We start from the raw sequence: 115343 nt of genomic DNA on the forward strand, positions 1-115343 counted from the left end.
GGCCTCTAGACGATGGGGACACATAAATGTGTCACTAGGACAACTGAATTTTTAGACTCGTTTCAGGCGAGCTTTCTTAATAACACTACACTTCCCTATTAAAATAAGTAAGTGGCGTCCCCAAGGGGATTCGAACCCCTGTTACCGCCGTGAAAGGGCGGTGTCCTAGGCCTCTAGACGATGGGGACACATAAATGTGTCACTAGGACAACTGAATTTTTAGACTCGTTTCAGACGAGCTTTCTTAATAACACTACACTTCCCTATTAAAAATAAGTAAGTGGCGTCCCCAAGGGGATTCGAACCCCTGTTACCGCCGTGAAAGGGCGGTGTCCTAGGCCTCTAGACGATGGGGACACATAAATGTGTCACTAGGACAGTTGATAAGTTTAACTCACATCATGAGCTTTAAGGTAAATGCGTTTAATACAAGTAAAGACTCGAGCTTTAATTGTGACGCTATTTTCTCGGTAAAACCGCCTTTAACTAATAAAAGTTAAGTGGCGTCCCCAAGGGGATTCGAACCCCTGTTACCGCCGTGAAAGGGCGGTGTCCTAGGCCTCTAGACGATGGGGACACAGAAAACTGCTACCCTAGGACAAAACACTAATTTTTGGTGGAGCCATGCGGGATCGAACCGCAGACCTCTTCACTGCCAGCGAAGCGCTCTCCCAGCTGAGCTATGGCCCCAACTTAATCAATACCCACCGTGATAAACACATCGTGTATCGCTTAGTGCGGGGCGCATTCTATGCACCACCCAAAATAAAGTCAACAGTTTTTTACCTAGCTTTATTTAAATGGTTTAATTTTCAACAAACTGGCTATCAAGCGTGCTAAAAAATACAATTTGAATAAGATTCAAGCCCTACTGCTTATAATAACATCACTATATTGCAGCGAATACTCAATAGCCCCCACTCCCCCATTTAATGAAACAAAATTGCATCAAAGCAAAGGTATACATTTATATGCAAATTAAACTTATCTATAAACTACCAATTAAGGCCCCGCCAATCGCCTTAATCTTTTAAAAGTTACAATTGCTTATAATAACCAAAACTTAAATGTGGGTTTGAGAGTACCCGCAGCCTTTACTTGCTTAATAACCAGCGTAACTCGTACTAAAAAATTCGATTATTGTTTGAAGAGCATTTTTAAAAGAGCACTGTTGCTTCGTAATTCTATGTATAAAACTTCAAGGCGCGTTGATCTTTGGTGGGTGAAGCGGAAGCTTTGCTCGGCTTTTACTTGGCCCACTAGGTTACAAACCTCGCGCCGCGATTTAATCGTCCCTAGATTGAACAAATTTGAATCCACAAAGGTCAACACGCCCTAGTTATATGTGATCTATTTAGTCTTAACCCGAAGCTAGTAGCGAGGAATACGTATTTACGAGATGGCTAGGTTGGCTTAATAAAAATAAAGTAAGTACAAAAATAGAGTTTAGAATGCTGAAATAGCATTTATTTTGGGAAGTTTAGATTAAATTCATTTTTAAAGGACCGCTCTATTCACTAAATAACTCGCCCTAATATTAATCGATCTTGCTCATAATCATAAAAACGACTCCAGTAAAAAAACAATGAGTATCGTAAAACTAAATTTAAGGTTAATAAAATACAATTCCCTACTCACTTTTAGGTGCTTAATTGAACTGCAATATCAAATTTGATGATAAAATAGACTTCAACCATATCCTATTGTTTATAAAACCTTCATTCAGCACATTTTTATCATTCAAGTGTTGACACATTTCCAACTCTATCTATAATAGCGCCCCACAACAACGCAGCAATGCAATGTTGTTTAGATGTGGGTGATTAGCTCAGTTGGGAGAGCATCGCCCTTACAAGGCGAGGGTCACTGGTTCAAGTCCAGTATCACCCACCACTTTTTAGTTAAAGTGTTCACATCTAAATTCTATATGGGTCATAAGCTCAGTTAGAAAATAGAGAGCATTACCGCTACTAACAAGTAACGGCAAAGTTCACTGGTTAAAGTCCAGTACTATTTATTTAATAGTAGCGTTTTAAATTATATGTGGGTGATTAGCTCAGTTGGGAGAGCATCGCCCTTACAAGGCGAGGGTCACTGGTTCAAGTCCAGTATCACCCACCACATATAAAACCTATTATTATATTAATAGTCGTGTTTTAAAATTGTAATATGGGTCGTTAGCTCAGTTGGGAGAGCATCGCCCTTACAAGGCGAGGGTCACTGGTTCAAGTCCAGTACGACCCACCATTTTTTAAATGGTGCATATTACAAAAAAATCTAAATGGGTCGTTAGCTCAGTTAGAAAAAAGAGAGTATCACCGCTATTTACAAGTAACGGCGAGGTTCACTGGTTAAAGTCCAGTACTATTTATTTTAATAGTAGCGTTTTAATTTATATGTGGGTGATTAGCTCAGTTGGGAGAGCATCGCCCTTACAAGGCGAGGGTCACTGGTTCAAGTCCAGTATCACCCACCACATATAAACCTATTATTATATCAATAGTCGCGTTTTAAAATTTAATATGGGTCGTTAGCTCAGTTGGGAGAGCATCGCCCTTACAAGGCGAGGGTCACTGGTTCAAGTCCAGTACGACCCACCATTCCTAGAATGGTGCATATTAAAATGTAATTTGGGTGATTAGCTCAGTTGGGAGAGCATCGCCCTTACAAGGCGAGGGTCACTGGTTCAAGTCCAGTATCACCCACCAAATTACATCAAGCGGTTAATTGATAATAAAGAATTAAATAACAGGCATACCTATTATATGTGGGTGATTAGCTCAGTTGGGAGAGCATCGCCCTTACAAGGCGAGGGTCACTGGTTCAAGTCCAGTATCACCCACCACATATAAATACCATCAGATAACTTCTCTAGTAATAACTCTTTCTTTTCATATTAAATATATTTAAGAACTTTATAAAAACTCAATATAAAAATCGTATGTAATTAACTTAGTCGTAAGAAAAAGAGCATCACCACCCTTTACAAATAATGGCGAGGGTCACTGGTATCAAGCCAAGTAATCACCCACCACATATAAATACCATTAAACAATTTCTCTAGTAATAACTTTTTCCCATATTAAATACGTTTAACTCCTCTTTTTACCTTAAATATATTTCATATTTTTATTAAAATCTAAATTACCATATCAAAGCACTCATCAAATATAGCGTTTCCATTTTACTTATTTAGTTTTTAATTATGCTATTCGGCTCAGTACTTTCGAAGTTAGATAAACGTATTAGACAAAGTTAAGTACCTAATAAATACAGCTATCATTTAAATTCCCTTGTAAGGAGTTAAACTGTTGATTATAGTCTGTGTTAAATACAATTACACTTAAGCCAATGCCAACTAAGATCTATTCAAAAGCCAAAATACTTATAGTAGAGGAGCAGCCACTTGCTCAAAGCTATATGAAACAATCGTTAGAAAGGCTTGGCTTTCGGCAGTTGCGCTTTGCTGATCATGCAAACTCTGCAAAAGAGCAGTGTTTAAGTGAAGAATTTGATCTAATAGTTTGCTCATTCAACTTAAACAAACACCAAGATGGCTACCAGCTTTATGAAGAGCTACGTGTAAAGCAGCTCATAAAAAGTTCGACTGGCTTTATTTTTATCTCAGCAGAAACAAGTGGCTCACTCGTTCATAGTGTTCTTGAGCTGCAGCCAGATGACTTTTTAGTTAAGCCTTTTACAGTACAAGAGCTTAAAACACGCATTGAACGAATCTTAAAGCGTAAACACGACTTACAAACAGTGTATTCATTAATTGATGATGGTAACGATTCAAAAGCTATTAAATTTATTGATACCGCTCTGGATAAAAAAAATAATAATTACAGTCCTATCCTACTTCGCTTAAAAGGCGATGCCCTACTTCGCTTAAAGCGTGCTCAAGATGCAAAAGACTTTTTTAAGTCTGTTCTCGATATTCAAAAATTTGCTTGGGCAAAAGTAGGTTTAGTAGAGGCACTTATAGCGAATAACGAACATATTTTGGCGCAGCGAATGCTCAAGACAATGTTAGAGCGCCAAGAAACTCGTTTAGTAGCCCTTGATTTGTTGGGCAGATTAGAAATAAAGCTAAATCAGTTTGAACTAGCACAAAGCTTTTTAAGTCAAGCAGCAGACATTGCACCGCGAAACATCACACGCCAAAAATCGTTAAGTAATGTGTCGCTAATTAATCACGACTACGAAAAAAGCTATTTAACTCAAAAAGATATAGCCACCTTTGCAAAGCACTCAATACACGACCACCCCGATGTATATTTAAATGCAGCACGTGCCGGTATCGACTTTGCGTTAACGACTGATCAAACTGATCAAATTCAACGAATTTCTAGACAAACAAATCAGTACATTAATGATTTAAAAAAACAGTTTCCTAATAATGCAAATCAAGCTCAAATTGATGTACTTAATGCACGACTTCATTACTTAAAAGACGAGCATCAAAAAGCGAAAAAGCTAATTGAGCAGCTTGATGACGACGATACTCATATCCGATCGGTTGATGGAGCACTTGATAAAGCAAAAGCATTTCATGAACTGGGGTTTCATCAGAAGGCGCAAACCTTATTCACACAAATAATTAGCCACTGTGAAAGACACCCTGCAGTTAGCGACACAACTTACTTGCGTTATATTCAGCAGCAACAAAGTGAGCGACGCGATATTAAAATGGGTCCAAAAGAGCTTAATAACCATGCCGTTAATCAATTTAATAAAGGGCAGTTAAATACTGCGCTGGAAGCTTTTACGCAAGCATTTAGAGTAATGCCTCGCAATCAGAGTATTGCACTTAATTTATTACAGTGCCTATTTGATTCAACCAAGCAATCTGGCAGCTCATTTAATATGGATCTTGCTAGAAGATGCTACGCCCTTCTTGATAAAACTAAATTACAAGCAGATCAGACGCAGCGTTTAGATAAGATTTTACATATAGCAAAAGAAATGAATTTAGATATTCAAAGCGCTAGTAAATAAAATATTAGATCTTTTTCATTGCTGCGGCATTAACGCAATAACGTAAACCTGTTGGTAATGGGCCATCTGGAAAAATATGGCCTAAGTGCGAATCGCATACGTTACAAACCACCTCTATGCGCTCCATACCATGACTTGTATCGTTTACATAACCAATCGCTTCAATTGTTGCAGGTTGCGTAAATGACGGCCAACCAGTGCCACTATCAAACTTTTCATCGGCATCAAACAATAGGTTATCACAGCAAATACACACATACTTGCCAGGTTCGAGTAATGTACAACTACCCGAGCTATCTGGGCGCTCTGTTCCCTTCTTACGTGTTACGTAATATTCATCTTCTGATAGTTGCATCCGCCACTGCTCGTCAGTTTTGACTACTTTTTTACTTGGGGTAGGATTGCCGTTGGTGGCAAAGTTAATAACATCATTCCACTTCAACATAATAGCCTCATTGAATAGTTGATTAACCGTACTTAATAAATTTATAAGAAGTACGGTTAATTATTACGTTATTTAATACACTAGAGATCAGCTAAAGAGTGTTGAGCGTTTAAAACTAAAACTCGTTCAATTTTAAAGGTAATCTCCTCAGCTAAAGGTAATATTTTGTTTTTCTGAGTCGGTAAGTATTCGTTTAATAAAACTATCTAGCTCTGCTTTTTTTACAGGTAAACTAACACTCATTTGGCGCTCGTTATTACTGTAAATAATTAGCTCATCATCCTTTGTTGTTATGCGTTCAATACTCTCAATAACTAACCAATTTGGACCATGCTTTTTATCAAAAAATCCCATCAAACTAAAAAGTAGTAAATGTTGGGCATCTCGCTGAATAAAATCCTCTAGCCTATTTCTTGATTTAAATAAGGGCGTTAGCCTATAAACGCTTGAGCAAAAAACAAATACCCACAACCCAAATAGCGCTTTAAACCACATAGACTCTAAAAGCTCAGTGCTAATCATTAAAATAATAAGCACTAACCCTATTAACGATATAGCTATCGCTATTTTTTTATTTACAGCGTCCACAACTAATCCCTTTTAAGTCGCTTTTTTTCTTCTGATGCTTTTTCTGTCGGCTCAGGCCAATCATTAAAAAAAACGGTTAAATAACGGCTTTTCACCAAATACCACAATACCCATAAAACAATCATCATTTGTACTGCTAAAAATGATGAAAATCGATAATGGCTATGCGCGGCTTGAATACTTAACCATGTTAAATCAACAACAGCACATACAATAAGGGGCCAGCGCATATGCCGCCATATTTTTGCTAACTTATCGCTCGCACTGTGTGAATCTCGTGGTCTGCGTAAACAAAATAAAATAGTCGGTATTATTGCAATACTTCCAATTGCTATTGCGATAAAAAAATCATTTTTATTTTTAAAAAATAACGACATTAAATCCAGTTCAGGCCTGCGGCTTAAAGCCGCAATCACCCAAATAAAATAGCCACGTAAAAGCACAAGCAAACTTAAATGAAATGCTATAGGTGTACGGTAACTTCCGTACTTATCCCAGTATTCTGGCCCATATCGGCTCATTGTTGCGTCCTAGCCATTATGCTTTTTAAGCAGCTCAATTAATTCATCTTCCGTGAGTATGTCGATACCTAAATCTTGCGCTTTAGTTAGTTTTGAACCTGCTTTTTCACCTGCGACTAACGCATCAGTTTTCGCTGATACGCTACCAGATACTTTAGCACCTAATTGCTGCAAGCGAGCTTTAGCATCATTGCGGTTAAGTGTATTAAGCGTGCCGGTAAGTACATATGTAAGTCCTGCGAGTGGTTGCTCTTCTTCAGAAGGCGCACTCAACGCTGGCCAGTTTACGCCTTGCTCTATAAGCGCATTAACAACTGCTAAATTATGCTCTTCATCAAAAAAGCCACGAACATGCGTTGCAACTATTTCGCCTACATCACTTACCTGCGTTAAACTATCAATGCTGGCATTTATTATATTTTCAAGGGTAAGGAAGTGATTAGCTAAATTTTGTGCTGTTGCCTCACCTGCTTCGCGAATACCTAATGAATATAAAAACTTAGCAAGCGTAGTGCCTTTCGCCTCTTCAAGGGCTGTTACTAAATTTTTGGCTGACTTAGGTCCCATTCGTTCAAGTGACTCAAAATGTCCTTGTTTTAAAACAAACAAATCAGCGGGTGTTTTTATAAGCTCTCTGTCTACCAGCTGATCAACAATTTTATCGCCAAGGCCGTCTATATCCAGCGCTTTGCGTGACGCAAAGTGTTTAATTGCTTGTTTGCGTTGTGCAGGACATACAAGCCCACCCGTACAACGAGCGACAGCTTCGCCTTCAACCTTTTCAACATGAGAGTCACAAATAGGACAAGTTACTGGAAATTCGATATCTCTGGCATCATCAGGGCGGCGCTCAAGTACAACTTGCGTTATTTGTGGGATTACATCTCCAGCACGGCGAATAATAACTGTATCACCTACTTTTACGCCTAAACGTGCAACTTCATCACTGTTATGAAGCGTTGCATTTGATACGGTAACGCCACCCACAAAAACAGGCTTCAAACGTGCAACCGGTGTAATGGCGCCAGTACGACCGACTTGAAAATCAACATCAAGTAGTTGGGTTATTTCCTCTTGCGCCGGAAATTTATACGCAATAGCCCAGCGGGGAGCTCGTGCCACAAAGCCTAAACGCTCTTGTAAGGCCTTTTGGTTTATTTTTATTACTACGCCATCAATTTCATATTTAAGCTCGCCACGGCGCGTTAAAATATCGCTGTAGTACTCAAGCGCGGCTTTAGGACCTTCAACTAATTTTGTTTCTGGGCACAGTGGCAACCCCCAGTCAGTTAACTTTTCTAATTGCTGATAGTGATCCTCAGGAATACTGCCATCAGCTACAAGCCCGGTACTATAGGCATAAAACATGAGTGGGCGTTTAGCTGTAATTTTAGAATCGAGTTGACGCAAACTCCCCGCGGCTGCATTACGCGGGTTAACAAATACTTTTTCACCGCGTTTTTGCGCTTCAGTATTTAATTTATCAAAGCCAGCGCTGTCCATAAATACTTCGCCGCGCACTTCAAGCTCTTTTGGGTAATCACCACGTAACTTAAGCGGTACATTACGAATGGTTTTAACATTTTGAGTAATGTTTTCACCGGTAAAACCATCACCTCGCGTAGCCGCTTGTACAAGCACACCATCACGATAAATAATTGATACGGCTAATCCATCAAGTTTTGGCTCACAACAAAAAGTAAGCTCATCAGTACTCATTAAGCGCTCTTTTATACGACGATTAAACGCAGTGAATTCTTCTTCACTAAACGCGTTATCAAGCGATAACATGGGTACTTGGTGCGCTACTTGCTCAAATTTACTCAGTGCGGCACCGCCTACTTTTTGTGTCGGAGAGTCGGCGGTTAAAAATTCAGGGTGCTGCATCTCTAGTGCGCTTAATTCGCGTAATAACCTATCGTATTCAGAATCAGGAATACTGGGGGTGTCGAGCACATAATAATTATAGTTGTGTTGCTCTAATGTAGTACGAAGATGATTAACTTGCTCACTAATGCTGCTAGACATTTAAACCTCAATAAACATAAAAAAAGCCACTTTGACGATTCACCGTCCAGTGGCTTATAAAAATATAATGTATGCGTTATTTACGCTGAAAAAGAACGAACCTGTTCAACATATTGCCTGATGCGCTCTACTGTCATTTCATTTCGCTCAGCATCTAAAATTTGTGCACCAAATTCATCCGCTAACTTTTTAGCTGCGCTGTGCAACATATTAAATGCCGCTAGACCATCGCCGTCGCACGGTAACGTCATAAATAAGCTTACCCCAGCGGTACTAAATTGTTCCATATTATCAATATCAAACGTACCTGGGTTATACATATTTACTAATCTAAATAAAACAGGGCCTTGGCCAGCCGGATCTAAGTGGCGATTAAAAAAACCTTCCTCTGAATATTTAAAACCTAAAGTATTAACTGCTGGTAATAATTTACTGCCCTGCATACTAAGCTCTTCTGGCATTTGAATATGCACAATAACAAAGTCAGACATTTGAGCAGGCGCTTCTTCAGCACTTTGATCTTTTGTTTCAAGATCATCAACTATCTCTAGGTCGTCTTCAATCGGTGTTTCTGGCACGCTTGTATCAATTTGCGGCTCATTTGCATCAAAGTTAAGCTCGCCAAATTGTGGCTCATCACGTTCGTCTTGCATTGGCTCTTTTGGCTCAGCCTCAGTACGAAACGGTTTAGATGAAGCTGGTGTGCTTTGTTGTAATGGCTCAACCCGTTCATTATCCGATACTTCTGGGCGGTCTTTTTTTCTAACTGACCACAATCCATGTATTAATAAACCACCAATGACAATTACACTGATAACGATTAAAACCCATCTTAATTGTTCGGCCATCCCCTCACCTTTTATTATTTGATATGCCTAAAACCTGTATATTAATGAAAAACTAATACACTTGTTATAAAAATTTATGCGTGTGCAAGTTGCACAGCTTGCTCTATATCTACAGCAACCATACGCGATACGCCAGGTTCTGCCATAGTAACACCTGTTAATCTACCTGCCATTTCCATCGCAATTTTATTATGACTAATATAAATAAACTGCACTGATTGTGACATTTCTTCAACCAAACGGCAAAAACGCACAACGTTGGCATCATCTAGTGGTGCATCTACTTCGTCCAGCATACAGAAAGGAGCTGGATTGAGCCTGAATATAGAAAACACTAATGATAATGCGGTCAGCGCTTTTTCTCCACCACTTAACAAATGAATTGTTGAATTTTTCTTACCCGGTGGTCGTGCCATTATACTAACACCACTTTCGAGTAAATCGTCACTGGTTAATTCTAAATACGCACTGCCACCACCAAAAACTTTAGGAAATAGCTCAGCAAAGTCTTCGTTAACTTGATCGAACGTCGCTTTAAAGCGTGTTTTGGTCTCACTATCAATTTTACGAATTGCACCTTCAAGGGTACTTAACGCTTTTGTTAAATCATCTAATTGATTATCAAGATAATCACTACGTGCCTTGGCTAAATCAAACTCTTCTATTGCCGCTAAGTTTACTGCACCTAATTTATCTAACTGATTAGTAAATCCGGTTAACTGATTTTGTGCTGCACTTAAATTTAATGAATCTGGTAATTCATCAAGTATTGCTTTTAAGCTTTGTTTTAATTCTTCTAATGGCTCAAGCGCAACTTGCGCTTTTATTACTAAACTTTGTTCTTCAATTGTTAGCTTTTGGTGCTGCTCTTGCAAGCCCACCAGCTCACCTTGTGAATTTTTAAGGCTTATTTGCTTAGTGTTTAAGCTCTCTTTCGCCTGAGCTAATTCTTTTTGTAGCAATACTAATGCCTGCTCACCTTTTTGATGCTGTGCTAAGAGCTGCGTAATTTTATCGCTAAGTTCTTGCTCTGGTATTAGCAGCTCTTCTATTTCACTAAGTAGTTCTTGCGCACCTTCAGATGCACTAACGTGCTCTTGCTCTGCATGGCTCAATTTGGTTTGGCTTAACTGCCATTCACTGCGTGCCTTTTGCTCTGAGAGCGTTGCCTTATGCGCTTGTGTTTTATATTGCTCAAGCATGCTTAATGCTTCGCTATAACTTTTATCACTTTGTGAGCGCAAACTATTTGCAGCGTCTACTTCATCCGCTAAGTTGAGTTGCTGCTCATTTAACACTTCAAATTGCGCTACTTGCTCATCAAGCACGGTATTTAATTGTAAAAGCTGATTTGTTAATTGCTGTTTTTGTTGTTGTAGCTTTTCTAGTTGTAACTTAAAGTGCGCTACTTGCTGCACAAGCATGTCGCTGCGCGTACTGGCTACCGCTATATTTTGCGCAAGCTCATGTATGGTTTCTTTTAGCTCGCTTTGTTCGTTAATTAATTTTATTTGCTCAGCTGTATGTTCGTCACGAGTGTGTGTTACTTGTTGTAACTCGTCCTCGGCATTGATTAACTGCTGAGCTTTATCTTGCAATTGCTTATGCTTTAAAAGTAATGAGTTTTCTGCATTACATTCGGCACTTACATGCCAGTTACGACCATATAAAGCACCGTTTTTATCCATAATGGCTGTATAAAAACTATCTTTTAGTATTTCTAAATCACCGCTTTCACTATAAGCAATACGTGCTAAATGCTCTGGATAAACACCGCTTGTTATATATGTAGCTAAGCTATTTGTTGGCATGCTTTTATCACTATTTGGCCACACACTGTTATCAGCTTGCTGCTCACTTACATTTAAATGCTCTAAAGATTTAAGTGCTTGCTCTATTAGAAGCTCGAAGCCTTCTTTAACACCTAGCTGATTAAACAAACCATTAGTGCGTTCACTTTTCTCATCAAGCCCTAATGTACTTTTAAGCCCCGTTATACTGGCTTTTAACTCGTTTATTATTTGAGTGAGCGTCGAATATTGTGTTTGTGAGTTATTAACAAGCTCATTTTGCATTTCAAGCTTAGCAGTGCACTTCGTATGTGCTGTTTGTTTAGCGGCAAGTTCTTGAGTTAATGTTTGTGTTTGCTGTGTTTGCTGTATTAACTGCTGCTCTACATCACTACTTTGTAGCTCGCTAAGCTGAACAGTTAACTGATCAATTTGCTCGTTAACGTGGCCTATTTGCTGCTGAGTTTGTTTAATGTGACTACTATGCAGTTGCACGTTATTATTAAGCTGTTGCTGATGCTCACACAAAGCTTGCCAATGAGTATGGTGGAGCTGCTTAAGTGCTAATAATTCCTCAAGTTCATGCGTTAACCCACTAACTTGCTCTTCACATATTAAGGCGTTTTCATTTGCCTCTTGCAGGGCTTCATTAAGTTGCTCGCACACAATTTGCTGCTGCGATTTTACCTCAGCACTTTGAATTTGGCGTTGCTGTAATTTAATTAAACTTTGTTTAAGCGTTTGGGTTTGCTGCTTTACATTGATTTGTTGTTGCTCAGCGCGAGTAAGCTCGGTGTGTATTACATGTTGCTGATGCTGTGCATCGCTTAGTTTATCTTGCTGGGCTTGTACTTGCCCCTCTAGGCTTGCAAGTACATCGTCATGCCCTGAGTTAGCGGTTTTAAAAAACAAAATTTGATCATTAAGTTTTTTAATTTGGGCACTTTTTTCAAGTTGCTGCTGATGTAACTTTTGCCATTTTAAAACGGCAATTTGGCCTTTTAGCGTACGTTCTTGTGCTTTTAATTCGCGGTATTTTTTTGCATCAACCGACTGCACAGCCAATTTATCGAGCTGGCTTTGTAATTCTTTACGCACATCTAACAAACGTTCAAGATTTTCGCGAGTGCTCTTTATACGAGTTTGAGTTTCGCGGCGGCGCTCTTTGTATTTAGAAACGCCAGCGGCTTCTTCTAAAAATACGCGCAGCTCTTGTGGTTTACTTTCTATTAAGCGCGAGATCATCCCTTGCTCAATAATTGCGTAACTACGTGGACCAAGACCGGTGCCTAAAAATATATCGGTAATATCACGCTTACGGCATTTACTGCCATTTAAAAAATACAGTGACTGTCCGTCGCGCGTTACTAAACGCTTAATAGCAATTTGGTTTCGATCGGCAAATGTGTTTGAAGGACTTCCTTTATCGTTATCAAAAACAAGCTCTACAGAGGCTTGTGATATGGCTTTTCGATTAGTTGAGCCATTAAAAATAACGTCGGTCATGGCGTCGCCACGCAGGTTTTTAGCAGAGCTTTCACCTAGCACCCATCGTACTGCATCAATAACGTTAGATTTGCCACAGCCATTGGGGCCAACAACACACGTCATTTGATCAGGAAATGGAATTTTAGTGGGCTCTACAAACGATTTAAAGCCCGCTAATTTAATAGTGCTTAAGCGCATCTTATTGTTATTACCGATTATTATTGTTATTGATTACAAACAATTTAACTCATTAACAGTTAAATTGTTAAGCTTGTCGTTTAAAATTATCTAAAATAATACCGGTCGCCATTGCAACATTAAGCGATTCTGCACCACCAAAAGCGGGGATGGTGATTTTATTAGTTACTAACTTTGCACATGTCTCGCGTATTCCATGCGACTCACTGCCCATTAGTAAAACGCCTGAGCCCGTAAATTGGGTTTTATGCACGCTTTGCCCATCTAAAAAAGCACCGTAAACAGGTAAATTTAAAGACTGTAGGTAATCAGGTAAATCTACTTGGCTTACCGATACCCTTACAAATGAGCCCATCGTGGCGCTAATTGTTTTTGGGTTGTAAGCGTCTGCGCTGTCGGTGCTAGTTACTATATGTTTAATACCGTACCAGTCTGCCACTCTTATTATTGTGCCTAAATTACCAGGGTCTGATACGCCATCAAGTGCGAGTATTAAGCCACTTGCTTGTGGTAAAGCTGCCTTTGGCATATCAACAATAGCAATGGCTGCATTATTGCTAACTAGCGTGCTGGCTTTGGTGAGGGCTTCTTCATCAGCTTCAATAAAATTAGCGTGCTGATACTTACCTTGGTACGCATTTATAAATTCGTTTGTAGCAAAAATATTAACCACATTTAATGGGCTGTTTAATAACTCAAGTACGTTTTTCTCACCCTGTACAAGGTATTGATTATATTGCTTTCGGTACTTTTTTTGGCCAAGTTGGCGAATAAGTTTGAGTTGGTTTTTTGAAATCATAACAGCCCCATAAAATTATCCAGCAAGTATAACAGATTTCGTTATAACATCTGAACTCGAAAAGCAGCGAATGGGGCTAATTTATCTTACTCGCACTTCTTTCAAAGGTCAGATTAATGCGAATAAACATGCCTTTTATTGCCTCTAATTGATTTGAATCGTCCACCGTCTGAGCCAATTCCCCATAAAGATTATCTGACGCTTGCTTAAACTTATTATTAAATTTGCCCTTGGTTGCCAACATAAATGCATCGGCTAATGTACGCTGCCACTCATTTAAATACTTTAGCTTTGTATTACCAGCCAAATTTTCACAAATTGAATTTAATCGAACCGACGCATGCCCTAAATTTAGAGCGGTTAGTGCAAGATCAGTAATTACGCGTGAGTGTGAACCTTGATCGTAATTAGTTAGGCGAATTAACCTATCGGCCATGCGGCGGTTATACCAAATACTTGGGGTTGGATGGTTATTTATTTCGAGTAAATCTTTATAAGTGGCCTTAAAAACACGATGAACAAGTAATTGCACACTCGGGCCTGTGAATAACTGAAAAATCCAAAATAAAATACTCACCCCCGCAAAAATTGCCATTGCAGAGCTAAGTGTGTAATCGATTGAAAACGCAAGGCTCATATCGGTACTGGGTCTTACCAAAATCGTAAATGGGATACAAAACCCCAAGCCATATGGCAATGTTTGTTGATCAGCTAGCAGCAGTAAACCCAAAAAATAAGGCCCTGCTAATACAAGTAGCAATATTTCTAATTGCCCACCACTTTGTGATAATAAATTGAGTGCGTAAAAAATAGTTACAATAGCAGCAACCACCACGCCTACCAATAAACGCTTTATTACCACCTGTAAAATAGCTAACGGTATTCTCGCCAACATTATCGAAAATATGACCGGTAAAATCATAATTAATAATGCAGCAGAAGAGCCTGTATTAATCCAAATAAATGCGCCGATAGAAAACACCAAAGCAGTTCTAAATCCAACAATTATGCCAGCTAATGGGTCGCGATATGTAAGCATACTGGGTGCATTTAATAATGTTTTATCACGCTCTTCTAACGCTCTGTATGCGCGTAGTAAAATTGTTAAGTCGGCTGCTACTTCTAAGCTCACATTGAGCATGTGAGATTCAAATGGCGAATCACACACCGTATTTGCTCTATAGTCGGTTAGCTCTTTACGCAGCGTTTTAACTTGTTCAGCGCAGTAATCAAAATCGTCAGACTCTTTAATTTGCGCAAATACGTGCTTAAGTTTACTTATTAATTTATCTAAAGTAGGTGTAATAAGGTCTTCGTGGTTTCGCTGTAGGCGGCCAATTATTTGAATTAAGGCCAATAAAGAAAGTACTTTTTGCGACAACTGATTTGCAGCACGCGAGCGCCCTGGACCTTTTGGTCCTTCGTACCTTACTGCGCTGGAATCTTCGTTTATTGATCCCAATGTTGCCATAATGCCATCTATTTGCTGGTGACGGTTTTCGTGCGAGCCCTTAGAATCAAGCTCAATAACTAAATAATGTAACGTTTGATTTATAACCGACCGCGCTTGTGTTTGCAGTAAATGTTTAACCTTTACAGGCCAAAATAGATGACTCACAAGCCCAGCACATACAGAGCCTATTATTATTTCGCTTACTCGCGCTTGTGCAATATCAAATATACTCTGGCTGCTCACCATTGCCGGAGTAACCATGACTAAAAGTACAATAATAGCGGCTGTTACACCTGCCATAGCAAACGCATAAACAAAGTTTGCTTGGCGTACCATTGCCGATAACGCAGAGTTTACCCCCAACCATAATGCCAGTGCACCGAGCGCTAAATAAGGGTAAAGAATTAGCTGAGTTAAAAGCAATATGCCAAATAAACCACCCACTATGGTGCCTATTATTTGGCAAATTGCTTTTTCAATAACTAATCCGCTTTGCGGGCGTAATTGCAAAAATATAGCCGAGACTAGCGCCCAATAAGGCCTTTCAAGATTAAGCGACATAGCAATAGTCAGCGCCATCACCATGGCTATAACACCCTTAGTCGCAAAAATAATTGCCTGTTTTTTAGGAAAAAACAAATTTTGGAATACTACGCCCACTGTATTCCCCTTAACGTGTAGCGAGATGTATAGTGGCGGTCATTCCTGCGCTAAGCTGTGTATTTTCGGGCAATGAATCTAACTTAATATCAACAGGAATACGTTGCGATAAACGTACCCAATTAAATGTTTGTTGCACTTGCGGTAAAAGTTGTCCGTTACTTTGTGTATTCGTATTTGCAATGGCTTTACCTACACTCACTACATGCCCTGTTAATTGCTTACCACCACTTAAAAGGGCTATTTTAGCTTTTTGATCAGGATAAATAAGCGGTATTTTACTCTCTTCAAAGTAACCCGTTACATAAAATGAATCTGACTGAACAATAGCAAAGACAGGCGTGCCTTGAGCTACATAGTTGCCTTGGCGTAAATTCAAATTAATTATTTGCCCTGATGCAGGCGCAACAATTTTAGTTCTATCAACATTTAACTGCGCAATTGTTTGCTCTGTCTTGGCTAGGTTATAATTTGCCTCAGCAATTTTAGTATTGATACGTGTTGATTCTAAAGTTTCTTCACTTATTGCCTGTTGAGTGTTTAGCTCAACACGTCTTTCGTATTTATGTTTAGCAAGTTCCCATGTATACAATGCGTTTTCTGTGTTTGCTTTACTTTTATCAAGCGCTGCTTGATAACGCTTTTTATCAACATTAAAAAGTACTTCGCCTTTTTGTACGTTTTGACCATCTTTAATATTTAAAGCAGTTACCCAACCCGACACGTCTGGAACAACCGTGACAATATCGGCTCGAATACGCCCATCACGCGTCCAAGGAGTATGCATGTAGTCAGTCCATACCCAACGCCCAGCAAAAACCGCAGCTATAACAACCAAGATAGTAAAAGTAATACGCAGATATTTAATCATTCAATTTATCTTCCACTTAGTAATACCAACCCGCAATAATACTTGAGTAATTTGAGGGCTTAAACCTGACGCTAACTGCGTTAAATATTTCTGATATAGAACAACTAAATAACGAAATTTTTGCCTTGTTATCGACACGGTTTTCTTGCCTCAAAATAGCTCAATTAATTAAACAGATTGGTATAAATAGACGGCGAGTGCCAAGTAACAAACAAATAATGACACTTCAAACCAAGCCACTTTCCAAATACGGTCATGCCAATCTAGTCGATGCAAAACAAAACGAGTCAACGCCGTTAAAATAAATGCTATTGGGAAGTAAACAATCAGCGGGCTAAACTCTAATCCCCCTAACACGACTGCTTGGAACATAATAAATATCCTAATGTTATTTAAAGCGGTGATAAAAGCTGTAAAACCTAAATAAATTTACATCCGCACTACTCTTACAATCTATTATTTTGGCATATAAATCAATTAGCTTAATTGTACGCAGGTGTGCTTAATACATAATTAATGCCATTACATTTAAGCAGCACTAAGTATGTATAGTAGCTAAATCGCATATTAATAAGCTAAAGACCCCAGTTACCAGCCAAATAAATAAACCAGCGAGGTTTATTTATAAAAAAGTATTAGAGTATTTAACTCAATATTTAAAACGTCTATTTATAGCTGTTTGCAGAAGGGTTGGATAATTATAAACATTGAATTTTGCACTAAAAATGGGTAAATTAACAAAAAAACAACATGGATATAATTTAATGGAATCAATACACCCTACCCCATCTAAAACAACCCCACCAATAAATGAACCTGCTGAACCAATTTTTAGCGGAAAAGTGCAATTTAGTGGTAAAGGTGGTGAGTTTTTTGGAATTTGGATTGTAAATATATTACTTAGCGTTATTACGCTTGGCATATATTCGGCGTGGGCTAAAGTACGTACGCATCGCTATTTTTACGGCCACACCCGTATAGATGGCCATAGTTTTGACTACCTAGCAACACCAATACAAATTTTAAAAGGTCGGATTTTAGCGGTTGTTGTATTTTTTATTTACACATTCTCAATTAGCTTTATGCCTATTTTAGGCCTATTTATTGCTCTTGGTTTTATCTTTTTAATGCCATGGATTATTAACCAAGGTTTACGTTTTAATCTGCGTATGACCCGCCATCGTAATGTTCGCTTTGCTTTTAAAGGCAGTTATGGCGAAGCCTTTGTTAACTTTATACTTTTACCTATTGCAAGCATATTTACGCTTTATTTATTAATGCCTTACGTTATAAAACGTATTGATAGTTATATCCATAGCAATATTAGTTATGGCGATAAACCACTTACTGTAAATCTTAAAGGCGAAACCTATTACCTAACAGCGCTTATTTGCTTTGTAGTGAGCTCTATCACCATGGTGGTATTTATGGGGATTTTAGGATTATTTGGCCTCAACTTAGTAGATATTGAAAACCAACAAAATTTAGAAAACTCTGCAGCGATGGTTATGCTTCCTATCTTTATGATGATTGCCTATGTGCTAATGATTGCCATTGTTTCTGCTGTATGGCACGCCGCTATTAGAAATCACATTTTTGATAACAGCCATTTTGAAGGCGTTGCTACATTTAAATCAGAGCTAAAACCAATTCCTTTCGCTGTTTTACTATTAACTAATATGTTGGCTATTGTATTTTCTTTAGGGCTTGCATACCCATGGACAAAAGTACGTACATCAAAAATGCTCGCTGATGTAACTAACGTCACTATTTATCCTGGTGCATTAAACCTAATCGATACCGCGCAAGAACAGCAATCATCATTTGCTGAAGAAGCTGCAAACGTATTTGATATTGACCTTTCTCTAACTTAAGAGCTCACCATGCATGTAAAGGGACATTTTTTCCCCATCGCATCGAGTAACTATCAAGTGTGTGTTGCCACTATTAGCGACACACACATTGAGGTTATCAACGATGAACACGTTATCGCTCGCCACGTAATCTCAAGTCTAACATTAAGTTCAGGGATGGCAGGACTTGCCGACGAATTAAACTTTGAAGATGGCAGTCGTTTTATCCCTCAAGATGTAAGTTACAGATGGCCATTTAAAGAAAATAACCATCACATAATGGAGCGCCTTGAAAAAAGTAAATGGGTAATTTTAGCCGCAGTCATATTTACACCACTTTTTATGTGGTTAGTACTTTATAAAGCGGTACCGGCCATTGCTGTTTATAGTGTTGATACCCTGCCACGTAATGTTGTGGAACAGATGGGGGAGCAAAGTTTTACACTAATTAAAAAGATTGCGCTTGACCCAAGTGAGCTGCCCGCAGAGCAGCAAACTAAAGTACAAGCACATTTTACAAGTATGCTTAATGCGTTATCGCTTGATCAATCGGTTTATAGGTTATCGTTTTATAAATCAGACAGCTTTGGTGCTAACGCGTTTGCACTACCCCATGGCCGTATCGTGGTAACCGATGATTTAGCAAATTTACTTGCCGATAAACCCAACGCACTAAAAGCGGTATTGCTACACGAAATGGGCCATGTAGTCCACCAGCATAGCGTACGTATTACAGCACAATCTGCCGCAAGTACGATTGTACTAGCAGTTGTATTTGGTGATTTAGAGGGAGTTGCAGAGGTTGCATTAGGTACGGGTGCATCGTTTGCTCAGCAAGGGTTTTCACGAGATATGGAACGCGAGGCAGATAGCTTTGCACTCACCCAATTAGAATCGCTTGGGTATTCGAGTAATGACTTTGCTGATGCAATAGAAGCGCTGCAAGAAAGCCATACCAGCGAAAACGAACACCTAGAAAAAGTAAATGACTTATTAGAGTACTTATCTAGCCACCCAAGTGCACAAGAGCGTATTGACAATGCTAGGAAATAATCGCGGTTATATTCAACTTGCTCGCTACATAGTGAGTTTAAGTTGGATATACTAATTCAATTAACTATGGGGGCTATTTTAACGTTAAATAAATCATTTAGTAACTAGGCAAAAAACTTTGTGTTTAGTGGTTCTAAATAAAAGTTTTTTAACGACGTTAGTAATTGATTTAGATCGTTAAATTGTTCAAATAGTTATTTGGGTTAGTATCATTCACGGCTTTTTCCCAAAGCTTTATCACGTAGCACCACTTGAAAAATTAATGACTGGCAGTGCTGGTTTTTCAGCCGAAGTGTCTGATTTAATTACACGTTCGGCGGGTGTTGGCGAAATTATATTTGGCTTGTGTTTATTTGTGTTTTATAAACATAAGCATTTGGTAGCTTTAAATATATTGGCGCTTATGGGGCTTTTACTTGCTGTAGTTGTAATGCAGCCACAATTGCTTATTGAAGCATTTAACCCTGTAACTACTAACCTGCCGCTTATTGGGCTAAGCGTTATTTGGTTAAAAGAAATTGAGCAGTTGAATAATCGATACCTCTAAATAAAAAAGGGTATGCAAATGCATACCCTTTTTTGTAGTACAAAATTTATAAAATTAGTACTTATTTTTATGCGTCCACAAATGCAGTAATTCGCTCGCAATGGTTGCTGCAGCAATTGCGGTAAGCTCACTTTGGTCGTACGAAGGTGATACTTCTACCACATCCATACCCACCATGTTTATGCCTTTTAGCGCACGCAGTACTTTAAGTACTTTATCTGACGTTAAACCACCACACACAGGAGTGCCTGTACCAGGCGCAAACGCAGGATCTAAACAATCTATATCAAACGTTAAGTAAACAGGTAGGTCTCCTACTCGCTCAAGTATTTGCGCTGCAATATCATTAGCATGTAAATCGTTGGCTTGCATTGCATCAATCACAGCAAACTCATGTTTACTTTGATCAAAGTCTGTACGGATACCTATTTGTATACTGTGCTCAACATCAATCAGCCCTTCCATTGGTGCATGATAAAACATAGTGCCGTGATCAAAACGCGAGCCATTGCTATAGGTATCGGTGTGCGCATCAAAATGCACTAACGCCATTTTGCCATGTATTTTTGCATGAGCACGTAATAGCGGAAGCGTTACAAAGTGATCGCCCCCTAAACCTAATAGTGTTTTACCTTGGCGAAGTATTTGATCAGCAGCCATTTCTAGTTGCGCAGTAAAATACTCAGGATCCCCGACAGGGTAAGTAAAGTCCCCTGCGTCTGCCACTTTTAAGCGCTCAAACAACGGGAACGTCCACGGGTATTTAGTGTCTTCCCATGCTAAATGAACCGATGCACGACGAATTGCATCAGGGCCTAAGCGCGCACCAGGGCGGCCCGAGGTCGCTAAATCAAATGGTAAGCCTAAAACCACTACGTCTGCATCAATTGCATTAATGTTTTGCACCATAGGACGACGTAAAAACGTCATCCCATTTGAGTACAATGAGTGATCTGCGTGACCAAACAAAGTTGACATTGCTTATAACTCTTCTAAATAAGTGTAGCCATCAAGGCCGCTTTGCAACTCGTCTAAAACGCTTTGCTGTTCGTGTTTTTCAATTTTAGTGCTTACTAACTGCTCGTATGATTGCTGAAAACTTTCAACATCTAAATGTACATAGCGCATCATATCGGCAACAGTGTCACCTTGGTTTATCTCGGTAATACTTGCAACGCCTTGCTCATCCATATTAACAATTGCGCTGTGCGTATCACCAAACAAGTTATGCATATCACCTAAAATTTCTTGATAAGCACCCACTAAGAAAAAGCCCATTAAATAAGGTTTATCAGCACTAAACTCTGGCACTGGTAGTGTGCTTTCAATACCCTGTCCATCTACGTAATGCTCAAGTGCGCCATCTGAATCACAGGTTATATCAAGTAATACGGCACGTTTTTTTGGTGCTTCAGTTAAGCCACTTAATGGCAATACCGGAAACACTTGATCAATGCCCCATGCATCTGGAAGGGATTGAAATAACGAGAAGTTTACAAAAAACTTATCGGCTAAACGTACGTTTAACTCGTCAATAATCGGACGATGAAAACGGTTTTTATTATCCATGTGCTTGTTGAGTTCATAACAAATACGAATATTAATTTGCTCAGCCCATGCACGTTGCGATAAGTCTAATAACCCGAGTGCAAATTGGTTATGCGCTTCAGCTAAATCACCTTGGCTGTCGTGATAAATCTCAATTAATGCACGGTCATCCGTTAAATCAGTTAACTGTACAAACGATGCCCACATGTTTTTTAATAACAGGGGTGCATCTGCCGCTGGCGCTACTAACTCTTCTGGCGTGTAACTTTCAGTACCAATAACATTAGAAATAAGCACAGCATGATGCGCCGTAAGCGCACGACCCGACTCAGAAATAATAGTCGGCATTGGTTGCTCATATTGCTTACATGTATCACCAATGGTGTACACAATGTTATTCGCATATTCAGCTAAACTATAATTCATAGAGTTATGCGACTGACTACGCGTGCCGTCGTAATCAACAGCTAAACCACCGCCTACATCAAGACAATCAATTTCTGCGCCTAATTTACGTAGCTCACAGTAAAAACGCGCAGCTTCGCTTACACCTAAACGTACGTCACGAATGTTCGCCATTTGTGACCCTAAGTGAAAATGCACAAGCTGCAATAAATCAAGCTGGTTTGCGCCTTTTAAACGATTAACTACATGTAAAACTTGCGATGCAGATAAACCAAATTTTGATTTTTCTCCGCCACTCGCTTGCCACTTACCTTTACCTTGCGACGCTAAACGTACACGAATACCAATGCGTGGTTTTACGTTAAGCTCTTTTGCTTGGCTAAGGACCATGTCTAGCTCAGAAAGCTTTTCAAGTACGATATACACTTTATGACCTAGCTTTTCGCCAATAAGTGCTAAACGTACGTATTCTTTATCTTTGTAGCCATTACATACAATAACAGCGCTGGTTTTTTCAGCCAGTGCTAGTACCGTTAGTAATTCAGGCTTGCTGCCGGCTTCTAAACCAAGTTGTTTTTTTTCTACTTGTGCTTGGCTTGCTACTATTTCTTCAACCACTTCACGTTGTTGGTTTACTTTTATTGGGTAAACTAATAGGTAGTCTTTAGGGTAACCATAGTTTTCAATCGCAGTATTAAATGCGCCGCATAAGCTGTGTACACGATGGTGTAAAATTTGCGGAAAACGAACTAAAGCAGGTAAGCTTAAACCTTTATCTTGTAGTTGCTTTGCGATATCTGTTAATGCAATGGTTTGCTCTGGTGCATGAGCCTTGGGTGCAACATACACATCACCTTGATCATTAATACCAAAAAAACCTTGGCTCCAATGACGAACATTGTAGCTCGTACGAGCTTGTTCTAGTGATGTTGTCTCTTTCATTTATCTTTCTCTTTTATTTAATTAATGCCGGCTCGGCTAGTGCCGCGCATTAAAAGAAAAATAGAGATTCAAGTCCAACAAGTATTTTTACTCGTAACGAGTGATTTTTGATGTTAAAAAAATAACCAAACAACTATTGCCCGCTAGCATATATAAAACAGGACTTTGATGATTTTTAAAGATAAGAAAAGTTATAAAAAATGGCTATTTTTAAATGACTCATTATAAATTTTATTAGTAAAAATGAATTAGCTCGTTCAATAAAATTCATCTTGAGTTACTTTGTTTATAAAATTTACTTTTGATGGATTAGAGCAAGACGTTCTCAACACCTCAATTACTCACAGTTGAGGCTGCGTGTTGTGACCAAGTAATACCTATGTATTCTGCAAAGTGAATAAAAACTGCACGTCAAAAACGCTTAACATACATCCACCGGCGCATATGTAGCGTTAGGTATTGCCTGTGGTATTGAAAGTGGGAAATTGCAGTAGTGTATAAGCGAATTCGATTAATTGAGTATAAGCTAGCTATGCACTTTTTGGGGCGAACATAATTATTGCCATACCTAGCAGTGCTACTAAACCACCGATAATATCCCACATAGTAAGCTTTACGCCATCTACAACCCATAACCATAATAGCGCAACGCAAATATATACGCCGCCATAAGCTGCATATACACGTCCGGCAGCAGTAGGGTGTAAAGATAGCAACCATGCAAATAGTGCCAAACTTAAAGCCGCAGGAATTAAAAGTAAAATGCTTTTATCTTGTTTTAGCCAAAGGTAGGGCAAATAGCACCCCACTATTTCAGCTAAGGCTGTAATAATAAAAAGTGCGATTGTTTTTAATTCAAACATAATGCTCCGCGCAAAAATAACAAGCATAACAATCTATATAAATTGTTATGCTTAGTGCGTTGTTATTCGCTAAGCGCCATAGTGGCAAGTTTCATTGTGCTTTCAAACGACTTGGTACCCGCTATAAATAAACCATTATGGCAAAACACTGCGTCATCAATACCTGTTTCATCTACGAACGCTTGATCAGATAAACCAGACCATGCTTTAGGAAGCGGTTTTCTATCTTCAAACGAGCCAGGCTCAACGGGTACTGTTTGTAATATCCATTGCCCAGAATGCGATGGGTAAACCATGTATAGCGCCTCACTTGATAAAATATGCACTGTTTTTTTCCACGGTGTGTACTTTTCAAGCACGATTACTCTGGCATCGTCTGCATTTTCAATTGCTCTGGCGACAATCTCTTTTGCATTAACACTACCGTGAGCTGAGGCGATAAAACGAATGAGCATACGTGCTGCAAATTCAACGGCTTCATCAAAACAGGTATCAAAGTTACTTTCTTCTTCCCATGTAGGGTTAAACATTGAAATTGTTTGGCTCAAGCTTATCCCTTTTGATACACCTTCAACATGACCACAATCAATGGCGTCAATAGTTGAAACTAAGCCTGAATCCACTCTATCAGCAACGGCCTGGTTATCATCACACAGTGCTAAGCCGTATTTTTTCCACACTAAACCAAATGATGAAAAAGGAATGCCATTTTCTCGCTCGCCTGCACCTCCACGTTGATGATGATCAAAGCGATTAGTTTCAGGATCGTATTCCCCACCTACATCTATTACGTAGTCGGCACTTTCTATAAGCGCTTTATCGCGTGTGCGTACCAATTTAAACGTTGGCAAAACATGTTTAAGTACCGCAATACTAAAAACGTCATCTGCATGAAAATTACCATTGTGGGTTACTACTGTTATTTCGCTCATTTGTTTATTGCTACTTTTAGAAAAGATAAAAATTCTCGCTTTGTAAGTTAGTCACTAATTATCGAGGCAGATTTTATACGAAGACAGGTGTTAAAAACAGTGAAGTATTTTTGCATCACTATAAAAGCTGCTTTTATAGTTACTAGTTTGAGTATGACTTTTATTACAAGATAATAATGAAGGAAGATATTTACGACACATTAAGCTTTAACATGTCGCAGCGTTAATGAACTTATTTACTAAGCCCTAATTCCATAAAAACACTTTGTGGATTATCTACATATGAGCCAAAACTGCTACAGCGTTTAAAGCCTAAATTTTCATATAAATTGATTGATTTTATTTGTTTTGGGCCTGTTTCTAAGCGTATTAACGGGATTTGTTTTTCGCCAGCTTGATGCAATAAAATCTGCATAATACGTCTTGATAGCCCTTTACCACGATGACTTGGTTTTACATATAAACGTCTTATTTCGCCGTAAGGCTGGGTATCAAATTTCTCTACAATCGCACCGCAGGCAATAATACCTTCTTCAGTTTTTAAACCAATAGCGTACACATTAGGTAAGGTTAATTCGTTTAACTCCAGAGACTGTGCGGTAGCCACAGGATATAAAGAATTTATAAGTCGGTCTATATCATCAAATACATTTACCACGTCGGGATCATTCGGGTTCAAATCGACTAACTGCATAAAGCTTCCATTCATTGTTATAAGTTTATTAAGCTTTAAATAATATATTTAAGCGGTCATAGCTTAGCATTGTTTAATTAAAAAATCTTTACTCCTTATTTAGCATATGGGTTATGACATTTCACCAGCTAAAAGAGCAAAAGTGGCCTAGCAAGTGTGTAAATTTTGCTAAACTATTACTAATTAATAAATAGTAATGTTCAAGTATTATTGCGCATTAGTATTAGCGCTATGCCATTTTGCATAGCCTTCTTTATCCATCGGCCTTGCAATTAAGTAGCCTTGCATGGCGTCAATATTCATTTTTTTAAGTAAGTCATATTGTTCTGTTGTTTCTACGCCCTCAGCAACTACCTCTAAGTTTAAGCTTTTTCCTAAACTGATAATTGTTTGCGCAATATTAAAGCCAACCGTGCTATCTAAAATTTTATCAATAAAGCTTTTATCTATTTTTAATTCTTTAACAGGAAACGCACTTAAGTACGCTAAGCAGGAGTAACCGGTTCCAAAATCATCAATCGAAAATAAAAAGCCAGCGGCAATGAGTTCTTTCATTTGCCTAATTGTATAATCTATATCGCTTGAGAGCATTGACTCAGTTATTTCTAACTTAATTTGCTGTGCCCGAATATCAAATTTATTGATAGTGCTAAACAGCTCTCCTTTTAAATTTGATGAATTAAACTGGCTTTGGCTAATATTAATTGAAACACTAAACGAGTCGTCAATTATGTTATCTGCTTTAAGTTCGTTTATTAAAATACATATATCATGTAAAACAATATTTTGTAGTTTTTGAATAAGCCCGTATTGCTCTGCAATTGGTATAAATTCGTTTGCCGCTATTAACCCTTTTTGAGGATGGTTCCACCTAATGAGTGCTTCAGCACCAATAACATCACCATACGTATTTACCTGAGGCTGAAAATAAGCACAAAACTCATCAGATGCAATCGCTCTGACTATATCGGTTTCTAGTTCAGTTTGTTTTTCAAGCAGTGTTTGTAAGGCTGGATCGTAAAAGCTACTGCTATTCCCCCCTTTATTTTTAGAACGATACATAGCCGTGTCTGCAAATTTTAATATATTGCCTGCCTGCGCATTTACGCTATCAATTAGACAAATACCTATGCTGCAGCTTACTTGAAATGCAAGGTTGCCCACTTCAAATTTATCATGAAAAGCTCTTTGAATCTCTTTGGCTACTATTTTGCACTCGATGCTCGCCTGCTGTGTATTTTCTCCAACGTGTTTTAGTAAAATAATAAACTCATCGCCACCCGCTCTGGCCAACGTATCAGAGCCTTTTATTATTGCGCTTAACCTTTTTGATAATTCCACAAGTACTTCATCACCCGCACTGTGCCCAAGTGAATCATTAATACGCTTAAAATTATCTAGGTCTAAAAATAATAACGCCCCTATATTTTTATCACGCTTAACACTCTCCACACACATGCTTAATTTGTCGCTAAGCATTCTTCTATTTGGAAGATTCGTTAATGGGTCGTAAAAAGCAAGCTTATGTACTTCTTGTTCGGCCTTTTTCTTTATTGAAATATCTCTGGCCATCCATACTACGTGCCTTTTTGTAGGACTATTGGGGTGGTAATGATCTAATGCAGCAGCCCTGCCTTCAAAAACTATATTGCCCTTTGGTACAGCTAATTCATATTCAAAAATTTGCGTCTCGTTAGTCGAGAGTGTTTTTTTAATAACGTCCATTATCATTTGTGCATCGTCTTGGGAGAGCAGATCCTTAACACTTTGACCAATAAGGTCCTTGCTTGAATCAAGCAGTAACTCATTAGAGGTACCATACACATCGGTATAAATTCCCTCTTCACTTAAAATAAGAATGAGATCAGGCATTACCTTAGTGAAGGCTTTAAACTTTTCATTACTTTGCTGTAAATTCGCGAGCAGCTGTTTTGCTTTGTTAAATTCGTTACTTTTTTCAAGAGCGATACTAGAAAAGTGTACAAAAAAATCGATTAACTCTAAGTCTTGCTTTGATGGTGATTTAGGAGTGCTGTGATAGATAGCAAAGGTGCCTAATAAATCGGCTTGAGTTGAAAAAATAGGCGTTGACCAACATGACTTAAGACCAAACTTTAGTGCTAAGTCTTTAAAGTCCTCCCACAGCGGTGAAGTTTCGATATTTTCAACAATAGTGCGCGATTTCGAAAATGCAGTAGTACCACATGAGCCCACTTTTGGCCCTATATAGACTCCATTAAGCAAACTACAGTACTCTGGATGAATATTAGGAGCTGCGCAATGAAAAAGCTGCTGGCCTTTAACTGATAAGATTGAACACCTAGCGGATTCATCATCAATAATCTGCTCGATTGATGAACAAATTTCAGTAAGCACCTCACTTAAAGGTACCCCTAATGCAATTTTAGATAAAATGCCTTGCTGGTGAGATAATAACTTTTTTAACCTATCCGTACCCATTTTCCTTTACCCGTATTATTTATACACATTGAAACAACAAAAGCTTTAATCAAGCGCTTTTTTCTTACGCAGTAAAGTTCAGTATAGTCATGATTAGTAAGTTTTTTATTTTATTGGCAAAAAATAATCGGGCCTGTCTAAAATAATCATAGTTGCATATTACTGAACACCTATTGTTACTATATAAACAAAACCACAATATTAAAGCTAACACTTTGTTACTTAAAAGTACTGTTCAAAATTTTTAAGCTATTTATACTATAAGTAATGGTAAATATTTTTTGAGGTTACAGTGCAGATCACACAAGGTATGGAATACTTTTTTTCGGGGTTTAAATTAATTAGCCAAAAAGGGCTAAAGCGTTTTGTCCTTATTCCGCTATTAATTAATATTTTGCTGTTTGGTAGCTCGCTGTTTTTTTTAGTTGGCTGGTTAAGTGATAGTTTTAGCTACATAAACAACATGCTCCCCGAGTGGTTAAGCTGGTTAGAGTGGCTAATGTGGCCTATTGCTGTATTAGTTGTTTTGTTTAGCTATAGTATGCTCTTTACAGTTATCACTAATTTTATTGCAGCCCCTTTCAATGCGCTCTTGAGTGAAAAAGTTGAGCTTTACCTAACAGGTCAAAAAATTAACGATGACGGCTTTGCCGAACTAGTTAAAGATATACCTCGCATGCTTGCCCGTGAGTGGACAAAACTATGCTACTACCTTCCTCGCGCAATTGGCTTTTTTATATTGTTATGGGTTTTACCGGTCATTGGTCAAATACTATGGGTGTTATTTACTTGTTGGATGTACGCAGTTCAATACGAAGACTATGCGTTTGATAATCATAAAATTGACTTTAAGCAAATGAAAGACGATTTAAAATCTAAGCAAGGTTTGTCATACGGATTTGGTTTTGCTGTTATGTTGTTAACTGCTATCCCTTTTATAAACTTAATAGTTATGCCAGTCGCAGTGTGCGGTGCAACACGTTTATGGGTAGATAACTATCGTCCAAAATATCGCAGTTAATTAAAAGGTTGCTGACTTTTTCAATATTCGAAGGACACCGCATTCTAGATTAAAAAGCACCTAAGGTGCTTTTTTTAATCTATTTTTAAAGCAATAAACTCAAGCGATGCACGCCTTGGTAATGCATCGCTTTGTTTATCTACTTCTTCAAATTTTTTAATCAAAATACTAAAGCGCTGATTATTAATATTAACGGCTGTAACTTCACCAATTTTTATACTGTAGTTTTGCTGCTGATCAAACAGCTTTAGTATTTGACCTTTTACACGCTCTACGTATAAATAAGGTGTTTGGTCTGGCATCTTTAAACGAATGACATTGATTTTACTTAGTTCATGTACCGCGACCCAATTCTGACTCTGCATTAACGTATTATAACGACTAATACCTTCAGGCTGATAAACAACATCTTGGCTTATAACGCATGTATTACAGTCCTTTACTGATTCAATTCGCCAGTCAACAGCTGTATTTTTATAATACAAATTATCATTTTTTAGTAACCACTCACGTGCATTGTTAGTATCGCTACACGCTATTAGTAAGCTAAAAAAACTACTCAAGATAATAAACTTAGTGCTTAGCATTGGCTTCATACTATTGCTCTTTAATTGCTTTTAACTCAGCAATAATTGCACTACTTGGCTGTGCTTCTTTTATATAACTGGGCAGCGTTTCAATATTAGTAGGCGAGCTTTGTAAATTATGCACCTTACTGTTATTTGTATTTGGCACGCCAAATCGATTACCTGCACTTTGCATATAAAACTGTAAATTAAGCATGCTCCACTCATCTACATCACTCAGTATTGATATTGTATTATCTTGGTTAGTATCAAAGCTGGTTAAGCTTTCGGTGTTAATTGCATTACAATTAAAATCAACTGCTAGTGAGCTATTTCTATTTAACCCCTGTATTTCAAGTATGGTGCTTTCATTTAAATCTGCTGAACTACCATTTGAATAATCAATAATAAAATCATCCGTAGAGCCTAAATGACTATTAGTATTTGGTGCAATATCGCAACTAGCATTGCCTGGGTAAAAACGCTCATAGTAGCGATCGCCTTCGTTATTACCTATTGTTGATAAACCCGCTAATTGATATAAATAGTTCATAGAGCTTAAATGATTAGGCTTAAAATTAACTTCTTCATCACCGCCATGGTATAAACCTAAGTTATGACCTAACTCATGAAATATTGTTGATGCTTGATAATTATAAGTTACATTGGTTGCTACTTGCGTATCAAGCGTTAAACCCCAGCCCCCCATAGTTACCATTAAATCATTACCGCTCATCTCAGCAATACCCGAACCACTAATACTACCGTCTTCGTTACCACTACTTGCCATTAATAAATAATGGAAAATGGGCCTGCGAGTTATATCGCTATATTCCATTTTATAAGCAAATAAATTAGGGCTACTTAAATCGTATTCAAACGGGGTATAGCTATTAAAAGGGACAAGATTTCCGCCACCTAAATCAAAGTTTTGCGGTGCTGTATTTGTATTTTGATCAAACAAATCACCTACGTCAAAGTGGACTGTATAGCCTTTTTCTGCAAAAACAGTGGCTACTTTTTCAAGTGCGATTCGATGTGGAGTAATACCTACATCAGTGCTGTCCATATAATCAACTTCAATAAATATATCTTTTTGTGAGGTACGCGCCCCCCACTCATAAAGTGGTAAACCCGCGAATGTTGTACCCTGTTGCTCAGCGCAATCAGGAATACCATCCTCATCATCATCTATTGTGCAATTTATATTGTTTGGCCCAGCGGGTGTGTTAAACACAGAATAACTCCAATCAGTACTTTGATTAGTGTCTGTCGCATTAAGCTCGCGCTTTAAGCTGCCTCCTTGCTCGGAGATGATTTGCTCTGCGTTACCACCTTGCCATTGTGATGGCGTTACTGGTTCTTGTACTGAGTTACCAAATTTTACAAAGTCGATTGTTTGTGTACCTGCACTATTAAGTAATTCTACAAAACCGTTTATGTACCAATAAGGTCTAATTTCATCACTAGCATTACCCACAAGCGCTATTTTAGGGTTGTTAACTGATGCACTGACTAAAAAATCATCTCCAAACTTGCTTTGTAAAATAAGGTACTCACCATTTTCAAGCTCTTTATTGGGCAGTGAAAAAGTTGTCTCTGCACTAGTCGAGCTATTAATCATATTAATACTGCGGGTTTTAAGCGAATAACTCTGTAAGTTTACAGCAGCCCCTGTGCCGTTATAAATTTCAATCCAAGGTAAGTCGTTACTAAATTGCACAGAAGAAACTTCAGTTATTTTTATATCTTGGCTAGAGGTAGTAAAAGAAGTAGCGGTTTGCGTTTCAATGGCCGTATCATCAAAATTAGTTAAATCAGCTGTAACACGGACAATATATTGGGTATCTTCATTAAAGCTTGCGCTTACATTTACAGTATGAAAATAAGTACTTGTGTCACTAGTAGTACCCGACAAACTTTCAATATTTAAGGCCAAGCAAGTAGTAAAATTATCTGCCGACACTTGTACGCTTCCTGTACAAACACCACTACTAGAATTAACTGCTAAAGTGCTCGTTAGCATAATATCTGAAAATGTAATACTAACAGGGCTATCTACAAGAACTGGGTCATTATTACTTTGGGGTGTTACATTACTAATTGTAGCGGGCGTTGAATCAACCACAGTAATATTCAGGGTAAATTCGGTTGTGTCTTTTGAATCAGACGCAGTTAACGTATAGCTTTGTGAAGTAATACTGTTTGCAGGAGGCGTGTAGCTAAAAAGTAAGGCTTGTGCATCAATAACACTAATTTGTGCACCATTTAAATCATCACCAAAATCAATCTGAACCGTATCGTTATCAGCATCGCTAACTACTAAACTAAATTCTGTGGCTTGATTATATTGCACGCTAATACTTACATCATCTGCAGTTGGTGGATTGTTTGGTGCTAATACTACAACTGTTTTTTGAGCGCTATTTGTAGCGTTATCGTCATCGGTTACAGTAACCACAAATGTAACATTGGTATTTTGTGCAACAGTGGGCGCATTAAAACTAATGCTTGTTTGTGTTTGAGTAAGTTCAACTACAGGACCACTTATTTGCTGCCAAGTTATGCTATTAATACTACCATCGCTGTCTTGTGCATCTGCAACTAAGGTTACACTGTCACCTTTTTCAGCTTCTTCAGGGCCTGTAACAATGACTGTTGGCGCGCTATTTACTTGATTAATTAAAACCGTTTTACTCGCTTGAGCGCTTTTACCTGCATTGTCAGTTACGGTTACGCTAAAACCTAGTGTTGTATTTTCAGATACATTAGGGGCGGTAAAACTAAGGACTCCATCAGTTTGTGAAAACTCAACATCGTCCCCAGCAGACTGAATCCAATTAATATTACTTATAGTGCCATCTGTATCTTGAGCGTTAGCAACTAAACTAACTTGTGTGCTGGCAAGTGCACTACTTGGGCCTGTTATATTAACTGTAGGAGCATTATTTTGAGAGGTGATAGTGCCTGAAAAAACTTGTTGTGCAGTAGCACCTGAGTTGTCAGTAACTGTAACCGAAAAGCTAAAGGTCGTATCGGTTGTTACACTAGGTGCAGTGGCTGTAAGCGTGTTACCGTTAGAGGTAAACGTAAACTCAGGCCCGCTAAGTTGTTGCCATTGATAGCTGGCAATTTGTCCGTCGCTATCACTTGCAAGCGCTGTAATAGTAAATGATTGATTAGAAGTAATAACGTTACTGCTAACCGAAAGCGTAACACTGGGCGCAGCGTTACCAGGGGCCGTAGTTGTATCACTACTTTCGCCTCCCCCGCCACAGCCTGTGATTAAAAGTGATAAAAAAAGTAAACTTAGCCATTTATTAATATTGTTTTTTACCACTTTTAGCCTCTACATATTAACTATACAAATTTTGTGGCACCTTAGTAACGTTTAAATGAACGGTTATTTCCTCACGATCATGATATAGATGTTTAGCTTGCAACTCGTAATTGATACCTTGTTTCTCAAGCTCTTTTCTGATCATCGAAAGACATTCATAAACACTATCAAAGCGTTTTTTCATAGGCAGCTTTAAGTTAAATATAAACTCTTTTGCGTATGCATTTACTGCCCAGTCAATCATTAGCGTAGTCACTTTGGTCGGTTTTTCCACCATATCGCACACTAACCAAGTAATATTTCTTTTTTCTGGGCGATATTTAAAACCGTCGGCTCTAAAATGTTTAACTTGCCCAGTTTGCATTAAATCGTCATTCATTGGGCCGTTATCAATCGCACTTACAAACATACCACGGCGTACAAGCTGATAAGTCCAACCACCAGGGCATGCACCTAAATCAACACTGCGCATACCGGCAGCTACGCGTGACTCGCGTTGTTGCTCAGGTATAAATACGTTAAATGCTTCATCGAGTTTTAACGTTGAGCGACTCGGTGCATCGCTTGGCATACGAAGGCGCAAAATACCCATGAAAAATGGAGAATTATTAAAGCTATACGAGTAACCAACATAAGCCGTATTGTTTGTTAAAAACATGACATGCATTACTGGGCGATTTGCTTTTGGCTCACGTAGTACAGTATTTTGTTTTTCGAGGGCTTTTTTAAGCGGTGTTGAGATTTTTTTACAGAACGTTAAAAGCTCTTTGCCTTCGTTTGTGTCTGGCGTTTCAACGCGCAGTTCTGAGCACAATGTAAAATCTTTAGCAGCTTCAACTACTGCGCTCACACGGTCCTCTACTGGCATGTTTTCAAGTAATGTGCCGGCAAACCATTGACGTGCAAACACCATGTTTTTAAAATCAACTTTTTTGATTATTTCATCGCTGTGATGCGCTTCAAAACATTCGTAAACAACATAACCTGTATTTGGTTTTGCTTTTACATACCCTGCAAAACCTTGCTCTGCAGCATGAAACGTTATTTCAGCAGCGGCATCGTTTTCAAAACCACTACGACAAAAAATCACAACACTAGACATATTAACCCTTAAACTCTTTAAAACTTAAATCGTGCAACTTGCACTAAAATAACAATCCAACCAATAATAAAGCACAACCCACCAAGCGGTGTTATAGGCCCAAGCCACTTCATTCCTGTTAGAGCGAGTAAATATAAACTACTACTAAAAAGTAGTGTGCCCATTATAAAAAAGCCACCAGCCCAACTCAGGTTTATGCCCCATTTAATTAAAATAGCCACCGCAATAAGTGCAAGTCCATGTACCATTTGATACTCAGCAGCCGTTTTAAAAACGCCTAATGAATACTCCGATAAGCGGCTTTTTAAACCATGGGCAGCAAATGCACCTAACATCACCGAAAGCATACAAAAAATACTACCGGTCATTAAAAATAATTTAATCATCTAACCCCCTGCTCGAGTCTTAACGTATCTCAATTTGTTGCTTAATAAATTCAACAGCACTTAACGCTGCTGTTTCTCTATTTTGTAGTTCAGTTACGCCACTTTTTTTACGTGGTTTTAATGAGTGATCGCCATCACTCAGCCAAGTAAACAAAGGCTGCTTTGGCATTTTCATAGTAAGAAGTTCTTCACGTGTACCAAATGTATCTCGCTCGCCCTGTAATACTAGAAAAGGGCAAACAATATCAGCAAAATGATCGGTGCGTAATTTTTCTGGCTTACCCGGCGGATGAAATGGATAACCAAATGCTATAACACCTGAAAGGCTTTGCTCTGTACTACATGCAAGCATTGATGCCATGCGACCGCCCATCGATTTACCGCCTATAAACAACGGTAAATCTGGCTGCGCATTCGTTAGCACTCGTTCATAATAAATAAGTAACTTTGGTGCTCGCTCAGGAGGCCTGCGTTTATTAGTTTGTTTAGCGATTTGCATATATTCAAAATCAAATAAACCAACATCAACCCCCTGCTCGCTTATTAATTTTGCCATGTGCTGCATAAAGTCAGAATCGCTACCAGCACCTGCGCCATGTGCAAATATAAACTGTGCTATTGCAGGTTGCTCCGTGCTTTTAAACCATTCAATCATTATTAATACTCATGTTCTTGCTCATGCTCTACTAAGCTCAGCATCCACTCTTTAAACGAAACTATTTTACCAAGCTCTGTTTGCGACTCACGAAGCACTAAGTAATACGCATTTTTACTCTCTAGGCTATGATTAAACGGAATTACCAAACGCCCTGCGTCTATGTCGGGTTTAGCTAATACACTATTGCCGATTGCCACACCTTGTCCATGTACAGCTGCTTGTAACACCATAGAGGAGTGGCTAAATATAGGCCCTTGATTTACCTGGATGTTACGCACGCCTGCGGTTTTCATCCACGTTTTCCAGTTTTTACGTGTAGTGTCGTGTAATAGTGTGTGATGCGCTAAATCACTAGGTTGATCAAGCGGCTTTAACCCGCTTAATAACATAGGACTACAAAGTGGTACTAAATATTCGGTATGAAGCTTGTACGCTTGTACGCCATTCCAATGACCCCTTCCATAATAAATAGCAATATCTACGTCATCCGTGAGTGAGTTTTCATCTTGGTCTTGTGCTTTTATTCGCACGTCTATCTCTGGATGTAACTCATTAAACAAACTCAAACGAGGCACTAACCACTGAATAGCAAAACTAGGGGTTAGGCTTACCGTTAGTGAGCCCTTAGCGCCACGAGCTAATAGCTTTTCAGTTGCATCAATAAGCTGAGTAAAAATCTCTTTAATATCTAAAAAATAGCCTTGGCCTTCTTCAGTTAACAATAAAGAGCGGTTTTTACGTAAAAACAACTTCAGCCCTAAATGCTCTTCAAGTGTTTTTATTTGATGACTTACTGCCGCCTGCGTTACATAAAGCTCTTCTGCAGCTTTTGTAAAACTTAAATGGCGTGCAGCCGCTTCAAAGGCTTTTAATGCGTTTAATGGAGGTACCCGTCTTGACATAATAACCAAGCTTAGAATTAGTTTTTCTTATGCGTGAGATTATATACATCATATAAGTTTGTGTATATTAAAGGCATAAAAAAAGCGACCTGAGTCGCTTTTTAATAAACATCATGCTTAATTATAAATCGCTTGCACTTGTATCAAGTGGGGCAAAGCTTTTAATTAAATCATCAACCGCTTTCATTTGCGTTAAGTAGCCTTCTAACTTACTAAGCGCTAGCGCACATGGGCCATCACATTTAGCTTCGTTAGGATTTGGATGCGCTTCGATAAATAAACCAGCAATACCCAACGCCATACCGCTGCGCGCAAGCTCTGCTGCTTGTGCACGACGACCATCAGCAGAGTCAGCTCGTCCACCAGGGCGTTGTAACGCATGTGTTGCATCAAAAATAACAGGTGCCATTGCCTTCATGTCATCCATACCCAGCATATCAACCACAAGGTTGTTGTAACCAAAGCTAGAACCACGCTCACAAAGGGCTACGTTGTTATTACCAGCTTCATTAAATTTAGTAATGATATGACGCATTTCATGTGGCGCTAAAAACTGTGGTTTTTTCACATTAATAATTGCACCTGTTTTAGCCATCGCCACAACTAAATCTGTTTGACGCGCTAAAAAAGCAGGTAACTGAATTACATCAACAACTTCTGCAACAGGTGCAGCTTGATGCGGTTCATGTACGTCAGTAATTAGTGGAATTTTAAACGTGTTTTTAATTTCTTCGAATATTTTTAAACCTTCTTCCATACCTGGACCACGGTACGAATTGATTGAAGAGCGATTAGCTTTATCAAATGAGGCCTTAAATACATAAGGAATATTTAGTTTCGTCGTAACTTCTACGTAATGCTCTGCAACACGCATTGCTAAATCGCGAGATTCTAATACGTTAATACCACCAAACAGTACAAACGGTTTATTGTTTGCAAGTTCAATTTCATTAATTTTAATAATTTGATCTTTCATTTAAATTCCTTAAGGTGCAACTGCTTGCATCATTAATCCACAAATATAAGCCATATAAGTACCCACACCGTAGCCTAGTACAGCTAACAAGACTCCAACAGGCGCTAATGATGGATGAAACGCTGATGCTACAACAGGTGCTGACGCTGCGCCCCCCACATTAGCCTGAGAACCCACAGCCATATAAAATAACGGTGCTTTAATCAGTTTAGCCACAATTAACATAATGCTTGCATGCACTAACATCCAAATTGCGCCCACTAAAAATAGCCCGGGGTTATTGAAAATAGCGGTTACATTCATGTGTAAGCCAATCGATGCAACCAAAATATATAAAAAGCTAGAAGCTACTTTTGAAGCGCCAAACGCTTCTATTTGCCTCACTTTAGTAAACGATAAGCCTATGCCAATCGTTGTGGATATAACAATTAGCCAAAAGAATTTACTGTTTAAGCTGTATTCTTTTGCCCATTCATAAGTAGTGCCAAAGTACGGCCCCAAAAAGTCAGCGCAAAAGTGTGCTAAGCCAGTTATACCAAATGCAATTGCAATCAGCGTCATGTAATCATTAAGAGTTGGGATGCGTGCATGTTCTGCGTGATATTCTTCCACACGCTTTTTCAAGTCTTCAATTGCGCTTGTATCAGCACCCGTCGCTGCATCAATCTTTTTATGATTTGCTGCCATTAACAATAAAACAGCCATCCAAATATTAGCGACAATTACATCGACTGTAATCATTACAGAAAATATATCACCACCAACTTCAAACATTTCTTTCATTGATGCTTGGTTAGCACCGCCGCCAATCCAGCTACCTGCAACAGTTGTCATACCGCGCCATACGGCATCTGGGCCATGCCCACCAACAATACTTGGGTCAAATGCGCTCACCACTAAAATAGCTAATGGCCCACCAATAACAATGCCTAAAGTACCCACTAAAAACATAATAAGTGCTTTAGGGCCTAAGTTAATAATCGCTTTTAAATCAATACTAATGGTAAGTAGTATTAAACAGGCAGGTAGTAAGTAGCGCGAAGCCACATAATAAACATTAGATTTATTACCATCTACAATACCAAAGGTATTTAATAACGAAGGTAAAAAGTAACACAGTAATAAAGCAGGTACGTATTTATAAAATCGTTTTAAAGCTGGACGCTCACTGTTTGAGGTTTTAAAAATAAACCCCAAAATAATAGCAAGCAAACCAAGCACAACGGCATCATTTGTAATTAATGCGCTTTGAGTTTCAACCATAATTATTCCTATTCTTAATGGTGCGTTTTATTATTATCTTCTAGTTCTTCTATTTGGTGTTGAATAATCTCTATTGCAGGATCGTCCGGACACTCATCTACAAAAAACTGTAAATCATCACGTGCCATTTTAGGGCAACCGAGCTGATTTAATAAGTAACCTCTGTCGCGTCTCTCATACGGGTCGTCGCCTATTAACTCCATTAGCATCTCTACACAGGTTAAAGCATGACCAAATTTATTTTCGCTAATGAAAGACCATTTTTGCTGAGCTAAAAATAACTTATATACTTCGTCATCAAAAATCAGTTCTAGTGGCTCTTGCTCTTGACCATCATCTTCATCTGCGTTTTCAGGGATAATATACCAACTTTGTTGTCCACTGCTTGGCTCTATTATGTAGCCTTCTTCATCACTAATCGCCACATGTACACCAACATCACCTTGGGTAAGACTAAGGTTCGCGTCACAGTTAGCTTGTTGTAAAAAATGACAAAGTATAATTGCCAGTGTTGTAGGTGAACCACTGCGCATAGAAAGCGTATAGCTTAATGTATTTAATTTATATTCAGGCACTTTTAAACCTGATGCACTAAATAGCCAATCACTGTAAAACATATCTAATAATTTTTCGAGGCGATCGTGCTCATCACTCACTTTTAAACACAGCGCTGAAATTTGCTGTTCAAAGTCAGTTAAAGTTTCATAACATGGTGTTAAATCTATCTGAGGGTCCCACTTTGACTCTGCTTTAATACAGCGGTAAATCGCTGGAGGTGTAAATTCATCGTAAGCATCATCAAGATAAGATTCATCGTGTTCGTCAAACCCGAGGGTAGTCATTAATACTGCAACATTTTAGAAAACGAAGGCGTAGTTTACCTAACTTTAAAGCTATATACCAATATAGAGGTGTATTTGAATATTTTCTGAGAGGGAGTTGTATTTGAGCTTTACAAAACAACTATAAAGCTCAAATAGTCAGGTATTACTTAAAGCAAAAAAGCTGATTTAGACGTCGCTAAATAACCTATCGCTAAAATAACAGCGGTATTAACTAAAACGTAAGCAACTTTAGCCGCCATTTTTGTTTGTCTGGCGCTTTTAGCCCCAATACCGATGTATATAACCACTAAAACTATTTTTTCTAATAGCCAATATTGTTCAAACGGATTAATTTTAGCCATAAATATAAGCGTAAGTGCAGACACTAATAACAAAGTATCTATACTGTGACTACCAATCATTACTGCTTTATTTTTTGCTAATTTACCACTGCCCATTCGCGAAAAAGCGCGAACATAAAATAATATTACACTTAACATCGCAATTGCCATGTGCGAGTGCTTTACTGCTAAATAATCCATATGCCCCTGTACTTCTGTTTTATAAAAATCTAATCAGGAAAACGGCTAAGAACCGCCTCTAACTCATCAAGCTTTTCGTTAAATACTTCAACCATTTTTGGTTCAAAATGTGTGCCTTTTTCAGCATTAATTTCATCAACCACATTTTGTAATGTCCAAGGCTCTTTATAACACCGTTTATGGCGAAGTGCATCGTATACATCAGCAAGTGCGACTATGCGACCAAATACATTAATTGCGTTTCCGCTTAGACCTTGTGGGTAACCAGACCCATCCCATTTTTCATGATGCTCTTTTGCAATAATTGCACCTGTACTCACAATTTCATGGGGAGAGTCTTTTAAAATAGTATAGCCTTTATCAGTATGGGTTTTCATCACTTCCCATTCTTGAGGTTCTAACTTTGCTGGTTTGTTTAAAATCGCATCAGGAATACCCACTTTACCTACATCATGAAGAGGAGACGCCAACCTTACTAAATCTGCATCATGTTTAGATAAACCATAGCCCTCAGCTAAAATATGACAAATATGTGCTACACGTTTAACATGATTACCTGTCTCGGTTGAGCGCTGCTCTACTGCTTCACTTAACCTATAAACAAGCTCTTGTTGTGTCGCTTCTATTTCAGACTGAAGCTGCACATTTTCAAAGGCAAGTTGCACATTTTGAGAAAATATTTTGATTAAATGACGCTGAGTATCCGTTAAATCCTTTGGGACACCTGATATGAACAGCATTGAGTTATGATTGTACTCACTACTGCAGTACGCAAATAAGTAATTATCTTTATAAATAATACTTTTATCATTAAGCGCCTGATGACACGCACTTAACTGCTCAGCTTGTAATACCTCATCAAGCTCTTTACCTTCACTTTTTTCAAAATCGCCAGTGCCAGAGCAAACTATTAGTTTTTTATTTTTTTCATGTTCTGGGTTTTGTGCAACTAAAGTGGTGGCATACATAGCTTGATCAGCAATACCCAATAAAGATGTTAATTGCTGCATAACGCCTTCAATAAAGTGCTCTATTGAATGCGCAGAAAAAATATCACGAGACGCTATAATTATTTTCTCAAGCCCTTCGCGTGATTGCTCAATCGAAATAATATCCCGATACGAGCGTAGGCTCGACATAATAACAGTAAATAATTTTTGAGCCGTTAGCTCCGTTTTCGATTTGTAATCGTTAATATCATAATTAATAATGACTTGACGTTCAGGTGCCTGGCCAGGTTGGCCTGTTCTTAAAATAATCCGTATATGATTATTTTTAGCTTCTTCACGAATAAACTTAGCAACCTGCAAACCAGCGTCGTCGGTTTCCATTACCACGTCAAGTAGCACAATAGCGGCATCTGGATGCTCTTTTATGAGCTCTTTCGCTTCAGCACCTGAGTAGGCACTAATAAACTCTAAGCGTTTATTTTGAAATTCAAAATCACTCAGTGCTAGTTTTGTAACAGCATGAACTTCAGGTTCATCATCAACGATTAATACTTTCCAGGTACCGTGTTCAATCTCATCGATTGTTTCTTCTGGTTCATCTGAAAATAAAAAATCACCCATCATAGTCGAAATTCCTTCATGGCATTATTTAACGCACTAGTAGGCAATTATTATTCTCTAGGGCCACAGTGCAAGTGTTACACGGTCATTGTTACCAAGGTCTTTCACTGTTTTAATATTAACAAACGCCATTTTTTCAAAAAAATGACGAACAGCTTCACCTTGCTCAAAACCGTGTTCTATTAAAAGATAGCCATTAGATGACAAATAGTCACGTGATTGTGTAATTATTTGTTTAATATCAGACATTCCGCAATCATCAGCCACTAATGCCGATAAAGGCTCAAAGCGCACATCACCCTGATTTAAATGTATATCACTACTTTCTATATAAGGAGGGTTAGTGACAATTAAATTGAATTTTTCGCCATGCAACTCACTAAACCAGTTACTTTGTTTAACATGTACATTATTAATCGCTAATCGCTGCTGGTTACGTGTAGCAAGTGCAACTGCATCGCTTACTCTATCTACTGCCGTAATTTGCCAATTAGGCATTTCACTACCCAGTGCCAACGCTATTGCACCAGTACCAGTGCCTAAATCAAGCACCTTTGCTGTAGCGGGTAGCGCTATTTCAAGTGCTTGCTCGACTAATGTTTCAGTATCTGGTCGAGGTATTAGGGTCGTTGCGTTAACTTCAAGCGATAAGCTCCAAAATTCACGCAGCCCAGTTATATGGGCTACGGGCTCACCTTTTAAACGTCTTTGGATAAATACATTAAACTGCGATTGTTGCTCATCACTAAGCGCATGTTCTGGCCAAGTAAAAAGGTAACTGCGAGGTTTTTGAAGTATATGTAAAAGTAAAACTTGTGCATCTAATTTAGCACTTTCGCTGCTAAGTGCTAATAAGTCAGCACCTGCAGCAATTGCTTGTTCAAGAGTGTGAGCCACAATTACTCGTCGCCCATGGCCGCAAGTAAGTCAGCTTGATGCTCTTGCATTAATGGGTCAATAATCGCACTTAAATCACCGGCTACCACTTCGTTTAAACGATAAAGTGTTAAGTTAATACGGTGATCGGTAATACGACCTTGCGGGTAGTTATAAGTACGAATACGCTCAGAACGATCGCCACTACCTACCAAGTCACGACGTTCAGAGGCTTCTGCCGCATGGCGTTTTTCATCTTCAGCTTGTTGCAGTCGAGCTGCAAGTACTGACATCGCTTTAGCGCGGTTTTTATGCTGCGAACGCTGATCCTGACACTCAACCACAACACCGGTAGGTATATGTGTAAGTCGAATAGCAGAATCAGTTTTATTTACGTGCTGACCACCTGCGCCTGATGCACGAAATGTATCAACTTTTAAATCTGCTGTATTAATTTGTATCGCTTCTGCTTCTGGTACTTCTGCCATAACCGCAACAGTACACGCTGAGGTATGAACACGACCTTGTGATTCAGTCTCTGGTACACGTTGTACGCGATGTACGCCTGATTCAAACTTTAATTGACCGTAAACGCCTTCGCCACTGATATTTGCAATAACTTCTTTGTAACCGCCATGCTCACCTTCATTGGTGCTTACAACTTCTACTTTCCATTTTTTATTTTCTGCGTAGCGGCTGTACATACGAAATAAGTCACCAGCAAAAATAGCCGCTTCATCGCCGCCCGTCCCTGCACGTACTTCAACAAACACGTTGTTGTTATCTCGCGGATCTTTTGGCAACATTAATACTTGAATTTGATCTTCAATCACTAGTATTTGTGCTTTTGCTTCTTTATATTCTTCTTGCGCCATTTCACGCATTTCAGGGTCAGAATCTTTAAGCATTTCTTCTGCACTGGCTAAATCGTCTTGCGTTTCTTTATAGTTTAAAAACGTTTTTACAATCTCTTCAAGCTCAGAATACTCTTTTGAAAGCGCACGAAAACGGTTTTGATCACTAATGACCGACGGGTCGCTTAGCAGCGCTTGTACTTCTTCATAACGCTCTACTAAGGTTTCTAATTTATTATAAACAGACTCTTTCATTTAACGGTTATTCCTGATCAATACCTAACATTTTTTTCAACTGGTTTAGCTGCGCCACTTCACCTTTTTTCGCTGCATCTTGTATTGCACGGGTAGGCGCGTGCATTAAGCGATTGGTTAATTTATTGGCGAGCTCTAATATAATTTTTTCTGCATCTTTACCTGTATTGAGCTGACTAACAGCACGCTCTACAAGTTCAGACTTAATTGTTTGTACATCGTTTCGATAATGGCGGATTAAATCTACCGAATCGAGTGAACGCATCCACATTGCAAATTCTTTGGTGCGTTCAGTAATAATTATTTGCGCTTGCTGTGCAGCTTGCTCGCGCGCTGCCATATTCTCGCTTACAATGGTTTGTAAGTCATCAACGGAATATAAATAGGCAGCATCGAGCTCCCCAACTTGGCTTTCTATATCACGCGGAACCGCTATATCTATAAATAGCATAGGTTTGTGACGTCGCTGCTTTAGCGCCTGCTCAACCACCCCTTTACCAATAATAGGCAAAGTGCTGGCTGTAGAACTAATCACTATATCGGCTTTATGCAAACGCTCAGGCAATTGCGCCAAAGCAATCACATCTGCCGACACTTCATCAGCTAAGTTACGAGCTCGCTCAATAGTTCTATTTGCAACAGTGATATTTTGAGGCTCATTTTGGTATAAATGTTTAGCAACCAATTCAATGGTTTCACCAGCGCCAATTAATAACACATTGGTCTTATCAAGCTTGCCATAAATATGCTTTGCCAAGTTAACTGCAGCAAACGCTACCGATACCGCACTTGCGCCAATATCGGTTTCAGTTCTAACTTGTTTCGCTACTGAAAATGTTTTTTGAAACAACCTATCAAACGTAACACCTACTGCATCGTGGTTTTTAGCACTAAAAAACGATTGTTTTATTTGCCCCAAAATTTGCGGTTCGCCCAACACCAAAGAATCCAACCCACACGCCACGCGCATTAAGTGATTAATAGCATCGTTATCTTCGTAGCAATAAGTGTTTTTGCTCAGTTCATGTTCATCCAAACCATGGAAACTGGCAAGCCAGCTCAACAGTGTTTGGGAATTTTGCTGAGCGAGGCTACAATAGATCTCGGTTCGATTGCAGGTAGACACAATAACCGCTTCATTAAAGTCGGCATGGCCACTTAATTGTTGCAACGCCTCTGAAATTTGCTCAGGCGAAAAAGCCACTTTTTCACGTAATTCTACGGATGCGGTTTTGTGATTTATACCTAGTGCTATTATGGTCATATTTGCCAAATATTGCTGAGCCCTACTTCAAAGGCGGTAATTTTACCAAAAATCAGCGGAATATGGAAAGTAAGGAACAACATTTGATTCGACAATATTTGATTTTATTCATGTTTTTTTTGTTTTTAGGTGGCTGTGCTCATCAAATTGATACAAAAACAACACTTTATGATGATTGGAAACCACGTTTAGCTGCTCAAAAAACTTGGCAAGTAGAAGGTAAACTTGCATTTATTAGCCCAGAAGAGCGTCAATCTGCAAACTTAAATTGGCAGCAAACAACAAATTCCAATAATTTAATACTGACTACTTTTATTGGTACTCGTATTTTGTCGCTTAAACAAACAGCTAACGGTGCTGAATTAGAGTTTGACGGTGAACAATACTTTGATACTAACGCTGCAGAGCTTTTAAAACGATTAACGGGTTTTACACTACCGGTTGATAATGCCGATAACTGGCTTAAAGGCACTATTGACGATGAAAGTTTAATTGTTGATGAGCTTGGGCGTGCAAAGCAAGTATTATGGTTTGATAATACAGGCAAAAAATGGCAAATAGATTATGGCGCCTATGTACAAAACGCAGGTTACTGGTTACCTACTAAACTGACGTTAAAGCACCAACAAATAAAAATTAAAATTCAACTATACGATTGGCAGTTTAAATAAGTATGAATAACAAAACCTCTTTTTCACTTATTGCTCCGGCAAAACTCAATTTATTTTTACATATTAATGCTCGCCGAGAAGATGGCTATCATGAACTTGAAACCTTATTTACTTTTTTAAATTTTGGCGATGAGCTGCATTTTGAGTTAACAACAGATGGGAGTATTTCTGTCGGTGGTGATACTAAAGACATCCCTCTAAATGATAATCTCATCTATAAAGCGGCTTTATTATTACAAACACACTGTAAAACCTCTTTGGGTGTAAAAATAAATTTAATTAAGCGCTTGCCGATGGGGGGCGGTGTTGGAGGAGGTTCATCTGACGCAGCGAGTACTTTATTAGCCCTAAATAAGTTATGGAAATTGGCACTAAATTTAGAAACACTAGCACAATTGGGGCTCAAGTTAGGGGCAGATGTTCCAGTGTTCATACAAGGTCAAAGCGCCATAGCGCACGGTATTGGTGAAAAACTACACCACGTAACACTTGAACAAAAATGGTACTGCGTTGTACACCCTAACCAACATGTAAGTACCGCAAAAATATTTACACATCCAGATTTAAAACGCGACACACCAAAAATAATAGGCGACTGGAAACACCATACTTTGACCAACGATTGTGAGCCTTTAGTTAAAAAGCTTTGCCCCGAGGTTGAAAAAACCCTCCAGTGGTTGCTAAAATACGCACCGTCGAAGATGACCGGAACAGGTTCATGTTGTTTTGTCGAATTTGCTAGCCAAGTTCAAGCACAAGATGTACTTGAAAATCTCCCCCATACTTGGCAGGGTTTTGTGGCTTCAAGCGCAAATGTCTCACCTGCTCATACGGAGTTAACCGCCATATTCGATCAATGAAGTAACGTACAAGTAATCATAAGTTAACCCGCAGTGAAATTTATCATTGCCCGTTAGTCCAAATATTCAGTGCCTGAGGAACCCTACCGTGCCTGACATGAAGCTCTTCGCTGGTAACGCAACACCTGAGTTAGCTCAAAAAGTTGCAAAACGTTTATATATTGAATTAGGCGATGCTGTTGTTGGCCGTTTTAGCGACGGTGAGATCAGTGTTCAAATAAATGAAAATGTTCGTGGCTCGGACGTTTTTATCTTGCAATCAACCTGTGCCCCTACAAACGATAACCTGATGGAACTTATCGTTATGGTTGATGCTCTACGTCGTGCATCTGCAGGTCGTATTACTGCCGTCATTCCTTATTTTGGTTATGCGCGCCAAGACCGTCGTGTACGTTCTGCTCGTGTTCCAATTACCGCTAAAGTTGTTGCAGATTTCTTATCAAGTGTTGGTGTTGACCGTGTTCTTACGGTTGATTTACACGCTGAACAAATCCAAGGCTTCTTTGATGTACCTGTAGATAACGTATTTGGCAGCCCTGTATTACTTGAAGATATGAAAGAACGCGACTTTGAAGACGTCGTTGTTGTATCTCCAGATATCGGTGGTGTTGTACGTGCTCGTGCAATTGCAAAACTACTAAACGATACCGATTTAGCAATCATTGATAAACGTCGCCCTCAAGCAAATGTTTCTCAAGTAATGCACATTATTGGTGACGTTGAAGGTCGTGATTGTATTATCGTAGATGATATGATTGATACCGGTGGTACATTGTGTAAAGCCGCAGAAGCACTTAAAGAACATGGCGCTAAGCGTGTATTTGCATACGCAACGCACCCTATCCTTTCAGGTAAAGCAGCCGAAAACTTACGTGACTCAATGATTGATGAAGTAATTGTAACTGACTCAATTCCGCTATCTGATGAGCTTAAAGCCCTTGATAAAGTTAAGGTACTTACGCTTGCTGACATGTTAGCAGAGACTATTCGTCGTATTAGTAACGAAGAATCTATCTCAGCGATGTTTGAACACTAAAATTAAACATTCCTGAATATAAAAGCGCCTTTTGGCGCTTTTTTTGTAAGCGATGTTTATTTTATCTGGGCGTGGTGGTATGATAGCGCGCCTTTTGGCTAGGGACCTTGGTCGCAAAGGCCCTACACATTTAAATAACTGGAGACATCATGTCTAACAAAACTTATACGTATAACGCTGAACTTCGCGTAGAAACTGGTACTGGTGCGAGCCGCCGCCTACGTCGCGAAGACAAAGTTCCTGCAATCCTTTACGGAGCTGATAAAGAAGCTTTATCTCTTACTTTTGCTCATAAAGATATGATCAAAGCTCAAGAAGACGAAGGTTTCTACACGCATATCCTTACGCTTAACGTTGATGGCGAAGCTGTTGAAGTAATCTTAAAAGATATCCAACGTCACCCATTCAAGCCTAAGCTTACTCACCTTGATTTCCAACGTGTAGATGCTACTCATAAATTTCAAACTAAAGTTCCTCTACACTTCATCGGTGAAGAGATTGTAACTAAAGCTGGCGCAACTGTTGTTCACCAGTTAACTGAAGTTGAAATTACGTGTCTTCCAAAAGCACTTCCAGAATTCATTGAAGTAGATGTTTCTAAGTTTGTTGTTGGCGATTCAGTTCATATCTCTGACCTAACTTTCCCTAAAGGCGTTAGCTCTGTAGATTTAGCTAAAGGCGAAGGCCATGATCAGTCTATCCTGACTATCAAAGCAAACAAAGCAGCTCCAGTTGAAGACGACGCTGCAGCAGCAGAATAATATTTAAGGTCTCGCAACCTTGAATTCTATTCAAATGCTTGTGGGCCTGGCTAATCCAGGCCCCGAATACGCAAACACACGCCACAATGCAGGTGCTTGGTTCATCGAGCAAATCGCTGCACGCTATAACTGCACTCTAAAACACGATCCTAAATATCACGGCCTTACAGGCAAAGTGATCATTCAAGGCCAAGAATTCAAATTATTGATCCCCACTACTTACATGAATTTAAGTGGTAAAGCGGTCAGTAGTTTAGCTAATTTTTTCAAAATCCCTGTCGAGGACATTTTAGTTGCCCATGACGAATTGGATTTAGACCCAGGCGTTGCCAAATTAAAAAAAGGTGGCGGGCATGGCGGTCATAATGGTTTAAAAGACATTATTGCAAAAATGGCAAATCAAAAAGACTTTATGCGCTTGCGCATTGGTGTAGGTCATCCGGGGCATCGTGAAATGGTAACTGGTTGGGTGCTTGGAAAAGCGGCCAAAAAAGACCAAGAAAAAATGGATGCTGCTGTTGATGAAGCAGTTCGTTGCATGGAAATACTTGCAAAAGATGGTGTGTTAAAAGCACAAAACAGACTACATTCGTTTAAACCCTAGTAACTTGGGTCCAAGTACACCGTTTAAACGAATTCTAAACAAGGTATCTTACTATGGGTTTTAAATGTGGCATCGTTGGCTTGCCTAACGTAGGTAAATCAACGCTTTTCAATGCACTAACTAAAGCGGGTATTGAAGCCGCTAACTTTCCTTTTTGTACCATTGAGCCTAATACAGGTGTGGTACCTGTGCCAGATCCTCGTCTAGACGAACTTGCTAAAATTGTTAATCCTCAACGAGTTCTTACCACTAGTATGGAATTTGTAGACATTGCTGGCTTGGTAAAGGGCGCATCTAAAGGTGAAGGCCTTGGTAACCAGTTTTTAGCTAACATTCGTGAAACCGATGCAATTGGCCACGTAGTTCGCTGTTTTGAAGATGAAAACATCATACACGTAGCAGGCACTATTGACCCTGCTGACGATATTGACGTAATCAACACTGAGTTAGTACTTGCTGATATGGATAGCGCTGAAAAAGCCCTTTTCCGTAACGCAAAAAAAGCAAAAGGTGGTGATAAAGACGCCAAAGAGCAAAATGCCGTACTTGAAAAAGTAAAAGTGCATCTTGATGAAGGCTTAACTTTACGCGCTTTAGCATTAACTAAAGAAGAAAAAGCAGCAATCAGCTCTATCAACTTCTTAACTATTAAACCAACTATGTATATTGCAAACGTTGCTGAAGATGGTTTTGAAAATAATCCATACCTTGACCGTGTACGCGCTATTGCTGCAGCAGAAGATGCGATTGTTGTTCCTGTATGTGCTGCTATCGAATCTGAGCTTTCAGAATTAGATGACGAAGACAAGCTTGAGTTTATGGCTGATCTTGGCTTAGAAGAGCCCGGCCTTAATCTTGTTATTCGTGGTGGTTATGAATTACTACAATTACAAACTTATTTCACTGCGGGTGTTAAAGAAGTGCGTGCATGGACAATCCCTGTAGGTGCAACAGCGCCACAAGCAGCGGGTAAAATCCATACCGACTTCGAGCGTGGCTTTATTCGTGCGCAAACGATTGCTTTTGACGACTTTGTTGCCTTTAAAGGTGAAAGCGGCGCAAAAGAAGCAGGTAAGATGCGTCAAGAAGGTAAAGAGTACATCGTTAAAGACGGCGATGTAATGAACTTCTTGTTCAACGTATAAGTCAAATGAAACCAAGTTAGTATTGGTAATAATTTTAAAGGCTCGTTTTTACGAGCCTTTTTTGTACCTCCAACGTTATAAACTTATAAAATTGATTTAGCCCCAACCTAAATGCCTACGTTTAATTTAAAAAAACACACTGCGCAGAAGATCAAACCTCAATAATAAGTACCTCTTAAACAAATTAATGTTAAGATTTAACCAGAGCGTAATAATTTGTCGAATAATCAAACAGCTTCAAACTATTGGTTTTTGCTTTTTTTATTTAGCGACAAATTTTGTATGTGAATTGCACTCAAAAAATCATCATTTTTATTAAAATTTAGCCGCTTAGCTTAATTTTCCTGCAAACAAACACAGTTAAGTGTTTTTTTGCAAAAAAGGTGTTGACGAATTTGGGTCATATCAGCATAATACGCCCCGCACTCAGCGATGAAGTGCTAACAAAAAAAGATGGCTAAGTAGCTCAGCTGGTTAGAGCACATCACTCATAATGATGGGGTCACAGGTTCAAATCCCGTCTTAGCCACCATATTTTTTTGTTGCTCAATGAAGAGTTTAAAATAACTACCTTGTGTGCGGGAGTGGCGGAATTGGTAGACGCGCTGGATTTAGGTTCCAGTATCTTAGGATGTGAGAGTTCAAGTCTCTCCTTCCGCACCATAATTCTTGATAAGAATTAAAACTATCAATTGTTATTGTTGGGATATCGCCAAGCGGTAAGGCACCAGGTTTTGATCCTGGCATTCCCAGGTTCAAATCCTGGTATCCCAGCCAACAATGGCTAAGTAGCTCAGCTGGTTAGAGCACATCACTCATAATGATGGGGTCACAGGTTCAAATCCCGTCTTAGCCACCATTTCTATTTTTAGAAGTGGCTCTGCAAGAGTTAAATTGCACTCAATGAAGAGTCTAAAATAGCTACCTGTGTTTTATAACACAAACGATGCGGGAGTGGCGGAATTGGTAGACGCGCTGGATTTAGGTTCCAGTAACTTCGGTTGTGAGAGTTCAAGTCTCTCTTTCCGCACCATGTTCTTGATACGAACTAAAAATATCAATTAATTCTTTGTTGGGATATCGCCAAGCGGTAAGGCACCAGGTTTTGATCCTGGCATTCCCAGGTTCAAATCCTGGTATCCCAGCCAACTTCTTCTACCAAGGAAAGTTGGATAAAAGAATGACTCTTGCTTAGAGTTTAAATGAGCAAATTAGTGATGCGGGAGTGGCGGAATTGGTAGACGCGCTGGATTTAGGTTCCAGTATCTTAGGATGTGAGAGTTCAAGTCTCTCCTTCCGCACCATGTTCTGATAAGAACTAAAATTATAAAAGAATTCTTTGTTGGGATATCGCCAAGCGGTAAGGCACCAGGTTTTGATCCTGGCATTCCCAGGTTCAAATCCTGGTATCCCAGCCAACTTCTTCTACCAAGGAAAGTTGAATAAAAGAATTACTCTAGCTTAGAGGTTAAATGAGCACATTAGTGATGCGGGAGTGGCGGAATTGGTAGACGCGCTGGATTTAGGTTCCAGTATCTTAGGATGTGAGAGTTCAAGTCTCTCCTTCCGCACCATGTTCTTATTAAGAACTAAAATTAATATCAAATTTATAGTTGGGATATCGCCAAGCGGTAAGGCACCAGGTTTTGATCCTGGCATTCCCAGGTTCAAATCCTGGTATCCCAGCCAATTTGACTTCCTCCTCTAAAACTTCTCAATATTCATTAAATTCAGCTTACTTTTTCTGTACTTAAATATACATTTATAAATTCGTCTATATCTATTGGTTTGCTATATAAATACCCTTGTAAATAATCACAGTTCATACTCAATAGCGCTTGCTCTACTTCTTTGGTTTCTATTCCTTCAGCTACTACATCGCAATTTAATCGGCTCGCCAAAAACAACGTAGATTCTACAATAGCGTAATCAGGCGGATTAATGAGCATATCTTTGATAAACGATTGATCTATTTTTATCTGGTTTATGGGCAACTCCCTTAATAACGACAGTGACGAAAATCCCGTACCAAAATCATCAACACTAAATTTAAATCCACGCATACTTAACTGCTGCATCATTTTTCTTGCTGCGGGTATGTTTGTCATCATTGCCCCTTCTGTAATTTCAAATATTAGTGAATCACTTAAAGTCGGATCAGTAGTAAGTAAGCTAATTATAAATTCGTAAAACTCGCTGCTTTCAATATCTTTCGTTGATAAGTTGACATGAATAGTACCGGTAAACCCAAACAGTTTAAGTTTTCTAATATGGTTAACTGCTTCTTGTACAACCCATTTCGATAAAACAAAAATTAGCCCTGTACGCTCAGCTACACTTATAAACTTTTCAGGACTAATAAAGCTACCATCAGCTTGCGGCCATCGGATCAGCGCTTCTAGGCCATGCAATTGAATATCTTTGGAGTTCATTATTGGTTGTAAATAAAGCTCGAACTCACCTTTGTGTAACGCGGCTTTAATTTTGACTGATAAATCAAAAAAGTCCTCAGCTCGTTTACCTATTTCAGATGAGTAATTTACTAAAGGTTGAAATGTCTTTTTTGCTTCATGCAGTGCCAAGTTGGCTTTTTTTAGTAACTGGTCGGGTAATCGGCTATCATCTGGGAAACGGCTTACGCCTATACTTAATTGTATTTTAACCATTTGCTCATGTGTACAAAACGGAGCTTTGACGGCTGAGTTTATAATATTTACACAGTGAACCATGCTTTCATCAGTATCGGTATTCAGTAAGAACGCAAACTCATCCCCCCCTATTCGATATAACTTAGCAATGCCACATAGTTCTTTGCTTAACTTATTAGCAAAAGCAGCCAGTAGTTGATCACCACATTGATGACCAAACGCATCATTAATTTGTTTAAAATTATTTAAATCAATATAAAATAATGCAAATGAAGAAGGGTAATCGACTTGTTTACTCAAGGATTTAAAAAAGTTATTGCGATTGGGTAAGGTTGTTAAGTTATCGTGCTCAGTTTGATATTTTTGATACTGCGTTGCTTGCTCTATTTTAAGGATGCTTTTTAAACTCAGTTTGACAACTAAGAAAACAAACCCTGCACCACCAAATAATATTGTGGCAACTGCATTTCTTATTATTGGTGCCGTATCGTAATTTGAAAAGTAATAAAGTATCCACCAATACCCTAAAATAAAACAGACAATAGCGCATAACAGTACACTCCACGCTCTTTGCGATGTTTTTTTACAAACTTTAAAGGTTGTTTTTAAGCTAGCAACTAGCAGTAGCGCACCTAAAATAATTATTACTGAAAAAAAATTATCCACACATAGGCTCTTTAAAATTATTAAATTGCGGTTTAGTGATATAACCCTAGTCAAATTAAAATTTTATTTAATATAACTGGGTCACTATTTGTCCACTTAAAAACAGACATAAAAAAAGGCTCATAAATGAGCCTTTTTAATCTCTACTTTAAATTTAGCCTAAATCACCGCTAATTGCGTATTTTAAAACCCAGTTTTTTATAGGGCCTGTATTATTAGCCATTTTTAAAAACTGGCTACGTGCCCATTTAAGTGGCGCAACTTGGTTAGAAAAGCCAAAGTAACACGCGTCCATCATGCTCATCATTAATAAATTAGCTTTACGGCGAGCTCGCTCGTATTCTTTAAGCGTTATCGGGCACCCTATACCCCCTGCATTGTCTAAAACTTCAGCAAGTGCCACTACATCCTGAAAACCTAAATTAACGCCCTGCCCTGCAAGGGGATTTATTGTATGTGCAGCGTCACCGACTAAAACTAAGCGCCCTTGTGAATAGTTGTTAGCATGTTGGCGAGTAAGCGGAAATATTGCATGGGTTTGTACTTCAAAGTCTCCAGCAAGTTCAGGAAATTTATTAAGTATGTGCATTTTTAGCTCAGCTGGGTTTAGCCCTTTAAATGCTTGCAGTGTATTTGCATCATCGTACCAAATTAAATTAGCGTATGGTGCCTGCATTGGCAAAAATGCGAGTGGCCCACTTGGCGTAAACTGCTGCCATGTTTTAATTTGTTGCGGCGCATCGAGTTTAATTAATACCCCCATGCAATGCTGCTGATACTGCCAGCCGGTAATTCCTATATTAGCTTTAGCACGCAGCTGCGATTGTCCGCCATCGGCTGCAATCACTAAATCAGCGGTATAGGTTTGAGCTCCATACACAAGCGTAATTAAATCATCCGTTTGCTCTATTTTAGTAATAGGCGTGGCTTGCTCAATAACCTCAATTTTATAATGATCAAATTGCTGCCATAAACTTGCTTGAATTAAACTATTTTCAATTAAGTGGCCTAAATGCGTGGTGTTTATATCGGCGCAGTCAAACAATAAATTATCACCACCGCGCTCAAATGCCTCTAATTGCTGATAAGGCGCTATGCGGTTTTGTCTTAAAAGCGGCATTGCTCCTAATTCATCAAGTAAATTTTCTGAAAAACGATTAATAGCCGACACTCTAATATCAACCTTATCACTACTAAGAATCTGTGATGGGTCTATTAGGTGTTTTTCGATTATGCGTACGCCAAAGCCCTGTTGAGCAAGCTTTATCGCCATAGCCGCGCCAACCATGCCACCACCAACTACTATCACATTATTTTTAGTCATGTTTTTCATCATTTTATTATTACTTGAATCTGTTTTGATTGTATCAAAATTAATTTGTTTTATACCAGAGGATATCCCTAACTGCTGATTAAACTCGCCTCGTATTGATTTGAGATCACAAACATGAAAACTATACTTGGATCTGGACGGGTATCCAGCTAAAATACGCCTCCTTTAAGTGAGCATGCTTGCTCCTTAATCCTGTTTCAAGCACATTTTTGTGCCACTATCGAATTGAACACGAGGCTATATTTCAATGAGCAAAAAGCTGCATATTAAAACCTGGGGTTGTCAGATGAACGAATACGACTCTCAGAAAATGGCTGAACTTTTAGATGCCACCAACGGCTACCAGCTAACTGAAGATGCAACAGATGCCGACGTAATCTTACTTAACACCTGTTCAATTCGTGAAAAAGCACAAGAAAAAGTATTTCACCAATTAGGTCGCTGGAAGTTATTAAAAGACGACAAGCCAGATTTAATCATTGGTGTAGGTGGTTGTGTTGCCTCACAAGAAGGTGACTCTATTCGCCAACGTGCACCATTTGTAGATGTTATTTTTGGTCCGCAAACGCTACACCGTTTACCAGAAATGATTAAACAAGTGCAAGGCGACAAAGGCTCATCGGTTGTTGATATTTCATTCCCAGAGATTGAAAAATTTGACCGCCTGCCAGAGCCAAAAGCAGATGGCCCATCTGCTTTCGTATCAATTATGGAAGGCTGTTCTAAGTACTGTACTTTTTGTGTTGTACCTTATACCCGCGGTGAAGAAGTTAGTCGCCCAGTAGATGACGTACTACTTGAAGTTGCACAACTTGCAGAGCAAGGCGTACGAGAAGTAAATCTTTTAGGTCAAAACGTAAATGCATACCGCGGCGATACGCACGATGGCGAAATTTGTTACTTCTCTGATTTAATTCGTCTTATTGCAGCTATTGATGGTATTGACCGTATTCGTTACACCACATCGCACCCGGTAGAATTTACCCCAGATATAATCGACGTTTACGCCGATGTACCAGAGCTTGTAGATCACTTACATTTACCAGTACAAAGTGGTTCAGACCGTATATTAAACCTAATGAAACGTGGCCATACGGCAATTGAATACAAATCGACAATTCGTAAGTTACGTAAAATTCGTCCTAACTTAAGTATGTCGTCAGATTTCATTATTGGTTTCCCAGGCGAAAGCAAAGAAGACTTTGAAGCAACCATGAAGCTTATTAGCGACATAGGTTTTGATATGAGCTTTAGCTTTATTTACAGCGCACGCCCAGGTACGCCAGCGGCAGATTTGCCGGATGACGTAACAGAGCAAGAGAAAAAAGAGCGCTTATACTTACTACAAAACCGTATTACACAAATGGCGCAGCAAATTAGTCGTCAAATGTTCGATACAGAGCAACGTATACTTGTTGAAGGTCCTTCTAAGAAGAACCCTATGGAATTACGTGGCCGTACAGAAAACAACCGTGTAGTAAACTTTGTTGGCCCGCACACAGTGATCGGACAGTTTGTTGATGTACGTATTACCGAAGCACTACCTAACTCTTTACGTGGTGACTTAATTCGTACAGAATCAGAAATGAACTTACGACGTGAAGTAGCTCCTTCAGCTATTTTAACTAAAGCTGCAGCTGCAGAGCCAAAACCAGACACTGTTAACGAAATTGGCGTAGCTACTTTCGTTCCTTAGTCACACAATTAGCGCCAGTTAACGCTGGCGCAGTACTATAGGAAGCAATTTTGAGTAATCAGTTAAAAACATTAGAGATTTATTTAGAACCTGCCGATAACAAACGCCTTTCTTCTTTATGTGGCCCGTTTGACGAAAACATCAAACAAATTGAACGCCACCTGGCTGTTGAAATAATTCACCGTGACAACTTTTTTAAAGTAACCGGTAAACTACACAACTGCGCCGGCGCTGTAGAAATCTTAAAAAACCTTTATGTTGATACTCAGCCAGTTCGTGGTGTTTTAGGCGAAATAGAACCCGACGCCGTTCATTTAGCTATTACCGAATCAAAAGCCTTAGAGCAAGATGCATCCAGCAGCGCTTATGGCAAAGAAATGGTTATTAAAACCCGCCGTGGTGTTATTAAACCACGTAACGACAACCAAGGTGTTTATGTGGCTAATATTTTAAACCACGACATTACCTTTGGTATTGGCCCTGCAGGTACTGGCAAAACTTACCTTGCAGTTGCAGCCGCCGTCGACGCTCTTGAGCGCCAAGAGATACGCCGTATATTACTAACGCGCCCTGCTGTAGAAGCTGGCGAAAAGCTTGGCTTTTTACCTGGCGATTTAAGTCAAAAAATAGACCCATACCTGCGCCCTCTTTACGATGCTCTTTTTGAAATGCTAGGTTTTGAAAAAGTAGAAAAGCTCATCGAAAAAAATATCATCGAAGTCGCACCGCTTGCTTACATGCGCGGACGTACTTTAAACGATGCCTTTATTATTTTAGATGAAAGCCAAAATACCACCGCCGAGCAAATGAAAATGTTTTTAACCCGTATAGGGTTTAACTCAAAAGCGGTGATTACAGGCGATATTACACAGGTCGATTTACCTCGTGGCACACGCTCAGGCCTTCGCCATGCAATTGAAGTGCTTGATGGCGTAAACGAAATTAGCTTTAACTACTTCAAAGCCCACGACGTAGTACGTCACCCTGTTGTAGCACGCATAGTTGAAGCCTACGAGCGAAACGACGAAAGCGAGCGACTTAAGCGCATTGAAAAGCAAAATGCGAAAGACGCACTCGCTGCTCTTCAACAGCCTACTACTAAAGAGTAATACTTTGACAACCGAACTTGATTTACAAATAGCCTGTGAGTTTGACAACCTCCCAAGCGAGGAACAATTTGCACTATGGGCTGACAAAGCCCTTAGCCAATACCGTGACGAGTCCGAACTCAGTATCGTTATTAGCGACGAAGCGCAATCGCAACAACTTAATAACGACTATCGCGGTAAAAATAAACCGACCAACGTACTGTCGTTCGAATTTGAAGCACCACCAGGCATAGATATTCCTTTGGTTGGTGATTTAATTATTTGCCCAGCCATTGTATTAGCTGAAGCAATTGAGCAAGAGAAGTCATTTCATGACCACTTTGCTCACATGGTTATTCACGGATGCTTGCATTTGCTTGGATTTGACCATATAAAGAGTGAAGACGCTTTAGAGATGGAAAGCATCGAAAAGCAAATACTTGCAGAGCTAAACATAGCAGACCCATACCGGGACGATATTTAAATTAACGGAGCAATTAGACGCAATGAGCGACGGTAACTCGCAATCTAGCCAGGGTTCTTCTGGCAAAACGTGGTTGGGCAGAATAGCCCAAATGTTGCAAGGGGAACCCCAGAATAGAGAAGAGCTGGTCGAAGTTATTGCCGATGCGCAAGAACGAGACGTAATCGATCCAGAAACAAAAGAGATGATAGAAGGTGTGCTTGGCGTGTCTGAGCTTAAAGTGCGAGACATAATGGTTCCGCGCTCACAAATGATCACTCTTGAGATCGACAGCCCGCTTGAAGAACTAATTCCAATGATGGTTGACTCAACTCACTCACGTTTTCCAGTGGTGATTGAAGACAAAGATCATGTAGAAGGTTTTTTACTCGCTAAAGATTTATTGCCACTGATCTTAAATAAAGACGAGCATTTACCATCAATACGCGATTATTTACGCCCAGCAATGGTAGTACCTGAAAGCAAACGTGTTGATACATTGCTAAACGAATTCCGTCAGCAACGCTACCATATGGCTGTAGTTATTGACGAATACGGCGGCGTATCGGGCTTAGTAACGATTGAAGATATTCTTGAAATAATTGTTGGCGAAATCGAAGATGAGCACGACGAAGAAGAAGAACATCAAGATATTCGTCAACTTGCTAAACATGTCCACGTAGTGCAAGCACTCACTCCTGTAGATGACTTTAACGAGCATTTTAAAACAGGCTACAGCACAGACGAAGCCGATACTATTGGCGGAACTGTACTGCACGCATTTGGCCATATGCCAAGCCGTGGTGAAACGATTGACATAGAAGGTTACCAATTTAAAGTAACCAACGCCGACAATCGTCGTATTTTGCAACTGCAAGTCACCGTTCCTAAGGCTGATGATAACGACAGTGAAGAAACTGCTAACTAGACTTACCCTATTAGCAAAAGACAAAAAAGCATGGCTCGCACTCGTTGCGGGCCTTGTTTTAACTTTTGGCTATGCCCCTTTTGAAATTTGGCCCATCGTATTTATTAGCCTTGGCGCCATAATTTTTTGCATTAATCCCAATAATACCGGTAAAGCACACGCAAAAACCGCCGCTAAATATGGCTTTATATTTGGCCTAGGCTGGTTCGGTGCAGGTATAAGCTGGGTACATGTTTCTATTGCCACCTTTGGCGGTATGCCGCTTATAGCGTCGCTCTCGTTAATGGCTTTTTTGTGTTCATACTTAGCATTATTTCCCGCACTTGCCTTTTGGGCAGCTACACGCTTTGCCAGTGGCCCTAAAAGCTTTGGCGCATTACTAATTGCCTGCTTTGCAATTAGTGAGTATTTACGTGGCACCGTACTTACCGGTTTCCCGTGGTTAAGTTTTGGCTACACACAAACCGACGGAACTTTAAGGCTGCTTGCCCCTTATATTGGCGAGTTTGGCTTAACACTAACATGTGTGGCTATTGGCTTTGCACTATATAGACTTACCCAAAAAGATTTTAAAACCCCGGCGGTTACTGCGACAGCTGTTGCGCTTATTTTTACAGGTGCAAATACCACAGGCAGCATTCATTACACAGATCAAAACATGTCAGTATTGCTCGTACAAGGCAACATACAGCAACACCTGCGCTTTGAGCCAAGTGAGTTTTGGACCACAATGAGCAAATACCAAGACATGACACGCCCACATTGGGATGCCGACTTAATAGTATGGCCAGAAGCCGCAGTGCCTGAAATAGAAATGCTTGCCGATTCCTACCTAGCCAATTTAGACAGTGCCGCCTCGTTTAATAAAACCGCCCTTGTAACCGGTATTGTTGACTACCAGCGAGACACCAAAAATATATTTAACACACTTATTGTGGTCGGTAATAAAGAACGCGGCGACGAGCATGGGCATTACCATTACCTTGATAAAAACCGCTATCAAAAACACCAGCTATTACCCATTGGTGAATTTGTACCGTTTCAAGATTTTTTGCGCCCTATTGCCCCATTATTCGATTTACCTATGTCATCATTTACCCGTGGCGACAAAGTGCAAAACAACTTACGCGCCAATGGCTATAACTTACTCCCTGCTATTTGCTACGAAATTGTTTTTGCCGACTTAGTACGCGGTAATTACAAAAGCGATTCCGACCTACTCTTTACAGTAAGTAACGATGCCTGGTTTGGTGACTCTATTGGGCCTTTGCAACACATGCAAATAGCCCGTATGCGCGCGCTCGAACTACAACGCCCTCTAGTGCGTGTTACTAACAATGGTGTAAGCGCCGTATACGACCCTATAAGCCACACACAACAAACCATGCCTCAGTTTGAAGCTACCATATTGAAAGCCAAAATTAAGCTTATAAAAGGCGACAGCGTGTACAGCCAATACGGCAATGTGTTTGTGTGGGGATTTGTGTTGTTGATGGGAGTTGTTGGGTTTGGGGTTAGGTTGAGAAAGTGAATTAAAATTAATAGCTGTCGGTGGACAGCTATTTAAAAAAGTGTTTATTGTTGGGTTTCGCTTCGCTCTACCCAACCTACGCAAATTTACTTTTTAATCTAGCCTATGCTAAAAATATAGCGAATGCCTCGTTCTATTTTTATTACTTGATGCTGTTCAACATCAGGCCTAAACAATTTAATTCAATTATAAATGATGATTTGATTCTCATAAACAAACTCACCCCTAAGTTGCATGCTTTAGCGCAATATATTGAGTATAAAGTGCCTAACGGTCTTAACTTTATTGGTATACAGTTTTATTTTACTCCCCTGTGGGAATTCAATTATGTACGCATCAAATTTAAAAAGGGCTAACATTCGACACAATAATATTTTATCGTAACTTGACGCGCCCGCAGCCAGCTAAATAACTTACTTTGTATAAAATCTCATGTAAAAATAGTAACTAGAAGTTTGACTCCTACTTTTAATTTATATTTAAAAAAAGAACCTACTGGTTATTTCTGTATTTCTTCAAATACTTTAATGCTTGAGCACAGTTATATTGTGCACTTTTGTAGGTTAAAAGCATTTCGCAAGCCAGCATACTACCAGGTGAGTTATTACAAATATCATTTAAACGCATCAGCTCTTTATTTAAAACTTGTGTAATCTGGTCATTTGAATACTTTTGAAGAGCCATATCAATTGCACTTATAGTTAAATTCAAAGATGAGTCCCTATTTGATGAAAAGGGATTCGATGTTACTTTTACACATTTTAAAATTTCTTTATTATCACTATTCACCGAGCACCTATTTATCAAGGAACATTTTAATAATTGTTTGTATCTTACTAATTGTTTCTAAACTCGCTCGACGCTCTGCTGATAAACAACTGTAATTACCGATATTATTAAAGTGAATTATCGTTTTAGATAGCGCTTCATTACCAAGCTTTAGATAATTATTGACCTCTTCATCTAGTAGTTTATAAGTTGCAGCTGTTTCAGTATGCATAGAACCGCTAAGTTGTTGAATATAATAATCATCATTATTTTTCAATAAATACCACAAAGAACCTACTTCAATGAGCTTCATAAAGCCTGCCTTATCCTTTATAACTTAAAAACCAAGCCACTTAAACTTTAGCTTTGCTGAGTGCACTCTACTCACCTGTGGCCTCAGTAGATTACAATGAATATCAATATAGCTACTTTTATTTGGTTCTATAAAAATGTCGTCGCTTTTACCTAAACAATTACCAACAAACTTTCCGTTTTTATCGAATGTAGATGCTATAACACCACCTGCATATATGCTTTCATTGGTGATATTTTTTAACTCGGCAGTTATTCTTACTCGCCCATTTTCTTTAAAAATATCAGAAAGGGTAAGTTTATAATCACTATTTAAGTCGTCAGTGCCCTCCAATGCTTTATTGGATACCTGCCCTTTAAAGCCACTATCAACTTCTGCGGCTATTGTTAGCGCGTACACACTGATACCACCGAGTGTTGCTATTACAAACCCTATCCCCCAAAAAAAGCCCTTTATAGCCTCATTAAAATTATTACTCATTTAATTCCCTTTTAATTTTTCACTACTAAATTTCGTTAACAATATACCCAAAATTACTCCTTTCACTAACCTAGTATATAAATTAAAACTTATTTTTTAATAAGCTTTTTAAACCATAGTACCAACTAAGCGCTGCCACCGTGCCATGAGTTTCTTCTTCAAAGTAACGTTGATTTATATATAAACTGTTACTCGGGTGCGCTTTTAGTTTTTTAGCAAGCTCTAAGCCCCATTTATAATTAGCCTCTCCAATTTCACCAAAAGCTGCATTATTAGCAAAAGTAAAATATACATTGCCTTTAAGCTGCTTATTTATAAGCTGTTGCTCGTCAAAATAACGATTGAGATAATTATTATCCCAAAGGTAGGTTGCATCAATAATTAAGTAATCAGTAAATAAAGAGTGATTGGTAAGTAAAACATAACTTGCGAACAAGCCGCCGAAAGATTCCCCAATTAATACCTGCTTATTTGATGTACGGTAATTTTTATTAATGAAGGGAATAAGTTCTTTTTCAAAAAAAGCGGTGTAGTTTGCGGCATTGCCAATGTTTTCAAATTTTTCGAGTAGCTTGCCGTTAAAAGTCCAATCGACATTGGTAGGGGTAAAGTCGCGCTCTCTTATCGCATTTTTACTATTAGGAACAGCGACAATAATTGCTTGTTGAATTTGTTTTTCTAGCCGCTCAGTACTGAGTGCTTCAACAAGCCCCGCTAAGGCTTTTAAATGGGTTGGGTCGCCATCAAGCAAGTAAATAACAGGATATACTAGTTCGAGGTTTTGCTTGTAGCTTGGCGGTAAATAAACACTATAACTGCGCTGCTCACCTAAAATAATAGACTTAAGCTGATGTTTTTTTGCTAACACAATATTTTCTGACGCATACGAAGCAGTAATAAAATACAGATAACTAAACGCCATTAATAAAGCTTTCATAACCATCCTTGTAATTAATAAGAGCAAACTTAACTTTTTACAGTCTCTTCTACCGTTTCAACATTTACAACTTGATTCAAGTTGCCTTTAATAACCACTGTTGCTGATATTTTATCTTGAATGGCTTGTCTGTTTGGGTCCCAATATATCTGTAAAAACCCTAACAAGCCTGTGGCAAAGCCTGCGCCGTAGCCGCCGTAGCGACCAAAACAATCTAATAAACCTAATGGCTCACCGCTTAAGGCAACCACACGAATATTACATACCTTTTTACCCGGTGTTTGGCCGCGCCAAAGTAACGAGAACAACGTAAAGTAAACAGCAGCCCAGCCAAAACCTAAGCCTAAGTCTTGAATAATGCCTTTGCTCCACTGCAAAATACTATTTGTGCTTGTTTGTGCAGGTTTTTCTTCTGTTAACTGTGCAGGCTTTATTTCGTTATTTTCACTGAGCACTAATAGTTGTAAAAGTACGGTAGCAAGTTGTGGGCTTTGTAGGTCGTCCATTTCTGCTAATTTGGGAACTTGCCCAATTAAATTATCAAACGCGTTTTGTTGGCAAGGTTGCTCACAGCTTTCATCAGCTGTTTGCGCTAAATAAGTATTTACCTGTTGTTTTTCTGTGGCGGTAAGCTGTATTTCATCTTGTATTTTTACGCCCTGAACAGCTAAAGCTTGATCAGCGTTATCGTCTTCTAGGTAATCAATGCCAATTGAAAGCACAGTAAGTGCGCTTACAAATAAAATACTTGCTGCCGTTATTTTTAAGATTCTTCGCCACACATTCGACATTTTTGGAAGGTATTGCTGTGCCGTACCTTTATAAAAGGCCATTGCAGCAACAAACGCTATTAAAGCAGCGCTAAGCTTGGCCGCTAAAAATATCAGTGCAACATCAATAATAATCGCTAGTGCACGCCGAATTGGCGTAGCTAAAGGCAAGCCCAGTAAAGCGCTGTCAATTTTAAAAGCGTAGGGTGTAATAACTTCTCGGGTTTCAGAATTTGATAATTCTAATTGTTCTATTTCTGTGGCTTTCATTTATTTTCTTGTTATTAAAATAGGTAACCCGGTTAACTTACGCGTTTTTTATTTTTTGCTCAAGGTAAAGCTATTAGAATCAATGCACAAAAAAAGGGCTGCATAAAATGCAGCCCTTCATGTTTTTACTCAATGTTAATTACTTACTAGCAATTATACCGTTGGATAATCGGTGTAGCCTTGTTCTGCGCCACCAAACAAAGTGTCGGGGTTGTGGCTGTTAAGTGGCTTGCCTTGCTTTAAGCGTGCTGGTAAGTCTGGGTTTGATACAAACGGGCGACCAAAGCCAATCATGTCGGCCCAGCCTTCGCTAAGTGCTTTGTCTGCGCGCTCTTTGGTGTACTTGCCTGCGTAAATTAATACTCCACTGTAGGTTTTGCGAATCGATTTTTTAAATTCGACACTCATTAAAGGTGCGTCATCCCAATCGGCTTCGGCTATATGCATGTAACCTACACCGGCTTTATTTAATGCCTCAGAAACCACTAAGTAAGTTTCTTCAGGGTTTTCGTCTACTGTGCCATTAAGAGTTGTTAACGGGGCAAGTCTTACGCCTACTTTACTGCTACCAATTTCGTCGCTAACAGCATGTACCACTTCAATTAAAAAGCGTATGCGGTTTTGCACACTGCCGCCATATTCATCGGTGCGAGCATTTGACTCTGAGTCTAAAAATTGATTAATAAGGTAACCATTTGCAGCATGAAGCTCTATGCCATCAAACCCTGCATTAACTGCATTTTTAGCTGCTTGGCGAAATTCACCTATGACATGCGTAATATCTTGTTTGCTCATTTCGCGTGGGAGTTGGGTGTCTACAAACCCCGGTGCGCCGTTTGTATCTACAAATACTTTTACGTCTTTTGCGGCAATGGCCGATGCAGAAATAGGCTGCACGCCACCAGTGTTGTCACTGTGGGTAACACGGCCAACATGCCAAAGCTGAGCAAACATCACTCCACCAGCGCTATGTACTGCGTTTGTTACTTTACTCCAGCCTGCAACTTGCTCATTTGAATAAATACCCGGAGTCCAAGCGTAACCTTTACCAAGCTCACTAATTTGTGTTCCTTCGCTTACAATTAGTCCGGCACTTGCGCGCTGTGCGTAATATGTTGCCATTAAGTCGTTAGCTATATCGCCAGGCTGCGTTGAACGCGAGCGAGTCATTGGGGGCATAACAATACGGTTTTTTAATGTTTTACCTGCAAGTTCTATTGGTTCAAAAAGTAATGTCATAATGCCTCCTAAGTTTGATTGCGCTCATAATAACGTAACCAAGCACATGCAAAAACAACAAAAACTGCAAAATAGTTTTGTTGTATCTGCAATAAAGCCACAAAGTAAAACACATTAACTTTAGGTGAACTAAATGTATTTTATTGACTCTTAACAGCACTATTAAGTAGAGGGTTTGATGTGAATAAAGGGAATGCATGGCCGTGGGTTATCTCGTTGTGTATACACGCTATTGTGTTGTACTTTTTGTTTTCGCAATCTATTAAAGTTGCGCCGCCAAAGCAGGAAAAAAACGCAATAATACAGGCCTATGTTACGGTTAATTTAGCAAGCCTACCTAAGCCAAGCTCAGTTGTTACAACAACCAATGCGCCTGATATAAAACCTGTAAACACTAAAACTAATGCACCAAATTCAGCAACCTCTAACACTACACCTATAAAAAAAGATTCTACAAAAGCCAAAGTAAGGGTAACTAAAAAAACGCAAGCCAAAACCATCACGTTACCAAAGGCACAAACAGAGCTTAAAAAAGACCCTGTAAAACCTGTAGAACCCCTGGTAGCGGCGCCTTCAGAGCCTACAATAAAAGCTTCTCAAACATTTAAAAAGCTAAATCCATACGCGCCGCTATTTGGCTCTCCTGTAAATAATATGACTCATAAAAAAATGGTCTCCTTTGGTGAAGATAAAAGCTCTGAAAATGAAGAGATAAACAATAAGCCCACAATTAAAACGCCAGTAAAATCTGATAATTCAGAAGTTATTAGCCAAAATACAACAGGCACACGACGATTAGAAAAATTTAACGGTAAATGCTATTTAATTGATACTTCAACCGTATTTGGTAGTAATGGCATGCCTCAAGGTAGCGGTAAACCCTGCCCTGAGGATAAAACTGATAAAGAAATTATGTTTGAAAAAATCATGAAAAAATGGAGCCGTAAAAATAATTAGCTTTAAATAAGTGAACAAATAATATGTTTATCCGTATTGATAAGCTTAAAGTACTTAGGAGTAAGCCATGATCACCAAACAACTATCATCACTTTTTGTATTTAATTTATTAGTTGTAAGTGCACAAGCGAATGCAAACCAGCGCTGGTACGTTATTAACGACTCAGTAATGGGCGGTGTATCTAATAGCCAAGTAACACAAACTCAAGAAAGTTTGCTTTTTACAGGCAATGTTTCGCTTGATAATAACGGCGGTTTTGCATCAATACGTACAGAGCTAAATACACAAAGCCAAAATACTAAAGCTATAGCGCTGCGTGTTAAAGGTGATGGACAAATCTATCAGCTCAGGCTCAGAACTACCAATTACCTTGATGGCGCAGCGTACACTCACTCATTTAAAACGGTAAAAAATGAATGGGTAGATATAAACTTTGCTCCGAGTGATTTTACTTTAACGTATCGCGGCCGCGTGCTTGAGCAACAACCGATTATTGATTTTGACGATATAAAACAGCTAGGCTTTATGATTGCAGGTAAGCAAGAAGGTAAGTTTAAACTTGAAGTGGGTAAAATTGAGTTTAAAAGCTAATCAAGCAGCAAGCTTTGGCATTGAGCGGTGTAATCATGAGCGCGAGTGGTTGCGCTACTTTCGGTGTACTATTTAGCCCTACTAGCAAAAAGCCCCACTTTATTAAAGTAGGGCTTATACCAATTTATTAAACTAACTCATTGCTTACTCAGTGCTTTGGTTATCTTGTGAGAGCGCAATAAGTACAAGCGCCGCATTTAGACGAGTATTTAAATTATTATAAATAGTCATTCCAAACACACCGATAATACAAACTATTAAACCCATTTGTAGGTTAACGCTCATCTCTAGTAAAAAAACAGCTGCAACTAGTAAGCATAGCGCTAATGCATAAATAATAGATTGAAAGGTAAAGTTAATATCACCTTTGGCTATTTTAAGTAATTCATCTTTATTCATAATTTACTTCCTTGTTATTTAATCACTAAGACTCAATTGCCAGTAACTCTACTTCAAAAATAAGTACTGAGGCAGGAGGAATACTCCCTACACGTTTTTCGCCGTATGCTAATTGGTGCGGTACATAAAAAATGTATTTATCACCTGGGCTCATCAGTTGTAAGCCCTCAGTCCAGCCTTTAATCACTTGGTGCAAGCCAAAACTAATCGGTGTTTTACGCTCTACTGAGCTGTCAAACACCGTGCCGTCGATTAGTGTGCCGTGGTAATGCACGTTAACCATACTTGTTGGGCTTGGTGTGTTTTCACTCTCACCTTTGTGTACTATTTTGTACTGCAAGCCAGAAGCTGTTTCTACTACACCTTCTACTTTTGCGTTAGCGGCTAAGTAATCGGCCCCTATTTGTGCATTTATGCCTGCTTGTTGTTTTGCTTTTTTACTATTTTGAAATATTAAAAAACAAAAAATGGCGATAACCACCGCCAAAATTATATTGATCATTATTAACCTTTTTCGTTATCTAGTTCTTCGTCTTTTTCGTCATCGTTATCGCCATTAACTATGTCGGCAATTTCTTTAAGGCGAGCAAGCGCAATTCCGTTTACTGAGTTTTCTGGATACTGGTCATCAATAATATCGCCAGCTTCTATATCCATTAACAGGTTCAGCGCTTGGTCTACGGTTTCAACTGCGTAAATATTAAATTTACCCGCTTCAACTGCATTAAGTATTTCATCATCAAGCACTAAGTTAACTTGGTTTGATTTAGGAATGATAACGCCTTGCGAACCTGTTAAGCCACGCATTTTACACAGTTTGAAAAAGCCTTCTATTTTTTCGTTTACGCCACCAATAGCCTGTACATCACCATGTTGGTTAATAGAGCCTGTCAGTGCAATTGATTGGCTAATAGGTAGGCTTGTAATAGACGAAATAAGCGCACACAACTCTGCCAAAGATGCACTATCGCCATCTATATAACCGTAGCTTTGCTCAATAGCGATATTAGCGCTAAGCGTTAAGCTAAAGTGCTGCGCGTATTTATTACCTAAATAACCGGTAAGTAGCATTACCCCTTTTGAGTGAATTGCTTTACCAAGCTCGGCTTCACGTTCAACATCTATTACGCCATCGGCGCCAGCATAAACCGTTGCCGTGATACGCGCAGGGGTACCAAATGAGGTATCGCCAATGTGTAATACGGTTAAACCATTTACTTTACCAATGGCTTGGCCGTCGGTTGCAATAAGTGTGTGACCTTCTTTTATATCGCTTAGCATATTTTCACTAATTTGGCCGGTACGGTATTGCTTACCTTCAATGGCTTCATCAATATGATGCGCATCTACAACAGTTAATTTATCTTGTTTTGCGTAGTAACTTGCCTCTGCAACTAATTCAAGTACATCAGCAAAGCGCGCAGAAAGCTTATTGTGATGCTCTGCTTGGCGGTAGCTAAACTTAAGTAAACGCACCATAGCTGCTTGTGTGGTAGTGCACTTTAATGTTTGCTCGCAGTACTCGGTAACTTTAGTTATAAATTGGTACTGTAATTTATCGCTACTTGGTAAGTAGTAATCAAAGTCAGCTAATACTCTAAATAACTCTGCAAACTCTTCATCGTATTCACCTATGGTGTAATACAGTTCGCGCGAGCCTAATAAAATAATTTTTACATCAAGCGGTATAAGCTGCGGGCGAAGTGTAAAACTACTACCTACTGAGCTATCTTGATACGGTAAGTCGTTTTTAATTTGATGCGTTTTAAGCGAAAGTTTTAAACCATCCCACACTTGAGGGTTAGCCATTACCTTTTCAGCATCCATAATTAAATAACCGCCATTAGCACGGTGCAATGCTCCCGGCTGAATAGAGCGATAACTGGTAATTAAAGACCCTTGCGATGTGGAATACTCAATTTTACCAAATATATTACCAAATGTTGGATTGGGCTCGTACACCACGGGTGCTGCATCGTCTTCTTTAAACTCAACTAAAATATTAGGTGCAAAAAAGTCGGTAAGCATGCCTTTACGATCAAAGTCTTCTTTGCTTTCTTCGCTTTCGTCTTCGTCATCGAGCCACTCAAGTACCGCGTCTATAATTTCAACGCGTATATCTTTTAAATAACGCAGTACACCAATATGAGTTGCATATTTATGTTCTAAGTCTTTTAAAAGCGGTTTTGTGGCCTGCTCTGCAGTCGACTTTTTAAGATTACGCTGTTTTTCTTTTGATTCGCGCTTCCAGCGTGGCAGCTCAATTAACGCTTCTATTAATGCATCTTCTAGCTTTTCAATTTTTTCAAAAAACTCTTCGCGTAACGTTTCTTCAAGTTCGCCAAATTCGCTATCGCTTAATTGTTTACCATCTACAAGCGGTGCAAACCCAACTGAATTTTTTTCTTCGACTAATGCAACACTTTGCTCAAATGCCGCAATTTCTACTGCAGTAATAGCGCTGTCGTAGGCATCGTTAAATTCACGGTCGATTGATTTTTTTTTGCGTTGGTATCCTGGGTTATCAAATGCAGCAGGAAATGTGTCGAGTACTTCATCTAAAAATGAATCTATGTCGTCACTAAGTTGCTTGCTTTGACCTGCATGCATAAACAGCGCGATAGGCTCTCTGTGATCATCGTAATTATTTACGTATAACCATTCGTTTGGTGTTGGGCGGTCTTTTGCGTGTTGCTTAAGTTTATCTTTAACAAGCGTAAAGCGCCCATGGGCAGCCTCGCCCATTACATAAACGTTGTAACCAGGTAGTTCCATCCCTAAAGAGAAATCTAAGGCACTTTGGGCGCGTTGTTGGCCTATAAATGTTAGTTGCTCGGGGTATGGATTGCTCATACACGTATGTACGTGATTAGTAGAAATACTCGGTGCGAGCTTTGAAACAGATAGTGGCAGCAATTTTTTCGTCATTCTAACTTCTTTTTTTACCAACATATTCGCTGGCCTTTGGGCGTATTAAGTGGCCCGCAGCCACTTAATAATTATATTTAAGGGTGCAGCGCCTTACGACTAAAATAGATTCCATCACATTCAATACACGGTGTAATTTGTGTCGCGTGATAAACATCGTAACTATGGGTGCAATTCTTACATACTAATGTGCCCATGGCTATCCATTCGCCTGCGTGATACACACCATTGTGCTTAAAATCTTGACTAAGAGATTGCCACTCAAGCTGAGTTTTATCTTCTATGTGCGAAAGCTCAAACCATAAGGACTCTTTAAGCTCTTGCCATGCAAGCGAATTATAGTGCGATTCGTTTTCTTGGACATGTTCTATATCGCGCTGTAAATAACTTTTATATAAAGCGTATCTTTCTTGCCCTAAATCTTTAAGTGCCTGCTCAGATTCAACAAATCGAGTAACTGCGTCTTTTACTTCATGATCTTTTACATCTTTTAGCCATTTGGTTAAATCGCCAAGCCATGCTTTATAATCTGCCATTTTTTACTCCTTCAAAATTGCTGTTAAATCACCCTATAACTTAGATAAGTATAGGTTAACCTGAACTGAAGGTTAGAATTTATCAAAACCGCGTTTTTGACGCTGTGAATAGCACTTTATTTGGGGTATCCTAATGGCAATTTTTTATTAGTTTGCAAGAAGTCTGGAACCATAGATGCAAGAGCAATATAACCCGCAAGATATAGAGTCAAAAGTACAAAGCTACTGGGAAGAAAACCAGGTATTTAAAGTCACTGAAGATGAGAGCAAAGAAAAGTATTATTGCCTTTCTATGTTTCCTTATCCGAGTGGTCGACTGCATATGGGTCATGTACGTAACTACACCATTGGTGATGTTGTTTCTCGTTTCCAGCGCCTGCAAGGCAAAAACGTAATGCAACCTATGGGTTGGGATGCGTTTGGTTTACCTGCAGAAAACGCTGCTATTAAAAACAAAACAGCACCTGCTAAGTGGACATACGAAAATATTGATTACATGCGTACACAGCTTAAGCAATTAGGTTTTGGTTATGACTGGGATCGCGAAATAGCGACATGTCATCCAGAATACTACAAGTGGGAGCAGTGGTTTTTCACTAAGCTTTACGAAAAAGGCTTAGTGTATAAAAAAATGTCGACGGTTAACTGGGATCCAGTGGATCAAACAGTATTAGCTAACGAGCAAGTTATTGACGGTCGCGGTTGGCGTTCAGGCGCTGTGGTTGAGCAAAAAGAAATTCCACAGTGGTTTATTAAAATTACCGACTACGCACAAGAACTACTTGACGATTTAGACAAGTTGGAAGATTGGCCAGAGCAAGTTAAAACAATGCAGCGTAACTGGATTGGCCGCTCTGAAGGGTGTGATATTGAATTTAAACGCACCGATAACGACGAAACTTTTAGTGTATACACAACTCGTCCAGACACCTTTATGGGTGTGACGTATGTTGCTGTTGCTGGTGGTCACCCTATTGCACAAGAAGCCGCTAAAAATAGCGATGCTGTTGCAATGTTTGTTGAAGAATGCAAAAACACCAAAATTGCCGAAGCAGACATGGCAACAATGGAGAAAAAAGGCATAGCAACAGGCTTTTACGCAACTCACCCATTAACGGGCGAGCAAGTACCAATTTGGGTCGCTAACTTTGTATTAATGCATTACGGCTCAGGCGCTGTTATGGCGGTACCTGCACACGACCAACGCGATTTTGAATTTGCAACGGCTTACGGCCTAGATATTAAACAAGTAATTGCACCGGTTGAAGGCTCAGGTCTTGAAGTAAACCTTGAGCAAGAAGCATTTACCGATAAAGGCGTACTTGTAAATTCAGGTGAATTTGATGGTCTTGATTTTGACGCCGCGTTTAAAGCCATTGCCGACAAGCTTGAAGCACTCGGTGTTGGGGAGCGCAAAGTAAACTTCCGTCTACGTGACTGGGGTGTGAGCCGTCAGCGTTATTGGGGTTCTCCAATCCCAATGCTTAGCGACGAAGAAGGCAAAGAACTTGCAGCAACAGAAGATATGCTACCAGTTCGCTTACCAGAAGATGTGGTAATGAATGGTGTAACGTCACCTCTTAAAGCAGACCCTGAATGGGCTAAAACTACAGTAAATGGCGCACCTGCGTTTCACGAAACTGACACGTTTGACACCTTTATGGAATCATCTTGGTACTACGCACGCTACTGTAGCCCACGCTACGACGAAGGCATGCTAGATCCAGCGGCTGCTAACTATTGGTTACCAGTAAACCAATACATTGGTGGTATTGAGCACGCTATTTTACACTTATTGTACTCGCGATTTTTCCATAAATTATTACGTGACTTTGGTTTAGTAAATTCAGACGAGCCGTTCGACCGCTTACTTTGTCAAGGTATGGTGCTTGCTGAAACATTTTATCGTAAAGATGAAAAAGGCGGCGATGTATGGATTTCGCCAAGCGATGTAAATACCGAAACCGACGACAAGGGCCGCGTAACTAAAGCATGGCATAAAGAAGACGGTGAGCCGGTATTCTCATCAGGCATGAGTAAAATGTCGAAGTCTAAAAACAACGGTATAGACCCACAACAAGTAATTGCCCAATACGGTGCAGATACAGTGCGTTTATTTATGATGTTTACAGCACCACCAGAGCAAACGCTTGAATGGTCAGACTCAGGTGTTGAAGGCGCACATCGCTTCTTAAAACGTGTATGGAAATACGCAGTAGATGTTAAAACAGTAGGTTACCAAGCACTTGATAAATCAGCGCTCACTAACCCGCAAAAAGTACTACGTCGCGACTTACACAAAGCAATTGCTAAAGTGACTGATGATGTTGAACGTCGTCAAACCTTTAACACCGCTATTGCAGCCATTATGGAGCTTTCTAATAAGTTATTAAAAGCACCACTGAGCGACAAACAAGATGTAGCGATTGCTAACGAAGCACTTGAAGCATTAGTTATTATGCTTGCACCTATTACTCCGCATTTATCACATGAGCTTTGGAAAGAGCTTGGTAAAGAAGGCGAGATTTTAGATGCGCAGTGGCCAAAAGTTGACGAGTCGGCTCTTGTTGAAGATGAAAAACTAATCATCGTACAAGTAAACGGCAAGCTTCGCGCTAAGTTAACAGTGGCAGCTGATGCCACTCAAGAGCAAGTAGAAGCCCTTGCGTTTGCAGAATCTAACGTAACTAAATTTACGGATGGCGCAACTATTCGTAAAATTATTTACGTTCCAGGTAAACTACTTAACGTGGTAGCTAACTAATATGGCTGCATTTAACGCCATTAAAAATGGACTAGCCTTAGTGCTAGTCTGTTTTTTGTTATCAAGCTGTGGCTTTCATTTAAAAAAAGCCTCTAGCTTGCCTGATAACTTAAAACAGCTAACACTTGTAGGCGATGATGAAAAATCGACTTTATTTACTGAGCTTAAAAAAGAGCTTAAAGCGAGTAACGTAGAGCTAGTATCGTCAGCTAAAGATAAAGCCCAATTGTATTTACGCAAAGAAAGTATTGAACGCCAAACTCTTTCGCTGTTTCAAAATGGTCAGGTTGCTGAATACGAACTTGCTTATGGCGTGTCGTATGTAGTTAAACTCCCAGGCGAAAAAGCGATAGAAAAACGTTTTGAGCTTTACCGTAATTACCAAGACGATCCGGATCATGCATTAGCAAAAGCAAAAGAGCTTGAGCTACTCATTAGCGAGATTCGTGAGCAAGCCAGTCGTCGTATTGTTAGAGAGCTGTCGCAACTATAATGCGCTGCTACGCTAATCAACTACCGAGTGAATTAAATAAAGGGCTAAAGCCCTTTTATTTAGTATTTGGTGAAGAGCCTTTTCAAGAAGCGCAGTGCGTACAACAAATTCGCGACTGTGCTAAGCAACAAGGTTTTGATGAAGTAATTAAGTTTACTTTAATGCAAGGATTCGATTGGCAAGAAATCATAGCCCAGTATCAGAGCATGTCGCTGTTTAGCGCCCGCACTATTATTGAGCTTGATTTAAACCAACAAAAGCCAGGCGTTATTGGCAGCAATACCTTTAAAAAAGTAGTTGAGCTGGTTAATCCCGATACTATTTTAATTGTTAAAGGCGCTAAAGCCAGTCAAGAAGTACAACGTGGTGCGTGGTTTAAAGCCCTTGATAAACTAGGCGTGTTCGTACCTTGCTACCCACTTACGGGCTCTCATGTAAAACGATGGCTTGATGAGCAATGCCAACGTTTATCACTTAATATGCAAAGCGACGCCAAAGTAAGCTTAATAAATGCCACTGAAGGCAACTTATTAGCCTGTTTTCAGGAGCTTGAAAAGCTCTCGCTACTACACGGCAATGCATTAATTACTCAGCAACTAGTTATGCAAGGGCTGTTAAATCAAGCCAAGTTTGATATTTTTGATTTAAGCGATGCACTATTAAATGGCCACGCTAAACAAGCTATAAAAGTACTAAACAAACTTGCCAGCGATAACACCGAAGTGGTGAGTATTTTGTGGGCTATAACCAAAGAGCTCAATACACTTATAAGCGTGCAACTTGGTTTATTAAATGGCGAACCAATCGCTAATTTATTTAAACAAAAAGCAATTTGGAAAAACCAACAAGGTCCAGTTCAAAACGCAATTAACCGTTTAAATATGCACACACTGGAACAAATAAACAGTGATGTTGCGTTGTTTGATGCCAGTTACAAGCAAGGTAATTTAATTGCACCTTACCAAGCGCTTGCTCATATTTGTATTAAATTTTGCCAGCCGCTCAACATTCCTATGCCGTGCCACGCGGTTAATTAATAAATAATGGGTGTTAAATGATCGCAATTTTTGGTGGCACTTTCGACCCCGTCCATTTAGGCCATCTAAATATGGCGCAGCAATGCGTTAATGCGTTTAATTTAGATACGCTTTATTTTATGCCCTGTGCACTCCCTGCACATAAAGCAGCTCCGGGAATTAGTACGCAGCACCGTATTAATATGCTAAACGCAGCTATTGCACCTTATCCTCATTTTGAACTCGATTTAAGAGAGCTTAACCGAGCTGGTCCATCGTATTCGCTACTTAGTTTGCAAGAACTTCGTAAAGAGCACCCCACTACACCTATTTTATTTTTAATTGGTATGGACTCGTTTAACAATCTCGATAAGTGGTTTGAGTGGAAGGCAATAACACAGCTTTGCCATATTGTGGTGTACCAGCGCCCAGCTCAACATTGCACTGTAAAAGGTGAGCTCAAAAGCTATATGCAACACGCAAATACTGGCGAAGTAGCGGCACTTAAACACTCACTTGCAGGTAAACTTTATTTTTTACCGGGCGAAATGCTCGATGCGGCCTCAAGTACAATTCGCAAGCAGCTAAAAAAAAGTAATAAAAAGAATGAACTATTGCCCGATGCAGTGAGTCATTACATAGAAGTGCATCAGCTCTATCAAATTGATGCTTAAAAACTCCTAGCGTGTTAAAATGCGCGCCATTAAATTTTTAAATTGAGACAAAACCTTGGATTCAAAACAACTACTCGCCTTTGCTATGGACAAAATTGACGATATGAAAGCGCGTGACATCGTTCATATTGACGTAACTGAAACATCAGATATTACAGATTACATGGTAATTTGTTCTGGTACTTCTAAACGCCACGTACAGTCAATTGCCGATCACTTAGCAAAAGAAGCGCGTCATGCAGATTCAGAGCCACTAGGTTATGAAGGTGAAGGCGACGGCGAATGGGCACTGGTTGATTTAGGTGATGTGGTTGTACACGTGATGCAAAACGAAGCACGTAGCTATTACGATCTAGAAAAACTGTGGGGCTAAACGCTCACTCATTTTAGACAATGCTTGGAAGTAATACGTGAAAATACAAATGATTGCTGTTGGTACTAAAATGCCAGCATGGGTAGAAACGGGATTTGCAGAATATCAGCGCCGTTTCCCTAAGGATATGGCGCTAGAGTTAATCGAAATTCCAGCCGGTAAACGTGGTAAAAATGCAGATATAAAGCGTATTTTACACATTGAAGGTGAAAAAACATTAGCGGCTATTCCAAAAGGCAATCGTATTGTAACGTTAGAGGTAACAGGGAAAGCACTCGATACTCACCAACTTGCTAAAAATATGGAAAAATGGCAACTCGATGGCCGCGATGTAAGTTTACTTATTGGCGGACCTGAAGGACTTGCTCCAGAGTGTATTGCAGCGTCTGAGCAAAAATGGTCGTTATCTAATCTAACATTGCCGCATCCTTTGGTGCGTATAATTGTTGCAGAGAGCCTTTACCGAGGCTGGAGCTTAAATAACAACCATCCTTATCATCGCGAGTAACCCCTTGCCATGCTAAAACATAGACCCACTATTCGTGACCACTCCGCAGAAGCAAACTTATTTGCTAGGCGAGCATTCGTGGGTTTTGTTTTTGTATTAGGATTAGTCGCAGTATTGCTTTCTAATCTTTATACTATTCAGGTCGAAGATCACCAAGACTACCAAACCCGCTCCAACGATAATCGTATTAAAGTTATTCCTATTGCACCCAACCGTGGTTTAATTTACGACCGTAACGGTGTGCTACTTGCTGAAAACAAACCTGTTTACAACCTTGAGGTCATCCCCGAAGAGGTAGACGACCTTGACGAATCGCTTGATCAAATAAGTAAAATAATTGCGATTACAGAGCAAGACAAACAAGACTTCTTAAAAGATATAAAACACACCCGTCGTTTTAAATCACAAGTATTAAAAGCTCGCTTAGACGAAACAGAAGTGGCGAAATTTTCGGTTAATCAACATAAATTCCCTGGTTTTAGCATTGAGGCACGCCTTGCACGCTACTACCCATTTGGCGACACACTAACGCATGCGCTCGGTTACGTTGCCAAGCTTAATAGAAAAGAGCTAAACCAATTAGAACAAGAAGACCGTGCAACCAATTACCGCGCTACGCACGACATTGGCAAACTCGGCATAGAAAAATATTACGAAGAAACACTGCACGGTAAAGTAGGCTCACAACGGGTAGAAGTTAATAACCGTGGCCGTGTAATACGCACCCTGAGCATGACCCAACCGCAACCTGGTAGCGACCTAGTACTTACTTTAGACGTGGGCTTGCAACAAATAGCACAACATGCGCTTAAAGATATGCGTGGCGCTGTTGTAGTTATGGACGCCAAAGATGGCGGCGTGCTGGCACTTTATTCAAACCCAAGTTACGATCCAAACTTATTTGTACACGGCATTAGCAGCAAAAATTATAAAGCGCTGCTTAACCAAGACCGGCCATTAATAAACCGTACTACGCAAGGTCGTTATGCGCCGGCCTCTACTGTAAAGCCTTTAATGGCAGTATTAGCGCTTGAAGAAAATATAGTAAATGAGTCAACATCAATGTGGGATCCTGGCTTTTTTCAAATTCCAAATGTTGAACATAAATGGCGAGATTGGAAACGTTGGGGCCATGGTCATGTAGATGTATATAAAGCGATTGAAGAGTCGTGTGATACCTATTTTTACGATGCGGCTTATCGATTAGGCATTACTAAAATAAGCGATTTTATGGCCCGTTTTGGCTACGGTGATTTGTCAGGTATTGATATTCACGAAGAAACTACTGCTATTCTACCTTCAAAAGAATGGAAAGAAGGACGCTTTAAAGAGTCTTGGTGGCGCGGTGATACTATTTCGGTAGGCATTGGCCAAGGTTACTGGACTGCCACACCTATTCAAATTGCAAATGCAACTAACATATTAGTTAATCGTGGTATTAATCATCCACCTCATTTGGTGCAAGTAATAAAAAAAGATAACGACATAACGCAAATTAACAACGAAGAAAAACCCCCTGTTATTTTAAAAGATCCGCGCCATTGGCAGGTATCGTTAGATGCAATGCATAATACAGTACAAAAAATATCAGGCACAGCCCACAAAGCATTTAAAGGGACTAACTACGACTCGGCTGGTAAAACCGGTACCGCGCAAGTAGTTAGTATTGCCCAAGGTGAGCGTTACGATGCAGAATCTCTTAAAGAACGCCAACGCGATAATACAATTTATGTAGGCTTTGCACCTTATAGCGATCCTAAAATTGTGGTTTCTGTTGTATTAGAAAACAACCACGGCGGCATTCAAATAGCTCGCCAACTTATGGATTACTACTTTGCAGCCAACCCTGTTAATCTTGCAAGGAACGAGACACCATGACCGCTTTGCACGATAAACGCTCTATTTGGATGCGTATGCACCTCGACCTACCGCTGCTTATTGCACTACTTATAATGATGGCTGGCAGCATAATGGTTGTTTACAGCGCAAGCGGGCAAGAGTCTTCTATGATGATTAGGCATATGACCCGCATGGGCGGTGCGATTGTTGCTATGATTGTTTTAGCCCAGTTTTCGCCTGCCACGTTAAAGCGGTTAGTGATCCCACTTTATTGTGTTGGGTTATTAATGCTAGTCGGTGTACTTTTATTTGGAGTAAGCTCAAAAGGCGCGCAGCGTTGGCTCAATTTAGGGGTGACACGGTTTCAACCTGCAGAATTAATGAAGTTGGCAGTCCCGATGATGGTAGCTTGGTATATAGGTAGAAATCACTTACCACCTCGCCCGCTACATTTAATTATTGGTTTTATGATTGTAATGCTCCCTACATTATTAATTAAAGAACAACCCGATTTAGGTACCGCTATACTTATTGCAAGCTCAGGTATATTTGTATTATTTTTGTCTGGGTTGAGTTGGCGTTTAATAGGGTTTTTAAGCTCGATTGTAGCGCTTGCTGCATGGCCATTTTGGCACTACGGTATGCACGATTATCAAAAACAACGTGTACTCACCTTTTTAGATCCTGAGAGCGATCCGCTTGGTTCGGGTTATCATATTATTCAATCGAAAATTGCTATTGGATCAGGCGGCATAGAAGGTAAAGGCTGGTTGCTTGGTACACAATCGCAATTAGAGTTTTTGCCAGAGCGCCACACCGACTTTATATTTTCGGTTTTAAGCGAAGAATTTGGCTTATTCGGCGTATGTGTTTTACTTAGCCTGTACTTATTTATTATTGGTCGTGGTTTATACATTGCTGTTAATGCACAAGATGCATTTGGTAAATTGCTCGCAGGCGCACTCACCCTCACCTTTTTTGTATATGTATTCGTAAACATAGGCATGGTATCGGGTTTATTACCTGTTGTAGGCGTACCTTTACCACTGATTAGTTATGGTGGTACATCAATGGTGACGTTAATGGCAGGATTTGGCATTATTATGTCAATCGCGACAGATAAAAGGATGCTTTTAAAATAATGCGACACACGAATCAGTTTATATTTACTACATTATTAATTTTACTTTTAAGTGCTTGTAGTAGTGGGCCAAGTAGCCGTTATAGTATGCGTCATGATGCAGCGCCATTAAGAGCTCCAACTACACTTGAGATGCAAGACGCTATAGTTACCGAAACCACTAAAAGTGCTAGCGCTAGCCGCCCATACACAGTGCTTGGTAAAAGCTATTCGCCCATGCTTGATGAGACGGGTTATAGTGAGGAAGGCATTGCCTCTTGGTATGGTCGTAAATTTCATGGTTATCACACCTCAAATGGTGAAACGTATGATATGTTTGCCATGACCGCAGCGCATAAAACGCTGCCACTACCTAGCTTTGTTAAAGTAACCAATACAGCAAATGGTAAATCGGTAATCGTACGCGTGAACGACCGTGGCCCATTTCATGACGATAGAATAATTGATCTTTCGTACGCAGCCGCTTATAAGCTTGGCTACTACACCCATGGTACAGCAAAGGTTAAGCTAGAGGCCGTTAAGCTTGCGGGCGCAACTGCGCGTCAAACCTATATTCAGGTAGCTGCAGGTAGTACACTTACTAATATTGAAGCACTTGCCAGCACATTGCGAGAGCAATACAAATTACCAACAAATATTGTGCAAAAAGACGATATTTACAGACTGCATTTAGGGCCAATAAAAGATACCCCTCATGCAAACGAAGTATTAAAAAAATTAAAAGAAAATCAATTTCAAAACGCGTTCTTGCTTTACACTCAGTAAGACTAATACCCAAACTATCCCAAGATGCAGAATTCAGCGTTGCACTGGGGCTTAATATCTAGGCGTTACTTTGTAGGAATGGTAATCCCTTTTAAAAAGTAACAACACAGAGAGTAAGCTCCAGTGAAACGCCCTAAGGGTTGGTTTAAAAACGATTTATACTGCGTTATTGATTTGAACAATAGAGTAACTATTATTTGCAATCAATGCCTTGCCTAAATCGTTTTTAACTCCAACTGAAACTCGCATCTCGGGGTAGTTTGGGTATAGAATGGCGTAACGCGAATCTTTAACTTTAACCATTAATGAGTATGATGAAATCTATTAAACATAAAATCCTCAAAGGTGTATGCGGCCTAGTTTGTACAGCCGCCGTATTCTCAGCCAGCGCCCAAATTATTCCGGCACCACCTCAAGTTAATGCGAAAGGTTATTTTTTAGTCGACTTTACAACTGGTAAAGTTATTGCTGAAGGTGAAGCCGATACACAGCTAGCACCTGCAAGTTTAACTAAAATGATGACCAGTTATGTAATTGGTACTGAAATTAAAGCAGGTAATATTGCCACTACCGATATGGTAACGGTAAGCGAAAAAGCATGGGCTAAAAACTTTCCAGAATCTTCAAAGATGTTTATTGAAGTAGGTAAACAAATTAGTGTTGATGAGCTTAACCACGGTATTATTATTCAATCAGGTAATGATGCATGTGTAGCAATGGCTGAGCATATTGCTGGAAGCGAAAGCGCATTTGCTGATTTAATGAATGCCCATGCTGCTAAATTAGGTATGAGCAACAGTCACTTTATCAACAGCCACGGCCTTGATACTGACGAGCACTTCACAACTCCACGCGATATGGCGACACTTGGTGCTGCTCTTATTCGTGATGTGCCAGATGAATATGCACTTTATAAGCAAAAGTCATTTACTTATAACGGCATTAAGCAATATAACCGTAACTCATTATTATGGGATGAAAGCTTAGATGTTGACGGCATTAAAACAGGGCATACATCAGAAGCTGGTTACAGCCTAGTTACCTCCGCTACTAAAAACGATATGCGTTTAATTGCTGTTGTTATGGGTACCTCAAGCGAACGAGCTCGTAAAGTAGAAAGTAAAAAGCTACTTAACTATGGTTTTCGTTTTTATGAAACAATTACTCCGTACAAAGCAGGCGATAGCTTTGCAGAACAACGTATTTGGATGGGTAACAAAGAGAACGTATCTTTAGGTATTTTAGAAGATACACCAATTACTATCCCACGTGGTCAGCATAAAAACCTTAAAGCTAACTTTGAGCTAGATAATACGCTTGAAGCACCACTTGCTAAAGGTACTAAAGTAGGTACGTTATTCTTACAACTAGAGGGCGAAGATATTGCTCAATACCCACTAGTTACACTTGAAGAAGTGGAAGAAGGCAGCTTCTTTAGCAAAATTTATGATTACTTACGCTTACAGATCATGCAGTAATTTATATCTCCCCTATTAACTAGGTAACTAATTTAAACGTCTCCACTGTGAGGCGTTTTTTTTTGCTTGAAAAATGTTAGAATACGCCCCATATAAGCAAGACTGCTAATTGCCTATCTGTATTAAGCTTCAAGCTTGCATAGAGTCCACACTTTTGTATGAGGAGTCACCGTCGTGGTTCAACCTGTTAAAGATACTAAATTTGATGAGTACCTAGAGTACCCTTGCCCATTTACATTCAGAATAATGGGTTTAGCTAACGTAAACTTAACTGATCAAATTTTAGCTAAGTTACAACCAATAGCACCTGGCGATTACGCCCCTAAAGTAAAACCAAGCAGCAAAGGTAATTACGAGTCAGTAAGCCTTGTAGCAACAGTTACTAGTGGCAAACACATTGAAGAAATTTACAACGTGATCAGCAATATTGATGACGTACGCCACATGCTTTAATCCATAGTTGAGATTTGTTGTGAACGAAAACACTTTGATCGTACGCCAACTGGGTCGTCAGCGTTATATGCCAATTTGGCAAAAAATGCAGGACTTTACCGACACCCGTGATGAAAATACGCCAGATGAAATTTGGCTTGTAGAGCACGAGAGTGTATTCACCCAAGGTCAGGCTGGTAAGGACGAACACTTACTAGCTCCTGGCGACATTGAGGTGATTAAAGTTGACCGTGGCGGGCAAGTAACTTACCACGGCCCAGGCCAGCAAATGATGTATGTATTATTTAATCTACGTCGTTTAAAGATTGGTGTACGTGAACTGGTTACGTGGCTTGAAGAGTGCATTATTGAATCACTCGCCGAGTATGGTATTGAAGCTTATGCTAAAGCTGATGCACCAGGTGTATACGTTAATGACAGTAAAATTGCATCCCTTGGTTTAAGGGTTCGTCGTGGTTGTTCGTTTCATGGCTTAGCATTAAATGTTAACATGGACCTAAGTCCATTTTTACGCATTAACCCATGTGGTTATGCGGGCATGAATATGGTGCAAACTAAAGAATTAGATGGTCCTCAAAACCTAGAAAGTGCGGGTGAAGGATTGGTGAAACACATGATCAAGAAGCTTAATGCAACACAGGTTAAGCATACTGAAGGGTTTGAAAACGAATGAATAAACCAGTCAAAATGGAACCAGGTGTAAAACTACGCGACGCAGAAAAAATGGCGTTGATCCCAGTAAAAGTTTTACCTACAGAAAAAACTGAAATGTTGCGTAAGCCAGAATGGTTAAAAATTCGCTTACCTAAATCAACCGATCGTATTGACGGTATTAAAAAAGCGCTACGTAAGCATGGCTTACACTCGGTATGTGAAGAAGCTTCGTGCCCTAACCTATCTGAATGTTTTAACCACGGTACAGCTACCTTTATGATTTTAGGTGCTATTTGTACTCGTCGTTGCCCATTTTGTGATGTTGCTCACGGTCGCCCATTAAAACCTGATGCCACTGAACCTGAAAAGCTAGCACTTACTATTAAAGATATGAAGCTAAGCTACGTTGTAATCACTTCAGTTGACCGTGATGATTTACGTGATGGTGGTGCACAGCATTTTGCCGATTGTATTCGCGAGATTCGTAAACATAATCCAACTATTACTATCGAAATTTTAGTACCTGATTTTCGTGGCCGAATGGACCGCGCACTAGAGATACTAATCGAGACGCCACCAGATGTGTTTAACCACAATCTTGAAACTGCGCCACGTTTATACAAACTAGCTCGTCCAGGTGCTGACTATAAATGGTCTTTAGAATTACTTCGTCGCTTTAAAGAAGCTCACCCAGAAGTAAAAACTAAATCAGGCTTAATGGTTGGTTTAGGTGAAGAAATTAGCGAAATTGAAGAAGTACTTCGCGATTTACGTGCTCACAACGTTGACATGCTAACTGTAGGCCAGTACCTACAACCTTCCAAGCATCACTTACCGGTTAAGCGCTACGTGCCACCAGTAGAGTTTGACGGCTTAAAAGCGTATGCAGACGAAATTGGCTTTACTCACGCGGCTTCTGGCCCGTTTGTACGTTCAAGCTACCATGCTGATCAACAAGCAGCGGGTAAAGAAGTGAAATAATCACTTTTATCAAAAAATTAAAAAAGCCGTTAATGATGCATAATTATTAACGGCTTTTTCATGCTAATTGATAAAATAGCTTACTGCGCTATCTTACCTTTTGTAATAGAAAAATCAGCAAACCTAACACGTTCTTCATCAGCGCGAAGGCTGTCGGTTTCAACAATCGAGCGGTAAATTCCCCACTTAGGACGAGCAAAATCAGCATCACTAAAGCCGCGCCACATATCTATGTTTTGCTCGCTTATATTAAATATCTCTGCATTATCGCTTAAGCGCGTTAACGTCATATCAAACTTACCGTTTTCACTAAATGTAGCTTGTACAAATACCTTGACCCATTCATCTGTAATGAGTGACCAGTCGGTTTCAATGAGGTTTTTATCTAGCCCTGTGCTGTTACCGTTTTCATCAAAGCCTGCACTATATCGCACTTGCAGTTGATTGCCTGTACTGTTTTTTTGTGCTCCTGAGAGTGTGATAATAGGCTGGTCGTCATTACCATTAGTATTATCGTTGCTGTCATTTCGAGCTTTTATTTGAAAAAAATGGCTAAACTTACTCGTAAGCTCAAGCTCGCTGCTTACTTTAAATTTCCAGCTATATTGAAATGTCTCCCCCTCAAACGCCAGTGTTTCTTGTGGTGATTTATCGTAGGTTTTTATTTCGTTACGTTGTCTATCACTTGCACCTTTGTCTTTATCTTGGTCATCATCTCGGTGGGCTAAAAATACAAAATGGTTGCCAATTATCGTATCGGTATCTTCGATAATATGGACAACACTTTCATGATTGCCAGCATATAAGTCTGGAGATTCAATTGACCCTTCGCCGAAGGCATTTTCAATAAGCGTGTATGCGTCAAGCCCCGAATTAACGCCATCTGATCGCAATAAAACGTGTGATATTTTCTCAAAGCCATCAGCTTGAGCTATTGGTGCACCTACAATTGTTATGATAATTTGTGCGCTGGTACCATCTACAGAGTTTACTGTTATTGTATCTTGTAGTGTTTCACCTTCACTTAAAGATGTTATTGAAGCGTTTAAATCGTCAAGTGTGTATGACCAATCTCCATCAGCATTTAAGCTAAAAAAACCATAGCTTGTTGCGCTATTTTCTTGTGCTACAAAAGCAGCTTCACCTGATTGTTGATCCGTAATAGTTAACGAGCCTGTTATTGCATCATTACTATCGCTAATAACTTCACCTAGAGTGTTACCACCAATTGTTGCAGGAGTTTGTGAAGAAATCGCTTCATTATTTTGCACCGTAGGATCAGAGCCTGAGCTGCCACAACCAGTAACTAAACAAGATAGAAGTATAGCTGTAACTGTATTACAGGGTTTAAGGGTATATTTAGACATGAGTAGTTCTGTGGTTAATAGTAAGTTAATTAAATATGAATTTACCAATTTATTGTACAAATAACCACAATTCAATTACCAATTAATATTACCAATTTACTGATATTTTAAATTTAATTATAAAATCTATTATTTTCAAAGTGATACATAAAAATATTTCTATAGAGTGTTTATTTATATTTGTTTTAAAATAAAATTAGGTTAAACCTGAGTTACTTGAGATAATTAATACTGACATAATTATTTAGGTTCATTATGAAACTATTAGTTCGTAACTTGTCTCGTGCTACCACTGAGCATGAGCTTCGTACTTTATTTGCAGAGCACGGTAAAGTGACTACTTGTAACTTGGTACTTGATAAAGAAACTGGCCAATCTAAAGGTTTTGCCTTTGTAGAAATGCCAAACGACATAGAAAGTAAAAGCGCAATTACTGCACTTAACCAATCTACTGTTGATAAAAGTAAGATCCGCGTAAAACTTGCAGACGCATAAAGCTAACTGCAACCTATGCAAAAAAACCAGCTAATGCTGGTTTTTTGCTTTTAGTGCCAAGTATTGTATTTAAGCTTTATATTTAGCTAAAAAAACTAAGCGGTTATTAAATCGCTTTTTTATACTTATAGTGCCCAGTATTATAAAAGAAGCAGACAGCACAAAAAATGTCTCCTGCTCAGCTAATATTGCAGCAGTAAAAAATGCAATGCCACTAGCTATAAATACCCACTTTTTTACATTGACCCATTATGTGCTCCTTTAGATTGTTCGTTATTTATACGCCTTATAATATCAATCTGCAATTGAATGAAAAGTTCTCTATAAAAATTCGACATCGCTGCGGTGCTTCCTTTATATTGAAAGCCTAATTAAATAACAATATGAAGACTATGGCATCTACTCTTTTAAAAAGCGCTAGCCTAAGCTTGCTAGTTGCACTCTTTGGCTGCTCAGAGCCTGCAAGCGAACAAACTCCATTAGAAAATACAGCAGGTGTAAGCCTTAGCAATATTAAACAGCATATTAAAACGCTAGCCTCTGATGACTTTGAAGGCCGAGGCCCGCTTACTCATGGTGAAGTAAAAACCGTAGGCTACTTAAGCGAGCAATATAAAGCGCTGGGTTTAACCGGTGCTTATAAAGGTAAATACTTACAGCCTGTAAAAATGGCAATGGTGACAGCTAATCAGGATATGCAGTTAAAGGTAGGTGATTTAAGCTTTGAATCAGGTAAAGACTTTACCGCACGTACCGAGCAACTTCAGCCATTAATTGATGTACGCAATTCTGACGTTATATTTGTTGGCTATGGTATTAATGCACCAGAATATAACTGGAATGACTATAAAAATATCGATGTAACTGGTAAAACTGTGGTTGTGCTAGTTAACGATCCAGGCTTTGCTACTCAAAACGACGCCCTTTTTACTGGTAATGCAATGACCTACTACGGTCGTTGGACTTATAAATATGAAGAAGCCGCTCGCCAAGGTGCAAAGGCTGTATTTATTGTTCATGAAACCGCGCCTGCGGCATATCCTTGGGGCGTAGTTGAAAGTTCAAACACCGGCACTAAATACACGTTAATGGATAACAATTTAAACGCGTCTAAATTACCGGTTATGGGCTGGCTAACACTTGATGCGACCGAGCGAATGTTTAACGCCGCAAAGCTTAACTATCAAGATTTAAAACAAGCAGCATTAAATGACGACTTTAAAGCGACGCCACTTAACTTAAAAGCAAACCTTGCCTTTAAAAACGAAGTATCACATGCAAAATCGCATAACATAGTTGCACAAATTACAGGTAGCGAATCACCTGACGAATACGTTGTTATTAGCGCTCACTGGGACCACTTTGGTACTAAACAAACTGATACTGGCCCTAAGATTTATAATGGCGCAGTAGATAACGCTTCAGGCACTGCAGCCACGCTTGAAATAGCACGTATAATGAGCAAAATGAACAAGCAAAAACCATTTAAACGCTCAATTATTTTTGCTAACTTTACAGCAGAAGAAACAGGGTTAATTGGTTCTGAAGAGTTTGCATCGGGTGCGGTTGTACCTACAAAACAAATGGTCGGTTTATTAAATATTGATGGCATGAACGTGCTTGATGGCACTGACTACATTTTACAATACGGTAAAGATTTATCGACAATGGAAAACTATTTAGCAAAGGCTGCAAAATCACAAGGCCGTGTTGTTAAAATGGATCCTCGCCCGCAAAATGGTTTGTTTTTTAGATCAGATCATTTCTCGCTTTCTAAGCAAGGCGTGCCTAGTTTATTATTTATGAGTCTGGGTGATACCGACCCTGAGTACATTGCGCATAAATACCATAAAGAAGCAGACGACTACTCAGCTGGTTGGTCGTTAGGTGGTGTTAAGCAAGATATAAATCTTATTGTTGATATAGCCACACAGCTTGCAAATAATGGCGATTGGCCAAAGTGGACGAGCGAGTCTGACTTTAAAGCCAAACGCGCGCAAGATAAGCAATAAATAGCTATTAAATAGTTATGTAATATAAAAATCCTCCTACTTGGAGGATTTTTGTTTTAAACGAGCGCGCATTAATAGCGTTTCGGCCTTTGCCCCTAAATAAACATAAATAGCCAGTGCAATTAAAAGCCCTACCACTGCCAGCATCATCGCTATGGCAGGCATTAAATATTCCGATTGCCCCAACGCCGCTTTAAACATAGTTAACAGCGCCTCAATTGATATAGCAATCAACACAGTAGAGATAAACCGTGTAATAGTGCGCCGCGTAGACGAGTGCCTAAAAATATCCTTATGCATCAGGATTTCTTCTTCGAGTATTGTTTTACCTAAATCGAATACTGCTAATGCTAGGGTGATGTAAATAATGATACTAAAGGGTTCAAGTGGGTCTGATGAGGTATCTACATGAGTTAATAGAGCGTATATATCACTAAAAACGATATTTAGTAAAAATAATACTAAGCAAAATAAGCACGCCACAATAATACCGTAACCCGCCTTGAAGTAAGGCGACATATTAGCGCGCGCAGTATCACCCATTACAAACTCAATAAGCTGCGTTAAGCTCACATCAACAACCAAGTAATGTTGATTATTAATTGGTTTCTTTAGCTCTTTAATCGCCGATATACATAAATGGTTAGTCGCTATAGAAATATAGGGATCAGTAAAGCACACTTTATCACTTGCTTTAGCGTTCAAAAAATAGGGTCGCTCACTTAAATCTTGTTGATTACCACTTTCACCTAATTTTTTGCTGTATGCGCGTTTAAAGCAGACGTTATTACCCTGCTGCAAACCTTCTGCATTTAAACAATATTGTAATTCTAAAAATGGGTACTGCTTAATCAGATAGCGAGTATCACGTTCTTTAGTTAATCCGTCCTCAATACTCATTAAAATAGATTCAAGTAAACTGTGTATTACATGCTCATATTCGTGGTAGCGCTCAACACTACTGATATAACTCATTCGCGCCATTTTAAATACTCATTAACCTAAGTTATAAATAGATTTGCAAGTTTAAAACCAACAATAAAATAACTTAACAATCAGTAACTTGACACTATTCAAACTCAAGTTTTGCACTACTTTGGTGACTAAATAGTAATATATTAAATTAAATGCACAAAAAAGCAGCTAAGTATTAATTACTTAGCTGCTTTGTGAGTATGACTGGTAAGGTTCTACATAGAGCTTATTACTGAACCTTCGAAAACTCTTCTTTAGATAACTCGCCATTTCCATCTGTATCTAATTGATCAAAAAGCTGTACTAGTTGCGAGTTTACTTGGGCTTCTGTTTTGCTAATTACGCCGTCGCCATCTGTATCAAAAGAATCAAAATCTACCGCAGCAAACGCCGCTGAAGAAGAAGCTAGGGCTACAAGAGCTAAAGTTTTGTGTAATGTTTTCATAATCGTTTCCTTAGGCTTTGAGCCTGATTAGGGGTAAGAAGTCCTTTTCAAAGATCCTTTAGGAGTAAAGTGTCTATAAATTAATATTCAAAAAAATCATTTTCTGTCGGACCACCGCTACTTTGAACATTCAGCTCGTCAAATTGCTCTATCACTTGCACCGATTCTTCAGAGCGACTAATTGAAGCGTTGTCGTCTGCATCGCGTGTTTCAAAGTCTGTGTTTGCAAATACTACTGACGAAGAAACAATAGCCATAAGTACAAATGTTGATTGTAGCTTTTTCATAATTTAATCCTTCAAAAGTATGCGGTGTCCTAAATAAATTTGCTCTATAGTGCTCTCTAGTCACTTCCTGGTTATTCTTTTTAGTAGGCTCCCTTGCCTACTTAGGTTGTCTTTGGCAACTCAGAATTTAGATAACATCACAGAGCATTAACTACTTAAGGCTTTAAGTTTAGGCCTTAGAAAACTCATCTTCAGATAGCTCACCATCTTGGTTAGTATCGAGTTCTTCAAATTTGCTTAAAAGCTCAGCATCCACTGAAGCTTCGGCTTGGCTGATTGCGCCATTACCATCTACGTCTAGCGTATCAAAATCTGTTGCTGCAAAAGCCGCTGATGAAGAAGCTAGCGCCATTAGTACTAATGTTGATTGAAATGTTTTCATAATAGTATTCCTTCATTGGGTTGTTGCGATTAAGGCCTTTGGCTTTCATCACGTTTTGCTTAATACACTCTAGGTATTACAACCTAGGTATTACAACTTCGGTGCCACTTTTTATTTATTACTTAAAAACAATGAGTTAAATGATATAAAGCGAGAAAAGCTTAATTTGGGGAGGTGTTATTGTTGCTATTTAGCAACAGCCATTTAACTAAAAATAATAAACCATTATAAATCAATTGGTTAAGTTTAATTAAAAAGACACACTTTTGCTAAAAAGCCAATAAGGGGGCGTTTAGGTTAGCCTTCAAAATAAACTGAATATGAACATGGAAATTACATAGGATTTATTTGCGGCTACTGAATAATTAATTTATTTATAATCAGTAAGTTATATTGTTTTTGAAATTTATTATAAAAATTTTGGAAAGATATTTTGAAATTAACTGTTTTGTTGCCAAATGGCGAATTTATTTAGGAAGGTTTCAATGCTAAAGCTAAGTTGTAGCATTAAACTCATAATTTAATGCGCTGTAAAGCATAGGTTCGCTTGAGTTAAGCAAACCTACATCGTGTGCCAGCTGTTGGAGTGAGGTAAATTATATAGACTTAAACTACTTCCACCCTTGCAGCCACTTTTGGTTATCTTTTAAATCTCGCCAACTAATTGGATATTGATTTTTTGACATAACAGCCTCGGTAATACATTCAATTACATTGCCGTCTTCATCAAATTCCACCTCAACAATAATGAAGTGTTTTTCTTTATTTATAGCAGGTGTTGCGGTCCATTTACTATTCAATAATTTTTTAGGGTTTAGTTTATTCATTTAGTATAACGACTCCTACTCATCTATTTATACAGCTTATATAAGGTAATTATACGACCCCAACACCTACTTAGTTCAGACTACTCTGCAACTAGCTTGCCTTTGTACATTTGCATTTGGCAATGAAAGTCATACTCACCGGCTTCAAGCGCAGGTAGTTTAACCGTATTGCCATCACCCATTGCCAGCGTTTTACTTATATCAAGCTGTGGAAATACCACTGTTTCGGCGCACGGCGCGCTGTCTTTTCTATCAAAAGTAAGTACAACCTCTTTGTTGGCTGCCACTTTAATGTGTCCTGGCTTATAAACACCGTTATCAACGACTATCGTTACTTTGTTGTCATCACTTTGTGTTTGCTCTGGTTTGTATAGCCAAAACCAATAAATAATTGCAGCTATGAACAGTGCACCACCTATATTAATCATCAACATAATGTACTCCTTAGCTTAAATTACGATTTATTTGGTTTGAAAAAACGTAAGCGATTAGCGTTACTTACCACTGTAAGCGATGAAAGTGCCATAGCTGCACCAGCAACAACAGGGTTAAGTAGGATGCCAAAAAATGGATACAACACGCCGGCTGCAATCGGAATACCCGCCACGTTATAAATAAAGGCACCAAATAGGTTTTGTTTAATATTTGAAATAGTTGCATTACTCACTGCAATTGCATCAGCGAGACCATGTAACGAACCACGCATTAAGGTAATGTCTGCACTTTCTATTGCAACATCGGTACCTGTACCAATTGCAAATCCTACGTCGGCTTGTGCAAGTGCGGGAGCATCGTTAATACCATCACCTGTCATACCCACTATTTCACCATTTGCTTGGCGTTTTGTTACTTCGTTTACTTTATCATCGGGCATTACTTCTGCAATAAAGTCATCAATACCAACTTGTTTAGCAACGGCTTGTGCAGTGGCTTTGTTGTCACCTGTTAGCATAACTAGGTGGATACCTTTATCTTGCAGGCGTTTAATAGCTTCAACTGAATCCTCTTTAATTGGATCGGCTACTGCAATAGTAGCGTGGAGCTTATTATTACTTGCAAAATACATGGGCGTTTTAGCATCACTGGCAAGTGTTTGAGCTTGCTCGGTTGCATCATCAACGGCCACGTTGTATTTATCCATTAGCGCTTTATTGCCAAACAACAATGTTTGCCCGTCAACACTGCCAGTGACACCTTTACCTGTAATTGCACTAAAGTCGGCTACTTTACTCAAAGCTAAGCCCTGCTTTTTAACGTATGCCGTAATTGCTTGGGCCAGTGGATGCTCTGAGCTACTTTCAAGGCTTGCAACAAGTTGCATTACTGTATTTTCATCACTGTTATTAAAGGTAACTACATCGGTAACTTGCGGTGTGCCTTGAGTAATTGTGCCTGTTTTATCTAAAATCATGGTTGTGATTTTAGATGTTGTTTGCAGCGACTCACCATTTCGAATTAATATTCCTGACTCTGCAGCTTTACCAATACCCACCATAACCGACATAGGGGTTGCGAGTCCTAGCGCACAAGGACAAGCAATAATAAGTACAGTGGTAACCGCAACAACGGCATAAGCAATTGATGGCTCAGGTCCAAAGTTTAACCATGCAAGGCCTGCAAGCACCGCAATAATCATGACTGTTGGTACAAATATTCCTGATATAACATCAGCTAAGCGCCCTATTGATGGCTTTGAGTTTTGTGCACGCTTTACCATATTGATAATATTGGCAAGTGTGGTTTCGCTACCAATGTGCGTGGCTTTAAATAATAAAGTGCCACTTTTATTAATACTTCCGGCAACGACTTTGTCGCCCGTTTTTTTGCTTACAGCCATTGGCTCACCAGTAAGCATTGACTCATCAACCGTACTGCTGCCTTCAATAACATCGCCATCCACAGGGATTTTTTCACCCGGGCGTACGCGTACTTCATCATTTTTTACAACATCACTAATGTCGATGTCTTGCTCTTGACCATCGCGAATAACGCGTGCAGTTTTTGGTTGCAGGCCAATTAAGCGTTTAATTGCTTGTGAGGTGCGCCCACGTGCTTTTACTTCAAAAGCGAGCCCTAAACTAATTAAACCGATGATCATCGATGATGCTTCAAAATATACGTGTCTTGCGACTTGTGGTAATAAGTTTGGTGCTATTACTACGAACATTGAATACAACCACGCAGTACCTGTACCAAGCGCTATTAATGTATCCATATTGGCAGCATGGTTTTTAAATGCCTGCCAAGCACCGTTGTAAAATTGCTTACCTGATATAGCCATAACCACAAGCGTGACTATACCCACTAAAAACCAGGCTATTCGTTGTGTGTCGGTGGTCACACTCATATCAAAAATAAGCCCGTATATCATTAACGGTGCACCGACTCCTAACGCTAATATCATATTACGCATTAGCTTTTTGTAATGTGCCTCATCCGATTTTGCTTTTTCATCAAGTGCATCTTGATCAGACTCGTTACTCATTGGCTTAGCTGAATAACCAATGTTTTCGACTGCTTTAATAAGCGTGCTTTCGCGGGCTTTACCTTCTACACGGACAGTACGCTGTGCAAAGTTCATTTCTACATTTTGCGCGCCTTGCACGCTATTAAGGGCTTTTTCAATTTTAGCCACACAACTGCCGCAATTAGCGCCTTCAATAATAAAGTTTTGCGCGGTGTCTTTTGGATTAGTCGTCATTACGCTGCTCCTTATTTGCAGAATCGTTTATTGGATCAACAAAAGATTCTATTAAACTACACACGTCACTGGCATTTGCACCATCGGCTGATGTATCCCATTGCGCCAGAGCTGCATGCATTCTGTTTCGTAATTTTAATGTTTCTTGAAATAGTGCTTCGGTTTCTTCTAGGCGTTTAGTAATGAGTTTACGCGTTAACGGACAAGGACAATTCCCCTGCTCAGACTCGCCTATAATGTGTTGAATATCTTTGAGTGAAAAACCAAGTTGACGAGAGCTAATAATAAACTTTAAACGCTGCTGGTCTTGCTTTGTATATTCTTGATAACCATTTTTTTCACTGCGTATTGGGTTAAGTAACCCAATTCGTGTGTAATGACGAACAGTATCTGCAGTCACGCCCATTAACTTGGCAAGTTGTTTAACATACATAATTTAGCTCCGTCGTGTTTCAATAGCTTCATAATAAACCTAGGTGCAACACATAGGTCAATGGCTATTTTAAAACTAACAAAATAATACTAATTGGCTCAATTAAGTGCTCTATTTAAGACAATAAATCGAGTGGATAACAGAGCAAAGGTTTCGTTATTTAGTTGTTATTATTAATTGCCCCTGCATCCATGCAGTCGTATCTCAAAAATGTTTAACGCAGTTAGCGCCGAATTTATTCCCTCAAATTGATTATGTATTGTTGCTCATTGGTATAGTGACACAAACATAATTAACTTAAGCTGATATTGGCCGTGTATTATCTGAAGGGGGCGTAATTTAGCAAAGAAGCGCCTAAGTAAGGCGCGTATTAATCTAAGGGAGTGTTAATCATTGGTGATTTAATTTATGCAGACTGTTTGGTCTTTAGGCAAGGCAGAGCCTATGTAGTGTGGTTATCCCCCATAAATAGGCGATAACGCAGCATAAATACCAAACATGCGCTGCCCTAGTTTGATTCGCTACGGCTTTGCTCTAATTCGTCGCTTAGTTGCTGCGCTAAAGTTTGTATTTTAGGCATAGCATCTTTCATTAAGCTTTGTGACATTTGCATAGACTCTTGCATTACAACAGGCATTTTTTCAAGTATTTTTTGCCCTGTATCTGTTTTATAAAACGCTAACATATCGGCAATCTCTTGCTCACTAAAATGCTTGTCGTATACATTGACCATCATTGGCTGCATTTTAGCCCAGCTCATTTCGGTTTTTAATACCGTCGTCATGTCGCTGTAGTATTTATCAAAAATTGCTTGCTCAGAAGGCTTAACACCCATTTGGTCTGACATGCCTTTCATCATACCTTCAACCTGGCCGTACATAGAATCAACCATTGAATCTAAATTCATTACATTAATGAGTTCATCTATTTTTTGCTGCTTAGTATTTTGTTCAGCATATAAACTACTAGAAAAAATTAGCAATGATAAAAGTAGTACCTTACCCATAATAATATCCTTTCATATAAATAATGAATTTATAGTCACATGAATAGTTTGTATTGTAAAGGGTACAAGCAATCATTAAAAAGGCCGAATAAAATGAATTTATTCGGCCTTTTATAAATTACTTTTTGCGTTAGTCGTCTTCTACATTATCTAGGCCTTTAGTGCCTTCTTTGGCTTTTAGCTTATGATGAATAGCTGACTTTATTAGCATGTAACCACTAATCGGTGCTGTAATTAGTAAAAATATAGTAATGAGTATTTCTTTAACACTTAGGCCATGCTCTGAACTTGCAAAATAAACCATAGCCGCAATTAACATACTCGCCATGCCTAACGTGGTTGCTTTAGTTGGTCCATGCAAACGCATAAAAAAGTCAGGTAGTTTAATTAAACCTATTGAGCCAATTAAAATAAACGTACCACCAAATAACAATAATATTGATACAACCCATTCGCTGATCATGTTTTCACCTTATTCAATTATATCGCCACGTAGTAAATACTTACACACTGCAACCGTACTTATAAAGCCGAGCATGGCAATGAGCAGTGCAGCTTCAAAATAAAGCCCTGTATCCATACTAATGCTGTATAAAATAATCAGTGCGATGACGTTAATGTACATAGTATCTAGCGCTAAAACACGGTCAGGCACTGACGGACCGATGATCAATCGCCATAAATTAAGCAATAATGATAAGCCAATCATCGAAAAAACAATGAGTAATACAGTATCTAACATTGAAATATCTCCTTTAGTGGAGCTTCGTAGCGTTGTTTTATTTGTTTGATAAGTGCTTCTTCATCTTTAAGATCAAGCACATGTATCAGTAAGTAGCGTTGCGTTGGCTCTTCACCTTCAGGTAACGACTCAGCAATTGGATAAACCTCTGCACTCACAGTACCAGGTGTAAGCGATACACAACTAGCCAATATAGTAATTGGCATGTCGTGTGTTAAATCTATAGGAACTTTTATAAAGGCCGGACGCAATTTTTTTGATGGTCCAAGTATAAGTAAAGCCACTTGTAAATTTGCAACAACAATATCGTACAGCACTATAAGTAACTGCTTAAGCGCCAAGCCTGGCTTTAAAATCAGTGGCTGAGGGTCTCGAAACGAAAAACTCAATATAGGGATAAGTATCGCAAAAATAGTCGCTAATACTAAGTGCCCTACCGATACGCTATTGTTTAACAATAACCAAACCATAAACAAAAATAAGCTACGAAATGGCGTTGGTAACCAACGAAAACGGGCTTGTAATCTCATCACATGCCTCCTTTAAGTACAGCATTAATACCGCCGCTTAGATCATGTAACTGAGTAGCAGCATTTAGCATATATTCACTTATTGGTCCGCCCAAAATAACTAGCAATGGCGAACATGCAAGTAAAGCTATAATTACAGTTACCTGCAACGGGTGTGCACTTGCACAATCGGCATTTTCGCTACTTTTGCTTCTATGCTCCCAGAACAAAGTTGTGCCAGCGCGCGAAAGCGCTACTAACAACGCAAAACTTGTTACTAAATATACTGGCCAAAATAGTAAAGCTTGCTCACTGTTTAATGTCGCTTTAAGTATCCAAATTTTACCTACAAAGCCTGACAGTGGTGGCATACCAACTACCGTTAAAGACGCAATAATAAAGCACACACCTAATAAAAATGGCTGTTTTACAGAGCGACCTGCTACTAGCCTATCGCCAACTTTACCGCGCTGGATTGAAACTAAGTCTGCTAGTAAAAATAGTGCGGCACTAACAAGTGTTGAATGCACTAAATAATATAAAAGTGCAGCAGTGGCATTTACATTTTGCAATGCTATTAGCGCAACCAGCGTACCTACCGATACTAATACTAAGTTAGAGGTGAGTTTACGTAAGTCTTGTGCTGCCATCACACCAATTGCACCTACTATAATGGTCGCAATTGCTAAGCCCCAAAGCCAAGGCTGCGCCATGTGTTCAAGCGCTCCGGCTTGTTCACCAAATATCACCGTATAAACACGAAGCATAGCGTAAACGCCTACTTTAGTCATAATCGCAAACAATGCAGCAACCACAGGTTTAGCACTTGCGTAAGTATTTGGAAGCCATAAATGCAGAGGTAATAGTGCGCCTTTTAAAGCAAATACTATTAATAGCAGTAAGCCGCCTGCTTTTGCTAGATATACATCATCACCTGTAAGTAGTGATACCTTTTGCGTCATGTCTGCAATATTAAGCGTACCAAGCACACCGTACAAAATACCCAAACCAATTAAAAATACGCTTGAGCCAACTAAATTCAATATTACATATTGCAATGCCGCGCGAGTATTTTGTTTATCACCTGCGTGCATTAACAATGCATAAGATGCAATCAGTAGCACTTCAAAAAATACAAATAGGTTAAATAAATCGCCAGTTAAAAACGCGCCATTTACACCTAATATCAAAAAGTGAACAAGTGGGTGATAAAAGCTGCCTTTTTCATCATCGCCAGCACTACCATATAAAATAGCGCCCAAACCTAAAAATGAAGTTAACGTAACCAATAAGGTAGACAACATATCGGCTACTAAGACTATTCCAAATGGTGCAGACCAATTACCAATAGCGTAAACGTTAATACCTGTATTATTAACATGTACAAGTAAAAGCACACTAATGGCAAAAGTAGCTATTGCCATTACAATTGAAACTAAGCGGCGAATTTTAACGCTTTTACCACATGGTGGCAGCAATAAAATAACAGCCGTCAGCATAGGTAATAAAATAGGGAGCGAAGCTAAATGTTGGATCATTTTTGCTCCTTATTATCTGCAGAGGTGTTGGGCACATAACCATCAACATGGTCGCTACCTAAATCGGCGCGTCCACGTATTGCCAAAATAACCACGAATGCGGTCATCGCAAAACCAATAACAATAGCTGTAAGCACTAAAGCTTGAGGTAGAGGATCGGCGTATTCTGTACCAGTACCAAGCACTACCGCTTTATTAATAGTAAGACGACCTGCTGAAAACAAAAATAAGTTAACAGCATATGAAATCATAGTAAGCCCAAGTACTACAGGAAACGTACGAGCTCTTAGCAGTAAAAACACACCGCAACTGACCAATACTCCAACGCAAGATGCGTACAATAATTCCATTAAATATTTACCTCTTTTTTCTGGGTATCTGCCGTCATATTACCTAAGCTTGCCAAAATCATTAGCGTAGCGCCTACAACCGTTAAGTAAACACCTAGGTCAAATGCAATCGCGCTGGCAAGCTCTGTTTTACCGACAAACGGAATATCAAAGTAGTCAAACCAAGTTGTTAAAAATGGCTTATCAAAGAACCAGCTACCCACACCAGTGAACAGTGAAATACCAATGCCTGAAGCTATGATTTTACGATAATTAACATCAAAACGTCCGTTTATCCATGCTGTACCATGCGCCATGTATTGCAAAATAAACGCGATTGACGTTACCAGTCCAGCAATAAAGCCACCGCCAGGTAAGTTATGTCCACGTAAGAAAATATATGCAGAAACCAATAACGCAAGCGGTAATAAACTTTGTGAAATACTCGCCAGTAAGATTGGATGGCGCTCTCGTGCCCATGGGCGCCCTTCGCTGTCACTTGCTGGCATAAATAATGGGATTCGAGAAAGTACTTTAAATATACCTAATGCGGCAATGCCTAATACGGTAATTTCACCAAGCGTATCAAAGCCCCTAAAGTCGACTAAAATAACGTTAACTACATTAGTACCACCGCCACCAATTTTAGCGTTAGCAATAAAGAAGTCTGAGATTGAATCTAATGGACGTGTAAGTAATGCATAACAGATACTCGCTATAACTACACCTAAAGTAGAGGCAATTCCTAAATCTCGAAGTACACGTAATGAACTTGATTCTTTTGGCGTATGCTGGGGCAAGAAAAACAATGCCAGCATAAGTAAAATAATAGTAACAACCTCAACAGTTAACTGTGTAAGCGCTAAATCTGGAGCAGAAAAACGTGTGAACACAACCGATACCATTAACCCTACGATTGAGAGCATTAACAACGATACCATTCGAGAGCGATGCCAAATAACGGTAGCAAGAGCACCAATAATCAATAAGCCCGCACCAATTGCATTGTGCACATCAACAGGGGTAAGTGGCATGCTGCCAGCAAGTTGTTGCATTTCAAATAATGGCCAACCGGCACACAGTAAGACTACCGCTAACATAATTACTAGGTAGCGCTGCAGCGATCCATTTTCGATACTGCTTACCTTTGACTGACACCAAGCAACAACACTTAAAATTACACGTTCAAAGGTTTTTTTAGCATTTAAAGGTGGTAATGACGCTTGAAACTGAAATAGATATTTACGATTAATATAAATAAATAAACCGCCAGCAATCGCCATTGCACTCATTAATAGAGGCAAGTTAAACCCGTGCCAAATAGCCAATTCGTAAACTGGCATTTCTTTTCCAAGTACAGCTAAAGACGCCGCAGATAAAATGCCATCAATTGTAAAGTGTGGGAACATACCCACTAGTAAACAAATCACAACTAATATTTCTATTGGTACACGCATATAACGTGGCGGTTCGTGCGGCGTGCGAGGTAAATCGATTGGCTCACCATTAAAGAACACGTCATGAATAAAGCGTGCGGAGTACGCAACAGCTAATGCGCCTGCAACCGTTGCCAGTACTGGAATTAACCACGACATAGAACCAAGCACTTGCTGATGCAGCGTTTCTGCGAAAAACATCTCTTTAGACAAGAAACCATTAAGTAATGGAACCCCTGCCATAGCAGCCGCCGCGACCATTGCAAGCGTTGCAGTGTATGGTAAGTATCGCCACATACCATTTAATTTACGCATATCGCGCGTGCCTGTTTCATGATCGATAATACCAACGGCCATAAATAACGACGCTTTAAACGTTGCATGGTTAATTATATGAAATATAGCAGCAACAGTCGCAAGCTCAGTATCAAGCCCGAGTAATAGCGTTATTAAACCCAAATGGCTTATTGTTGAGTAAGCTAACAATCCTTTTAAATCGTGTTTGAATAATGCTATGTAAGCACCAAACAACAGCGTAGCTAAACCTGTTAACCCAACAAGTAAGAACCACGTATCGGTGCCAGCTAAAGCAGGATGAAAACGTGCTAATAAAAATATACCGGCTTTTACCATGGTTGCAGAATGTAAATACGCGCTCACTGGCGTAGGCGCTGCCATTGCATGAGGAAGCCAAAAATGAAAGGGAAATTGTGCCGATTTAGTAAACGCACCCAATAGCACCAATACTAATGCTACTTCGTATAAATCGTGAGATTGAATTATCGCTTTACTCGCTAGGATAACATCTAGGTCATAACTACCAACAATATCACCTAATAGCATTAAGCCTGCAAGTAACGCTAAGCCGCCCGCGCCTGTTACAGCAAGAGCCATACGAGCACCCTTTCGCGCTTCAGACTTATGCCACCAAAAACTAATTAATAAAAATGAGCTGATGCTCGTTAATTCCCAAAACAACCACAGCTGAATAACATTGTTAGACATAACAATGCCAAGCATTGCGGTCATAAACAGCATTAAATAACTATATAACTTAGCCATTGAGTCGTTGGCACTGAGGTAGTAACGCGTGTAGAGAATAACGAGCAAGCCTATGCCTAAAATCATAAACATAAACAATAAACTGAGGCCGTCTAACCGCAGAGATAGGTCGAGCCCTATTGACGGGATCCAAGCGAAAGAGTAACGAATGGTTTCGCCCGCTAAAACTGCAGGTGCATGGTATAAAGTTATTCCCAAAGCCGTTAAAGGCGCAAGAGCCGTTAAACTAGTGCTTAAATTGCGGGATAACTTACCTGTGCATGCAGAAATAACACTGCCAATTAAGGATAACAAGGGTATCCAGAGCAAAGTCATAATGTAGGGCCTTTTATAATCATAAGTTTATCAGGGCATCTCTTTTTAATACTAAGGGATGCTTTTACTGCCTGTTTTTAAACGACATTAATGACTATAGTTATACTGAAAAACACTGATTTTGTCTATAAAAAGCGGTTCTGTATGGGTGTTTTTTAAACATGCACTAACAATTTATTAAGCCTACAAAAACAATTAATTAATACTGATAATTGTTAATTTAATATGGCCTTATTTGCAAATGTAAGCGCGCTGGAGTGGCGATAAGAATTACCATTGGTCATATCTAAATGCTTCAACCAAATCTCTCTATACTGCGCCGAGAGCCCTAACTGCTGATATTGCATAATAGACCAATTTTCACTAGGTTTATATGCAACACCACCTATCTGGCAACTCTTTGCTTTATGCCAGCCTATTGGGGGCGACTCATCATGAGAGATAAATAAATTAGGTGCCACAAAACCCGTTTTTGCACACAACCATGCTTGTTTAGCTTTAGGTAGCGCATATTCATCTTCAAAACCGTTAAAATGCATCAACTCATGCAAAAACACACTGTATTTTGCTTTTGAGTTTATTAGCATTGTTCCTTTAGTAACATTAGCCGTTCCATCTTTTGGCATCATTACTATAAAATCAAAATTGTTAGGAAGCTGGTTATTGAGTTTAGCTGATTGCCAGTCACACTTTGCTATTTGATTAATGCTACTTTTACACTCAAGCATACCTGCAACGTAAACTGGTTTTGAAAAGCAAAAAATATTTTCACGAGGCTCTGGTTGTTTATTATAAGCATTAATAAACTCGGTGAGTTTATATAAGCCTCTACGATGATCGCTCATAGCCAGCACGTTAAACATACATTGCTTATTAGGTTTGCTTATATTTATTAAAGATGAAAAACCAAGGGCGTGGATAAACTCACTAGATACTTTACTCTGTGGTGTTTTTAACTGAAGTTTTAGATGATTTAGCACATCCCCTGCTGGTAATTTGTTTTTACTAGCGAGTAACTTTAAATCGCTCCAACGTGAGTGCTCAAGTAACTTTGCTGCTAATATTTTACGCTCTGGGATTGTTAAGTCATTTAATGCTCTGAGCCAAAATTGTTTTGCAGTATCGCTCTGACTGTTTTTAATAAGCTTAAGAGAATACATATATTGGGCTGAAGAAATTTTACTGCGGGCAAGTATAGCTAAAGAGGTATTTGGTAACTGCTCTAAATGATCAGAAAAATAACCGGGTGATTTCCAATAACTTTGTAGCACATTAGCTTTTGCGTTTAAAACATGCCAAAAGCCAATAGCGCCTAGGTGATTACTCGAGCCTGTAATTAACAAACAACATAGTAATACACCTATTAATTTAAAACGCTTAACTTGCGTCAACACCTTGCATCAACTCAAGCTCTAAACGCGCATATTTGTACTCAATAAACTCGTGTACATTAGTTGCTAGCGCAAGCCTAAAGTAGTCTGATGCTAAATACAGCTCACCTGCTGCTTGATGCATTTTAGCTAAATAAAAATAAGCTTCGCATAAACGCTGCGCATATTCTTGCTCAGTTCTAACACCATCACTAATGCCAGATAAAAATGCATGTTCACTCATATCCCCCGTATAAAGAGAAATTAACTGGTACGCCCATTGTGATTCATCAAGCGCAGTGGCATTTTGTTTAAGTGCATCAAGCGCAACGGCTTTATCCTCTTGTGCTTGTGCTAAATAAACCCATAAAACTCGGTACGGATCTTTTGGAGAGCGAGCTAAAAATTCATTAAAATCATTTTTAGCAAGGCCTGCTCTGTCGCCGTAATACAGTGCGATACCACGATTTAAATAGGCGTATTCATGCTCTTCATCAAGTTCTAGGGCAGAATCGAAAAACTCATAGGCTTTTTCATACTGCTGCATAAGCGTATGTTGAATACCTAAAAAATTATACACTTCAGCTAAATCAGGCTTAAGCTTTACTGCGCGATTAAAATCAATACGCGAAAGAGTTGTCATACCTAGACTATCAAAAAGTACACCACGGTCGTAATAAAGCTTAGCTTGTTGTTCTTCGCTTAAGTCGGCTCTATTTAATAGCTCTGAGTAGCGTGCAATAGCAATTTCACTTCTAAAGTCAGAAGCTAAAGGTGCAGTAAATGGCACATTAACAATCGGGGTTGGTTCTGATTCTGTTGTAGTTTGGCAAGCGCTTAAAGACAAAATAGCAAAAGATGCCAAAGCTAAATGTTTGAGTATCATTAAAATCCTTAATACCAAGATATATCGCGATTAATATAAGACAGACCTTGTCCAATAAGGTTTCATTAAAGCATAAAAAAAGGGGCTAAACAGCCCCTTTTTTACTATCTAGCTAATATAACTAGATTAATAAGTTAGCAATTACGCGTCAGTTGGCGCGTCAGCTGCAGGTGCTGCTGATTCCATTGCTTCTTTAATACTTAGACGTACACGGCCTTGACGATCTACTTCTAGTACTTTAACTTTAACTTCTTGACCTTCAGAAAGGTGATCAGCCACGTTATTAACGCGCTCAGTACTAATTTGAGAAATGTGTACTAGACCATCTTTACCAGGAAGAATGTTTACAAACGCACCGAAGTCTACGATACGTACAACTTTACCTTCGTAGATAGTACCTACTTCAAGTTCAGCTGTTAATTGCTCAATACGGCTAATTGCATTAGCTGCACTTTCGCCATCTGTAGCGGCAATTTTAATTGTACCGTCGTCACCGATTTCAATCGTTGTACCAGTTTCTTCAGTAAGCTGACGAATAGTTGCGCCACCTTTACCAATAACTTCAGCGATTTTCTTCTGTGGGATTTTCATTGTGTATATGCGAGGAGCAAACATTGATAGCTCTTCAGAAGGAGCAGAAATCGCTTCATCCATCACTTCTAAGATATGTAAACGTGCAGCTTTTGCTTGTTTAAGCGCAATTTGCATGATTTCTTGAGTGATACCTTCGATTTTGATATCCATTTGAAGTGCAGTAATACCTGCAGCAGTACCGGCAACTTTAAAGTCCATGTCACCTAAGTGATCTTCATCACCTAAGATGTCAGAAAGAACAACGAATTTATCGTCTTCTTTAACTAGACCCATCGCAATACCGGCAACAGATGCTTTAATTGGTACACCCGCGTTCATAAGTGCTAGAGAAGTACCACAAACAGACGCCATTGAAGAAGAACCGTTTGATTCAGTAATTTCAGATACTACACGGATTGAGTAAGGGAACTCAGTAAGTGTAGGCATTACAGCTGAAATACCACGCTTAGCAAGGTTACCATGGCCGATTTCACGACGCTTAGGAGAACCAACAAAACCAGTTTCACCTACACAGAATGGAGGGAAGTTGTAGTTAAGCATAAAGTGGTTTTTATGAGTACCAGTTAAATCGTCGATTAACTGTGAATCACGTTCTGTACCAAGTGTCGCTGTTACTAACGCTTGAGTTTCACCACGTGTAAAGATAGCAGAACCGTGAGTACGCGGTAATACGCCAGTCATTACGTCTAGTGCACGAATCATATCTGGTTCACGACCATCGATACGTTTTTCGCCAGCAGCTATACGGCCACGAACGATTTTCTTCTCAAGTGAACCGAAGATTTTGCCAATTTCTTGCTTGTCTAAAGACTCGCCTTCAGCAAGTTCAGCTGTTAATACTGCAACAACTTCATCTTTAGCTTCACCAAGAGCTTCTTTACGCGCTACTTTATCAGTGATTAAGTAAGCTGCGCCTACTTTTTCAGCAGCAATAGTTGCTACTTTATCTTCTAGTGCAACATCTTTCTCAGGTGCAGTCCAATCCCAAGTAGGCTTGCCTGCTTGCGCTTTAAATTCTTCGATTGCAGTAATGATCGCTTGAGATTGCTCATGACCATATACAACAGCGCCAAGCATTACGTCTTCTGCAAGTACGTTAGCTTCTGATTCAACCATAAGTACCGCTTTATCAGTACCGGCTACCACTAAATCAAGTTGGCTTTCTTCAAGCTCTTTTAATGTAGGGTTAAGTACGTATTCGCCGTTGATGTAACCAACACGAGATGCACCAATTGGACCACTGAATGGGATACCAGAGATAGCAAGTGCTGCTGAAGTACCAATCATCGCAACCATATCAGGTTGGATTTCAGGGTTAACAGAAACAACAGTAGCAATAACTTGTACTTCGTTTACAAAGCCGCTTGGGAAAAGTGGACGAATTGGACGGTCAATAAGACGTGCAATAAGAGTTTCGCCATCGTTAGGACGACCTTCACGCTTTAAGAAACCACCAGGGATACGACCAGCAGCGTACATACGCTCTTGGTAGTTAACTGTTAGTGGGAAAAAGTCTTGACCAGGTTGTGCTTCACGCTTACCAACAACAGTTACTAAAACTGAAGTGTCGCCAATGCTTGCAAGTACAGCGCCGTCTGCTTGACGAGCGATTGCACCAGTTTCTAGAGTCACTGTATGTTGACCTAGTTTGAATTCTTTAATAATTGCTTGCACTTAAAATATTCCTTAAATGTATTCTAATAAGTTGTCATCAAAGTACCAATTACAGTACATAATTGTATTCAGTTGGAAATCAATTAAGTACTACAATTGGCAATGATGTGAATAATTGCAGATAAACCTTTTTACCTACGCGCATAGTATATACCAAAGCTACTTCAAAATGCGAGTCTAGGGTGTGTTGATCTTTGTGGATTGAAATTTGTTCAATCTAGGGGCGATTTAATCACGGCGCGAGATTTGTAACCTAGTGGGCTAAGTAAAAATCGAGCAACAAAGAGTTAATCGCCCCTAGGATGAACCCGCAGGGCAGCGCATGTTTGGCATTTATGCTGCGTTATCGCCTATTTATGGGGAATAACCACACTACATAGGCGCTGCCTTGCCTAAAGACCAAACATACAGCTGCAAAATTAATCACGAAAGGTCAACACACACTAGCTACTAGATTTAAGCTGGGCTAATGAGTGGGTAAATACAACGATGCTTGATAAGCTATGAAATAGGAGTTTTACAATATAATTCAATAAGTTTATAAATTTGTTTTATTTTCAAACACAAATTTTAGGCACAAAAAAAGGAGCTAAAAAGCTCCCATTTCTATAATCTAGTTCTTAACGACGTAGGCCAAGTTCTTTGATTAGTGCAGTATAACTAGTGATATCTTTACCTTTAAGGTAATCAAGTAGTTTACGGCGAGTGCTTACTTTACGAAGCAGACCACGACGTGAGTGGAAGTCATGCTTGTGATCAGCAAAGTGACCTTGAAGCTTGTTGATATCATAAGTAAGTAATGCTACTTGTACTTCTGATGAACCTGTATCGCCTTCTGCACGTGCAAATTTAGCAATGATATCGATTTTTTCTTGATTGCTTAGTGACATAGTAACTCCAAAAATTAAATTTAAAAGGTGTCTTAGCCGATCACTAATTCAGCCAAAACGATTAAGCCGGCGTATTCTACCAACTGTGGGAATAACTACAAGTTAATTATTTCCATCTACAACTAATAAGCCACTGCTGGGCACACTAATTGCTTATTCAGGCTTTACGTAATCATCTTGCTGGCTAGCAAGACCACGTTTAACCTTTAAATGGCCACTTGAGTTGCGCTCGCCAGTACCAATAAACACACCATCCGCAACAACTTTAATTGCCCCCTCAGGTAAAGCTTCAGGTAACTCGACTGCTTGCCCATGACTAAATACTTTGCCCTGCTCTTTCGAAATTTCAATAACAGGTAAATCAGTTAAAGCAGTGTCTATAGGTAATAACAACGAGTCTAAATAAGTAGAAGGCGCAAGCTCTTCTGCTTTCGCTTTAGCAAGCAACGCTTCAATTTCATCAAGCGAAACCATTTTATCTGCCGGATACTGACCAACAGCAGTTCTGTGAAGCATTATAACGTGTGCGCCACACCCTAGGTTTTCGCCCAAATCATCAACGATTGTACGAATATACGTCCCTTTTGATACATGAGCCGTCATTTGTAATACGTTGTTTTGTTCATCAAATTCGTCAAACGATAAGCTAAACACATTTATTTTTCTGCATTTACGAGGGACTTCAATACCCTCTCGTGCGTACTTATATAATGGTCTACCTTGATACTTAAGTGCTGAGTACATTGATGGATATTGATCTGACTCTCCAACAAAAGCTGCAATTTCTTTTGTTAACTGCTCACGCGTCACATTCACATCTTTCGTGCTTACGATTTCGCCATCAGAATCTGATGTTGTTGTACGCTCACCCAGTTTTGCACGAACGATATAGGTTTTATCTGTATCGAGTAAAAACTGCGTAAACTTAGTCGCCTCACCAAAACAAATTGGCAGCATACCTGTAGCAAGCGGGTCTAAAGCCCCAGTGTGGCCAGCTTTTTGTGCAAAATAAACACCTTTCGCTTGCTGCAGAGCTTTATTTGATGAAATGCCTTGCGGTTTGTTTAACAACAAAATACCGTCAACTGCACGGCCTTTACTGCGCTTTGCCATCTGTATCAGTGCCTTCTTCGCTATCTGTATCTTCTACGTGCTTAGTACTTTGTTCACTATCTGAAATATCAGCATCAACACTTTCTACATCTTCATCGACATGCTTTGCGTTATCTTCGCGGATAATAGAATCCACTAAATTAGAAATACGCATACCTTCCATCAGTGAATTATCAACTACAAACTTTAACTCAGGCATTATACGAGCACGAATACGCTTACCAAGTAACGAGCGAATATAACCCGTTGCTTCATTAAGTACTTTAGCGCTTTGCTTAGCTGCATCTTCATCTTGTGTGTTAAACACAGTGATGAAAATTTTGGCATAAGATAAATCACGCGATACTTCTACCGCTGACACTGTCACCATACCTAAGCGTGGATCTTTAATTTCGCGTTGTAAAATTACAGCAATTTCTTTTTGGATTTGCTGTGCAACACGATCAGTGCGAGAAAATTCTCTCATTGCATTTGTCCTAAAATCATAACTTATTGAAATTTAATAATAAGCTAATTAAATAATGGATACACAAATGGGGGCTAAGCCCCCATTTATTAGTTTAGCGAGCTAACAATTAAAGAGTACGTTGTACTTCAACTGTTTCAAATACTTCGATTTGGTCACCAACACGTACGTCATTGTAGTTCTTAACGCCGATACCACATTCCATGCCGTTACGAACATCAGCAACATCGTCTTTAAAGCGACGAAGTGACTCAAGTTCACCTTCATAGATAACCACGTTTTCACGTAGTACACGGATTGGAGCGCTACGTTTAATAACACCTTCAGTAACCATACAACCAGCAATTGCGCCAATTTTTGGAGACTTGAATACGTCACGAACTTGCGCAAGACCAATGATTTCTTGTTTAAACTCAGGTGCTAGCATGCCTGACATTGCTTGCTTAACTTCTTCGATTAAGGCATAAATTACGCTGTAATAACGAAGGTCTAAGTTTTCAGTATCAATCACTTTACGAGCAGAAGCATCAGCACGAACGTTAAAGCCAACTACAATTGCGTTAGACGCTGCAGCTAATGTCGCATCAGTCTCAGTAATACCACCAACACCAGAGCCTACAATCTTCACTTTTACTTCATCAGTAGAAAGTTTAGTTAGTGAATCAGAGATTGCTTCGATAGAACCTTGAACGTCTGCTTTAAGTACCACGTTAACTTCAGAAACATCACCTTCAGTCATGTTAGTAAACATGTTTTCAAGCTTAGCTTTTTGTTGACGTGCTAGTTTAACATCGCGGAACTTACCTTGACGGTATAAAGCAACTTCACGCGCTTTACGCTCATCTTTAACTACAGTTGCTTCGTCGCCCGCAGCTGGAATACCAGAAAGACCTAAAATTTCCACTGGAATAGATGGACCTGCCGACTTGATGTCTTTACCGTTTTCATCGCGCATTGCACGAACACGGCCATACTCAAGACCACATAATACAATGTCACCTTGGTTAAGCGTACCAGATTGAACAAGTACTGATGCAACTGGACCGCGGCCTTTATCAAGACGAGATTCAATAACAACACCTGCAGCCATACCTTCGGTAGGGGCAGAAAGCTCTAAAAGCTCAGATTGCATAAGTACGGCTTCAAGAAGGTCATCAATACCTAGACCAGTTTTAGCTGAGATATGAACGTACTGCGTATCGCCGCCCCATTCTTCAGGGATAACGTCTAGCTGAGCTAGTTCGTTTTTAACGCGATCTGGATCTGCGCCTTCTTTATCCATTTTGTTTACAGCAATGATTAAAGGAACGCCAGCTGCACGTGCGTGCTGTACCGCTTCTTTAGTTTGTGGCATAACACCATCATCTGCTGCAACCACTAAGATTACGATATCTGTCGCTTTAGCACCACGAGCACGCATTGATGTAAATGCAGCATGTCCTGGAGTATCTAAGAAGGTAATCATATTGCCGTTTACATCAACATGGTATGCACCAATATGCTGTGTAATACCACCGGCTTCGCCAGAAGCAACCTTCGCAGAACGAATGTAATCTAGAGTCGATGTTTTACCATGGTCAACGTGACCCATTACAGTTACTACTGGAGCACGAGGCTCTGACTTACCATCTTCATGGCGGTCGTTAAGTACTGTTTGCTCTAATTCGTTTTCTTTAACAATGATAACCTTGTGACCCATTTCTTCTGCAACTAGTTGTGCAGCTTCTTGGTCGATCACTTGGTTAATAGTAACCATGTCACCCATTTTCATCATTGTTTTAACAACTTCAGCGCCTTTAACAGCCATGCGTGATGCAAGCTCAGCTACTGTAATTGTTTCGCTAATACGCACTTCATTTTTAACATCAACAGTTGGTTTTTGGAAACCATGCTGCAGCGATGCTGGTGCTTTTAATTTAGACTTGTTACGGCCTCTTGACGCTGCAAATTTATCTTTTGCTGGCGCTTTTTTCTTTTTCTTAGCACGGCGAGTGCCTTGCTCATCACGAGCATCGGCAACATCTTCTGCTTCACGTGCATAAGTTGAAGTCGTAAGATGGTGATCCGCTGTTTCTTCGCGTTTCTTACGTTCTTCTTCTTCTTTCTTCCAGCGTGCTGAATTCTCTTCAGCTAGCTTTCTTGCCTCTTCTGCTTGACGTTTCGCTTCTTCTTCAGCTTTCTTCAATGCGGCCTCTTCTGCTTCTTTTTGTAGACGCTCAGCTTCTATGCGATCTTTCTCAGACTTAGCACTTTGCTCTGGGGTCATCTGCTTTTGTTTCGCTTTACGCTCTGCATCAGCTTTGCGTTTAGCTTCTTCTTTGGCTTTACGGTCAGCTTCTTCTTTCGCTTTACGTTCTGCCTCTTGTTTCGCTTTTAATTCTGCGGCTTCTTGTTCAGCTTTTTGTTGCTGTTCAAGACGGGCTTTTTCTTCAGCGGCTAAGCGTGCTTGCTCTTGTTCTTGCTCCATTGCGCTTTTCTTCACGTAGGTACGTGTTTTACGAACTTCAACTTGAACATCTTTAGCTTTACCCGTAGAACCAGTCACACTTAATGTGCTTTTGCTCTTACGTTGTAAAGTCATACGCGCTGGGCCATCTGAACCTGTACCACCATGATGCTTGCTTAAATGATCAAGTAACGTTGCTTTTTCAGCTTCTGTTACGTTATCAGTTGCTTGCTTAGTGATACCTGCTTGTGAAAACTGCTGTAGCAATTTATCAACAGTTGTACCTATATCGCCGGCTAGTTTTTCAACATTTACTTCTGCCATAGTGTGTAATACCTCCGTTAATAAATTACTCGTCTGCAAACCAACAAATGTTTCGTGCAGCCATAATCAGTTCACCCGCTTTTTCAGATGAAAGTTCTGTGATATCAACTAATTCGTCAATACCTTGCTCTGCCAAGTCTTCAAGTGTAACAACACCTTTGCTTGCCATAACAAATGCTAAGTGACGCTCTAAGCCTTCAAGCGCAAGTAAGTCTTCAGCTGGCTCTGCGCCATCTAAGCTTTCTTCCGTTTTAAGTGCTTTAGTTGTCAATGCATCTTTTGCGCGTGAACGCAATAAATCTACAGTCTCTTCATCAAGACCATCAATTTCTAAAAATTCAGACGCAGGTACATACGCCACTTCTTCAAGTGTCGAGAAACCTTCGTTAATAAGTAATGATGCAAACTCATCATCTATATCTAAATTTTCAGTGAATAAGTTAAGTAACTTATCAGATTCAGCTTCATTTTTGGTACGCATGTCTTCAACAGTCATTACGTTTAGTTCCCAGCCAGTTAATTGGCTTGCTAAACGAACATTCTGACCATTACGACCAATTGCTTGTGCTAGGTTATCGGCTTCTACAGCGATATCCATTGAGTGAGTGTCTTCATCCATTACGATTGAAGCAACTTCTGCTGGCGCCATTGCATTGATAACAAATTGTGCTGGGTTGTCATCGTAAAGTACGATGTCAACACGTTCACCACCAAGCTCAGACGATACAGCTTGAACTCGTGCGCCACGCATACCAACACATGCACCAATTGGATCAATGCGTTTGTCGTTAGATTTAACAGCAATTTTAGCGCGTGAACCTGGATCACGTGCAGCTGCACGTAACTCAATCATCTCTTCGCCAATTTCTGGCACCTCAATGCGGAATAATTCCATTAGCATTTCAGGTTTAGAGCGCGTTACAAATAATTGTGCACCGCGTGCTTCAGGTTTAACTTCATATAAAAGACCACGGATTCGATCACCCGGGCGGAAGTTTTCACGTGGCAACATGTCATCACGGTAAATTACCGCTTCTGCGTTGTTACCTAAATCAAGTACGATTGCATCGCGAGTTGCTTTTTTAACAACACCCGTTACCAGCTCGCCTTCTTGATCTTTGTATGCTTCAACAACTAAAGCGCGCTCAGCTTCACGTACTTTTTGTACGATAACTTGCTTAGCCATTTGTGTTGTAATACGGTCAAATTTGATTGAGTCGATTTGCTCTTCAACATAATCACCCATTTGCAAATCAGGTTCTTCAACCTGTGCTGCTTCTAGAGTGATTTCGCTGTATGGGTTCTCTAAAGAACCATCTTCTAATACAGCGGCAATTTGCCAGCGACGGAACGTATCGTAATCACCGGTTTTACGGTCAATTGCTACACGTACTTCAATTTCGCCATCGTGTTTTTTCTTTGTCGCTGTCGCTAGAGCGAACTCTAGAGCTTCAAAAATCTTTTCTTTTGGAACCGCTTTCTCATTGGAAACGGCTTCAGCAACCAATAATATCTCTTTTGCCATGGGTAATGCCTCGCTTGCCCTATTCCTTCGCACTCGAATTTAAAACTTCGCGATTAAATTCGCACGTTCGATGTTACTAAGCATGATCAGATGCTCTGCACCATCGCTAGATAGTGTGATCATATCGCTGCTAACTGCTACTAAGTCGCCTTTAAAATTACGACGACCATCCTGTGGAAGTTTAGTACGCACGCGTACTTCCTCTCCTTGCGCCTGCTCGTAGTGATCTTGTTTGAATAATAGACGATCAACACCAGGAGACGATACTTCCAAATCATATTCATTTGTAATTGGGTCTTCGACGTCTAAAATCGCACTAATTTGGCGACTGGCATCCGCACAGTTATCAACTGAGATCCCATCCTCATGAGCAATATATACTCTTAAGGTAGAATGGCGACCCGCTTGTACAAATTCAAGACCATGCAACTCAAAGCCTAACATTTCTACCGCAGGCGTTAACATGGTTACTAAATCTTGTTCAAGTTTTGTCACGAAAATCCTCCATACAAACAAAAAAAGGGCTTATAGCCCTAAAATACTGAGTTTAAATTTTAATTTGATAGCAATTGCCACAAATCGTAAGGTGCAGATACAACAACGCCCCGAACCAAGCGGGGCGTCACACCAATAAAGCATAAAACTGTGTGGCCGAGGGCCAAGCTTGGTCGCGAGTCAGTAAACTGACCTAATTAAACTACATAGCCTAAAACGCAAAACGCGCATTACTTAGAATGCGCGATATAAATTAGTAAGGTAATACCTACTAGTAGAATTGGTTGCGGGAGCCGGATTTGAACCGACGACCTTCGGGTTATGAGCCCGACGAGCTACCAGACTGCTCCATCCCGCGCCAATAGATATCAAACCTTAAATTTAATATCGCTGTTAGCTGTTATACAACACGCTAAACAATGGCCGCTATTATAAGGATGTACAGGATAATTAGCAACTATAATACGCAATTAGTTTATAAAATTTGCAATTCGTCAAGATGCTAATTTAATGTATATGTAAGTAACATAAGTAATCAGCCAACTTTATAAAATTCCCATACTTGAGTCATAAAATGTAGTAGCTTATTATTTCAGGATAAAAATCAGATAAACTGAAGTTTAATAACTCTTAAAATACGTTTTAAAGGCTCACTAATTACCAGAAAGTAAATAGATATAACAAAAAGCCATACTTTCACACTAAAAAAACGTGCAGAATTTGAACTGCCCGCTATAATCAACTTTATTCCTACTTGATAATAATAGTTATTACTCACTGCAACGAGATAAAAATGAATCAACAACAATCAGCATTATTAAATAACTTAACAATTATTAAGCCTAACTTTCATGCGTTTACGGCTAAGTTTCATAGTAAATTAGCCCAATCTAGTATTGAGATGAATTACCCGACGGCCTTACAGTTTAACGAAAAGAGCTTTACCCTCTTTTGCGTGTTAGAACGAATTGTTAAACATTTAGATAAACCAGCATCGGTAGCTCCTTTTTTAGCTCACCATTTAATGTATCTAAAAAAAAGCGGCGCTTCACACAGTGACATTGCCCTTTTATCTAACGCTTTTTACGAAACCCTTGAAGAGCACCTTGGTAAGCATTTTACTACTGAGAGTCAACTCGCTTGGAAAAAAGCGCTTAGGTACTTTGAAAGCTTTGCAAGCAATGTTCTTTTCAACGTTACCAACGTGGTTTCGTTACAACAAAGAATGCAGCAAAAGCAAAGTAATAAAATTTAGATATTCAATTGGGGGGAGACTTAATTTACTTAATCTCCCCTTAATTATGCTCATTTTAACACCATGGTCAAAAACGCCTTGATATGCGGTTAAACTTTTTTGCCCTATTGCTAACAGCACAATGTATTGTGTTATTTAACGCTTCTATTCGTTTTACTAATCCATTATTAAACTCAAGAAACAACTAATCCCCAGCATTAAAAACAGCAAACTATTGTCGTTATGCACTTAATTACTCCTATTTGCTTGTTATAAAATATTAAAACGATCGTTTAATTAACTATGTCCGTATAAAAAAATTTGGCTTTACTATGACCTATCATAAAACACTTAGATTAATATTAGGCGATCAGCTAAACCCATCTCATTCATGGTATAAACAAAAAGACGACGACACGCTTTATCTCATCGCAGAATTAAAACAAGAAACCAACTACGTTAAGCATCACATTCAAAAACTGTGTGCTTTTTTTAATGCTATGGAAAACTTTGCAACTGCATTAAAAACGGCAGGATTTAATGTTTTGCATTTAACACTTGACGATACAGCTGACGACAAAGATTTAATTGAATTACTCAAGCGAATTGCTGATAAATACCAATGCGAAACTATTGAATATCAATATCCTGATGAGTTTAGGCTTAAGTCTCAATTAGCTAAGTTTAAAAGTGATGGCTCATTTGATGTAATTGCCACAGATACTGAACATTTTTTATTACCGTTCACCGATATAAAAACACGCTTTACAAAAAACAAGCATGTGACAATGGAGCACTTCTATCGTGCTATGCGTAAGCAGTTTAATATATTAATTGATGATACTAAGCCAACCGGTGGCAAATGGAATTTTGACAGTAATAATCGTAATAAATTTTCCAAAGCTGACTTAGCGTGTATACCAAAACCTAAGCTATTCAATAATGATGTTAAGAACATCATTTCTCGCTTAAATAAGCACAAGATCGTTTACTTTGGCGAAATAGCCGATCAGAAACTAGAGTGGCCAACAACGCGTAAACAAGCCATTGAATCTCTCGAATACTTTTGCGAGCATTTACTTAGTTGCTTTGGTCACTTTCAAGATGCGATGACAGATCAAAGTAAAAATAATACCAGCTTGTACCATAGCCGATTATCGTTTGCCCTAAACGCAAAAATACTCCACCCGTTATATGTAATCAAACGTGTAATAAGAGAATACGAACAAAGACCAAGTGAAATATCCCTCTCGCAAGTAGAGGGCTTTACTAGGCAAATATTAGGTTGGAGAGAATATGTACGTGCCATTTATTGGATTAACATGCCCGACTACGCTGTTAAAAATCAATTACAAGCCAAAAACACACTACCATCTTATTTTTGGAACAGCTCAACAAAAATGAATTGCCTAAGCCACTCATTAAAACAAAGCCTTGAAACCGCTTATGCCCACCATATTCAACGCCTAATGGTTATTGGAAACTTTTGCATGCTTACAGGAATAAACCCTGATAACGTAGATAACTGGTACCTAGGTGTTTATATTGATGCCATAGAGTGGGTAGAGATGCCCAACACCCGAGGAATGAGCCAGTTTGCCGATGATGGAATAATTGCGACTAAACCTTATGCTGCAAGCGGTAACTACATTAATAAGATGAGCGATTACTGCAAAAGCTGTCAGTACGATGTTAAACAAAAAGTAGGTGATAAAGCTTGCCCGCTAAATAGCCTGTACTGGCATTTCATGAATAAACACAGAGACAGGCTAGAAAAGAACCCACGTATTGGTATGGTATATAAAAATTGGGATAAACAAGAAAAAACACTCCAAGAACAAACGCTGCAACAAGCAACCTACTACCTTAATAATTTAGAAGCGCTGTAAACAAAAAAGCCGCCTCGAATGAGGCGGCTAAGTAATCAGGGGAATATGTACTTTAGAAGATTATTTACCTTCTATTAGATTGCTATTACCAATTTCAATTTTACGTGGTTTTAGCGCTTCAGGGATTTCACGTTCTAAGTCAATACTTAGTAAGCCATTGGCTAAATCTGCGCCAAGTACTTTTACATGATCTCCTAACTGGAATTTACGTTCAAAGTTACGCTCAGCAATACCTTGATGAATAAATTTACGCTCTGCGTTTTCATCTTTATTTGCTTTAGTACCTGTAACTTTTAATGTGTTATTTTCTGACTCAATGGTTAATTCGTTATCGCTAAAACCGGCAACGGCCATAGTGATTCTGTATTTGTCTTTATCGAGTGCTTCTATGTTGTAAGGAGGAAAACTTGGCTGCTTATCTGTATTAGCTGCCG

Annotated in this window: 103 protein-coding genes and 22 tRNA genes (1 of these 125 only partly in view); 52 read left to right on the forward strand and 73 right to left on the reverse strand. The window is 39.3% G+C overall.

Annotated elements, in window-relative coordinates:
* Positions 1-112: 112 nt before the first annotated feature.
* From H5116_RS04335 to H5116_RS04350, 4 genes are all read right to left on the reverse strand, one after another.
* A tRNA-Glu gene (locus H5116_RS04335) sits at positions 113-188 on the reverse strand.
* A 93-nt stretch (positions 189-281) separates the two neighbouring features.
* A tRNA-Glu gene (locus H5116_RS04340) sits at positions 282-357 on the reverse strand.
* A gap of 144 nt (positions 358-501) precedes the next feature.
* A tRNA-Glu gene (locus H5116_RS04345) sits at positions 502-577 on the reverse strand.
* Positions 578-614: 37 nt separating this feature from the next.
* Positions 615-690, reverse strand: a tRNA-Ala gene (locus H5116_RS04350).
* 1127 nt (positions 691-1817) lie between these two features.
* On the opposite strand from H5116_RS04350, the gene H5116_RS04355 reads away from it, so the two are divergent.
* The 8 genes from H5116_RS04355 (at position 1818) to H5116_RS04390 (ending at position 4998) form a co-directional block, all read left to right on the forward strand.
* A tRNA-Val gene (locus H5116_RS04355) sits at positions 1818-1893 on the forward strand.
* A gap of 152 nt (positions 1894-2045) precedes the next feature.
* Positions 2046-2121, forward strand: a tRNA-Val gene (locus tag H5116_RS04360).
* 50 nt (positions 2122-2171) lie between these two features.
* Positions 2172-2247, forward strand: a tRNA-Val gene (locus H5116_RS04365).
* A 153-nt stretch (positions 2248-2400) separates the two neighbouring features.
* Positions 2401-2476: transfer RNA gene (locus H5116_RS04370), tRNA-Val, on the forward strand.
* A gap of 48 nt (positions 2477-2524) precedes the next feature.
* Positions 2525-2600: transfer RNA gene (locus tag H5116_RS04375), tRNA-Val, on the forward strand.
* Between the two features lie 32 nt (positions 2601-2632).
* A tRNA-Val gene (locus tag H5116_RS04380) sits at positions 2633-2708 on the forward strand.
* A gap of 61 nt (positions 2709-2769) precedes the next feature.
* Positions 2770-2845, forward strand: a tRNA-Val gene (locus H5116_RS04385).
* 506 nt (positions 2846-3351) lie between these two features.
* Positions 3352-4998, forward strand: coding sequence for a tetratricopeptide repeat-containing response regulator (locus H5116_RS04390; protein ID WP_033020645.1), 1647 nt, complete (start codon positions 3352-3354; stop codon positions 4996-4998).
* A 4-nt stretch (positions 4999-5002) separates the two neighbouring features.
* Here H5116_RS04390 and msrB read toward each other — a convergent pair whose 3' ends face one another.
* From msrB to H5116_RS04440, 10 genes are all read right to left on the reverse strand, one after another.
* Entirely contained in the window at positions 5003-5443 is a 441-nt protein-coding gene (gene msrB, locus H5116_RS04395) for a peptide-methionine (R)-S-oxide reductase MsrB (protein WP_024605441.1), read from the reverse strand.
* A gap of 147 nt (positions 5444-5590) precedes the next feature.
* Complete coding sequence (locus tag H5116_RS04400; RefSeq protein WP_138489371.1) at positions 5591-6031, reverse strand: hypothetical protein; 441 nt, start codon at positions 6029-6031, stop codon at positions 5591-5593.
* A 2-nt stretch (positions 6032-6033) separates the two neighbouring features.
* Positions 6034-6552, reverse strand: coding sequence for a DUF2919 domain-containing protein (locus H5116_RS04405; protein WP_024605439.1), 519 nt, complete (start codon positions 6550-6552; stop codon positions 6034-6036).
* A 9-nt stretch (positions 6553-6561) separates the two neighbouring features.
* The gene (gene ligA / locus H5116_RS04410; RefSeq protein WP_024605438.1) at positions 6562-8580 is read right to left on the reverse strand and encodes an NAD-dependent DNA ligase LigA; all 2019 of its coding nucleotides are present in this window, start codon (positions 8578-8580) and stop codon (positions 6562-6564) included.
* Between the two features lie 80 nt (positions 8581-8660).
* Positions 8661-9428, reverse strand: a complete 768-nt coding sequence (gene zipA, locus H5116_RS04415; protein ID WP_149594589.1) for a cell division protein ZipA — start codon at positions 9426-9428, stop codon at positions 8661-8663.
* A gap of 74 nt (positions 9429-9502) precedes the next feature.
* Positions 9503-12904 carry a chromosome segregation SMC family protein gene (locus tag H5116_RS04420; RefSeq protein WP_182715637.1) on the reverse strand — a complete coding sequence of 1134 codons (3402 nt, stop codon included), beginning with the start codon at positions 12902-12904 and terminating at the stop codon, positions 9503-9505.
* A gap of 67 nt (positions 12905-12971) precedes the next feature.
* Positions 12972-13703 carry an RNA methyltransferase gene (locus H5116_RS04425; RefSeq protein ID WP_182715638.1) on the reverse strand — a complete coding sequence of 244 codons (732 nt, stop codon included), beginning with the start codon at positions 13701-13703 and terminating at the stop codon, positions 12972-12974.
* Between the two features lie 76 nt (positions 13704-13779).
* Positions 13780-15816, reverse strand: a complete 2037-nt coding sequence (locus H5116_RS04430) for an FUSC family protein (RefSeq protein WP_182692630.1) — start codon at positions 15814-15816, stop codon at positions 13780-13782.
* A 10-nt stretch (positions 15817-15826) separates the two neighbouring features.
* On the reverse strand, positions 15827-16687 hold the full coding sequence (locus H5116_RS04435) for an HlyD family secretion protein (protein ID WP_182715639.1): 861 nt from the start codon (positions 16685-16687) through the stop codon (positions 15827-15829).
* 168 nt (positions 16688-16855) lie between these two features.
* Positions 16856-17059 (reverse strand): DUF1656 domain-containing protein, encoded by a 204-nt coding sequence (locus H5116_RS04440; RefSeq protein WP_002958577.1) that lies wholly within the window; start codon positions 17057-17059, stop codon positions 16856-16858.
* A 392-nt stretch (positions 17060-17451) separates the two neighbouring features.
* On the opposite strand from H5116_RS04440, the gene H5116_RS04445 reads away from it, so the two are divergent.
* The 3 genes from H5116_RS04445 to H5116_RS04455 all read left to right on the forward strand — a co-directional run bounded on the left by H5116_RS04445 (position 17452) and on the right by H5116_RS04455 (position 20140).
* Positions 17452-18561 (forward strand): YjgN family protein, encoded by a 1110-nt coding sequence (locus H5116_RS04445; RefSeq protein ID WP_182715640.1) that lies wholly within the window; start codon positions 17452-17454, stop codon positions 18559-18561.
* Positions 18562-18570: 9 nt separating this feature from the next.
* Entirely contained in the window at positions 18571-19593 is a 1023-nt protein-coding gene (locus H5116_RS04450) for a M48 family metallopeptidase (protein ID WP_182695307.1), read from the forward strand.
* A 181-nt stretch (positions 19594-19774) separates the two neighbouring features.
* Positions 19775-20140: a DoxX-like family protein gene (locus H5116_RS04455; protein ID WP_029752867.1), complete on the forward strand. Its 366-nt coding sequence runs from the start codon at positions 19775-19777 to the stop codon at positions 20138-20140.
* A 54-nt stretch (positions 20141-20194) separates the two neighbouring features.
* Here H5116_RS04455 and speB read toward each other — a convergent pair whose 3' ends face one another.
* The 6 genes from speB to H5116_RS04485 all read right to left on the reverse strand — a co-directional run bounded on the left by speB (position 20195) and on the right by H5116_RS04485 (position 27984).
* Positions 20195-21118 carry an agmatinase gene (gene speB, locus H5116_RS04460; protein ID WP_024597470.1) on the reverse strand — a complete coding sequence of 308 codons (924 nt, stop codon included), beginning with the start codon at positions 21116-21118 and terminating at the stop codon, positions 20195-20197.
* Positions 21119-21121: 3 nt separating this feature from the next.
* Positions 21122-23035 (reverse strand): biosynthetic arginine decarboxylase, encoded by a 1914-nt coding sequence (speA, locus tag H5116_RS04465; protein ID WP_002958572.1) that lies wholly within the window; start codon positions 23033-23035, stop codon positions 21122-21124.
* Positions 23036-23565: 530 nt separating this feature from the next.
* Positions 23566-23898, reverse strand: coding sequence for a YnfA family protein (locus tag H5116_RS04470; RefSeq protein WP_002958571.1), 333 nt, complete (start codon positions 23896-23898; stop codon positions 23566-23568).
* Positions 23899-23960: 62 nt separating this feature from the next.
* Complete coding sequence (locus H5116_RS04475) at positions 23961-24830, reverse strand: MYG1 family protein (RefSeq protein ID WP_154903389.1); 870 nt, start codon at positions 24828-24830, stop codon at positions 23961-23963.
* Positions 24831-25062: 232 nt separating this feature from the next.
* On the reverse strand, positions 25063-25524 hold the full coding sequence (locus tag H5116_RS04480; RefSeq protein ID WP_002958569.1) for a GNAT family N-acetyltransferase: 462 nt from the start codon (positions 25522-25524) through the stop codon (positions 25063-25065).
* 207 nt (positions 25525-25731) lie between these two features.
* Positions 25732-27984, reverse strand: coding sequence for an EAL domain-containing protein (locus H5116_RS04485; protein WP_024597466.1), 2253 nt, complete (start codon positions 27982-27984; stop codon positions 25732-25734).
* Between the two features lie 310 nt (positions 27985-28294).
* Here H5116_RS04485 and cysZ point away from each other — a divergent pair, with 310 nt between their 5' ends.
* Complete coding sequence (gene cysZ, locus H5116_RS04490) at positions 28295-29005, forward strand: sulfate transporter CysZ (RefSeq protein WP_182671383.1); 711 nt, start codon at positions 28295-28297, stop codon at positions 29003-29005.
* A 74-nt stretch (positions 29006-29079) separates the two neighbouring features.
* Here cysZ and H5116_RS04495 read toward each other — a convergent pair whose 3' ends face one another.
* The 14 genes from H5116_RS04495 to hemA all read right to left on the reverse strand — a co-directional run bounded on the left by H5116_RS04495 (position 29080) and on the right by hemA (position 44384).
* The gene (locus tag H5116_RS04495; RefSeq protein ID WP_024605426.1) at positions 29080-29601 is read right to left on the reverse strand and encodes a hypothetical protein; all 522 of its coding nucleotides are present in this window, start codon (positions 29599-29601) and stop codon (positions 29080-29082) included.
* Between the two features lies 1 nt (position 29602).
* Positions 29603-32911 carry a PKD domain-containing protein gene (locus H5116_RS04500; RefSeq protein ID WP_182715641.1) on the reverse strand — a complete coding sequence of 1103 codons (3309 nt, stop codon included), beginning with the start codon at positions 32909-32911 and terminating at the stop codon, positions 29603-29605.
* Positions 32912-32927: 16 nt separating this feature from the next.
* Positions 32928-34013, reverse strand: coding sequence for a 23S rRNA (cytidine(2498)-2'-O)-methyltransferase RlmM (gene rlmM / locus H5116_RS04505; RefSeq protein ID WP_024605425.1), 1086 nt, complete (start codon positions 34011-34013; stop codon positions 32928-32930).
* Positions 34014-34030: 17 nt separating this feature from the next.
* Positions 34031-34399, reverse strand: coding sequence for a DUF423 domain-containing protein (locus H5116_RS04510; protein WP_182715642.1), 369 nt, complete (start codon positions 34397-34399; stop codon positions 34031-34033).
* A 19-nt stretch (positions 34400-34418) separates the two neighbouring features.
* Positions 34419-35054: an alpha/beta family hydrolase gene (locus H5116_RS04515; protein ID WP_024605424.1), complete on the reverse strand. Its 636-nt coding sequence runs from the start codon at positions 35052-35054 to the stop codon at positions 34419-34421.
* A 2-nt stretch (positions 35055-35056) separates the two neighbouring features.
* The gene (locus H5116_RS04520) at positions 35057-35959 is read right to left on the reverse strand and encodes a transcriptional regulator GcvA (RefSeq protein WP_002958561.1); all 903 of its coding nucleotides are present in this window, start codon (positions 35957-35959) and stop codon (positions 35057-35059) included.
* Positions 35960-36080: 121 nt separating this feature from the next.
* Positions 36081-36935 carry a 3-deoxy-8-phosphooctulonate synthase gene (gene kdsA, locus H5116_RS04525; RefSeq protein ID WP_002958560.1) on the reverse strand — a complete coding sequence of 285 codons (855 nt, stop codon included), beginning with the start codon at positions 36933-36935 and terminating at the stop codon, positions 36081-36083.
* Between the two features lie 9 nt (positions 36936-36944).
* Complete coding sequence (locus H5116_RS04530; RefSeq protein ID WP_024595290.1) at positions 36945-38198, reverse strand: DUF819 domain-containing protein; 1254 nt, start codon at positions 38196-38198, stop codon at positions 36945-36947.
* 14 nt (positions 38199-38212) lie between these two features.
* Positions 38213-39040: a tetratricopeptide repeat protein gene (locus H5116_RS04535; protein ID WP_002958558.1), complete on the reverse strand. Its 828-nt coding sequence runs from the start codon at positions 39038-39040 to the stop codon at positions 38213-38215.
* 149 nt (positions 39041-39189) lie between these two features.
* A complete protein-coding gene (locus tag H5116_RS04540; protein ID WP_024605422.1) occupies positions 39190-39564 on the reverse strand; it encodes a SirB2 family protein in 375 nt (124 codons plus the stop codon).
* Positions 39565-39593: 29 nt separating this feature from the next.
* Positions 39594-41138 carry a response regulator gene (locus H5116_RS04545; RefSeq protein ID WP_024595292.1) on the reverse strand — a complete coding sequence of 515 codons (1545 nt, stop codon included), beginning with the start codon at positions 41136-41138 and terminating at the stop codon, positions 39594-39596.
* A 54-nt stretch (positions 41139-41192) separates the two neighbouring features.
* Positions 41193-42032, reverse strand: a complete 840-nt coding sequence (gene prmC, locus H5116_RS04550; protein WP_154903383.1) for a peptide chain release factor N(5)-glutamine methyltransferase — start codon at positions 42030-42032, stop codon at positions 41193-41195.
* A 2-nt stretch (positions 42033-42034) separates the two neighbouring features.
* Positions 42035-43120, reverse strand: a complete 1086-nt coding sequence (prfA, locus tag H5116_RS04555) for a peptide chain release factor 1 (RefSeq protein ID WP_002958554.1) — start codon at positions 43118-43120, stop codon at positions 42035-42037.
* Between the two features lie 7 nt (positions 43121-43127).
* On the reverse strand, positions 43128-44384 hold the full coding sequence (hemA, locus tag H5116_RS04560; protein WP_024594740.1) for a glutamyl-tRNA reductase: 1257 nt from the start codon (positions 44382-44384) through the stop codon (positions 43128-43130).
* An 83-nt stretch (positions 44385-44467) separates the two neighbouring features.
* Between hemA and lolB the strand changes: the two genes are divergently transcribed.
* From lolB to H5116_RS04640, 16 genes are all read left to right on the forward strand, one after another.
* Positions 44468-45055 (forward strand): lipoprotein insertase outer membrane protein LolB, encoded by a 588-nt coding sequence (gene lolB / locus H5116_RS04565; RefSeq protein ID WP_024594739.1) that lies wholly within the window; start codon positions 44468-44470, stop codon positions 45053-45055.
* Between the two features lie 2 nt (positions 45056-45057).
* Positions 45058-45915 (forward strand): 4-(cytidine 5'-diphospho)-2-C-methyl-D-erythritol kinase, encoded by an 858-nt coding sequence (ispE, locus tag H5116_RS04570; RefSeq protein WP_154903382.1) that lies wholly within the window; start codon positions 45058-45060, stop codon positions 45913-45915.
* Positions 45916-46003: 88 nt separating this feature from the next.
* Complete coding sequence (locus H5116_RS04575; protein WP_002958550.1) at positions 46004-46951, forward strand: ribose-phosphate pyrophosphokinase; 948 nt, start codon at positions 46004-46006, stop codon at positions 46949-46951.
* Between the two features lie 149 nt (positions 46952-47100).
* A complete protein-coding gene (locus H5116_RS04580; protein ID WP_002958549.1) occupies positions 47101-47712 on the forward strand; it encodes a 50S ribosomal protein L25/general stress protein Ctc in 612 nt (203 codons plus the stop codon).
* Between the two features lie 19 nt (positions 47713-47731).
* Complete coding sequence (gene pth / locus H5116_RS04585; RefSeq protein ID WP_182715643.1) at positions 47732-48316, forward strand: aminoacyl-tRNA hydrolase; 585 nt, start codon at positions 47732-47734, stop codon at positions 48314-48316.
* Positions 48317-48369: 53 nt separating this feature from the next.
* Positions 48370-49461 carry a redox-regulated ATPase YchF gene (ychF, locus tag H5116_RS04590; RefSeq protein ID WP_002958547.1) on the forward strand — a complete coding sequence of 364 codons (1092 nt, stop codon included), beginning with the start codon at positions 48370-48372 and terminating at the stop codon, positions 49459-49461.
* Between the two features lie 455 nt (positions 49462-49916).
* Positions 49917-49993, forward strand: a tRNA-Met gene (locus H5116_RS04595).
* A gap of 46 nt (positions 49994-50039) precedes the next feature.
* Positions 50040-50124, forward strand: a tRNA-Leu gene (locus tag H5116_RS04600).
* A gap of 39 nt (positions 50125-50163) precedes the next feature.
* Positions 50164-50238, forward strand: a tRNA-Gln gene (locus H5116_RS04605).
* A 5-nt stretch (positions 50239-50243) separates the two neighbouring features.
* A tRNA-Met gene (locus H5116_RS04610) sits at positions 50244-50320 on the forward strand.
* Positions 50321-50409: 89 nt separating this feature from the next.
* Positions 50410-50494: transfer RNA gene (locus H5116_RS04615), tRNA-Leu, on the forward strand.
* A 40-nt stretch (positions 50495-50534) separates the two neighbouring features.
* Positions 50535-50609, forward strand: a tRNA-Gln gene (locus tag H5116_RS04620).
* A gap of 71 nt (positions 50610-50680) precedes the next feature.
* Positions 50681-50765, forward strand: a tRNA-Leu gene (locus H5116_RS04625).
* A 39-nt stretch (positions 50766-50804) separates the two neighbouring features.
* Positions 50805-50879 (forward strand) — tRNA-Gln (locus H5116_RS04630).
* A gap of 71 nt (positions 50880-50950) precedes the next feature.
* Positions 50951-51035 (forward strand) — tRNA-Leu (locus tag H5116_RS04635).
* Between the two features lie 40 nt (positions 51036-51075).
* Positions 51076-51150: transfer RNA gene (locus tag H5116_RS04640), tRNA-Gln, on the forward strand.
* Between the two features lie 41 nt (positions 51151-51191).
* Here the strand turns inward: H5116_RS04640 and H5116_RS04645 are convergent.
* Complete coding sequence (locus H5116_RS04645; protein ID WP_182715644.1) at positions 51192-52775, reverse strand: bifunctional diguanylate cyclase/phosphodiesterase; 1584 nt, start codon at positions 52773-52775, stop codon at positions 51192-51194.
* Between the two features lie 154 nt (positions 52776-52929).
* On the reverse strand, positions 52930-54099 hold the full coding sequence (locus H5116_RS04650) for an FAD-dependent monooxygenase (RefSeq protein WP_259395060.1): 1170 nt from the start codon (positions 54097-54099) through the stop codon (positions 52930-52932).
* A gap of 256 nt (positions 54100-54355) precedes the next feature.
* Between H5116_RS04650 and miaB the strand changes: the two genes are divergently transcribed.
* From miaB to lnt, 5 genes are read left to right on the forward strand one after another with little or no spacing between them, the layout of a single operon-like run.
* Positions 54356-55804, forward strand: a complete 1449-nt coding sequence (miaB, locus tag H5116_RS04655; RefSeq protein WP_002958544.1) for a tRNA (N6-isopentenyl adenosine(37)-C2)-methylthiotransferase MiaB — start codon at positions 54356-54358, stop codon at positions 55802-55804.
* A gap of 50 nt (positions 55805-55854) precedes the next feature.
* Positions 55855-56913, forward strand: a complete 1059-nt coding sequence (locus H5116_RS04660) for a PhoH family protein (RefSeq protein WP_002958543.1) — start codon at positions 55855-55857, stop codon at positions 56911-56913.
* A gap of 4 nt (positions 56914-56917) precedes the next feature.
* Positions 56918-57376, forward strand: coding sequence for an rRNA maturation RNase YbeY (gene ybeY, locus H5116_RS04665; protein WP_182671337.1), 459 nt, complete (start codon positions 56918-56920; stop codon positions 57374-57376).
* A 22-nt stretch (positions 57377-57398) separates the two neighbouring features.
* Positions 57399-58283, forward strand: coding sequence for a CNNM family magnesium/cobalt transport protein CorC (corC, locus tag H5116_RS04670; protein WP_002958541.1), 885 nt, complete (start codon positions 57399-57401; stop codon positions 58281-58283).
* Positions 58264-59814, forward strand: coding sequence for an apolipoprotein N-acyltransferase (gene lnt, locus H5116_RS04675; protein WP_182715645.1), 1551 nt, complete (start codon positions 58264-58266; stop codon positions 59812-59814). The genes corC and lnt overlap by 20 nt, the downstream gene beginning before the upstream one ends.
* Positions 59815-60306: 492 nt before the next feature.
* Here the strand turns inward: lnt and H5116_RS04680 are convergent, their stop codons facing one another.
* The 6 genes from H5116_RS04680 to H5116_RS04705 all read right to left on the reverse strand — a co-directional run bounded on the left by H5116_RS04680 (position 60307) and on the right by H5116_RS04705 (position 64591).
* Positions 60307-60603: a hypothetical protein gene (locus H5116_RS04680; RefSeq protein ID WP_182715646.1), complete on the reverse strand. Its 297-nt coding sequence runs from the start codon at positions 60601-60603 to the stop codon at positions 60307-60309.
* Positions 60604-60610: 7 nt separating this feature from the next.
* Positions 60611-60895 (reverse strand): hypothetical protein, encoded by a 285-nt coding sequence (locus tag H5116_RS04685; protein WP_182673867.1) that lies wholly within the window; start codon positions 60893-60895, stop codon positions 60611-60613.
* A gap of 24 nt (positions 60896-60919) precedes the next feature.
* On the reverse strand, positions 60920-61375 hold the full coding sequence (locus tag H5116_RS04690; RefSeq protein WP_182715647.1) for an ATPase: 456 nt from the start codon (positions 61373-61375) through the stop codon (positions 60920-60922).
* Positions 61376-61457: 82 nt separating this feature from the next.
* On the reverse strand, positions 61458-62312 hold the full coding sequence (locus H5116_RS04695; RefSeq protein ID WP_182197455.1) for an alpha/beta hydrolase: 855 nt from the start codon (positions 62310-62312) through the stop codon (positions 61458-61460).
* Positions 62313-62341: 29 nt separating this feature from the next.
* Positions 62342-63352, reverse strand: a complete 1011-nt coding sequence (locus H5116_RS04700; protein WP_182715648.1) for an RDD family protein — start codon at positions 63350-63352, stop codon at positions 62342-62344.
* A 153-nt stretch (positions 63353-63505) separates the two neighbouring features.
* On the reverse strand, positions 63506-64591 hold the full coding sequence (locus tag H5116_RS04705; RefSeq protein WP_182715649.1) for an alkene reductase: 1086 nt from the start codon (positions 64589-64591) through the stop codon (positions 63506-63508).
* A gap of 180 nt (positions 64592-64771) precedes the next feature.
* Between H5116_RS04705 and H5116_RS04710 the strand changes: the two genes are divergently transcribed.
* A complete protein-coding gene (locus H5116_RS04710) occupies positions 64772-65548 on the forward strand; it encodes a hypothetical protein (protein ID WP_182715650.1) in 777 nt (258 codons plus the stop codon).
* A gap of 67 nt (positions 65549-65615) precedes the next feature.
* Positions 65616-66140 carry a CIA30 family protein gene (locus H5116_RS04715; protein WP_024594700.1) on the forward strand — a complete coding sequence of 175 codons (525 nt, stop codon included), beginning with the start codon at positions 65616-65618 and terminating at the stop codon, positions 66138-66140.
* A gap of 144 nt (positions 66141-66284) precedes the next feature.
* On the opposite strand, the gene H5116_RS04720 is transcribed toward H5116_RS04715, so the two are convergent.
* The 4 genes from H5116_RS04720 to H5116_RS04735 form a co-directional block, all read right to left on the reverse strand.
* Entirely contained in the window at positions 66285-66539 is a 255-nt protein-coding gene (locus H5116_RS04720; protein WP_182715651.1) for a hypothetical protein, read from the reverse strand.
* Positions 66540-66564: 25 nt separating this feature from the next.
* Positions 66565-67041, reverse strand: coding sequence for an FKBP-type peptidyl-prolyl cis-trans isomerase (locus tag H5116_RS04725; protein ID WP_024594701.1), 477 nt, complete (start codon positions 67039-67041; stop codon positions 66565-66567).
* A 2-nt stretch (positions 67042-67043) separates the two neighbouring features.
* Positions 67044-69467, reverse strand: coding sequence for a Lon protease family protein (locus tag H5116_RS04730; protein ID WP_024594702.1), 2424 nt, complete (start codon positions 69465-69467; stop codon positions 67044-67046).
* A gap of 77 nt (positions 69468-69544) precedes the next feature.
* On the reverse strand, positions 69545-70003 hold the full coding sequence (locus H5116_RS04735; protein WP_002958528.1) for a zinc ribbon-containing protein: 459 nt from the start codon (positions 70001-70003) through the stop codon (positions 69545-69547).
* A 175-nt stretch (positions 70004-70178) separates the two neighbouring features.
* On the opposite strand from H5116_RS04735, the gene leuS reads away from it, so the two are divergent.
* From leuS to lipA, 13 genes are all read left to right on the forward strand, one after another.
* Complete coding sequence (gene leuS, locus H5116_RS04740) at positions 70179-72767, forward strand: leucine--tRNA ligase (protein WP_024594703.1); 2589 nt, start codon at positions 70179-70181, stop codon at positions 72765-72767.
* Between the two features lies 1 nt (position 72768).
* Positions 72769-73260 carry an LPS assembly lipoprotein LptE gene (gene lptE / locus H5116_RS04745; protein ID WP_024594704.1) on the forward strand — a complete coding sequence of 164 codons (492 nt, stop codon included), beginning with the start codon at positions 72769-72771 and terminating at the stop codon, positions 73258-73260.
* Positions 73260-74297: a DNA polymerase III subunit delta gene (gene holA / locus H5116_RS04750; RefSeq protein WP_002958525.1), complete on the forward strand. Its 1038-nt coding sequence runs from the start codon at positions 73260-73262 to the stop codon at positions 74295-74297. Before lptE ends, holA begins: the two co-directional genes overlap by 1 nt.
* Before the next feature lie 17 nt (positions 74298-74314).
* Positions 74315-74950: a nicotinate-nucleotide adenylyltransferase gene (nadD, locus tag H5116_RS04755; RefSeq protein WP_182715652.1), complete on the forward strand. Its 636-nt coding sequence runs from the start codon at positions 74315-74317 to the stop codon at positions 74948-74950.
* Positions 74951-75005: 55 nt separating this feature from the next.
* Complete coding sequence (gene rsfS, locus H5116_RS04760; RefSeq protein ID WP_002958523.1) at positions 75006-75323, forward strand: ribosome silencing factor; 318 nt, start codon at positions 75006-75008, stop codon at positions 75321-75323.
* Between the two features lie 37 nt (positions 75324-75360).
* A complete protein-coding gene (gene rlmH / locus H5116_RS04765) occupies positions 75361-75831 on the forward strand; it encodes a 23S rRNA (pseudouridine(1915)-N(3))-methyltransferase RlmH (RefSeq protein ID WP_002958522.1) in 471 nt (156 codons plus the stop codon).
* Between the two features lie 9 nt (positions 75832-75840).
* The gene (gene mrdA / locus H5116_RS04770; RefSeq protein ID WP_033020633.1) at positions 75841-77709 is read left to right on the forward strand and encodes a penicillin-binding protein 2; all 1869 of its coding nucleotides are present in this window, start codon (positions 75841-75843) and stop codon (positions 77707-77709) included.
* Positions 77706-78812: a rod shape-determining protein RodA gene (gene rodA, locus H5116_RS04775; protein ID WP_002958520.1), complete on the forward strand. Its 1107-nt coding sequence runs from the start codon at positions 77706-77708 to the stop codon at positions 78810-78812. Before mrdA ends, rodA begins: the two co-directional genes overlap by 4 nt.
* The gene (locus H5116_RS04780; RefSeq protein WP_182715653.1) at positions 78812-79576 is read left to right on the forward strand and encodes a septal ring lytic transglycosylase RlpA family protein; all 765 of its coding nucleotides are present in this window, start codon (positions 78812-78814) and stop codon (positions 79574-79576) included. The genes rodA and H5116_RS04780 overlap by 1 nt, the downstream gene beginning before the upstream one ends.
* A 314-nt stretch (positions 79577-79890) precedes the next feature.
* Positions 79891-81054 carry a serine hydrolase gene (locus H5116_RS04785; RefSeq protein ID WP_002958518.1) on the forward strand — a complete coding sequence of 388 codons (1164 nt, stop codon included), beginning with the start codon at positions 79891-79893 and terminating at the stop codon, positions 81052-81054.
* 174 nt (positions 81055-81228) lie between these two features.
* Positions 81229-81507 (forward strand): DUF493 family protein YbeD, encoded by a 279-nt coding sequence (gene ybeD / locus H5116_RS04790; RefSeq protein WP_002958517.1) that lies wholly within the window; start codon positions 81229-81231, stop codon positions 81505-81507.
* A gap of 19 nt (positions 81508-81526) precedes the next feature.
* Positions 81527-82180, forward strand: coding sequence for a lipoyl(octanoyl) transferase LipB (gene lipB / locus H5116_RS04795; protein ID WP_010554695.1), 654 nt, complete (start codon positions 81527-81529; stop codon positions 82178-82180).
* The gene (gene lipA / locus H5116_RS04800) at positions 82177-83142 is read left to right on the forward strand and encodes a lipoyl synthase (RefSeq protein ID WP_002958515.1); all 966 of its coding nucleotides are present in this window, start codon (positions 82177-82179) and stop codon (positions 83140-83142) included. Before lipB ends, lipA begins: the two co-directional genes overlap by 4 nt.
* An 80-nt stretch (positions 83143-83222) precedes the next feature.
* Here the strand turns inward: lipA and H5116_RS04805 are convergent, their stop codons facing one another.
* Positions 83223-84509 carry a VCBS domain-containing protein gene (locus H5116_RS04805; protein ID WP_182715654.1) on the reverse strand — a complete coding sequence of 429 codons (1287 nt, stop codon included), beginning with the start codon at positions 84507-84509 and terminating at the stop codon, positions 83223-83225.
* Positions 84510-84764: 255 nt separating this feature from the next.
* Here H5116_RS04805 and H5116_RS04810 point away from each other — a divergent pair, with 255 nt between their 5' ends.
* Complete coding sequence (locus H5116_RS04810; protein WP_002958513.1) at positions 84765-85004, forward strand: RNA-binding protein; 240 nt, start codon at positions 84765-84767, stop codon at positions 85002-85004.
* A gap of 392 nt (positions 85005-85396) precedes the next feature.
* Positions 85397-87016: a M28 family metallopeptidase gene (locus tag H5116_RS04815; protein WP_182715655.1), complete on the forward strand. Its 1620-nt coding sequence runs from the start codon at positions 85397-85399 to the stop codon at positions 87014-87016.
* Positions 87017-87052: 36 nt separating this feature from the next.
* Here the strand turns inward: H5116_RS04815 and H5116_RS04820 are convergent, their stop codons facing one another.
* The 25 genes from H5116_RS04820 to H5116_RS04940 form a co-directional block, all read right to left on the reverse strand.
* On the reverse strand, positions 87053-88000 hold the full coding sequence (locus H5116_RS04820) for a PDC sensor domain-containing protein (RefSeq protein ID WP_024603579.1): 948 nt from the start codon (positions 87998-88000) through the stop codon (positions 87053-87055).
* A 220-nt stretch (positions 88001-88220) separates the two neighbouring features.
* Positions 88221-88436 (reverse strand): EF-hand domain-containing protein, encoded by a 216-nt coding sequence (locus tag H5116_RS04825; protein WP_024597051.1) that lies wholly within the window; start codon positions 88434-88436, stop codon positions 88221-88223.
* 80 nt (positions 88437-88516) lie between these two features.
* On the reverse strand, positions 88517-88723 hold the full coding sequence (locus tag H5116_RS04830; RefSeq protein WP_007585537.1) for a hypothetical protein: 207 nt from the start codon (positions 88721-88723) through the stop codon (positions 88517-88519).
* Between the two features lie 169 nt (positions 88724-88892).
* Entirely contained in the window at positions 88893-89105 is a 213-nt protein-coding gene (locus H5116_RS04835; RefSeq protein WP_007585535.1) for a calmodulin, read from the reverse strand.
* 611 nt (positions 89106-89716) lie between these two features.
* Entirely contained in the window at positions 89717-89932 is a 216-nt protein-coding gene (locus H5116_RS04840) for a TIGR02450 family Trp-rich protein (RefSeq protein ID WP_002958506.1), read from the reverse strand.
* Positions 89933-90012: 80 nt separating this feature from the next.
* Positions 90013-90366: a cupredoxin domain-containing protein gene (locus H5116_RS04845; RefSeq protein WP_182715656.1), complete on the reverse strand. Its 354-nt coding sequence runs from the start codon at positions 90364-90366 to the stop codon at positions 90013-90015.
* Between the two features lie 20 nt (positions 90367-90386).
* A complete protein-coding gene (locus H5116_RS04850) occupies positions 90387-92633 on the reverse strand; it encodes a heavy metal translocating P-type ATPase (protein WP_182715657.1) in 2247 nt (748 codons plus the stop codon).
* On the reverse strand, positions 92623-93066 hold the full coding sequence (locus H5116_RS04855) for a MerR family transcriptional regulator (RefSeq protein ID WP_182715658.1): 444 nt from the start codon (positions 93064-93066) through the stop codon (positions 92623-92625). Before H5116_RS04855 ends, H5116_RS04850 begins: the two co-directional genes overlap by 11 nt.
* Positions 93067-93574: 508 nt before the next feature.
* A complete protein-coding gene (locus H5116_RS04860; protein ID WP_182715659.1) occupies positions 93575-94072 on the reverse strand; it encodes a DUF2059 domain-containing protein in 498 nt (165 codons plus the stop codon).
* Between the two features lie 130 nt (positions 94073-94202).
* Positions 94203-94535, reverse strand: coding sequence for a Na+/H+ antiporter subunit G (locus H5116_RS04865; protein WP_002958501.1), 333 nt, complete (start codon positions 94533-94535; stop codon positions 94203-94205).
* A 9-nt stretch (positions 94536-94544) separates the two neighbouring features.
* Entirely contained in the window at positions 94545-94814 is a 270-nt protein-coding gene (locus H5116_RS04870) for a K+/H+ antiporter subunit F (RefSeq protein WP_007378493.1), read from the reverse strand.
* A complete protein-coding gene (locus H5116_RS04875) occupies positions 94808-95344 on the reverse strand; it encodes a Na+/H+ antiporter subunit E (RefSeq protein WP_002958499.1) in 537 nt (178 codons plus the stop codon). The genes H5116_RS04870 and H5116_RS04875 overlap by 7 nt, the downstream gene beginning before the upstream one ends.
* Positions 95344-96861, reverse strand: coding sequence for a monovalent cation/H+ antiporter subunit D (locus tag H5116_RS04880; RefSeq protein WP_024595965.1), 1518 nt, complete (start codon positions 96859-96861; stop codon positions 95344-95346). The genes H5116_RS04875 and H5116_RS04880 overlap by 1 nt, the downstream gene beginning before the upstream one ends.
* Positions 96858-97211: a Na+/H+ antiporter subunit C gene (locus H5116_RS04885; protein WP_010554685.1), complete on the reverse strand. Its 354-nt coding sequence runs from the start codon at positions 97209-97211 to the stop codon at positions 96858-96860. Before H5116_RS04885 ends, H5116_RS04880 begins: the two co-directional genes overlap by 4 nt.
* Positions 97211-100003 carry a monovalent cation/H+ antiporter subunit A gene (locus H5116_RS04890; RefSeq protein ID WP_024603510.1) on the reverse strand — a complete coding sequence of 931 codons (2793 nt, stop codon included), beginning with the start codon at positions 100001-100003 and terminating at the stop codon, positions 97211-97213. The genes H5116_RS04885 and H5116_RS04890 overlap by 1 nt, the downstream gene beginning before the upstream one ends.
* A gap of 215 nt (positions 100004-100218) precedes the next feature.
* A complete protein-coding gene (locus H5116_RS04895) occupies positions 100219-101394 on the reverse strand; it encodes a hypothetical protein (RefSeq protein WP_182715689.1) in 1176 nt (391 codons plus the stop codon).
* Positions 101381-102259, reverse strand: a complete 879-nt coding sequence (gene nlpI, locus H5116_RS04900; RefSeq protein WP_002958493.1) for a lipoprotein NlpI — start codon at positions 102257-102259, stop codon at positions 101381-101383. The genes H5116_RS04895 and nlpI overlap by 14 nt, the downstream gene beginning before the upstream one ends.
* Positions 102260-102400: 141 nt before the next feature.
* The gene (pnp, locus tag H5116_RS04905) at positions 102401-104527 is read right to left on the reverse strand and encodes a polyribonucleotide nucleotidyltransferase (protein ID WP_182715660.1); all 2127 of its coding nucleotides are present in this window, start codon (positions 104525-104527) and stop codon (positions 102401-102403) included.
* A 620-nt stretch (positions 104528-105147) separates the two neighbouring features.
* Positions 105148-105417, reverse strand: coding sequence for a 30S ribosomal protein S15 (rpsO, locus tag H5116_RS04910; protein ID WP_002958490.1), 270 nt, complete (start codon positions 105415-105417; stop codon positions 105148-105150).
* A 153-nt stretch (positions 105418-105570) separates the two neighbouring features.
* Positions 105571-106530: a tRNA pseudouridine(55) synthase TruB gene (gene truB, locus H5116_RS04915; RefSeq protein ID WP_002958489.1), complete on the reverse strand. Its 960-nt coding sequence runs from the start codon at positions 106528-106530 to the stop codon at positions 105571-105573.
* Positions 106514-106996 carry a 30S ribosome-binding factor RbfA gene (gene rbfA / locus H5116_RS04920; RefSeq protein ID WP_002958487.1) on the reverse strand — a complete coding sequence of 161 codons (483 nt, stop codon included), beginning with the start codon at positions 106994-106996 and terminating at the stop codon, positions 106514-106516. Before rbfA ends, truB begins: the two co-directional genes overlap by 17 nt.
* A 109-nt stretch (positions 106997-107105) precedes the next feature.
* Positions 107106-109766, reverse strand: a complete 2661-nt coding sequence (infB, locus tag H5116_RS04925; RefSeq protein ID WP_002958484.1) for a translation initiation factor IF-2 — start codon at positions 109764-109766, stop codon at positions 107106-107108.
* Positions 109767-109791: 25 nt separating this feature from the next.
* Complete coding sequence (gene nusA, locus H5116_RS04930) at positions 109792-111291, reverse strand: transcription termination factor NusA (protein WP_002958483.1); 1500 nt, start codon at positions 111289-111291, stop codon at positions 109792-109794.
* Between the two features lie 39 nt (positions 111292-111330).
* Positions 111331-111786 carry a ribosome maturation factor RimP gene (gene rimP, locus H5116_RS04935; protein ID WP_002958482.1) on the reverse strand — a complete coding sequence of 152 codons (456 nt, stop codon included), beginning with the start codon at positions 111784-111786 and terminating at the stop codon, positions 111331-111333.
* 281 nt (positions 111787-112067) lie between these two features.
* A tRNA-Met gene (locus H5116_RS04940) sits at positions 112068-112144 on the reverse strand.
* Positions 112145-112579: 435 nt separating this feature from the next.
* On the opposite strand from H5116_RS04940, the gene H5116_RS04945 reads away from it, so the two are divergent.
* Positions 112580-113041 (forward strand): globin domain-containing protein, encoded by a 462-nt coding sequence (locus H5116_RS04945; protein ID WP_002958480.1) that lies wholly within the window; start codon positions 112580-112582, stop codon positions 113039-113041.
* Positions 113042-113352: 311 nt separating this feature from the next.
* Positions 113353-114909: a cryptochrome/photolyase family protein gene (locus H5116_RS04950; RefSeq protein WP_182715661.1), complete on the forward strand. Its 1557-nt coding sequence runs from the start codon at positions 113353-113355 to the stop codon at positions 114907-114909.
* A 60-nt stretch (positions 114910-114969) separates the two neighbouring features.
* Here H5116_RS04950 and H5116_RS04955 read toward each other — a convergent pair whose 3' ends face one another.
* Positions 114970-115343 carry the 3' portion of an Hsp20 family protein gene (locus H5116_RS04955; protein WP_024595972.1) on the reverse strand. 73 nt of this gene lie beyond the right edge of the window, so 374 of the gene's 447 nt are visible here — the last part of the coding sequence; its start codon lies off the right edge, out of view — the gene reads right to left on this strand; its stop codon occupies positions 114970-114972.

This window comes from Pseudoalteromonas sp. SG45-2 (assembly GCF_014164115.1).
In the GTDB taxonomy this organism is placed as follows: Bacteria; Pseudomonadota; Gammaproteobacteria; order Enterobacterales; family Alteromonadaceae; genus Pseudoalteromonas; species Pseudoalteromonas distincta.

Coding starts and splice junctions, on each gene's coding strand:
- H5116_RS04390 (WP_033020645.1), top strand. CDS start 3,352: ATGCCAACTAAGATCTATTCAAAAGCCAAAATACTTATAGTAGAGGAG.
- msrB (WP_024605441.1), bottom strand. CDS start 5,443: ATGTTGAAGTGGAATGATGTTATTAACTTTGCCACCAACGGCAATCCT.
- H5116_RS04405 (WP_024605439.1), bottom strand. CDS start 6,552: ATGAGCCGATATGGGCCAGAATACTGGGATAAGTACGGAAGTTACCGT.
- ligA (WP_024605438.1), bottom strand. CDS start 8,580: ATGTCTAGCAGCATTAGTGAGCAAGTTAATCATCTTCGTACTACATTA.
- zipA (WP_149594589.1), bottom strand. CDS start 9,428: ATGGCCGAACAATTAAGATGGGTTTTAATCGTTATCAGTGTAATTGTC.
- H5116_RS04420 (WP_182715637.1), bottom strand. CDS start 12,904: ATGCGCTTAAGCACTATTAAATTAGCGGGCTTTAAATCGTTTGTAGAG.
- H5116_RS04425 (WP_182715638.1), bottom strand. CDS start 13,703: ATGATTTCAAAAAACCAACTCAAACTTATTCGCCAACTTGGCCAAAAA.
- H5116_RS04435 (WP_182715639.1), bottom strand. CDS start 16,687: ATGATTAAATATCTGCGTATTACTTTTACTATCTTGGTTGTTATAGCT.
- H5116_RS04440 (WP_002958577.1), bottom strand. CDS start 17,059: ATGTTCCAAGCAGTCGTGTTAGGGGGATTAGAGTTTAGCCCGCTGATT.
- H5116_RS04445 (WP_182715640.1), top strand. CDS start 17,452: ATGGAATCAATACACCCTACCCCATCTAAAACAACCCCACCAATAAAT.
- H5116_RS04450 (WP_182695307.1), top strand. CDS start 18,571: ATGCATGTAAAGGGACATTTTTTCCCCATCGCATCGAGTAACTATCAA.
- speB (WP_024597470.1), bottom strand. CDS start 21,118: ATGTCAACTTTGTTTGGTCACGCAGATCACTCATTGTACTCAAATGGG.
- speA (WP_002958572.1), bottom strand. CDS start 23,035: ATGAAAGAGACAACATCACTAGAACAAGCTCGTACGAGCTACAATGTT.
- H5116_RS04470 (WP_002958571.1), bottom strand. CDS start 23,898: ATGTTTGAATTAAAAACAATCGCACTTTTTATTATTACAGCCTTAGCT.
- H5116_RS04475 (WP_154903389.1), bottom strand. CDS start 24,830: ATGAGCGAAATAACAGTAGTAACCCACAATGGTAATTTTCATGCAGAT.
- H5116_RS04480 (WP_002958569.1), bottom strand. CDS start 25,524: ATGCAGTTAGTCGATTTGAACCCGAATGATCCCGACGTGGTAAATGTA.
- H5116_RS04485 (WP_024597466.1), bottom strand. CDS start 27,984: ATGGGTACGGATAGGTTAAAAAAGTTATTATCTCACCAGCAAGGCATT.
- cysZ (WP_182671383.1), top strand. CDS start 28,295: ATGGAATACTTTTTTTCGGGGTTTAAATTAATTAGCCAAAAAGGGCTA.
- H5116_RS04495 (WP_024605426.1), bottom strand. CDS start 29,601: ATGAAGCCAATGCTAAGCACTAAGTTTATTATCTTGAGTAGTTTTTTT.
- rlmM (WP_024605425.1), bottom strand. CDS start 34,013: ATGTCTAGTGTTGTGATTTTTTGTCGTAGTGGTTTTGAAAACGATGCC.
- H5116_RS04510 (WP_182715642.1), bottom strand. CDS start 34,399: ATGATTAAATTATTTTTAATGACCGGTAGTATTTTTTGTATGCTTTCG.
- H5116_RS04515 (WP_024605424.1), bottom strand. CDS start 35,054: ATGATTGAATGGTTTAAAAGCACGGAGCAACCTGCAATAGCACAGTTT.
- H5116_RS04520 (WP_002958561.1), bottom strand. CDS start 35,959: ATGTCAAGACGGGTACCTCCATTAAACGCATTAAAAGCCTTTGAAGCG.
- kdsA (WP_002958560.1), bottom strand. CDS start 36,935: ATGAAAGATCAAATTATTAAAATTAATGAAATTGAACTTGCAAACAAT.
- H5116_RS04530 (WP_024595290.1), bottom strand. CDS start 38,198: ATGGTTGAAACTCAAAGCGCATTAATTACAAATGATGCCGTTGTGCTT.
- H5116_RS04535 (WP_002958558.1), bottom strand. CDS start 39,040: ATGACTACCCTCGGGTTTGACGAACACGATGAATCTTATCTTGATGAT.
- H5116_RS04540 (WP_024605422.1), bottom strand. CDS start 39,564: ATGGATTATTTAGCAGTAAAGCACTCGCACATGGCAATTGCGATGTTA.
- H5116_RS04545 (WP_024595292.1), bottom strand. CDS start 41,138: ATGATGGGTGATTTTTTATTTTCAGATGAACCAGAAGAAACAATCGAT.
- prfA (WP_002958554.1), bottom strand. CDS start 43,120: ATGAAAGAGTCTGTTTATAATAAATTAGAAACCTTAGTAGAGCGTTAT.
- hemA (WP_024594740.1), bottom strand. CDS start 44,384: ATGACCATAATAGCACTAGGTATAAATCACAAAACCGCATCCGTAGAA.
- ispE (WP_154903382.1), top strand. CDS start 45,058: ATGAATAACAAAACCTCTTTTTCACTTATTGCTCCGGCAAAACTCAAT.
- H5116_RS04580 (WP_002958549.1), top strand. CDS start 47,101: ATGTCTAACAAAACTTATACGTATAACGCTGAACTTCGCGTAGAAACT.
- ychF (WP_002958547.1), top strand. CDS start 48,370: ATGGGTTTTAAATGTGGCATCGTTGGCTTGCCTAACGTAGGTAAATCA.
- H5116_RS04650 (WP_259395060.1), bottom strand. CDS start 54,099: ATGACTAAAAATAATGTGATAGTAGTTGGTGGTGGCATGGTTGGCGCG.
- miaB (WP_002958544.1), top strand. CDS start 54,356: ATGAGCAAAAAGCTGCATATTAAAACCTGGGGTTGTCAGATGAACGAA.
- corC (WP_002958541.1), top strand. CDS start 57,399: ATGAGCGACGGTAACTCGCAATCTAGCCAGGGTTCTTCTGGCAAAACG.
- H5116_RS04685 (WP_182673867.1), bottom strand. CDS start 60,895: ATGAAGCTCATTGAAGTAGGTTCTTTGTGGTATTTATTGAAAAATAAT.
- H5116_RS04690 (WP_182715647.1), bottom strand. CDS start 61,375: ATGAGTAATAATTTTAATGAGGCTATAAAGGGCTTTTTTTGGGGGATA.
- H5116_RS04695 (WP_182197455.1), bottom strand. CDS start 62,312: ATGAAAGCTTTATTAATGGCGTTTAGTTATCTGTATTTTATTACTGCT.
- H5116_RS04700 (WP_182715648.1), bottom strand. CDS start 63,352: ATGAAAGCCACAGAAATAGAACAATTAGAATTATCAAATTCTGAAACC.
- H5116_RS04705 (WP_182715649.1), bottom strand. CDS start 64,591: ATGACATTACTTTTTGAACCAATAGAACTTGCAGGTAAAACATTAAAA.
- H5116_RS04715 (WP_024594700.1), top strand. CDS start 65,616: ATGATCACCAAACAACTATCATCACTTTTTGTATTTAATTTATTAGTT.
- H5116_RS04720 (WP_182715651.1), bottom strand. CDS start 66,539: ATGAATAAAGATGAATTACTTAAAATAGCCAAAGGTGATATTAACTTT.
- H5116_RS04725 (WP_024594701.1), bottom strand. CDS start 67,041: ATGATCAATATAATTTTGGCGGTGGTTATCGCCATTTTTTGTTTTTTA.
- H5116_RS04730 (WP_024594702.1), bottom strand. CDS start 69,467: ATGACGAAAAAATTGCTGCCACTATCTGTTTCAAAGCTCGCACCGAGT.
- H5116_RS04735 (WP_002958528.1), bottom strand. CDS start 70,003: ATGGCAGATTATAAAGCATGGCTTGGCGATTTAACCAAATGGCTAAAA.
- leuS (WP_024594703.1), top strand. CDS start 70,179: ATGCAAGAGCAATATAACCCGCAAGATATAGAGTCAAAAGTACAAAGC.
- lptE (WP_024594704.1), top strand. CDS start 72,769: ATGGCTGCATTTAACGCCATTAAAAATGGACTAGCCTTAGTGCTAGTC.
- holA (WP_002958525.1), top strand. CDS start 73,260: ATGCGCTGCTACGCTAATCAACTACCGAGTGAATTAAATAAAGGGCTA.
- nadD (WP_182715652.1), top strand. CDS start 74,315: ATGATCGCAATTTTTGGTGGCACTTTCGACCCCGTCCATTTAGGCCAT.
- mrdA (WP_033020633.1), top strand. CDS start 75,841: ATGCTAAAACATAGACCCACTATTCGTGACCACTCCGCAGAAGCAAAC.
- rodA (WP_002958520.1), top strand. CDS start 77,706: ATGACCGCTTTGCACGATAAACGCTCTATTTGGATGCGTATGCACCTC.
- H5116_RS04780 (WP_182715653.1), top strand. CDS start 78,812: ATGCGACACACGAATCAGTTTATATTTACTACATTATTAATTTTACTT.
- H5116_RS04785 (WP_002958518.1), top strand. CDS start 79,891: ATGAAATCTATTAAACATAAAATCCTCAAAGGTGTATGCGGCCTAGTT.
- lipA (WP_002958515.1), top strand. CDS start 82,177: ATGAATAAACCAGTCAAAATGGAACCAGGTGTAAAACTACGCGACGCA.
- H5116_RS04805 (WP_182715654.1), bottom strand. CDS start 84,509: ATGTCTAAATATACCCTTAAACCCTGTAATACAGTTACAGCTATACTT.
- H5116_RS04810 (WP_002958513.1), top strand. CDS start 84,765: ATGAAACTATTAGTTCGTAACTTGTCTCGTGCTACCACTGAGCATGAG.
- H5116_RS04815 (WP_182715655.1), top strand. CDS start 85,397: ATGGCATCTACTCTTTTAAAAAGCGCTAGCCTAAGCTTGCTAGTTGCA.
- H5116_RS04820 (WP_024603579.1), bottom strand. CDS start 88,000: ATGGCGCGAATGAGTTATATCAGTAGTGTTGAGCGCTACCACGAATAT.
- H5116_RS04825 (WP_024597051.1), bottom strand. CDS start 88,436: ATGAAAACATTACACAAAACTTTAGCTCTTGTAGCCCTAGCTTCTTCT.
- H5116_RS04830 (WP_007585537.1), bottom strand. CDS start 88,723: ATGAAAAAGCTACAATCAACATTTGTACTTATGGCTATTGTTTCTTCG.
- H5116_RS04835 (WP_007585535.1), bottom strand. CDS start 89,105: ATGAAAACATTTCAATCAACATTAGTACTAATGGCGCTAGCTTCTTCA.
- H5116_RS04840 (WP_002958506.1), bottom strand. CDS start 89,932: ATGAATAAACTAAACCCTAAAAAATTATTGAATAGTAAATGGACCGCA.
- H5116_RS04845 (WP_182715656.1), bottom strand. CDS start 90,366: ATGTTGATGATTAATATAGGTGGTGCACTGTTCATAGCTGCAATTATT.
- H5116_RS04850 (WP_182715657.1), bottom strand. CDS start 92,633: ATGACGACTAATCCAAAAGACACCGCGCAAAACTTTATTATTGAAGGC.
- H5116_RS04855 (WP_182715658.1), bottom strand. CDS start 93,066: ATGTATGTTAAACAACTTGCCAAGTTAATGGGCGTGACTGCAGATACT.
- H5116_RS04860 (WP_182715659.1), bottom strand. CDS start 94,072: ATGGGTAAGGTACTACTTTTATCATTGCTAATTTTTTCTAGTAGTTTA.
- H5116_RS04865 (WP_002958501.1), bottom strand. CDS start 94,535: ATGATCAGCGAATGGGTTGTATCAATATTATTGTTATTTGGTGGTACG.
- H5116_RS04870 (WP_007378493.1), bottom strand. CDS start 94,814: ATGTTAGATACTGTATTACTCATTGTTTTTTCGATGATTGGCTTATCA.
- H5116_RS04875 (WP_002958499.1), bottom strand. CDS start 95,344: ATGAGATTACAAGCCCGTTTTCGTTGGTTACCAACGCCATTTCGTAGC.
- H5116_RS04880 (WP_024595965.1), bottom strand. CDS start 96,861: ATGATCCAACATTTAGCTTCGCTCCCTATTTTATTACCTATGCTGACG.
- H5116_RS04885 (WP_010554685.1), bottom strand. CDS start 97,211: ATGGAATTATTGTACGCATCTTGCGTTGGAGTATTGGTCAGTTGCGGT.
- H5116_RS04890 (WP_024603510.1), bottom strand. CDS start 100,003: ATGACTTTGCTCTGGATACCCTTGTTATCCTTAATTGGCAGTGTTATT.
- nlpI (WP_002958493.1), bottom strand. CDS start 102,259: ATGATACTCAAACATTTAGCTTTGGCATCTTTTGCTATTTTGTCTTTA.
- rpsO (WP_002958490.1), bottom strand. CDS start 105,417: ATGTCACTAAGCAATCAAGAAAAAATCGATATCATTGCTAAATTTGCA.
- truB (WP_002958489.1), bottom strand. CDS start 106,530: ATGGCAAAGCGCAGTAAAGGCCGTGCAGTTGACGGTATTTTGTTGTTA.
- rbfA (WP_002958487.1), bottom strand. CDS start 106,996: ATGAGAGAATTTTCTCGCACTGATCGTGTTGCACAGCAAATCCAAAAA.
- infB (WP_002958484.1), bottom strand. CDS start 109,766: ATGGCAGAAGTAAATGTTGAAAAACTAGCCGGCGATATAGGTACAACT.
- nusA (WP_002958483.1), bottom strand. CDS start 111,291: ATGGCAAAAGAGATATTATTGGTTGCTGAAGCCGTTTCCAATGAGAAA.
- H5116_RS04945 (WP_002958480.1), top strand. CDS start 112,580: ATGAATCAACAACAATCAGCATTATTAAATAACTTAACAATTATTAAG.
- H5116_RS04950 (WP_182715661.1), top strand. CDS start 113,353: ATGACCTATCATAAAACACTTAGATTAATATTAGGCGATCAGCTAAAC.